At 59.6% G+C, this 112,973-nt stretch carries 93 protein-coding genes, 1 tRNA gene and 4 pseudogenes; 46 read left to right on the top strand and 52 right to left on the bottom strand.

Going from position 1 to position 112,973, the window contains the following annotated elements:
* Window positions 1–104: 104 nt before the first annotated feature.
* The 4 genes and pseudogenes from ABID12_RS18690 to ABID12_RS18675 form a co-directional block, all read right to left on the bottom strand.
* Window positions 105–389, bottom strand: a pseudogene (locus tag ABID12_RS18690) (transposase); the annotation flags it as partial.
* 280 nt (window positions 390–669) lie between these two features.
* On the bottom strand, window positions 670–1,998 hold the full coding sequence (locus ABID12_RS18685) for a BNR-4 repeat-containing protein (RefSeq protein WP_354435610.1): 1,329 nt from the start codon (window positions 1,996–1,998) through the stop codon (window positions 670–672).
* A gap of 5 nt (window positions 1,999–2,003) precedes the next feature.
* Window positions 2,004–5,399, bottom strand: a complete 3,396-nt coding sequence (locus ABID12_RS18680) for a glycosyltransferase family protein (RefSeq protein ID WP_354435609.1) — start codon at window positions 5,397–5,399, stop codon at window positions 2,004–2,006.
* A gap of 317 nt (window positions 5,400–5,716) precedes the next feature.
* The gene (locus tag ABID12_RS18675; RefSeq protein ID WP_354435608.1) at window positions 5,717–6,322 is read right to left on the bottom strand and encodes a class I SAM-dependent methyltransferase; all 606 of its coding nucleotides are present in this window, start codon (window positions 6,320–6,322) and stop codon (window positions 5,717–5,719) included.
* An 876-nt stretch (window positions 6,323–7,198) separates the two neighbouring features.
* On the opposite strand from ABID12_RS18675, the gene ABID12_RS18670 reads away from it, so the two are divergent.
* The 11 genes from ABID12_RS18670 (at window position 7,199) to ABID12_RS18620 (ending at window position 21,789) form a co-directional block, all read left to right on the top strand.
* Complete coding sequence (locus ABID12_RS18670; RefSeq protein WP_354435607.1) at window positions 7,199–8,344, top strand: hypothetical protein; 1,146 nt, start codon at window positions 7,199–7,201, stop codon at window positions 8,342–8,344.
* 235 nt (window positions 8,345–8,579) lie between these two features.
* Window positions 8,580–10,571 (top strand): aq_1923 C-terminal domain, encoded by a 1,992-nt coding sequence (locus ABID12_RS18665; protein ID WP_354435606.1) that lies wholly within the window; start codon window positions 8,580–8,582, stop codon window positions 10,569–10,571.
* A 273-nt stretch (window positions 10,572–10,844) separates the two neighbouring features.
* Window positions 10,845–11,525, top strand: a complete 681-nt coding sequence (locus ABID12_RS18660) for a DUF4129 domain-containing protein (protein ID WP_354435605.1) — start codon at window positions 10,845–10,847, stop codon at window positions 11,523–11,525.
* Complete coding sequence (locus ABID12_RS18655; RefSeq protein ID WP_354435604.1) at window positions 11,522–12,859, top strand: hypothetical protein; 1,338 nt, start codon at window positions 11,522–11,524, stop codon at window positions 12,857–12,859. The genes ABID12_RS18660 and ABID12_RS18655 overlap by 4 nt, the downstream gene beginning before the upstream one ends.
* Window positions 12,828–13,784, top strand: a complete 957-nt coding sequence (locus ABID12_RS18650; RefSeq protein ID WP_319520324.1) for an AAA family ATPase — start codon at window positions 12,828–12,830, stop codon at window positions 13,782–13,784. Before ABID12_RS18655 ends, ABID12_RS18650 begins: the two co-directional genes overlap by 32 nt.
* Window positions 13,784–15,097 carry a DUF58 domain-containing protein gene (locus ABID12_RS18645; RefSeq protein ID WP_354435603.1) on the top strand — a complete coding sequence of 438 codons (1,314 nt, stop codon included), beginning with the start codon at window positions 13,784–13,786 and terminating at the stop codon, window positions 15,095–15,097. Before ABID12_RS18650 ends, ABID12_RS18645 begins: the two co-directional genes overlap by 1 nt.
* Window positions 15,094–16,161, top strand: a complete 1,068-nt coding sequence (locus tag ABID12_RS18640; RefSeq protein WP_354435602.1) for a stage II sporulation protein M — start codon at window positions 15,094–15,096, stop codon at window positions 16,159–16,161. The genes ABID12_RS18645 and ABID12_RS18640 overlap by 4 nt, the downstream gene beginning before the upstream one ends.
* Entirely contained in the window at window positions 16,158–17,102 is a 945-nt protein-coding gene (locus ABID12_RS18635; RefSeq protein WP_354435601.1) for an RDD family protein, read from the top strand. Before ABID12_RS18640 ends, ABID12_RS18635 begins: the two co-directional genes overlap by 4 nt.
* A gap of 96 nt (window positions 17,103–17,198) precedes the next feature.
* Complete coding sequence (locus tag ABID12_RS18630) at window positions 17,199–17,978, top strand: YciC family protein (protein ID WP_354435600.1); 780 nt, start codon at window positions 17,199–17,201, stop codon at window positions 17,976–17,978.
* A gap of 227 nt (window positions 17,979–18,205) precedes the next feature.
* On the top strand, window positions 18,206–20,395 hold the full coding sequence (locus tag ABID12_RS18625) for a hypothetical protein (protein ID WP_354435599.1): 2,190 nt from the start codon (window positions 18,206–18,208) through the stop codon (window positions 20,393–20,395).
* Window positions 20,392–21,789, top strand: coding sequence for a toxin-antitoxin system YwqK family antitoxin (locus ABID12_RS18620; protein WP_354435598.1), 1,398 nt, complete (start codon window positions 20,392–20,394; stop codon window positions 21,787–21,789). Before ABID12_RS18625 ends, ABID12_RS18620 begins: the two co-directional genes overlap by 4 nt.
* Window positions 21,790–21,895: 106 nt before the next feature.
* Here the strand turns inward: ABID12_RS18620 and ABID12_RS18615 are convergent, their stop codons facing one another.
* Entirely contained in the window at window positions 21,896–22,480 is a 585-nt protein-coding gene (locus tag ABID12_RS18615; protein WP_106304382.1) for a VCBS domain-containing protein, read from the bottom strand.
* A gap of 296 nt (window positions 22,481–22,776) precedes the next feature.
* Between ABID12_RS18615 and ABID12_RS18610 the strand changes: the two genes are divergently transcribed.
* Window positions 22,777–25,296 (top strand): mechanosensitive ion channel family protein, encoded by a 2,520-nt coding sequence (locus tag ABID12_RS18610; RefSeq protein ID WP_354435597.1) that lies wholly within the window; start codon window positions 22,777–22,779, stop codon window positions 25,294–25,296.
* A 36-nt stretch (window positions 25,297–25,332) separates the two neighbouring features.
* Here the strand turns inward: ABID12_RS18610 and ABID12_RS18605 are convergent, their stop codons facing one another.
* The 3 genes from ABID12_RS18605 to ABID12_RS18595 form a co-directional block, all read right to left on the bottom strand.
* Window positions 25,333–25,764 (bottom strand): hypothetical protein, encoded by a 432-nt coding sequence (locus tag ABID12_RS18605; protein ID WP_354435596.1) that lies wholly within the window; start codon window positions 25,762–25,764, stop codon window positions 25,333–25,335.
* 12 nt (window positions 25,765–25,776) lie between these two features.
* A complete protein-coding gene (locus ABID12_RS18600; RefSeq protein ID WP_354435595.1) occupies window positions 25,777–26,136 on the bottom strand; it encodes a penta-EF hand family protein in 360 nt (119 codons plus the stop codon).
* 137 nt (window positions 26,137–26,273) lie between these two features.
* On the bottom strand, window positions 26,274–26,600 hold the full coding sequence (locus tag ABID12_RS18595) for a hypothetical protein (protein WP_354435594.1): 327 nt from the start codon (window positions 26,598–26,600) through the stop codon (window positions 26,274–26,276).
* 241 nt (window positions 26,601–26,841) lie between these two features.
* On the opposite strand from ABID12_RS18595, the gene ABID12_RS18590 reads away from it, so the two are divergent.
* Complete coding sequence (locus ABID12_RS18590) at window positions 26,842–29,313, top strand: heavy metal translocating P-type ATPase (protein ID WP_354435593.1); 2,472 nt, start codon at window positions 26,842–26,844, stop codon at window positions 29,311–29,313.
* Window positions 29,314–29,331: 18 nt separating this feature from the next.
* On the opposite strand, the gene ABID12_RS18585 is transcribed toward ABID12_RS18590, so the two are convergent.
* Window positions 29,332–30,750: a helix-turn-helix domain-containing protein gene (locus tag ABID12_RS18585; RefSeq protein WP_354435592.1), complete on the bottom strand. Its 1,419-nt coding sequence runs from the start codon at window positions 30,748–30,750 to the stop codon at window positions 29,332–29,334.
* 221 nt (window positions 30,751–30,971) lie between these two features.
* On the opposite strand from ABID12_RS18585, the gene aceA reads away from it, so the two are divergent.
* Both aceA and ABID12_RS18575 read left to right on the top strand, forming a co-directional pair.
* Window positions 30,972–32,258, top strand: coding sequence for an isocitrate lyase (gene aceA / locus ABID12_RS18580; RefSeq protein ID WP_354435591.1), 1,287 nt, complete (start codon window positions 30,972–30,974; stop codon window positions 32,256–32,258).
* 42 nt (window positions 32,259–32,300) lie between these two features.
* Window positions 32,301–32,573 (top strand): SMc00767 family acetate metabolism repressor, encoded by a 273-nt coding sequence (locus ABID12_RS18575; RefSeq protein WP_354435590.1) that lies wholly within the window; start codon window positions 32,301–32,303, stop codon window positions 32,571–32,573.
* A 326-nt stretch (window positions 32,574–32,899) separates the two neighbouring features.
* Here the strand turns inward: ABID12_RS18575 and ABID12_RS18570 are convergent, their stop codons facing one another.
* The 4 genes from ABID12_RS18570 to iolG all read right to left on the bottom strand — a co-directional run bounded on the left by ABID12_RS18570 (window position 32,900) and on the right by iolG (window position 37,286).
* Complete coding sequence (locus ABID12_RS18570; protein ID WP_435528262.1) at window positions 32,900–33,667, bottom strand: MauE/DoxX family redox-associated membrane protein; 768 nt, start codon at window positions 33,665–33,667, stop codon at window positions 32,900–32,902.
* 90 nt (window positions 33,668–33,757) lie between these two features.
* Window positions 33,758–33,922, bottom strand: a complete 165-nt coding sequence (locus ABID12_RS18565; protein WP_181190699.1) for a hypothetical protein — start codon at window positions 33,920–33,922, stop codon at window positions 33,758–33,760.
* Between the two features lie 104 nt (window positions 33,923–34,026).
* Complete coding sequence (gene recQ / locus ABID12_RS18560; protein ID WP_354435588.1) at window positions 34,027–35,859, bottom strand: DNA helicase RecQ; 1,833 nt, start codon at window positions 35,857–35,859, stop codon at window positions 34,027–34,029.
* Window positions 35,860–36,281: 422 nt separating this feature from the next.
* Window positions 36,282–37,286: an inositol 2-dehydrogenase gene (iolG, locus tag ABID12_RS18555; RefSeq protein ID WP_354435587.1), complete on the bottom strand. Its 1,005-nt coding sequence runs from the start codon at window positions 37,284–37,286 to the stop codon at window positions 36,282–36,284.
* Between the two features lie 115 nt (window positions 37,287–37,401).
* On the opposite strand from iolG, the gene ABID12_RS18550 reads away from it, so the two are divergent.
* From ABID12_RS18550 to ABID12_RS18510, 9 genes are all read left to right on the top strand, one after another.
* Window positions 37,402–38,238 carry a MurR/RpiR family transcriptional regulator gene (locus tag ABID12_RS18550; protein WP_354435586.1) on the top strand — a complete coding sequence of 279 codons (837 nt, stop codon included), beginning with the start codon at window positions 37,402–37,404 and terminating at the stop codon, window positions 38,236–38,238.
* A 131-nt stretch (window positions 38,239–38,369) separates the two neighbouring features.
* Complete coding sequence (locus ABID12_RS18545; RefSeq protein ID WP_354435585.1) at window positions 38,370–39,317, top strand: sugar ABC transporter substrate-binding protein; 948 nt, start codon at window positions 38,370–38,372, stop codon at window positions 39,315–39,317.
* A gap of 208 nt (window positions 39,318–39,525) precedes the next feature.
* A complete protein-coding gene (locus tag ABID12_RS18540; RefSeq protein WP_435528261.1) occupies window positions 39,526–40,608 on the top strand; it encodes an ABC transporter permease in 1,083 nt (360 codons plus the stop codon).
* A 2-nt stretch (window positions 40,609–40,610) separates the two neighbouring features.
* Window positions 40,611–41,390 carry an ATP-binding cassette domain-containing protein gene (locus tag ABID12_RS18535; protein ID WP_106312157.1) on the top strand — a complete coding sequence of 260 codons (780 nt, stop codon included), beginning with the start codon at window positions 40,611–40,613 and terminating at the stop codon, window positions 41,388–41,390.
* A 3-nt stretch (window positions 41,391–41,393) separates the two neighbouring features.
* On the top strand, window positions 41,394–43,325 hold the full coding sequence (locus ABID12_RS18530; protein ID WP_354435583.1) for a bifunctional 5-dehydro-2-deoxygluconokinase/5-dehydro-2-deoxyphosphogluconate aldolase: 1,932 nt from the start codon (window positions 41,394–41,396) through the stop codon (window positions 43,323–43,325).
* On the top strand, window positions 43,325–45,154 hold the full coding sequence (gene iolD / locus ABID12_RS18525) for a 3D-(3,5/4)-trihydroxycyclohexane-1,2-dione acylhydrolase (decyclizing) (RefSeq protein ID WP_354435582.1): 1,830 nt from the start codon (window positions 43,325–43,327) through the stop codon (window positions 45,152–45,154). Before ABID12_RS18530 ends, iolD begins: the two co-directional genes overlap by 1 nt.
* 27 nt (window positions 45,155–45,181) lie before the next feature.
* Window positions 45,182–46,075 carry a myo-inosose-2 dehydratase gene (gene iolE, locus ABID12_RS18520; RefSeq protein WP_354435581.1) on the top strand — a complete coding sequence of 298 codons (894 nt, stop codon included), beginning with the start codon at window positions 45,182–45,184 and terminating at the stop codon, window positions 46,073–46,075.
* Window positions 46,076–46,099: 24 nt separating this feature from the next.
* Window positions 46,100–46,900, top strand: a complete 801-nt coding sequence (iolB, locus tag ABID12_RS18515) for a 5-deoxy-glucuronate isomerase (protein ID WP_354435580.1) — start codon at window positions 46,100–46,102, stop codon at window positions 46,898–46,900.
* Between the two features lie 80 nt (window positions 46,901–46,980).
* Window positions 46,981–48,141 carry an MFS transporter gene (locus tag ABID12_RS18510; RefSeq protein ID WP_354435579.1) on the top strand — a complete coding sequence of 387 codons (1,161 nt, stop codon included), beginning with the start codon at window positions 46,981–46,983 and terminating at the stop codon, window positions 48,139–48,141.
* On the opposite strand, the gene ABID12_RS18505 is transcribed toward ABID12_RS18510, so the two are convergent.
* The 11 genes from ABID12_RS18505 to rpsF form a co-directional block, all read right to left on the bottom strand.
* Window positions 48,135–48,695 (bottom strand): DUF1349 domain-containing protein, encoded by a 561-nt coding sequence (locus ABID12_RS18505; protein ID WP_354435578.1) that lies wholly within the window; start codon window positions 48,693–48,695, stop codon window positions 48,135–48,137. The genes ABID12_RS18510 and ABID12_RS18505 overlap by 7 nt on opposite strands.
* Window positions 48,696–48,721: 26 nt before the next feature.
* Complete coding sequence (locus tag ABID12_RS18500) at window positions 48,722–49,465, bottom strand: SDR family NAD(P)-dependent oxidoreductase (protein ID WP_106312175.1); 744 nt, start codon at window positions 49,463–49,465, stop codon at window positions 48,722–48,724.
* 29 nt (window positions 49,466–49,494) lie between these two features.
* The gene (gene purF, locus ABID12_RS18495) at window positions 49,495–50,985 is read right to left on the bottom strand and encodes an amidophosphoribosyltransferase (RefSeq protein WP_354435577.1); all 1,491 of its coding nucleotides are present in this window, start codon (window positions 50,983–50,985) and stop codon (window positions 49,495–49,497) included.
* A gap of 54 nt (window positions 50,986–51,039) precedes the next feature.
* A complete protein-coding gene (locus ABID12_RS18490) occupies window positions 51,040–51,624 on the bottom strand; it encodes a CvpA family protein (RefSeq protein WP_354435576.1) in 585 nt (194 codons plus the stop codon).
* A 68-nt stretch (window positions 51,625–51,692) separates the two neighbouring features.
* A complete protein-coding gene (gene radA / locus ABID12_RS18485; RefSeq protein WP_106312184.1) occupies window positions 51,693–53,093 on the bottom strand; it encodes a DNA repair protein RadA in 1,401 nt (466 codons plus the stop codon).
* Between the two features lie 27 nt (window positions 53,094–53,120).
* Window positions 53,121–54,302, bottom strand: coding sequence for an alanine racemase (alr, locus tag ABID12_RS18480; protein ID WP_354435575.1), 1,182 nt, complete (start codon window positions 54,300–54,302; stop codon window positions 53,121–53,123).
* A gap of 62 nt (window positions 54,303–54,364) precedes the next feature.
* On the bottom strand, window positions 54,365–55,858 hold the full coding sequence (locus ABID12_RS18475) for a replicative DNA helicase (RefSeq protein ID WP_106312190.1): 1,494 nt from the start codon (window positions 55,856–55,858) through the stop codon (window positions 54,365–54,367).
* Between the two features lie 256 nt (window positions 55,859–56,114).
* Window positions 56,115–56,747 (bottom strand): 50S ribosomal protein L9, encoded by a 633-nt coding sequence (gene rplI / locus ABID12_RS18470; protein WP_106312193.1) that lies wholly within the window; start codon window positions 56,745–56,747, stop codon window positions 56,115–56,117.
* Window positions 56,738–57,727 (bottom strand): DUF2232 domain-containing protein, encoded by a 990-nt coding sequence (locus ABID12_RS18465; RefSeq protein WP_354435574.1) that lies wholly within the window; start codon window positions 57,725–57,727, stop codon window positions 56,738–56,740. The genes rplI and ABID12_RS18465 overlap by 10 nt, the downstream gene beginning before the upstream one ends.
* Window positions 57,728–57,974: 247 nt before the next feature.
* Entirely contained in the window at window positions 57,975–58,223 is a 249-nt protein-coding gene (gene rpsR / locus ABID12_RS18460) for a 30S ribosomal protein S18 (RefSeq protein WP_018062978.1), read from the bottom strand.
* A gap of 24 nt (window positions 58,224–58,247) precedes the next feature.
* Window positions 58,248–58,646, bottom strand: coding sequence for a 30S ribosomal protein S6 (rpsF, locus tag ABID12_RS18455; RefSeq protein WP_106312253.1), 399 nt, complete (start codon window positions 58,644–58,646; stop codon window positions 58,248–58,250).
* 381 nt (window positions 58,647–59,027) lie between these two features.
* Here rpsF and ABID12_RS18450 point away from each other — a divergent pair, with 381 nt between their 5' ends.
* Window positions 59,028–60,080: a YaaC family protein gene (locus tag ABID12_RS18450; protein ID WP_354435573.1), complete on the top strand. Its 1,053-nt coding sequence runs from the start codon at window positions 59,028–59,030 to the stop codon at window positions 60,078–60,080.
* A gap of 52 nt (window positions 60,081–60,132) precedes the next feature.
* On the opposite strand, the gene ABID12_RS18445 is transcribed toward ABID12_RS18450, so the two are convergent.
* Both ABID12_RS18445 and ABID12_RS18440 read right to left on the bottom strand, forming a co-directional pair.
* Window positions 60,133–61,062 (bottom strand): calcium/sodium antiporter, encoded by a 930-nt coding sequence (locus ABID12_RS18445; RefSeq protein WP_354435572.1) that lies wholly within the window; start codon window positions 61,060–61,062, stop codon window positions 60,133–60,135.
* Window positions 61,063–61,171: 109 nt separating this feature from the next.
* On the bottom strand, window positions 61,172–62,215 hold the full coding sequence (locus ABID12_RS18440) for an aldo/keto reductase (protein ID WP_354435571.1): 1,044 nt from the start codon (window positions 62,213–62,215) through the stop codon (window positions 61,172–61,174).
* A 222-nt stretch (window positions 62,216–62,437) separates the two neighbouring features.
* Between ABID12_RS18440 and fabD the strand changes: the two genes are divergently transcribed.
* From fabD to gmk, 7 genes are all read left to right on the top strand, one after another.
* The gene (gene fabD, locus ABID12_RS18435) at window positions 62,438–63,382 is read left to right on the top strand and encodes an ACP S-malonyltransferase (protein WP_354435570.1); all 945 of its coding nucleotides are present in this window, start codon (window positions 62,438–62,440) and stop codon (window positions 63,380–63,382) included.
* A gap of 74 nt (window positions 63,383–63,456) precedes the next feature.
* Window positions 63,457–64,194: a 3-oxoacyl-[acyl-carrier-protein] reductase gene (gene fabG, locus ABID12_RS18430; RefSeq protein WP_106312211.1), complete on the top strand. Its 738-nt coding sequence runs from the start codon at window positions 63,457–63,459 to the stop codon at window positions 64,192–64,194.
* A 281-nt stretch (window positions 64,195–64,475) separates the two neighbouring features.
* Window positions 64,476–64,712, top strand: coding sequence for an acyl carrier protein (locus ABID12_RS18425; RefSeq protein ID WP_018062986.1), 237 nt, complete (start codon window positions 64,476–64,478; stop codon window positions 64,710–64,712).
* 288 nt (window positions 64,713–65,000) lie between these two features.
* The gene (gene fabF / locus ABID12_RS18420) at window positions 65,001–66,263 is read left to right on the top strand and encodes a beta-ketoacyl-ACP synthase II (RefSeq protein WP_354435569.1); all 1,263 of its coding nucleotides are present in this window, start codon (window positions 65,001–65,003) and stop codon (window positions 66,261–66,263) included.
* A 271-nt stretch (window positions 66,264–66,534) separates the two neighbouring features.
* Complete coding sequence (gene mltG, locus ABID12_RS18415) at window positions 66,535–67,617, top strand: endolytic transglycosylase MltG (RefSeq protein WP_394706158.1); 1,083 nt, start codon at window positions 66,535–66,537, stop codon at window positions 67,615–67,617.
* 105 nt (window positions 67,618–67,722) lie between these two features.
* Window positions 67,723–68,610 (top strand): YicC/YloC family endoribonuclease, encoded by an 888-nt coding sequence (locus ABID12_RS18410; RefSeq protein ID WP_354435568.1) that lies wholly within the window; start codon window positions 67,723–67,725, stop codon window positions 68,608–68,610.
* A gap of 5 nt (window positions 68,611–68,615) precedes the next feature.
* Window positions 68,616–69,254 (top strand): guanylate kinase, encoded by a 639-nt coding sequence (gene gmk / locus ABID12_RS18405; RefSeq protein ID WP_354435567.1) that lies wholly within the window; start codon window positions 68,616–68,618, stop codon window positions 69,252–69,254.
* Between the two features lie 7 nt (window positions 69,255–69,261).
* Here the strand turns inward: gmk and rsmA are convergent, their stop codons facing one another.
* The 7 genes from rsmA to ABID12_RS18370 form a co-directional block, all read right to left on the bottom strand.
* The gene (rsmA, locus tag ABID12_RS18400) at window positions 69,262–70,089 is read right to left on the bottom strand and encodes a 16S rRNA (adenine(1518)-N(6)/adenine(1519)-N(6))-dimethyltransferase RsmA (protein WP_354435566.1); all 828 of its coding nucleotides are present in this window, start codon (window positions 70,087–70,089) and stop codon (window positions 69,262–69,264) included.
* Complete coding sequence (gene pdxA, locus ABID12_RS18395) at window positions 70,089–71,105, bottom strand: 4-hydroxythreonine-4-phosphate dehydrogenase PdxA (protein WP_354435565.1); 1,017 nt, start codon at window positions 71,103–71,105, stop codon at window positions 70,089–70,091. Before pdxA ends, rsmA begins: the two co-directional genes overlap by 1 nt.
* An 11-nt stretch (window positions 71,106–71,116) precedes the next feature.
* On the bottom strand, window positions 71,117–72,070 hold the full coding sequence (locus ABID12_RS18390) for a SurA N-terminal domain-containing protein (RefSeq protein WP_319520288.1): 954 nt from the start codon (window positions 72,068–72,070) through the stop codon (window positions 71,117–71,119).
* A 255-nt stretch (window positions 72,071–72,325) separates the two neighbouring features.
* Window positions 72,326–74,683 (bottom strand): LPS-assembly protein LptD, encoded by a 2,358-nt coding sequence (locus tag ABID12_RS18385; RefSeq protein ID WP_435528260.1) that lies wholly within the window; start codon window positions 74,681–74,683, stop codon window positions 72,326–72,328.
* Window positions 74,662–75,732, bottom strand: coding sequence for an LPS export ABC transporter permease LptG (gene lptG, locus ABID12_RS18380; protein WP_354435563.1), 1,071 nt, complete (start codon window positions 75,730–75,732; stop codon window positions 74,662–74,664). The genes ABID12_RS18385 and lptG overlap by 22 nt, the downstream gene beginning before the upstream one ends.
* A complete protein-coding gene (locus tag ABID12_RS18375) occupies window positions 75,729–76,895 on the bottom strand; it encodes an LptF/LptG family permease (protein WP_354435562.1) in 1,167 nt (388 codons plus the stop codon). The genes lptG and ABID12_RS18375 overlap by 4 nt, the downstream gene beginning before the upstream one ends.
* Before the next feature lie 54 nt (window positions 76,896–76,949).
* Entirely contained in the window at window positions 76,950–77,441 is a 492-nt protein-coding gene (locus ABID12_RS18370) for a phosphatase PAP2 family protein (protein WP_354435611.1), read from the bottom strand.
* 472 nt (window positions 77,442–77,913) lie between these two features.
* Between ABID12_RS18370 and ABID12_RS18365 the strand changes: the two genes are divergently transcribed.
* Entirely contained in the window at window positions 77,914–79,410 is a 1,497-nt protein-coding gene (locus tag ABID12_RS18365; RefSeq protein WP_435528259.1) for a leucyl aminopeptidase, read from the top strand.
* 23 nt (window positions 79,411–79,433) lie between these two features.
* A complete protein-coding gene (locus ABID12_RS18360) occupies window positions 79,434–79,883 on the top strand; it encodes a DNA polymerase III subunit chi (RefSeq protein WP_354435560.1) in 450 nt (149 codons plus the stop codon).
* A 469-nt stretch (window positions 79,884–80,352) separates the two neighbouring features.
* On the opposite strand, the gene ABID12_RS18355 is transcribed toward ABID12_RS18360, so the two are convergent.
* Together ABID12_RS18355 and ABID12_RS18350 are read right to left on the bottom strand one after the other, a co-directional pair.
* Complete coding sequence (locus ABID12_RS18355; protein ID WP_106312796.1) at window positions 80,353–80,643, bottom strand: helix-turn-helix domain-containing protein; 291 nt, start codon at window positions 80,641–80,643, stop codon at window positions 80,353–80,355.
* A 110-nt stretch (window positions 80,644–80,753) separates the two neighbouring features.
* Window positions 80,754–80,969 (bottom strand): DUF2842 domain-containing protein, encoded by a 216-nt coding sequence (locus tag ABID12_RS18350; RefSeq protein ID WP_106312793.1) that lies wholly within the window; start codon window positions 80,967–80,969, stop codon window positions 80,754–80,756.
* Window positions 80,970–81,100: 131 nt separating this feature from the next.
* On the opposite strand from ABID12_RS18350, the gene ABID12_RS18345 reads away from it, so the two are divergent.
* Entirely contained in the window at window positions 81,101–82,198 is a 1,098-nt protein-coding gene (locus tag ABID12_RS18345) for a COX15/CtaA family protein (protein WP_435528258.1), read from the top strand.
* Between the two features lie 12 nt (window positions 82,199–82,210).
* On the opposite strand, the gene ABID12_RS18340 is transcribed toward ABID12_RS18345, so the two are convergent.
* The 3 genes from ABID12_RS18340 to ABID12_RS18330 form a co-directional block, all read right to left on the bottom strand.
* The gene (locus tag ABID12_RS18340; RefSeq protein ID WP_354435558.1) at window positions 82,211–83,044 is read right to left on the bottom strand and encodes a DODA-type extradiol aromatic ring-opening family dioxygenase; all 834 of its coding nucleotides are present in this window, start codon (window positions 83,042–83,044) and stop codon (window positions 82,211–82,213) included.
* A gap of 97 nt (window positions 83,045–83,141) precedes the next feature.
* A complete protein-coding gene (gene argC, locus ABID12_RS18335; RefSeq protein ID WP_354435557.1) occupies window positions 83,142–84,068 on the bottom strand; it encodes an N-acetyl-gamma-glutamyl-phosphate reductase in 927 nt (308 codons plus the stop codon).
* 95 nt (window positions 84,069–84,163) lie between these two features.
* Complete coding sequence (locus ABID12_RS18330) at window positions 84,164–85,417, bottom strand: AGE family epimerase/isomerase (protein ID WP_354435556.1); 1,254 nt, start codon at window positions 85,415–85,417, stop codon at window positions 84,164–84,166.
* 325 nt (window positions 85,418–85,742) lie between these two features.
* Between ABID12_RS18330 and metH the strand changes: the two genes are divergently transcribed.
* Both metH and ABID12_RS18320 read left to right on the top strand, forming a co-directional pair.
* Window positions 85,743–89,513: a methionine synthase gene (gene metH / locus ABID12_RS18325; RefSeq protein ID WP_354435555.1), complete on the top strand. Its 3,771-nt coding sequence runs from the start codon at window positions 85,743–85,745 to the stop codon at window positions 89,511–89,513.
* Window positions 89,514–89,603: 90 nt separating this feature from the next.
* A pseudogene (locus ABID12_RS18320) lies at window positions 89,604–89,756 on the top strand (IS3 family transposase); the annotation flags it as partial.
* 294 nt (window positions 89,757–90,050) lie between these two features.
* On the opposite strand, the gene ABID12_RS18315 reads toward ABID12_RS18320, so the two are convergent.
* Window positions 90,051–90,140: transfer RNA gene (locus tag ABID12_RS18315), tRNA-Ser, on the bottom strand.
* A 296-nt stretch (window positions 90,141–90,436) separates the two neighbouring features.
* On the opposite strand from ABID12_RS18315, the pseudogene ABID12_RS18310 reads away from it, so the two are divergent.
* From ABID12_RS18310 to ABID12_RS18300, 3 genes and pseudogenes are all read left to right on the top strand, one after another.
* Window positions 90,437–90,625 (top strand): annotated as a pseudogene (locus ABID12_RS18310) (DUF5996 family protein); the annotation flags it as partial.
* A 929-nt stretch (window positions 90,626–91,554) separates the two neighbouring features.
* Window positions 91,555–92,640: a bifunctional transcriptional activator/DNA repair enzyme AdaA gene (locus ABID12_RS18305; RefSeq protein WP_354435554.1), complete on the top strand. Its 1,086-nt coding sequence runs from the start codon at window positions 91,555–91,557 to the stop codon at window positions 92,638–92,640.
* A pseudogene (locus tag ABID12_RS18300) lies at window positions 92,627–92,743 on the top strand (isocitrate lyase/PEP mutase family protein); the annotation flags it as partial. The gene ABID12_RS18305 and the pseudogene ABID12_RS18300, both read left to right, overlap by 14 nt.
* Before the next feature lie 161 nt (window positions 92,744–92,904).
* Here ABID12_RS18300 and ABID12_RS18295 read toward each other — a convergent pair.
* Complete coding sequence (locus tag ABID12_RS18295) at window positions 92,905–93,642, bottom strand: SDR family oxidoreductase (RefSeq protein ID WP_354435553.1); 738 nt, start codon at window positions 93,640–93,642, stop codon at window positions 92,905–92,907.
* Window positions 93,643–93,714: 72 nt separating this feature from the next.
* On the opposite strand from ABID12_RS18295, the gene ABID12_RS18290 reads away from it, so the two are divergent.
* Entirely contained in the window at window positions 93,715–94,350 is a 636-nt protein-coding gene (locus ABID12_RS18290) for a TetR/AcrR family transcriptional regulator (protein WP_354435552.1), read from the top strand.
* A 275-nt stretch (window positions 94,351–94,625) separates the two neighbouring features.
* Here ABID12_RS18290 and ABID12_RS18285 read toward each other — a convergent pair whose 3' ends face one another.
* The 6 genes from ABID12_RS18285 to ABID12_RS18260 form a co-directional block, all read right to left on the bottom strand.
* Entirely contained in the window at window positions 94,626–95,729 is a 1,104-nt protein-coding gene (locus tag ABID12_RS18285) for a carbon-nitrogen hydrolase family protein (protein WP_354435551.1), read from the bottom strand.
* A gap of 84 nt (window positions 95,730–95,813) precedes the next feature.
* A complete protein-coding gene (locus tag ABID12_RS18280) occupies window positions 95,814–97,004 on the bottom strand; it encodes a M20 aminoacylase family protein (protein ID WP_354435550.1) in 1,191 nt (396 codons plus the stop codon).
* A 94-nt stretch (window positions 97,005–97,098) separates the two neighbouring features.
* Window positions 97,099–97,878, bottom strand: a complete 780-nt coding sequence (locus ABID12_RS18275; RefSeq protein ID WP_354435549.1) for an amino acid ABC transporter ATP-binding protein — start codon at window positions 97,876–97,878, stop codon at window positions 97,099–97,101.
* Window positions 97,875–98,813 (bottom strand): amino acid ABC transporter permease, encoded by a 939-nt coding sequence (locus ABID12_RS18270; RefSeq protein ID WP_354435548.1) that lies wholly within the window; start codon window positions 98,811–98,813, stop codon window positions 97,875–97,877. Before ABID12_RS18270 ends, ABID12_RS18275 begins: the two co-directional genes overlap by 4 nt.
* Window positions 98,810–99,697, bottom strand: a complete 888-nt coding sequence (locus ABID12_RS18265; RefSeq protein WP_354435547.1) for an ABC transporter substrate-binding protein — start codon at window positions 99,695–99,697, stop codon at window positions 98,810–98,812. The genes ABID12_RS18270 and ABID12_RS18265 overlap by 4 nt, the downstream gene beginning before the upstream one ends.
* 44 nt (window positions 99,698–99,741) lie before the next feature.
* Entirely contained in the window at window positions 99,742–100,695 is a 954-nt protein-coding gene (locus ABID12_RS18260) for a substrate-binding domain-containing protein (RefSeq protein WP_354435546.1), read from the bottom strand.
* A 98-nt stretch (window positions 100,696–100,793) separates the two neighbouring features.
* Between ABID12_RS18260 and ABID12_RS18255 the strand changes: the two genes are divergently transcribed.
* Window positions 100,794–102,122 carry an aminotransferase-like domain-containing protein gene (locus ABID12_RS18255; RefSeq protein WP_354435545.1) on the top strand — a complete coding sequence of 443 codons (1,329 nt, stop codon included), beginning with the start codon at window positions 100,794–100,796 and terminating at the stop codon, window positions 102,120–102,122.
* 180 nt (window positions 102,123–102,302) lie between these two features.
* The gene (locus ABID12_RS18250; protein ID WP_354435544.1) at window positions 102,303–103,124 is read left to right on the top strand and encodes a M55 family metallopeptidase; all 822 of its coding nucleotides are present in this window, start codon (window positions 102,303–102,305) and stop codon (window positions 103,122–103,124) included.
* Window positions 103,125–103,138: 14 nt separating this feature from the next.
* Here ABID12_RS18250 and ABID12_RS18245 read toward each other — a convergent pair whose 3' ends face one another.
* Genes ABID12_RS18245 through ABID12_RS18225 form a run of 5 tightly spaced genes read right to left on the bottom strand, consistent with a single transcriptional unit; the run spans window position 103,139 to window position 109,510 of the window.
* Window positions 103,139–104,167, bottom strand: coding sequence for a DmpA family aminopeptidase (locus ABID12_RS18245; protein ID WP_354435543.1), 1,029 nt, complete (start codon window positions 104,165–104,167; stop codon window positions 103,139–103,141).
* Between the two features lie 7 nt (window positions 104,168–104,174).
* Entirely contained in the window at window positions 104,175–105,074 is a 900-nt protein-coding gene (locus tag ABID12_RS18240; protein WP_354435542.1) for an ABC transporter permease subunit, read from the bottom strand.
* 10 nt (window positions 105,075–105,084) lie between these two features.
* On the bottom strand, window positions 105,085–106,005 hold the full coding sequence (locus ABID12_RS18235; protein ID WP_354435541.1) for an ABC transporter permease subunit: 921 nt from the start codon (window positions 106,003–106,005) through the stop codon (window positions 105,085–105,087).
* 55 nt (window positions 106,006–106,060) lie between these two features.
* Window positions 106,061–107,590 carry a glutathione ABC transporter substrate-binding protein gene (locus tag ABID12_RS18230; protein WP_354435540.1) on the bottom strand — a complete coding sequence of 510 codons (1,530 nt, stop codon included), beginning with the start codon at window positions 107,588–107,590 and terminating at the stop codon, window positions 106,061–106,063.
* Between the two features lie 51 nt (window positions 107,591–107,641).
* A complete protein-coding gene (locus ABID12_RS18225; RefSeq protein WP_354435539.1) occupies window positions 107,642–109,510 on the bottom strand; it encodes an ABC transporter ATP-binding protein in 1,869 nt (622 codons plus the stop codon).
* 197 nt (window positions 109,511–109,707) lie between these two features.
* Between ABID12_RS18225 and ABID12_RS18220 the strand changes: the two genes are divergently transcribed.
* On the top strand, window positions 109,708–110,634 hold the full coding sequence (locus ABID12_RS18220; protein ID WP_354435538.1) for an isoaspartyl peptidase/L-asparaginase family protein: 927 nt from the start codon (window positions 109,708–109,710) through the stop codon (window positions 110,632–110,634).
* Between the two features lie 18 nt (window positions 110,635–110,652).
* Here the strand turns inward: ABID12_RS18220 and ABID12_RS18215 are convergent, their stop codons facing one another.
* Window positions 110,653–111,507 carry a D-amino-acid transaminase gene (locus ABID12_RS18215; protein ID WP_354435537.1) on the bottom strand — a complete coding sequence of 285 codons (855 nt, stop codon included), beginning with the start codon at window positions 111,505–111,507 and terminating at the stop codon, window positions 110,653–110,655.
* Window positions 111,508–111,615: 108 nt separating this feature from the next.
* On the opposite strand from ABID12_RS18215, the gene ABID12_RS18210 reads away from it, so the two are divergent.
* Window positions 111,616–112,524, top strand: a complete 909-nt coding sequence (locus ABID12_RS18210; protein ID WP_354435536.1) for a LysR family transcriptional regulator — start codon at window positions 111,616–111,618, stop codon at window positions 112,522–112,524.
* A 192-nt stretch (window positions 112,525–112,716) separates the two neighbouring features.
* On the top strand, window positions 112,717–112,899 hold the full coding sequence (locus ABID12_RS18205) for a hypothetical protein (protein WP_354435535.1): 183 nt from the start codon (window positions 112,717–112,719) through the stop codon (window positions 112,897–112,899).
* The last annotated feature ends 74 nt before the right edge of the window (window positions 112,900–112,973 follow it).

Below are 112,973 nucleotides of genomic sequence, written 5' to 3'. Positions count from 1 at the left end.
TGTTCTTCCGTGAACCGTGAACGCTTCATGCCGTCCGTCTCCGTGTCGTGACAGACTCTACCAGAATCTGGAGGAAGTTCAGGGGCTCAGGTCACTCCGGCTAAAAAATCGTTCTCCAGCGTCAGTTCGCCAATCTTGGCATGAAGGGTTTTGATATCGACGGTTGGTTCAACCGGTTCCGCCTTCGTTTCATCGCCCAAAACGCTCGTCGCCCCCTCAAGGAGCTGATCCTTCCATTGCGTGATCTGGTTGGCGTGCACGTCGAACTACTGGGACAATTCCACCAGCGTCTGCTCACCTCGGATGACGGCCAGCGCCACCTTCGCCTTGAAAGCCGGGCTATGGTTCCAGCGCGGTCGTCTCGTCAGGGTATCTCCTGTTAACGGCATCTAAGTCGAAGTCAGATAGAAATTCCACTTATCCCCGTTGTGCAGTTTTCCCGAGCCACTTCTGTCAATGCCGCTACGGGCGGGCTTACTGGCTTTGAAACGGCGATCGGAACGGGTTCATTGACACCGACCACCGTGCCATAGGCGACTGGGCAGACAGTTGCGGCCATTTCCGGCCGCACTCATAGCTCGGGCATCAGACCCAGACGGACTATGCTGGGATCATCACCGTAAACGGCTTCAATCGCAACTGGATGAAAGCTAATTGACGGGGTCAAACTTAAGTTTTGCCTTCATTAAAAAGGTGTTCAATGCGCCAACTGCATAGTTGGGCGGCTGCGGATTCATGATGCTTAACGAGATCTCCTCCAAGGAGTTGGCTGCAGCGCTGTATATAGACATGTAACCAACCGGAATAAGCCGATGACAAACGTTCGGCTACGGGTTCGTATTGATCCAGGCCAGCTGCTACCAGCAAAAGCGGAGGGAATTCTTGTGGATTGAAGTCTGGGCCGCGTAGCCTTTGCGCTACGAGCTGGCCTCCTGCCTCAGGTGTTCTAAACAGCACAATAACGCGGCCATCTCCGGCGGGCACGACCACAGGTCGACTGACAGGTGTCGGTAAGGTGCCCGTGCCCTCAAGTGCAGAACTATGGCTGAAATTGGTGAGGGTTACCATCCGCCAAACTCTATCTTTTCCAAGCCAGCAAAAACGAACCTGAGCTGACTGTCCAATTTTTTTCCATAAAGTTGCAAAACAAGGGGTTTGACCATCAATGGCGCAAGCGCCACTTTGATTCATGAGTTCTGCCCCCCAAGGAACGGCAATTATCCGTTCCGTGTTGGTTGGCGAAACAGGAACCGAGAGAGCAATTTCATTGCTCGTGTACGCTGACGAGAGATCGCTCGTGAATTCAACATAATCCATTCCTATGTTCATTGGGTTGATGTGACCATGTGAAACAGCTGTTGAACGCCAGCAATAGGCTATCCCGAAACGATCATTAGAAAGGGGGATTGGCTGATTCGGATATGGGCCTGAGGGCCAGATACCAGTTGTCATACCACTGAGTAGGCCCCGGGGAGGCTGCCATGTTTCGTTACGGGGATCCCAAGTCGTCACCCGCCAGTGGCTGCGATCTGGCACGCCCAGCCTATAGAGCAGCAAAAGGGAGCCACTTTCTGAAAGGCGAAGAAGCGAGGGGTACGAAGCCTCGTTCATCTCTTCCGATAGTTGGCCTGTTCTGTCCGTCAGCCCAGCTATTCCTGCACCGGGATCGGACACCAACCAGACCGGGCGGCTTCTGTGAGCCGAGGCCATGATCATTATTCGACCAGCACTATCACATTGAATGACCGGTGAATCATGAGCATCGATAGGGAGGCGTCCAATATCAAAGTGGGCCACTTTCGCTTGCGAAAGGTCGTCTGAAATGGAATAGGCAGACAATCTTCCTTTGAAGTCGAAGAACGTCCCCACGATTCCTGGCTCGCCGCAATTTGTCCCTGTTCGTACGATCGGCTCCACGGCATAGGGCTTGCAATTCACAGATGAACCCGCCCATGCCAATCCCAAGTCCGCGACGCGGTCTGCGGCAACAGTTTTCATACGAATTACCCTTTTTCGGCTTGATCCAGAAGCTGGACTATCAACCTTTCATATATTTCGGCGTTGTCGCTTTTACGGTGGTTTGTCTTTGACTTCCGCGGGGCGGAAATCTGTTCAATGACTTTGTTGATAAAGTCATCGTTGTCCGTAGCGATAGTGATTAATTCAGAACCATCAATGCCTGGCATATTCGTCGTTACAACGGGGAGGTAAAGTGACTCATACATTTCAACCTTCAGGGGGTCCATATAAGCTGAAACGTCATCGAGTCGGTGAGGTACAATCGCAATGTCCATTTTGCTAAGAAGCTCAAGAGTGGCGCGTTCCGACTTGGGGCCGTGATAGATAATGTTCGGTAATTTCAGCGCACGCATTACGACTTCATCGTCCGCGCGGAGCACGCCTATCAAGTGGATCTTCACATCCGGTATTTTCTCAGCCAGTAATATGAGTAAATCGAAATCAAATCGGTCACGCATATTTCCAGAATAGGCTATTTGTCGTGTTCTCGACAAACGGTCGTTTGGGGAGGGGGCGCCCTGAAATCCGCCTGGAGGTTGATACCAGTTTGGAATAATATGCACTGACGAGCCTTTTGGCAGAAATTCTCTTTTCTCAAAATATTTACAGTTCTCGGCCGAGTTGAATACGATCGCATGGCTTGATTGCGTCAACATAAGGTATTGATGCGAATTTTTAGATTTTGTTATTGTTTCAGACCAGGAAATCTGATTATCGACAATGTCGACAACGCGTTTATATGCTTTCAACGCGGGAATTATTCGTTCAATTTCCGGTAATATTGGAAATATTATTACTGCCGTGTTGTGTGGTAAGATGTTATTTGCTATTAATGTGGTTGTGAAATTTTCCTGTATTTCATCTATATTATTCCATATGACTTGTAGGGATTTGATTCCGTCAATATCGGTTCGCCCCGTCTCTTTCAGTTCAGATAGAGCAAATATTTGATGTGAATCATTATCAAACGCATTCGCGCCGTTCCCATAATGTTTCTGATCTGCTCTATGAAGTAACTCTAACACCACCACATCGTGATCAGGGTGTCTGCGTTTATGACTTCGAGCGATTTGGTCGATTCGTCTTCCGTAGAGGCCGGCGTCGTGCTGTTTCCATATGAGCAGCAGAGTCTTCCGTAGGGAGCGGTTACCCATCCCATCAGAGAATAGCTCAGGAAGTAGAGTCCGTAAGCCGGCTGCACTGCTGTGCTTCTCCGCCTCACTTTCTGCTTTGGCAAAGTTGGAATAAGCTCCATCAAGGGTAAAGGGGGCCGGCAGGGAAATTTTGCCCGTGAAAGCGATTGTGTCTATCAATCGCTGTTCGAAGTTTTCCGTATTGAAAAGGAAGACACCATTGATGGAAGCAAGGTCGTGGGTGCTCGGACCGTCGGGCACGAGCACTGGCCGTTTGACTGCAAGGGCATCGCCAATCTTAGAGCTGATTTGGAAGCGATTTATTTCCTGATCCTCAACTTCATCGCTTGGAAAGCCAGTAAGAACCACATCGAATGTAGCCAGCTCGGCGTTGAGGTGACGCATCGGGATGTTTGACCTAACCGTTACGCCAAGTTCGCATAATTGTGTCGCTAGCTGTTCCGGTTTGACGTCTCCGTATACGTGAAGCTCGATAGGTTGACCGGATGAGTGGCGAACGCGAGTAATGGCTTGAGCCGCTTGCAATAGCCGTTTGTGCGGCCGGACCGTTCCGATGAAACCAACTTTTATTGGTGCGTCCGGGGGAGCCGGAATACGTTCTCTTGCTTCCGCAACCGAGTTACGGGCATGGCGTACGATATCTCCACCGAAAGATTCTTGCAGAGATAGCGAAGCCACGGTTCGTGCGGGTACTGCCTCGATCAATTCGCGAACCAAATTGATGGTTAATTTTCCGTAGAAAGTGGTATTTGTTGTTGAACTGAGGCTGAATTCTTCCTCGTTGTCGTCGAAATCCAAAATCACGCGTGCTTCAGGGGTGGCCACAAGTGCTGCTAACTGAAAGCTGGGAAGACGAGGCTTGCAGATCCAGACAGTGTTGAACTGAATACCGGCTGAACGGATAGCCGCTTCATATAGGTGTCGGCGCTCCCAAGGAATTGTTAGAAGCACGCAGTCTTCATTCAGAATCGGCGGCCAGATAGTGCCCCCGAATTCTTTAAAGAGGTAACTTATGATGACAGTGGGGCGTTTGCGATTGGCCACGTCGTAAAGCACCTTTGCCCGCCCTATCGGGTTGTGTGCGCCATCCCAGCAGGTTACTGCGACGGAGTCGTGTTGTCGTGAGATCAGTGTCGCGTGATATAGTTGGGTTAAAAAGCCAGTTTCTATCACTGGGGTTGATTGGGTGACATGGTCGAGCCTTTGGAAGGTCTCGCCAGCGAAACCAAAAAGTTCCACATTCGTGTCTGCGCGCGCGCCAGTGATCTTTGCGCGATGCACCTCCTGCTCCGTTGGTGCATCAATTGGTATTTTAACACCAGAAAGGGTGTCTTCAGCCGGGAAACCGTTTACCAGCAGCAGGCTAGGAGATTCCAGCCACGGCCGACTTAATGCAACTGGTATTTGATTACCTTTCAACTCTCCTATTCGTCCACCATCACTGTCTGTCAGAGCCGCGTATGAAACGCCTTCCAATTCTAAGTTCAGATCAAAAAGATTCCCTGTAGAAAACTCGAAGCTTCTTCCGGTGCCAAAAACCTGCACTGAAAGTTTTCCCTCTTTGTCTAGGAGTGGGCGTTCGTTAGCCAAATTAATCGTGAAGGCATGGCATCCATCGCCAATTCCTGCCTGCATGAGATCATCACGATACCGATCCGCCAGTGCCACCTTTTGGGTGCCGTCTTCTAAACTCGTGATGACGACCATGGCCGCTTCCGGGGTGTTTCTATTCCACACCCAGCCTGTGATGCTCTGAGAATCCACCGCGTCAATATGACCTTGGATATCGGGCGTTTGATCAAGCTTTTCAGGCGCTTTTATGTGCTCGGCCCTGCCGGTGGACAGAGTGCTTTCTGCATGTGTATTGAAGATTGTTCCTGCGGAAAACTCGAGGCTGCTTTCGGTGCCCAAAACCTGCACTGAAAGTATTCCATTTTCGTCTACGTGCGGGCGCTTGCCAGCTAAACTAATCGTGAAGGCATGGCATCCATCGCCAATTCCTGCCCGCATGAGATCATCACGATACTGATCCGCCAGTGCCACCCTTTGGCTGCCATCTTCCAAAGTACTAATGACGACCATGGGGGTTTCGGGTGCGTTTTTATTCCAGACCCAGCCTGTGATGCCTTGCAGGTCTGCTGCGTCGATATTGCCTTGGATGTCGGGTGACTTGCCTATCAGTTTAAGTGTTTTTCTCAACCAGTTTCCTGTGCGTGTTGCATCCATCTATCGGTTTTCCTCAGTCCCTATATTTTTATCGCAGACTGGCTCTATCTTTTCGCAGAGGCGCGGTTTGCAATAATTGTGCGGCTCGTGGTGGAGCCTGACCCGAAATTAACTGGACGCCGTTGTTAGGCTTTGCGCCGATCTCTTTGGTACGGCGGTGGTACCAGTCTTGGCACTATAACGGGCTGTGACTCTGATTCTCAATCATGCCTTGGAGGCTGGGCACGGAAAGCTACGGCTGCAAGGCATTGCCAAGCGCTGGAGTCATCGCATTGCATGTTATCGACATCCACAGGCGTTTGCCTGTTACAATCCCCTCAAATCTTTAAGCAGGAAAAAGCAATTACCCTGCGTCGCTCGACGTCAATATGATCATCGGTATTCACAAATGTTCGAAACCCTATTTCCTCCAGAATATCAATAATATCCCTTCCGTAGTCCACATAAACTAGCGACTTTCCGCCACGCCCGTCACCATGAAAGTACGGTTCCAAAATGTGCACATCTTCCGGTCCAGACGTGTCCACCCTATAAACGGTCTCTTTATCCATTGGCAGCAAGGCAGGGATCGAAAAAATATGCATGCCGCCTCGCTTTAGTACTCGCGCAACCTCGCGAAATGCGACCCAGGGGCGACGGATATGCTCAAAAATATCGCTGGAGATGACAAGATCGAACGATTCATCAGCAAAACTAAGGTTCATGAGGTCCTCGTGCCGAACGCCGTTCATCTTCTGCCCAGAAATACCGCCGTCCCAATAGAAAGAATTCTGATATCCCGGTAGAGCGTTAAAAACGCTTCTATACGCGCCGGAAACACCAGGTTCATAAATCGCTAAATCAGAAAAAACGGGGCATCGCGCTAACTCTGCCAAACCGCGCATCTGAGCCTTGCCATATGCTGCCAGTATTGCTGATGCCACAACACGTTCCCTCATAGACGCTCTACATTTTTCACATTGGTAGGTTTCGCGTATTGGCTTGGCCATGTCTCGGAAACTGACTTCATTGCAGCAAACCGTACACCATCCAATATAAGTCTCAGGCCTTTGATTTTCTGACAATTCTCGCTCCTCCACTAACCTAAATAATTTTGAATTATACGTTATAAATACAAATTAGAATATGATTGATGTAATAATAATATTTTTATTGGATCTGGTCATACCTTGGTTTTTATCGGCAGTATTACCAGGCCTTAAAAGGCCTTCTTGGGAAATTCGGCGGCTTGATTGTTATTATCGCTAATCGGCTTTGGAGACATGGTGCGGGTGCAGTTGGGGGGGGCGTCCATTCACCGCGCTGGCGCAGAGCTTGCAACCTGCCTGTGCGCGACCTTCATTCGAAGCAGTCGTAGTCAATGTCTGCTTTTGGAAATCGGGATCACGATTTTGAAGACCGGCAGTAGGTCAGTTTGTCTGCTTGGGTTTGTGCTTTCTTGGTTAAAATCTGTGAGAGCAGTGTGGGTGCAAGCCGTGAGCGTTCCTTGTGTGTTCTTGGTGATTTCGCTCCAAAAGGCCTTATTTTGCCTATTAAGGGCATAGCTATTTCCGGTTTGGGACCAGAGGGTCGGGAGTTCGAATCTCTCCACTCCGACCATTCAGCCAAATGTAATCACCCTGTATATTGCTGTCGATGACCCGCCTTGCGCGTGCCGTGGGGCAGATTGGACGTGGTGAAGGGCATTTTTCGCGGGCTTGAGGGGCGTCCGTTCGGTCTTTTCGGTTTTTCCGGTGGAACCGGATTGGGGAAAATGCAGTTATGCTCACTCGTGTCTGAGCAGGATCGATATCCAACGCATGAAATACATTGTCCTTGCCGTGGCCGCCGTGATGATCGTGGTTGTTATGTTTGCGGCATATCTCGGCATTTCGCCGTCATCCCTGTTGAACGCAACACAGGCCACGTTTTCCAAAAACGACGGTTTGACGAGCAGGCAATATTTCCTGCGGGGTGTCGAGATCTTGGACGGCGACCATCCCGTACTGGTGTTGCATGAGCCTGCAGCAGGCGGCGAATTGCGGGCTGTCGATGACCCTGACCTGTTGCGGGCGCTGGCAGAGGACAGCTATTTTTCCGTCAATCCTGACCCGGTCCGCGCGCCTTTCGGGTTTTCACATGTGGCCAATGGCTATTTCATCTCCCTGTTCAGGGATGACCGGCCGGTCGAGCGCTGGACCTGCGAAGCCCGATATTGCTCGACATCGGATACGCCGGGCGTTGCCTCGCAACAATCGTCGCTGCAACCGCTTCTGGATGCCTCGCGTCCGGTAACCCGGATTTTCGAGGTTCTTCACAGCCGTGAAGACCAACTGCGCGCAGCTGATGCAGCGCTTGACGATCCGAATGTGATTGCCACGTCGATCGAGGCCCGCAACCCCTATCTCGGGGCGTCCGATTTCGGTGGATCGTTTCAGCTGCAGCTTCCAACCCTGTTTGTGTCTCGTGACAAGCCCGCGCCGGATCGGTTGCAGATCGCGGAGGCGGATGTGTCCAGAATGGTTCAACAACTGTCTGCGGTTCTTGATGCCAGCGGTCTTGCCTGGGAAATCGATGGCGAACCGGCTTTGAACGCAAGCCAGGGCATGCTTCTGCGGCATCCGGCGGAACATGATCGGTCCGGTGCTCCGATTATCGGCAGTGACGGCGAGCGGATGGTGATGGAAGCCTACGAAATCTTCTCGCCTACAGTGCTGATCGCCGGCCCGGAGGCGATGTACGAGATGCTGGCCGCCGGCCACGCCGACCACATCCGGACGGCACACGGAATGACGGCGGATGTCCGCAACACCATCGACAACGCGGTCAGTCAGGCCACCGGCAAGGACTGCTACGGCTGCTGGGAGATGGCGCTTCAGCATGACATTGTTGAAGTTCCTGCCGTTGCGCACTTTTCAGAACCGTTCTATCCGCTCTCTTATCTGCGAATGCAGGAAGAGGATTGACTGATGTTTTCAAGGTATTGAAAATATGGAATTTAATTTATTTTTATGCACCTCTTTTTTCTCGTTTCAAGCCGCCATTGTCAGTCCCGCAAACGTCAGATGCGATTGAAAAAAAGCATTTTCGGCGATCAGACAGATCATGAAATCAGACCTTCCCGATTGCGTATCGCTGTCTGAAAAACTAATCGGGGGACATAAAAATTAGAAAATCAGCATAGGTAAAAGGAAGCGCTTTATGGATGATACGAAAAAGGGTTCGCGCAAATCAGGGCGGGTTCTGCTCTGGTCAGTGGCTGCAATAGCGGTGATCGCTGCGGCAGGCGTTGTCGGCGGCAAGGTCATGCTGGAAAAAACGGTGACGACCAGTCTGGAAAACGGCGGCGCCCAGGCCGATTCGGTCAAGGTCGATTTCATGGGCCGCGTGCATATGCGTGACGTCTCCGTTCCGCTGGAAAACGGCAGCACCGTCCATATCGCATCGCTCGAAGCGCGGCCGGAATTCCTGTTTCTGTCAGGCATGATTGATGCAAGCGACATCACCTTGGATACGGACCGGACCCATATCGAGATTCCCGGCCTGAAGGTTGAAAATGCCGGTCTGAACCGTGCTTTTCTGGCCGCAGCCACCGGCGAGAACGATCTGACGCCGGCGGAACGTCTTCAACACCTGTCGGCCGGGCGCATCGTGGTTTCGAATGTCGAGGCCGTTGAGACCCTTGCGGGTTCTGAGCAGAAAACCACCTACACCGATGTCGTGCTGAACGACGTGGTCGACGGAATTGTGGGGAACTATTCCGTAAGCGGTGTGGAAACGCAGATGACGCTGGCCCTGCAGGATGCAGAAGACGGCCAGGATGCGTCGGGCGCTGCAACCGTTTCGCTTGAGAATATCGAAGGGCAGGACATTGATGGGCCTTTCCTGTTGCGGGTCTATACCGAAGCAAAGCCGGAGGGGGAAGAAAACGCGCCGCATCAGGTCTACGGGCCGATGTCTGCCAAAAATTTCGTCATGGAAACGGACAAGGCCCGCGTCAGCTATGACGAACTGCGCAGTGACGGTTTCTCGATGCGTCTGGCGGATCAGCCTGTCATCGACACGATCACGGCGTTGCAGGACGCACCGGCCGCGGGTGTTCTGCCGGAGGAGGAAAAGCAGCGTCTCGGTCTTCAGGTTCTGTCGCTTGCCGATGTTGTCGCGAAGGGTGATATCCAGATTTCGGGTATCGGTTTGACCACGGACGAAGAGCCGGACATGACGTTTGCGATCGATGGTCTGGCTGTCTCGCTGAACGATATGGTGGTCGATCTCTCGCTTGACGGGCTGGCGGTTCATGCCGGTGAGGATTCGGTCACGCTGAAACAGGCTTCGTGGACGGACCTTTCGCTGAAACCGACCTTTGACGGAATCAGAGAGTTCGTGGAAGCCGGCGAGGAGAATGCGCTTCCGGAAACAGCATTCCTGCCGGATTTCGGGACTTTCCGGATGACGGATTATGTGATCGACGTTAAGCCGATTGAAGGCGATGAGGTCGGTTTCGATGTTGATGAACCCATCAACATCGCCATGAAGGACTTCACGCTGGCGCTGAAGGCACCGTTCAACAATATTCCCACCGATATTCATATGTCTCTGGAGGATTTGACGTACGGGCTGGCCGACAACGCCGACGATCCGGTTTTCGAGACGATCAGGCAGCTGGGCTATGAAACCGTGACTGTCTCGGAAAATGTCCAGATCCGCTGGGACAGGGAAAACGAGCAGCTTGTCGTTGAAGATATCACCCTCAGCGGCCAGGACATGGGAAGCGTTTCGCTTTCGGGCCTCATTGGCGGCTTCAACGAGGCGTTCTTCTCCGGTGACATGATGGCCGTTCAGTCTGCTGCCTTGGGCTTGTCGGCCCATGAGGTGGCGCTGAAGGTCAAAAACGATGGTCTCTTTGCCAGGGGCCTGAAGTTTTATGCCGAGCAGAACGATATGAGCGAAGCCCAGGCCAAGCTGGCGATTTCCATGCTGCCGTCGATTGCGACGCAGACCTTTGGGGGCGATGATCCGGCTATTCAGACTGTTGTGGATGCACTCTCGGCCTTTGTCGCCGATCCGAACACCCTTGAGATTGCCATCACCGCAAAGCCTGAGCAGGGGATCGGCATGCCGGCCTTCATGGAAGCCTCAATGGACCCGACCAGCCTGCTGAAGCAGGTCGATATCACGGCAACGGCCGAATAGGTTCGGCACGGTTGGCCGGTCCGGCCTTCCTCTTTCTCAATTCCGGTGGCGGTGTTTCGGTCGCCACCGGTGCAGTTGCGCCCACGCTTTTCGGCGCGATGGCCGGCGCATTGTTGCACATTCAGCAGCAATCTGCCCTTATGGTAAGGCGCCGGTTTCTAAAAGGCGGCAGCCGATAAATGTCTTGCTTCTGTTTGAAGCCGCCACAGGTCCATGCTAAGGGCGAACGACTGAACGCCGGAGTAGATTCTGATGCAGCCAGAAAGCCGACTAATGTCAGTGATTTATGCGGCTTTCCTGATGGTCGTGTTCAGCGCCGGTCTTGCACGCGCAGAAGAGCCGGGAAAGTTGCTCGTTCCGCCGCGTGATCTGTCCGGCGAAACCTATCTCGACGCAGTCAATGGCATTGGATTGCAAACGGATATCGACTATCGATCCGCCGTTTCCAAGGCCGATGATCCCGAGCCAATCAGCAATTTCGACGGTTTTTTCAATCCGGGCGAAACCACGGGCTGGGTGATTCTGGCGCTGATGGGGATCGCCATTGCCATTATCGTCTACCGGTCACGCTATGCGCTGGCGGAACTGGGCGGGCCGCGGCGCGGAAAGGCCTTTCCGCAGCAATCGGTGCCGGACCGGCCGGAGCCGGCGGCGATCGATCACAGTCTCGTGGAGCGTTTGCGGGCTGAACCCGACCCGCGCGAAGGGCTGCGCATTGTGCTCCAGCGGTTTCTGGCGCTGGCGGCGCAGGAAAACAGCGTTACGGTCAAGCGCAGTCTGACAACCCGCGAGATCATGCAGCGGCTGCCCGGCGGGTTTTCGCACCGGCATGCGCTTGAAACGCTGGCATCCGAGGTGGAACATGTCGTCTTTGGCGGGCAGACGATCGACAACGAGCGTTATCAGTATTGCCTGGACCTTGCCGTGCCGTTTCTGCGGAGGACCGAGGCATGAGTGAAAAGACGCCGGTGAAGGCGCAAGAAAGCTCTTCATTCCCGCTCGTCATTCTCGCCGCCGTTGTGGTCGCGGCGATGGTGCTGATATTCTTTTCCGGTTCCAGCCGCATCGATCGCAGCGCCATCGGCACGGACGGCCTTGCGCTCTGGCTTAAGCGCGAAGGCATTGCGGTAGAACCGTCCGCGCCGGAAGAAGTGCGCGGCGAAAAAACGCCGATACTCCGGCTTCTGCCCCTCTATGATACCGATCTGACCGTCGGCCGCGGCGAGACCAAGGAGCTAGAAGCCGGAAGCCCGGCTGCAACGCTGCGCAACCTGTCTCTGGAAACCTTCAGGGCGAAAATCGGAAATGCCGACACGCTGGTGGTGCTGCCAAAATGGCGCAGCGACATGGTGACGAGCGGAACCGCGACCCCCGAGGTCCTGATCCCGACCGGGCAGCTGACGATCTTCGGGCTCTGGCGCGGCCCTTCGGTCCGCTCTGCCGGCGAGGATTTTGTGGTTTCTCCGATCATCGACAGCCGGACAGGCGAAGCGATGGACGGCGAGGCGGCGCTTTATGCGCCGCGGGTTCTCAGCGATGTCTTCGATGAAGCCTGCGCGCCGCTGCTGACACTCGGCGACAAGGGGACGCTGCTGGCGCGATGCGAGGATCTCTGGGGTGAGGGCGACAGTTTCTACATGCTGTCTGATCCGGACCTTCTCGACAATCACGGGCTTGCCAATGGTGACAATGCCCGGCTCGCGCCGGCGGTGATCGGCAAGCTTGCCGAAGGCCGTCCGGTCTATATCGACAACACCACCTATGCCAACATCACCGATACAAGCGGTCTCGATCCGCGCGAACGTTCGCTTGCGGACCTGGAGCGGTTTTTCGAATATCCGTTTTCGCTGCTGTGGATCAGTATTGTGGTAACGGCGGGCCTGGCGTTGTGGCGCGGCAGCCGCCGGTTCGGCTCTCCGGTCGGGGAAGCGGACACGGCCGACATGGCTTCGAAGACCCGCACCATTGCTGCCTCCGCCCGCTTGCTGCGGCTTTCGGGAGACCAGGACGACCTTGTCTTTGCCTATGTCGATGCCCGCATGGATACGCTCGACGCAGCGGTGCTCGGGCCATCGCGCCGGCCCATGACGGCGCCCGAAACCATGGCACAGATCATGACCCGCGTCCGGCGTCGTGTGCCGGAAACGGGTGAGCGCCTCGCGCAGACCTATGACGCCGTGGTGAAAACCGGCCTCGATTCGCATCAGCGCCTTGCCGCGCTGATCCCCTTTGAAAAAGCAGTTCAGGAGACCCTCGATGCATTTGGACATGCTTCGCGACCTTCGTGACCGGATAACCGGTGAAATTGAAAAAGCGGTTCAGGGGCAGGGCGAAATTGTCGAACTTCTGCTGATCTCGCTGTTTGCCCGCGGTCATTGCCTGCTGGAAGGACCGCCCGGAACGGCAAAGACGCTGCTGGCGCGCAGCCTTTCAGCCGCGCTTTCGCTCGATTTCAAGCGCATTCAGTTCACGCCGGATCTGATGCCGGGGGATGTGACCGGGTCGAATATTTTCGATTTCGACGCCCGCCGGTTCGAGCTGGTCAAGGGGCCGATCTTCACCGATATCCTGCTGACCGACGAGATCAACCGCGCGCCGCCGAAAACCCAGGCCGCGCTGTTGCAGGTCATGAGCGAGCGTCAGGCGACGATCGACGGCGTGGATCATCCTGTCGGCGATATCTTCTTCGTCATCGGAACACAGAACCCGATCGAGCAGCAGGGCACCTATCCGCTGCCCGAAGCGCAGCTCGACCGGTTCCTGTTCAAGCTGGTTATTGACCATCCCGATGAGGCGGCCGAATTCGAAATTCTCAAACGTCACGCCAATCAGGGGCTGGATGCCCATGTCCGTCAGGCCGCGATCACGCCGGTTGCCGGTCTCGACGAGATCAGGGCCGGGCAGGCGCTGATCGATGAAATCCGGCTGGATGAAACCATTCTGCGCTATGTGCTGGAACTGGCGCGGGCAACGCGGGAAGATGCCGATATCGCCTATGGCGTTTCAACCCGTGCGGCCGATGCGCTCTGCGGTGCGGTGCGCGCACGCGCAGCCCTTGACGGGCGCGACTATGCCATTCCCGATGACGTCAAGGGACTGTTCATTCCGGTCATGCGTCATCGTATCGTGCTGGGCCCGGCAGCCGAGATCGAGGGCCGTACCCCGCGTGCGGTGCTTGAGGCCATTCTCGACAGAACGGAAGCGCCGCGCTGATGCGTCCGTCGGTTCTGCTTCTGGCCCTGGCATGCGGCGTGGCGGCTCTGTCCGTCGCGGTTCTTGCGCTGCCCGCCATACCGGTCGATGTCATCACGGCTGCCTGGCTGGTTCTGGCCGCTGCCGTCATTATCGATCGTCTGCTGACGCCCGGAAGCCGGAAATACACCATGGAGATCGCCGGCCCGCGTGAGATCTTCATGGGGGAGGAAGGGACCGTCATTCTCCGGCTGAAGGGCCGGGAGGGCGCGCCGGCCCTGCCGCAGGTGACCGGACGGCTGCGGTGGCCGGAGGGACTGGCGGGACCCGGCGATTTTGTATTCGAGCCGGAAAGCGGCAACAGCGTCGTTGCCGAACTTCGCGTGCGTGCTGTCCAGCGCGGAAAATGGACGCTGTCGTCCGTCGCGACGCTGAGAAAGAGCCGGTTCGGCCTTGTCGATCTCATCGGCTATCATCCGCTCGATGCGGAAATCGCGACCGTTCCGAATATCCGCTCGATTGCCTCCGGCGAAGTCGACATGCAGCTTGCGGCCAGCGAGTTTGGGGCAAAGGCTGCCAGCGTGCATGGCGAGGGCTCGGAGTTTCACCAGTTGCGGGAGTTCGTCGCGGGAATGGATACCCGCACGATCGATTACAAACGCAGTGCGCGCCACGGCGCGCTGGTGGCGCGCCAGATGCAGGCAGAGCGGAATCATTCGATCGTGCTGGCGCTCGACAATGGCCATCTGATGCGCGAGCCGATCAATGGTCTCGCCAAGATCGACCATATGATCAATGCATCGCTGGCGCTGGGCTGGGCAGGAATTCAGGGCGGCGACCGGGTCGGGCTGTTTGCGTTTGATGCTCGCCCGCGCCTGTTCATTCCGCCCATGGATGGCCGCCGGGCTTTCGCACAATTGCGTTCGCATACGGCATCGCTGGAATACCGGCTGGTGGAAACCAACCATACGCTGGCGCTCAGCCATTTGCATCAGCGCCTGTCCCGGCGCAGTCTGGTCGTTGTCTTTTCCGACTTTGTCGACACGACAACAGCGGAGCTATTGGTGGAAAATGTGCAGGTCCTGAACCGGCATCATGTGGTCGTCTTCGTCACGCTGCGTGATCCGCTTCTGGAAACATATCACCGCAGATCGGCAACCAGCACCGACATGGTTGCCGAAACGGTGGCCGCAAGCGACCTGGAACGGGAGCGCCGCCGCGTGCTGGACCGGCTTTCCCGCCTCGGTGTCTTTGTCATCGAAACCACGCCGGGCGGGCTGCGGTCGGAACTTGTCTCCACCTATCTGTCAATCCGGTCACGGGAACTGATATGAGAACATCCGGCGAAACGATCCGCTCAAGCCGTTTTCGCAGCGAACGCGAAGGCGACTGGCTGCGGCTTCAGGCAATTGTTGAGCAAGCCGAACGCAGGGGATTGAAAAGTCTCGCTTTTAGTGATTCTCGCGATCTCGTGACGCTCTATCGGCAGGCGGTGAACGCGCTTTCCGTGGCGCGCGAGATTTCGCTTGATTCGGCGATTATCGCCTATCTGGAAAGCCTGAGCGCGCGGGCCTATCTCGTCGTCTACGCGCCGCGCGCCAGCCTGAGCGGCGTTGTTTCGCGTTTCTTTGCGACCGGTGCGCCGGGGGCGTTTCGGCGTTCGGGCATCGAATTCATCGCCGCTTATGCCCTGATGGCACTCGGTGCTGTCGCCGCCTTTCTGCTCACGCAGGCGGACCCGACATGGTTCTATGCCTTTGTGCCGGATGGCCTTGCGGCAGGACGGGGGCCGCAGGCCAGCGCCGATGCGTTGCGGCGGGTGATCTACGACAGCGAACCCGGTGCGCTCGATCAACTCGGCGCCTTCGCGACCTACCTGTTTTCGCACAACACCCGTATCGCCATCTTTGCCTTTGTCCTCGGCATCATGGCCTGCGTGCCGAGCGCTGTTCTGATTCTCTACAACGGCACCATGATTGGTGCGTTGGGTTCGATTTATGCGGACAAGGGCCTCGGCTACGATCTGTTCGCATGGCTTTCAATTCACGGCGTCACGGAGCTTTCGGCGATTGTCATCGCCACGGCGGGCGGTTTTCGGCTGGGCCGCGCCTTCCTGTTTCCCGGCGAGAAAACCCGCAAGGCCTCCCTTGCTTATGCCGCGCATGATGCGGTCAAACTGGCCGTTCTCGCCGCCATCATGCTTTTGGCTGCCGGCGTTCTGGAAGGTTTTGCGCGCCAGCTGGTGACGGCGCCGGCGTGGCGGATTGCCATTGGCTGGGGGATCGGGGCGCTCTGGTTCGTCTGGCTGATCGGGGCCGGGCGGCAGGGCAACAGGTCAACGGAGCTTAACCCGCGCGAAACCGGCGCACATGTTTCTGCCGGAGAGGGTGCACCATGACGAACGGAACCATTGCGCAACAAGCCAGACCTGCAAGGCAGAAAAAGGCCCGTCAGAAGCGGCGTGACCGTTCGCACGCCAGGACGCTGACGATCATTCCGCCCGAAGGCGTGCCATTCGGGCTCAGAATTGCCAGCCTGTATGCGCGGGCCGGGGCGCAGATCATCGATATCATCATCACCATTGTTGCCAGCGTGCTTGTGCTGCTGGCATTGGGGCTGACCGGCTCGGTCGGTTTTCAGGCCGCGCAGGCCATCGGGTCTTTGATCTTTCTTGTCATCGGTACGCCCTATTACATCATTGCCGAGCTGTTTTCGAACGGGCGCACGCCGGGCAAACGGCTGTTGGGCATCCGCGCCGTTGCCGTGGATGGAACCGGCCTTTCCGTTCATCGGATCGTCGTGCGAAATCTGATGAAGGAAATCGAGATTTTCACGCCGGTTCTGATTCTTCTTTCGGCATCGGCGGGAAACCTGCTTTTTCCGGTCATAGCACTTTTGTGGCTGATCATTGTCATGGCGATTCCCATGTTCACAGCCCAAAGCCAGCGGCTGGGTGATCTGATCGCAGGCACAGCGGTGATCACCAATCCTTCGTCCGCACTGTTGCCGGATCTGGCCAGTGCGCCGGCTTCCGAAACCGCCGCCGAACGTTTCGTGTTCACACCGGCACAAATGGATCTCTACGGTGCCTATGAGTTGCAGGTGCTGGAACAATTGCTGCGCGGTGCCAGAAACGAGGTGAACCGGCCCCGGCTTTCCGATGCCGCAAGACGGATTTGCCGCAAGATCGGCTATGAGGAAGCTGTGGCGCCGGATGAGGAAGAGGCGTTTCTGCAAGCCTTCTACGTCGCACAGCGCGGCTATCTGGAACAGAAGAGGCTGTTTGGTGATGCGCGCGCGGACAAGCATTACGGCAGTGCCGATTCTCATACAAGCTAGGCGGGCTTTTTCGTTGATTCCTATAGACTTTTTGTCACGATCAGGTCAGTAAGCGCAAAAATACATGTTTGAGGAAGATCAAGGAGCAGATCGATAATGACTTCAACAGACGCAACGACGGTTCAGCCCGCCTTTGGTGTTGGCGAGCGGATCGGTGAGACCTTCTCCGTTATGGGCCAACGGTTTTTCACATTCCTCCTGCTGGCGGCCATTCCCGGCATTGTGGTCCAGCTCGTATCCTATTTTATCGGCATGGGCGCCGGCAATCCGCTGGACCCCGATGTGGCTGCCAGCAATGCGATGGTCCAGTCTCCCGCTACTGCGATTATGGTGGTCGGCGTGGTGCCGATGATTGCCTATTCCATCATGACGGGCATGATGGTTCTGGCGGCGTATGACACCAAGGCCGGACGGCCGGTTCGTTTCAATGCCTATCTCGGTGAAACGGCGCGCCGCCTTCCGGCCCTGATTATCATCACGCTCATTGCGACCTTTGGCATTGCCGTCGGTTCGATGCTCTTTCTGGTTCCCGGCTTGTGGTTGTGCGGTGTGTGGGCGGTATGCGTCCCCGCCATCATGATTGAACGCGCCGGGTTCGGCGCCCTTTCGCGCAGCAGCCAGCTCACGAAAGGCTATCGCTGGCCGGTTGTGGGTTTCATCGTCGTGACCTACATCATCATCAGCGTCATCACCTTCCTCGTTGCGATGGTGGCTGCATTCCTGCCGATTCCGGCATTGTTCGTTGCGATTGTGCTGGGGCTGATCAACGGTATCACGACCGCACTGCTGTCGATCGCCGTCTCGGTGGCCTACGCCAGACTGCGCGATATCAAGGAAGGCGTCGGCTATGCCGATCTCGCCGAGGTTTTTGACTAAAAACCGAAGCTGATTGCGATTGAACAATTGCAAAAATGCGAGGCCGTCCTGTTGTCAGGGCGGCCTTTTTGTATCTGTCTGTTGAGGGTGCCGCCCAGGGGTAAACACGCGATGCGTGTTTTTAGAATTGACGTTAACGTATGATTTTAAAGGGGAAATCGCAACTTTGAGGCACTTGTCATGCCGATTTCGATGCTGCAAGACTGCGCGCAATTGAAGGAGAAAGCATGACCTATCGACGCCTGTGGCTGGCTCTCGCAGTGGCCGGCATGCCCGGCATGGCCTTAGCAGAGACCATCACTTTCAATCCTCCCGACGGCAGCGAGCGCACCTATCATCTGGAAATGTCGGTGCGGTTCGGCAATCCGGATGATCCGGGGTATTTCGATGACACCAACCATATCTCGGCGCTGACCCGCTTTGTCGCAAACGGACGCAATGCCGACGATCAGTTCATGATCGATATCTATCCGCTGTGGACTGTTTTCGACAGCGGTATGAGCACATTCAGCACGGCGCTGGGGGATATTCCCGATGATGCAACCGATCTGCTGCGCGAGGGGTTTACCGCGCTGGTGGATCTGGATGAAGGGCGGCTGGTCGACTTTTCGGCGCGCGGCGGCGGCGAGATGCCCGACCAGATGGTTGGCCAGATAACCGAACAGTTTGAACAGCCCGTGCCGCCTGTTGCCATCGAGGCCGAGGAAGGCTGGAGCACGACGGCCGATCTGGAACTGGTCCGCGATGTCGACGTGACGGTCACCAAAGTGACGCCGGATCAGGTCTTCGTCCGTTATAACGGGGCAGGGCCGTTCCGGAAACTGTCCGGCGTTTCGGTGCTGGACCGTGAAACCGGCTGGGTGGAACGCTCGGTCATGACCTATGAAACCCTGCTCGATATCGAAGACAAGGATGGTGACCATATCCGCCAGACCCTTGCCATGGCACCGGCCGATTACCCCAAGGGCGTTTATGCCGATTTTGCCCGTGACGAGCCGGAATGGTACCCCATGCCGGAAGGTCCGCTGCCGCCGCCGGAACCTGTGCCGGACGCAACGCAGATTTTCGCGCATCCTTTCGGAACGGCGGATAAAGCCGATGATGATGCCTTGAGCCTTACCCTTGGCCATACGGCCGCCATCGGCGACAATATCGGCCGGTTCGAGATCCATGATGTCAGGCTTTTTGAAGGCGAGCGGCCACTCGAAACCCGGGTGATCACGAGCGAACCGATAACCTTTCCGGGCTACGGCGATGATCCGTTCCAGACCTATATCAGGGCCCGCCCGACAGGGATTGGCGATGCCCGCGAAGATCTGGCCCGCGCCACGGAAGTGCGCGCCGACATCGACTGGTATCCGCCGGAATCATTCGTCCTGACGCTTCAGCCGGAAGAGGACGGCAATGCGCGTGTGAGCCGTGACGGCGTGACCGCAACGCTCAGCCCCGCAGACGAAGGCTATGAGCTGCTGCTTTCGGGCGGGCCGTCGGATTATTTCAACTGGTCCTTTCCCGAAGGCAGCGATGTGCAGGGCATGATCTATGCGGGCGATCGCGGTGCGGACTGGCTGACGCCGACCGAAAGTCAGGTGCGCCTTCTGGCGACCCCCGATCAGAATGCACTTCTCATTGCGCTGAAGGCCGATGAGATGCCGGATGAAATCAGGGTCCGGGTGAACCGGTTTGCCGATGAGCCGGCGATGACGCGACAGGTCGGCTTTCTGACCGAGCGCGGTGAACGGCTGAACCCGGACAGCGAGCCGAAAAAACAGTTGCTGTTTCGCGACGGTGAACCGGTCGCGCTGGAAGATATCGCCCCGGAAGGCTTGGAAAGCGCAGCACTGCGTTTTCGGCTGCCGATGTTGCAGGCCGAACATTGCGACGCGCAACTGGCGGAGCCGGCGCCGTTGGCCGGTCACGCGCTGACATTCGTGCAAAAGGCGCCCGATGGCAGCGGCTATCAGGGCACCCGTCTTCTGGAACTGCAGACCGAAGACGGTATCCGCACGCATTTTTATGATCACGGCACGGTTGAAGCGGTGCTGGAGTGCGATTCGACCCTGGTCTGGAAGGATGCCGGGATCACACCCGATTCCGAACGCCCCTGGCAGATCGAACCGGAAATGCTTGGTGTGGACCCATCGATGACCATCGCCGAATTCAACGATCATTTCCGCCTTGTCGACAAGAACGATGCAGCGCTGGCACTGGTTTCGCCGGACAGCGGCAGGCTGTGGATGGATGATACGATTGCCGATGCGCTTTTCGAGGGAGGTTATTTCCGTGCGGCAGGCAAGCCGGCGCGCATCCTGGAGGCTGTTGTCGAACCGGAGCCGGTCACCCGCCGCTTCACGGTTACCTTCCCGGAACTGCCCGCGCCAATTCCCGCGCCGGAAGAGCAGGAGGACGCTCAATGATCCGTTTACTCACAACAACCGCCCTGTCCCTTCTTTTGGCCGGCACGACGGCTCTTGCCGCGACAGTCGACCGGGACCTGAACCCCGATCCCGACGGTGCCTACACATATACGCCGCCTGAAGACGGCACATACGGCGTCTATACGATCGATGTCTACGATGACGACGGCAACCGGTACGCCCGCGTCTGGAATACCGAGCCGACGCTGGGCGAGGGCCACAGGGTCGATAAATATGAGCTCTATTATCCTGAAGGTCAGGTCCGCAAGCGCGTACCGCTCAACGCTGACGGCCAACCGCACGGCGATGCTCAGACATGGGACGAAGACGGTAATCTCATCGAGCAAAGCCACTATAGCGATGGCGAACTGGATGGCGATGTTCTGGAATACTGGCCATCCGGGGAAAAGCGGGCCGAGCGCCATTTCGACATGGGGCTGCCGACGGGCAGCGAACGTCGCTGGTCTCGCGAGGGCGCGCTTGTATCGCAGGTCGACTACAATGAATACGGCGAAATGGTGCGCAACGAAAAATGGAAGGACGGCAAGCAGATATGGCTGGAAGAGCCGGTCGAGATCGAGGGCTACGGCAAGGGCTGGAAGACCGTTGAGACCAACGGAAAGCTTGTCGATACCGAAATCAAGACCGACGGCTATCTTCTGATCACCCTCTATCGCGGCGACAAAATGCTGGACCGGCGCGAGCTTGTCGATGGCGAATACAAGGGGCTGTTTGTCTCGACAACGAAGATCGATCAGATCACCACGCGGGTTCACTTCGTCGATGGCGAGGAGGACGGTCTATATACCCGCGTGTGGCGGGGGAGTGAGATCGAACGCGGCCATTACGATCACGGCAAGCGCGTCGGCAAATGGAAGCGGATCGAAGGTTCCGTTCTGGTCGTGCATGAATTCTACGACGATGACGGCAAGCTTGATGGTGAGCAGCGCACCACCACCATGCACGGTAGTCTCAGAAAGGTGGAGAACTACGATCACGGCGTTCTGGACGGGCTTTATGCGGAATATCGCGATGACGAAGTCATTGTTGCCGGATATTACGAAAACGGCGAGAAGGAAGGCGGCTGGCGCGAAACGTCACCCTATACCACCCGTTTTCGGGAAGGCCATTATGAGAACGGCATCAGACAGGGACGCTGGAGCCTGCTTGACGAGAACGGCTACCGACTGGAAGTGACGACCTACAGCGACGGCGTCGAGGATGGTCCGCACTATATCTTTGCCGAAGACGGCGCGATTGAGGAAGTGCAGATGTGGCGCGATGGCGACCGCGACGGGTATACCACCTTCTACGATGAAACCGGCGCCTACGCCCATAACCTGTGGCGCAATGACTGGCTGGAAGAAACGGGAATTCCTGTAGAAACGGAATAAGCCGGAAAGAGCAAGGGCCCGCATTTTTCGAATGCGGGCCCTTGCGCCTGTTCACCTCATCAGGCCAGTAATCATCATGCGCTCACCGGCCCGAAGCGCCTGTATCTCAAAGGCCGCATTCGGCAAAAAGCCTGGGCAGGACTTCATCCGATCCGGTCAGGTCGAATGTCAGTTCATGGGCGGTGCCGTCCGCGCTGGAGACATTGAACGTGACCTCGCTGCTTTCGGAAAAGTCCTTCAGGATGGTGTGGGCGTCTTCATTGAAAAGAGCGGCGCGCACGCCCTCCATGGTGTTGACCCAGCCTTCCTCATAATGCCGGTCACCGTCGACCGTGTAATTCACGTCGATAAAGCCGTCATCGGCCACTGCAAAACTGTCAGGCTTGGCTGTAATATCGTGGTCGAGCGCGACGATGAGCGTGCCATCCAGGCATTCGCCGGCAAGCGTCCAGTGCTTTTTCTCGGTCATCAGTTGATATTCATTGGCCGCAACCATCAGCTGGTCGATATCGTCATAGCCCTTGGAATCGTCGCCATAGGACCACCAGCCGACCATTTCCTTGTAGCCGTTTTCCGAGGCAATCTGGCCGTAGAAACCGGAATAATCGATTTCCGGATGATCCGGGTCGGCCCAGTCCTGAGCGAATGCGGCGGAGGCAGATAAAAGGATGACAAGCGGAAGATATTTCATATGCAGGGAAATCCTCGAGAAGGCGTTGTTATGTAGGTGAAGGGATACGATCTAATCAGAATACTACGTCATTTCAATGATATAAAAGTCTATATCGTGATCTCGAATGTCAGCGTAAAGCAAATATCCAATCAGTAGTTGAGACCGTGAAGCCGGACGGTATCTACGCGGGCAAAGCCGGTTTCTTGCCGCGTATGTATTGACCTTGCATGGTTGTTCGATCTTAATCCCGGCTTCGGCTTGGGGCACAGCAGCGGGGCCGGGGGATATGGCATGACACCGGGGGCAGGCAGGATTTGAAAGCGACAACATCACGATCCATCGGCAAGGGCATGAAGGGCCGTTCGCTGTACCGGGTGTTTTTTCATGTCATTGCCGCTTTCGGGATTATCTTTTTCGCCGGTGCCGGTTCGGTTGCCATGGCGGCCTCACATAGCTGGACCGGGGCGTGGCTTTCGCGCTGGTTCGATGGCGGCGCACGCGTCTACCTGCAGCAGGAAGACAACCAGGTCACCGGCCGTTACCCGGCCTATAACGGTCGCCTTGAGGGCGAGGTCGAAGGCAACCGGCTTGTCGGCACATGGAATACGCCGAAGGGCAGCGGCTCGTTCGAGTTCGTCATGTCGGACGACGGGCAGAGTTTTGTCGGCCGTTTCGGCAACACCCAGTGGTGGACGGGCTCGCGCATCGGCTTCGACCACGATCAGGATCTGCGCGCCTTCCAGTCGTCGCCGTCGGAAACCCTGCGCACCTTTCTGATCGCCGCCGAAGCGGTCGGGAGCGGTCGTCTGGAATTTCAGGATGATCTGCTGTCGCTGCTGATCTTTCCGGGCGGCGGACGGGAAAACCATGCCCGTGAACTGGCGCCGCTGATCCTTCTGCTCGACCAGTTCACCGTCGATCCCGATATTTTCGAGACACAATCGCCGGAGGGCGACGAGGCCGAACTGGTGCTGACGCGTTATGACGGGCGGACGCTTCCGCTGCAGTTCCGCCGGGTCGGCGAGGACTGGTTCATGATCGCGCCGCCAGCTGAAACCGTTACACGTCTTTTTGCCGAGATTTCGGACGAAACGGACAGTGCTGTCTACCGCAGCGGCGGGCGCTTCGATGGTTCCACGCCAAGGGCGGCGATGGAAAGCTTTATCGATGCCATGCGTGGCGGCCCTGCATTGCGGGAAACGGCCGTCGCCGCGCTTGATCTTTCCGAACTGCCCTCTGTCGTGCGAGATCGTCAATCCGTTCTGGTCGCCGAATATCTGAACGAGGTAATCGCGCGGATCGGCGAGGTGGTGTTTCAGGAAATTCCCAACGATCCGGGCTCACGGGAACCGTTCATCTATTTCACCCATCCGGCCGGCGATATCGTTCTGGCGCCGACGGAGACCGATGACGGGGTGCAGTGGAAATTCACACCGGAAACCGTAAGCTCGGTCCGCTCGCTCTATGCCGCTACGGAAGTCCTGCCCAAAGCCGTGCGGGTGCTGCCGTATGACACCCATTCGAAAGCCCATTATTTCAAGCTGCGGGCCTTTGTCGCCGGCACGGTTCCGGCGGGCCTTCAACTCGTGGGGCCGTTGGAAGCCTGGCAATGGGCGGGGCTGACGACCGTGTTTGTGGCGGCTGTCCTGGCAGCTTTCCTCATTGGCGCGGCGTTGTCATGGATCGCCCGGCGGAGCGGTGCGGCAGCCAAGAATGTGACATTTGCGATCTGGGGCATTCGCCTGCTGGTGTTCGGCATCATCAATTATGCCGGTTTTGCCATTCTCGGCCTGCCGTCCCAGTTCGGCAGCATGATCAAGTCGATGGCGGTCCTGATGATCATCGCCGGCGCCATTCCCATCGAGTTCTGGCTGGTTGACCGGATTCACAGCGCGATCACGCGGGCAGGGCTGGTCAATCCACGCGGCCAGATATTGTCGTCGCTTCTGGTCGGCGTCGCCAAGGTTCTGGTGCTCTGCGTCAATATACTGGTCTTTGCGGAGGCGCTGGACATTCCCTATGGCGCAGCCGTTGCCGGCCTCGGCATCAGCGGCATCGCGATTGCCTTTGCCGCGCGTTCGACGCTGGAAAACGTGATCTCGGCCTTCATTCTGTTCGTGGACCGGCCCGTCGATGTCAATGATTTCGGACGTTTCGACGGGCGTATCGGCTCGGTCGAACATATCGGCCTGCGCTCGACCGTGATCCGCACGCTGGAGCGAACGCTGTTGACGATACCGAATTCCGATTTCATCAGTTCCAATATCGAGAATTTCACGCGGCGCGACAGTATTTTGATGCGCCGGACATTTGCGCTGCGCCCGGAAACCCGCCCCGACCAACTGCGTTACCTGTTGACGGAAATCCGGCGGATGCTGATTGCGCACCCGAAGGTTCTGCCGGACCCGGCCCGCGTGCGGCTTCTGGGGGTTACGGAAAACCGGGTCGAATACGAGATTTTCGCCTATATCCAGACCACCGACTATTCCGACTTTCTGGCAATACAGGAAGATGTGGTGTTTCGGATGATGGCGCTTGTCGAAGAATCCGGGACCGATTTCGCCTATCCGGCCCAGACGCTCTACTTTGCGCGTGATCGCGGCATTGATCCGGAAAGGGGCGGCAAGGCCGAAGACGAGGTCGCAAAGTGGCGTACCGGCGGCACGCTGCCGTTTCCGAACCTGACCGCCGAAGAAGTCGCGAAACTGCAGGACACGCTTAACTATCCGCCCGAAGGCGCGCCGCCGGAAAGCGAGCAGTTCAGACCCGTCGGCCCCGAGCGCCCGAATGTGCAGAAACGCCGTTTCCGTCTTTTCCGGTTTGGCTGGCGGTGAGGCCGCGCAAAACGCGGCCTCGTGTGGCAGTTTCTGTTATCGGGTTGCCTCGTGCTCGCTGGTGAGCACGACCGCCCATCCATCATTCAGCGGTGATACCGTGACGGTTTCGCCCGGTTTCAGGCAACGGTTCACGCTCATGCGGTGATTGTTGGTGCCCTTGATCACGCTGCCGTTTTCGAGACGGATTTCATTCTTGCAATGATTGATGCCGTCGGCGTCGGGTGCGCAATCGGTGTCGCTGAGGATGACGCCGGTCATCGCTGTTTCGCCGGCGGGAACTTCGCCTTCGAGCATCTGCAGCAGGTAGCGCCCGTTCTGGCCGTTCTCGACCCAGGACGAAATGGTTTCACCTTCCGGGATTACGGGCTGCTGGGCGCTGATTGCGGCCGGTGCAACGAGCAGGGTGGCGGCGATACCGATACCGGCGAGACCAGAGACGGCGCGGTTGCGAATGTGTTTCAGCATTGGAGTTCCTCCTTACTCGCTGTCATTGCCGTGCGCCATGGCGCCGGCGTGATGGTCCTGCATTTCTGCGGCATCGAGCATGCCGTCTCCATTCTTGTCGAGATAACCGAACATGCGTTCATGCATGCCCTGGAACTCGGCAAGCGACAGGCTGCCGTCGCCATCGGCGTCAAGCATGATCACCATCATGTCGGGGTTCATCATCCCGTTCATCATGGAGCCACCCATCATCGGGCCGGTCATCATGCCGGACTGCATCATGCTGCCGGCATTGGTGTCTGCCCCGGTTGCCGGATGGTGGGCAGGGTTGGCATTGGCTGCGCTGATACCGAAGGCGAGCGCGAGTGTGGAAGCGATAACGATCTTGCTCATGGATCATCTCCGTCTTGAGCGTTTTCTGAATAATGGATCGCAATCCATTGTAAAAAAAGATATTATTTACACATGGAGTGAGAATTTATGGTTCGCAGAACGGTAGGCTTTTACCTGTTGAAAGGGCTGCGAACGCTTCAGAGCGCGGAGATGGGAGGGGGGATTTCCGGGGTGACGGGCAGGCTCGTCAGGACCGTGGGCGGCAGGACGCCGCGCACCGAAACGCCGCTGCGAGCAATGCCTCGGTCGATGTCGGCGGGCAGGAACAGCCCGCACGCACCATGATAAAGGCACGACGTATGGATCATGCTCTTGCCGCAATCTGCGGAAGCCTGGATCGAAACCGACTGCGCATTGCAGACCGCCATGTCGGAAGGCTGATAGCTGAAGGCCGTTCCCGCGCCGCCGACAAGGCCGAGCAGGAAAATCATGGCAACAATGAATGCGCGCAATCGGCCGAACATGGTGTCTTCGATTCGTCAGTCTTCAAGCAACGTAGATGCTGCTGGCAAATCTGGCACATTTTATGAAGGCTTGGAATTGATCAGGATCATACCGTCCCGCCTTGCCTCAAATCGGAGTTGGCGGCCCTGTTTTCAGGCCCGTCCTTTTGGCGCGTAACGTTAGGAACAATGGACGTCGCCCTTGACCTTCCAGTGACTGGAATCCCTATATCGGTCACACTAACCCGACAGGAGGTCAAGGATGCAGCATTCTCACACGGATCATTCAAGCGGTTCCGCGCCGTCCGACGAAAAGACTGTGCGCGATCCCGTCTGCGGCATGATCGTCGATCCCGATGCCGGCAAGCCAACGGCCGAACATGATCACCGGCTGTTTCACTTCTGCTCGGAAAAATGCCGCGACCGGTTCTTGCAGGAACCGGAAGCCTTTCTGACGGCAGAAGACCCGGTCTGCGGCATGTCTGTCGATCGCGCCAGCGCTGCACACATGCTCAAACATGAAGGCGAGCGGTTCTATTTCTGCTCCGAGGGCTGCCAGTCGAAATTCGAGGCTGATCCCGAGCGCTACAGCGAAGGCAGGCCTGAACCGGAGCCCCAGCCGGAAGGCACGCGCTACACTTGCCCGATGCATCCCGAAATCATTCGGTACCATCCCGGCGACTGCCCGAAATGCGGCATGGCGCTGGAGCCGGTGACGCCGTCGGCGGATACCGGACCGAACCCGGAATATGTCGATTTCAAACGCCGGTTGATGATCACCGCGCCGCTGGCGCTGGCCGTCTTCGTGCTCGAAATGGGCAGCCATCTGGGTCTGCCGTTCGAAGACTGGTTCGGCCATACGCTGTTCGGCTGGCTGCAATTCGCACTGGCCACGCCCGTCGTCTTCATCTGCCGGCCGTTCTTCAAGCGCGGCTGGGCCTCGATCGGCAACAAGAGCCCGAACATGTGGACGCTGATCGCGCTCGGCACGGGCGCGGCCTATCTCTTCTCGGTCATCTCGCTTGTCGCGCCCGGCCTTTTCCCGGAAACGATGCGCGACAGTGCGGGCATGGCGCCGGTCTATTTCGAGGCGGCGGCCGTCATTCTGGTGCTGGTGCTGATCGGCCAGGTGATGGAGCTTGCCGCGCGTGAACGCACCGGCGACGCGATCCGTGCGCTGCTCGATCTGGCGCCGAAGACCGCACGCAAGGTGAGCGATGACGGTGAGGAAGACGTGCCGGTCGATACGCTGCAGAGCGGCGATGTGCTGCGTGTGCGCCCCGGTGAAAGCATTCCCGTCGACGGCGTTGTGACAGAGGGCCATTCCTCCGTCGATGAAAGCATGATCACCGGCGAGCCGGTTCCGGTTGAAAAGACCGAGGGAGAACCGGTCACCGGCGGCACGCTCAACAAGACCGGCAGTTTCCTGATGCGGGCGGAAAGTGTGGGCGCGGAAACCACGCTTTCACGGATCGTCGATATGGTCTCCAAGGCCCAGCGCTCGCGTGCGCCGATCCAGGCGATGGCGGACCGGGTGGCGGCGTATTTCGTGCCCGCCGTCGTCTCCGTGGCCGTGATCGCCTTTCTGGCATGGGTCATCTTCGGGCCGTCGCCGGCGCTCTCCTATGCCTTTGTCGCCGCCGTTTCTGTGCTGATCATTGCCTGCCCCTGCGCGCTTGGTCTGGCAACGCCGATGTCGATCATGGTCTCCACCGGACGCGGCGCGCATGCCGGCGTGCTGATCCGCGATGCCGAAGCGCTGGAACGCTTTTCCAAGGTGGATGTGCTGGTGGTCGACAAGACCGGCACGCTCACGGAAGGCAAGCCGGCGCTCACCGATGCCGAAACTGTGGACGGGGGCGAGCGCGCCGAACTGCTGTCGCTTGCCGCGGCTCTGGAGCGCGGTTCCGAGCATCCGCTGGCCGAGGCCATCGTCTCGGGTGCGCGCGAGGCGGACGCGCCGGAAAAGGACAGCAGCGATTTCGATGCCGTCACCGGGCAGGGCGTGACCGGAACCGTGGACGGAAAACAGGTCGCGCTCGGCAATACCGCGCTGATGGAGGCGAAGGGCGTCGATATCAGCGCTCTGAAAGAGCGCGTTGACGCCTTGCAGGGCGAGGGTAAGACGGCGATGTTCGTCGCGGTCGATGGCTCGCTTGCCGGCATCGTCGCGGTCGCCGACCGGGTGAAGGACACCACGCCGGATGCAATCCGCGCGCTGCACGAGGCCGGCATGCGCATCGTGATGGCAACGGGGGATGCCGAGGCCACCGCGAAGGCTGTTGCGGGCACGCTCGGGATCGATGAGGTTCACGCCGGCGTAAGCCCTGAGGACAAGCACGACCTGATCGAGCGGCTGCGCGGCGAGGGGCGCTCCGTCGCCATGGCCGGTGACGGCGTCAACGATGCCCCGGCGCTGGCGGCGGCCGATGTCGGCATTGCCATGGGGACGGGGGCCGATGTGGCCGTTGAAAGCGCCGGTATCACGCTGGTGAAGGGCGATCTGACCGGTATTGTCCGCGCCCGCCACCTTGCGGAGGCGACCATGGCCAATATCCGCCAGAACCTGTTCTTCGCCTTTGTCTATAACTCCGCCGGCGTTCCGCTGGCGGCGGGCATCCTCTATCCCTTCTTCGGCATCCTGCTGTCGCCGATCGTCGCGGCTGCGGCGATGAGCCTGTCCTCGGTCTCGGTCATCGGCAACGCGCTGCGGCTGAGGGCAACGAAGCTTTAGGGCAATTGCGGAAAGGCGCTAGCGGAAGTCGAAGGCCGAAAGGCCGGCGACCATCTCGTCAAGACCGAGCGGCCGGGTGACCGGCGGCTCGGCACGCGACAGACAGCCCGACCGCTCGCAAAGGCGACAGACGGGGCCGACCGGCACGGGCTCTGCGGCGGCATTGCCCGCCGCGCCGTAAACCGTGGCGGCGGCGTGGTCGCGCCGCAACCCGAGCAGGATTGCCGTCAGGTGAGGGCGCTCGCCAAGGGCCGGTTCCGGGCCTTCCAGCGTGTGGGCGAGGGCGAGATAACCCACGCCATCGGGCATTTCCACATTCTGGATCACGATGCGGCCCGGCCGTGCGAAAACGTCATAGAGGTCGAGCCGCGGACATTCGCCGCGAAAGCCCGCATGGGGAAAGCCTTCCGCGCCGATGCGTCTGAGCACGTTGCCGGCCTGATCGATCTCCATGGCAAAGAAGGGCAGGCCGGCATTGTCCAGACGCTGCAGGCTGATGAGGCGGGTTGCCGCCTGCTCGAAGGAGACGTTGAACCGGCCGCGCAGAAGGCCGATGTCGAAGCGGTCGCGGCGGGCGGCTTCGATAAATGGCCCGTAGGGCATCATCAGCGCCAGAGCCGCATAGCGGGCAAGTTCGAAACGGGCAATCCGCCGGGCCTCGTCGCTGGAGAGGCCGAGGCCGCCGACCGCATCGGCTATCGGCTCGGCAAGCGCCAGCAGGGCGGCCTCTATGGCGATTTCGCGCTGGCGGTCATAAGGGCCGAAGCGGGCCGAGATGAACAGGCGCATGGTGTGCCGGTCGAAGCGGCGGCCGAGATTGACCATGGCATGCGGCGGCAGGATCCTGACGGCAATACCATGCCGTTCCATCAGCCATGTCTTCAGCGCGGCGGAAAGATCGTCGCCGGGATCGAGTTCGCCGTGCAGGGCCTCGGCGGCGCGGTCAATCGCGTCGAAGAAATAGGGGCGGCGCGATATCGCATCGCGGACCTCGTCATGCGGCAGGCGTTTGCCCGGCAGGTGCGTTTCGCGCCCCTCATGGGCCAGAAGCGCTGTGAGGTCGGAAAGGCGCGCGGCCTGTTCGCAATAGGCGCGGTAAAGCTTGATCATGCCGAGCGCGGCATTGGGGGCGGCCTCCGCCACCTCCAGAAGCTCCTGATCGCCGGGCAGTTCGCCGGAAAGCAGTGAATCGGAAAACACCGATTTGAGCTGGCTGATCGTGCCCGCACTCTCGCCCTGCAACTCGCCGATATCGATGTCGTAGACGCTCGCCAGTTTCATCAGAAGCTGCACCGTCAGCGGCCGCTGGTTGCGTTCGATGAGGTTGAGATAGGACGGCGAGATCGCAAGCGCCTCCGCCATCGCGGTTTGCGTCAGATCGAGCCCCTTGCGGATCCGCCGCAGGCGCGGCCCTGCAAAAATCTTCTTTTCCGCCACCGGTCTCTCCTGGTTCGGAACGAGGATAGTGTTTACAAAATTTACAACATTACAATATCGATCAGTCAAGCCAAAGACAAGATGACCCGATTATCGACTTGATTTGTGCTAATTCTATAGCTTTTCATTCGTCAAATCAGTAAAAAATTTCATATGAAATGCGGGTGCCTGAATTTTTCCATTGTGGCCGCATCCATACTGTCCTGAGGAGGAGAAAAGGTATGACTGAGTTTTACAATCTTGTTGAAAGTGCCCCGAACGGCCGTTTCGACGGTATCGAGCGCCCCTATGGCCCCGAGGAGGTCCGGCGTTTGCGCGGTTCCGTGAGAATCCGGTCCACATTGGCGGAGGAGGGCGCCAAGAGGCTGTGGCAGCTGATCCATGAGGAGGATTTCGTCAATGCGCTGGGCGCGCTTTCGGGCAATCAGGCGATGCAGATGGTGCGCGCCGGGCTGAAGGCCATCTATCTTTCCGGCTGGCAGGTCGCGGCCGACGCCAATACGGCATCGGCGATGTATCCCGACCAGTCGCTTTATCCGGCCAATGCCGGCCCGGAATTGGTAAAGCGCATCAATAAAACGCTTCAACGTGCTGATCAGATTGAAACATCCGAAGAAAACGACCTTTCGGTCGATACCTGGTTTGCGCCCATTATTGCCGATGCGGAGGCCGGTTTCGGCGGCCCGCTCAACGCTTTCGAGATCATGAAAGCCTATATCGAGGCGGGGGCTGCCGGCGTTCATTTCGAGGACCAACTGGCGTCGGAAAAGAAATGCGGCCATCTCGGCGGCAAGGTGCTGATCCCGACCGCCGCCCATATTCGCAATCTGACAGCCGCGCGGCTTGCCGCCGATGTCATGGGCGTACCGACGCTGGTCATCGCCCGCACGGATGCCGAGGCCGCCAAGCTGCTGACATCGGATATCGACGCGCGCGACCGGCCCTTTGTCGACTATGACGCCGGCCGGACGGCGGAGGGTTTTTATCGCGTCAAGAACGGGCTTGAGGCCTGCATTGCCCGCGCCGTTGCCTATGCGCCTTACTGCGATCTGATCTGGTGCGAGACCTCGAAGCCGGATCTGGAACAGGCGCGCAAATTCGCCGAGGGGGTCCACAAACACTACCCGGGCAAGCTTCTGGCCTATAACTGCTCGCCTTCTTTCAACTGGAAGAAAAATCTGAGCGAGGAGGATATCGCGCGCTTCCAGAGGGAGCTCGGCGCCATGGGCTACAAGTTCCAGTTCATCACGCTGGCCGGCTTCCACCAGCTCAATTTCGGCATGTTCGAGCTGGCGCGCGGCTATCGCGACCGGCAGATGGCGGCCTACAGCGAGTTGCAGCAGGCCGAATTTGCCGCCGAGGCCAACGGCTACACCGCAACACGCCACCAGCGCGAGGTCGGGACCGGTTATTTCGATGCGGTGTCGATGGCGATCACCGGCGGTTCCGGTTCGACGACCGCCATGGGCGAATCCACGGAAACGGCACAGTTCCATGCCGCCGAATAGCGCGGATGCAACCTGAAAGCTTGCGAAACAGGAGGAGAAACCATGACCCGCAAGATCAATGTCAAGGAACGGGCCGAGGCCCAGTCCACGCGTATGTCCAGCGAACAGCAGTCCGCAATCCGCATGGTCGCCAATGACCTGCACCGGCTGAACCAGTCGGTCATGAAGGCTGTGGATGCGGGCGTATCGGTAGAAATCATCCGCTCGGCCCGCCACCACGGCGGCACCAGGAGCTGGGGCGATCTTCTGGTGCCGATCATCATCGCAGGGGCTGCGGAGGAGCCGGAAACCGAAACCGATCTGGCGGCCGGGTGAGAACCGTTGCCGGGAAAGACAACGGGCAGGGCGGTTTCCGCCCTGTCCGTCCTGGCTAGAGCGTTTCAGACTGAAATGGAAACAGTTCTGTTTGCCCAAACCGGTCATTCCACGCGAAGAAGCCCGCGCGGCATAGCCATAGCTATGGCGAAGGGCTTCGACAAAGTGGAGGGCCGGTTTCGGCAAACCCTGAAGGGCGGCATGAATATGCGCCATTACCGGCGGCTTTCGGCTTGGACATAGCTTCGGCTATGTTCTGCGCCAAAGTCCTTGGTCCTGGCGCATATTCCTTGCCGCAGAACGATTCCATTTCAGTCTGAAACGCTCTAGAACAGCAGTACCTTTGCGGGCATCCAGAGACCCATCAGCGTCATCATCAGGCTTTCCGTGAGCGACACAAAGCCGAGCGGCACGGACGAACCGCCGCCGACGCAGGCGCATTTCAGCTCACGCTTGTCGATATAGACCGCCTTGAAAATGCTGACAGAGCCAATAATCCCGATGAAGAGGGCGACCGGGGCGGATATCCAGACCAGCGCTCCGGCCGTCATCAATATCCCGGCCAGGGCTTCGCCAAACGGATAAATCCGGCCATAGGGCACCCAGCGACGGGCCAGAAGGTCGTAATTCAGGAACATCGTGGAAAAGCTCTCGATATCCTGCAATTTCTGGATGGCCAGTATGGTCATGGAAAGCGAGATGAACCATTCCACCATCCGCACTGTCAGCGGCGTACCATATTGGTGCCAGGAAAGCCCCAGCGCCAGCAGAAGCGCGACGGCGAAGATCGCGATCACCGGCGTGTAGCTCGTATCGCTTTGCTCCTCCGGTGGCGGATCGAGCCTGAAGAAAACCCGCAGATCGTCATAGCCGCCGATGCGGTCTCCGTCGATGAAGGTCTGCGGTGTTGTCTCGACCCCATGTTGTTCCATGAAACTGTCTGTTTCCTCCCGGGTCTTCAGGTGGTGGTCTTCCACCTCGTAACCCTTGCTCTTCAGGAGATGCCGGGATTTTAGCCCATAGGGACAGACATGGTCGGGCATGACCATTCGGTAGAGCTTTGCGGTTTTGGTTCCGTTGGTCTCGGACATGATGCCTCTCCTCGGTTTTCCGGCTTGAATACAAAAATCCCGCCGGCCTTTCGGGCGGCGGGATTTTGCCTGGCCGCTCCGGCAGGCTGATCTTTACGACTGGCTGTTGCCATTCGGGCGCGAGCGGGCGTGATTGGCCGAGGTGCTGGCGTCCGGTTCCTGGCCGAAATAGGTGCCGCCGAGATGGCCGCCGGCCCCCATATGCTCAACCTGGCGCAGGGTGCGTTCTGTTTCCTTTTCCTTGTCGATCTTGCTCATGGCAATTTCTCCTCTGGTTCGGACACTCATCTGAAAAACGAGCCGAGGCGAAAACTGTTCCATGATTTCAATAGGAAAAACCGACTGCGCCGATGACCGCTGCATTAGCCGTGGGTGCGGATCGTGTCCAGAAACTCCGCGCCGTAGCGTTGCAGCTTGGTCTTGCCGACGCCCTGAATTTCGAGCATGGCTTCCGCTGTGGCCGGACGCTCGCTGGCAAGTGCGATCAGCGTGGTATCGGGAAAGATGACATAGGGCGGCACCGCGAGTTCCTTGGCAAGCGCCGTGCGGGTGGCGCGCAGCGCCTCGAACAGCGATTGATCCTGTTCGGACAGTGCCGCCTTCGCATCATTGCGCCTGCGTGTGCCGGTGGAAGCCTTGCCCTTGGGTGTGCGGTCGACTCGGAACCGCAATGACTGCTCGTGGCGGAAGACGGCACGGGCGCCGGGCTCCAGCTTCAGCGCGCCGAAGGCGTCGTGGTCCACACGGATCAGCCCCTTGGCCAGCAATTGCCGATAGACCGATTGCCATGTCTTGCGCGCGATATCCTTGCCCGCACCGAAAACCGGCATGGTGTCATGGCCAAACCGTTCTGTCCGCTCGGTGGCGTTGCCGGTCAGCACATCGATGACATGGCCGGCGCCGAAGCGCTCGCCGGTGCGATAGATCGCGGCCATGGCCTTGATCGCGGCTTCCGTACCATCCCATGTTTCCACCGGCGAAAGGCAGGTGTCGCAATTGCCGCAATGGCCGTCATGCTGCTCGCCGAAATGGGCGAGGATGGCCTGTCGTCGGCAATCCGCGGTCTCGCAGATGCCGAGCAACGCGTTGAGCTTGGCGCGTTCGACCCGCTTGACCTCGTCGGCGGCGGCGTTGCGGTCGATCATCCGGCCGCGCTGGGTGACATCGGCCATGCCGTAGACCATCCAGGCTTCTGCCGGCAGGCCGTCACGTCCCGCGCGCCCGGTCTCCTGATAATAGGCTTCCACGGACCCAGGCAGATCGAGATGGGCGACGTAGCGGACATCCGGCTTGTCGATGCCCATGCCGAAGGCGACGGTTGCCACGAGGCAAAGCTCGTCTTCCTTCAGGAAAGCGTCCTGATGGGCGTCGCGGGTCTCGCGCGCCATGCCGGCGTGATAGGCAAGTGCGTGGATGCCCTGCGTGTTCAGCCATTCGGCGGTTTCCTCCACCTTGGCGCGCGACAGGCAGTAGACAATGCCGCTTTCGCCCTTGTGGCGGGCAAGGAAATCCAGAAGCTGTCGGCGCGGTTGTTCGCGTTCGACGATCTCGTAGGTGATGTTTGGGCGGTCGAAGGAGGTGGTGAACACGGCCGCGTTCTGCAGCGCCAGCCGTTCGATGATGTCCTCGCGGGTGTGGGGATCGGCGGTTGCCGTCAGCGCCATGCGCGGCACGCCGGGAAAGGCCTCGGCCAGCCTGTCGAGGGCGCGGTATTCCGGCCGGAAATCATGCCCCCACTGGGAAACGCAATGGGCCTCATCAATGGCGAACAGAGCAATGTCGAGGTCGCGCATCATCTCCGTGAAGCCGGGCGTGGCGACCCGTTCGGGGGTTACGTAGAGAAGGTCCAGCTCGCGCCGCGCCAAGGCCCGCCGGGTGGCGATGAAATCCTCCTGTGACAGCGAGGAATTGAGCGCTCCGGCGCGAACGCCCAGCTGTTTCAGCGCCTCGACCTGATCGCGCATCAGCGCAATCAGCGGCGAGATCACCACCCCGACGCCGCTGCGGCAAAGCGCGGGCAGCTGATAGCACAGCGACTTGCCCGCGCCTGTGGGAAACAGCACCACTGCATCGCCGCCCGACACCACCTGTTCAACCACGGCGCCCTGTTTGCCGCGAAATTCGGAATAGCCGTAGATCTCGCGCAGGACGGTGAGCGGATCGGCGGTGGGGGCGGTGGGATAGGGTGCAGTCAATGGAGATTCCTTCGTGACGGAGTTCCATTATCGCAAATCCAGCCGCCCGGTGCGACCCTCTCTTGCAGAAATCACGGCGATCAGCAGGCCTGTCGGGGGAAAATACCCGAAACACCGGTTATGCCGTTTTGTCTCGGTCTCGGTTGGGCAAGGCGACACACTCTCACGTCATTCTCGTGCTTGACACGAGAATCCAGGGCCAGACGACGGGCTTCATGAAAAGCGCTGTTGCTTGGTGACGTGAGCGGAATTGATGCTCGGATCAGGTCCGAGCATGACCCTGTGGGGAGGCCGGTGGCAACACCATCGACAGCGTTTCCGGTCTGGTCAGTCGTTTGGCGATCCAGATACCGTTTGCGCAGGGTCCACCACGTGCTTTTCCCGTGAAGTAGGCTTTTATCCAGAGGTCCGGGGGGAAGCAATCAGCCCCGGATTTCCGAAACATAGACCAGACGCTTTTCCCGTGCCGAGATATCCGCCGCCTCGGCAATTTCCAGCGCCTTCAGCCCGTCATCGCCGCTTGGCGACATCGCCGCGCCGGATTTCAGATTTTCGGCAAAGCTGCGGATTTCGGCGGCGAAGGCTTCGACATAGCGGGTCATGAAGAAGTCGTAGATCGGCGGGCGCAGGAAACCTTCGGCGGTGGCAAGCTCGATCGAGGCCGGGCGGAGGTTTTCGGCAGAGACCGCGCCCTTGGACCCCAAAACCTCGATCCGCTGGTCATAACCGAAGGTGGCGCGGCGCGAATTGGAAATCGTGCACTGACGGGCGGAGACCGTGGTCAGGATGGTCGATGCGCTGTCGAAATCGCCGATCTTTCCGATTTCCGGGTCGATCAGCGCCGAGCCGCTGGCCTGCACCGTCTCGATTTCCTCGCCGAGCAGAAACCGGCTCATGTCGAAATCGTGGATCGTCATGTCCTTGAAGAAACCGCCGGAGGAGGCGAGGTAGGAAACCGGCGGCGGGGCGGGGTCGCGCGAGACGATATGCAGCATTTCCGGGTTACCGATCCGGCCATCGGCGATCGTCTGTTTCAGCGCCTGGAAATTGGGGTCGAAACGGCGGTTGAAGCCTAGCATCAGCCTTGTGCCGGTCTCCTCCACGACGGCAAGGCACTGGCGCGCGCGGGCCGAATCGAGATCGACGGGCTTTTCGCAGAAGATCTCCTTGCCGGCGCGGGCGAATTTTTCGATCAGGTCTGCATGCGTGCCGGTCGGCGTGGCGATGATGACGGCATCGATGCTGCTGTCATTGGCAATCTCATCGATGGTCGAAACGCCGGTTTCATAGGTCGCGGCGATTTCGTTGGCCGCTTCGGTATTGGCATCGGCGACGGCGGCGAGCCTGACGCCGGCCACCGAAGTGACGGCGCGCGCATGCACGCGGCCGATGCGTCCGGCACCCAAAAGTGCAATAGATACAGTCATATGTCCTCCCGCTGTTCCGCATCTGCGGCCGATCTTGTGCCGCTTGATGAAATGGAATAAAAATTCTAAAAACATCAAATGTGGAATATGTCAAGCGCAATAGCGGAGCCCAGTCATGCCCAGCCACACCAGTGCGGCGCCCGATACGATCGATGCCTTTTTCGCCCGTCTGGCGGAGCGTTCGCCGGCCTTTCCCAAGCGGCTGAAACAGTGCGCCGATTTCGTTGCCGCCAATCCCGACCGGGTGGCGGTGTCGACGGTTGCCGAACTGTCGGGCGAGGCGGGCGTGCAGCCATCAGCGTTCATGCGGTTTTGCCAGGAACTGGGGTTTTCCGGCTTTTCGCAGATGCAGCGGCTGTTTCGCAGCGACTATTCCCGCAAATGGCCGGATTATGCAACGCGGATCGATTCGCTGCGCGATCATGGGTCCGACAGTCCGGCAGCGCTGCTTGCAGAATTTGTCGAGGTCGGCCGGCTTTCGCTGGAAAATCTGCTGACATCGGTTGAAACCGAAGCGCTGAACCAAGCGGTGGAGATGCTGGCGGGCGCCGAGACCATTCACCTTGTCGGCTTCCGCCGGGCTTTTCCCGTCACCTCCTATCTCGCCTATGCCTTCGAGAAGATGGATATTCCCGCCATGCTGCATACGGGCATTGCCGGGCTGGGGTTGGAATATGCAATCCGGCCCAATGATGCCGTGCTGGCCGTCACCTTCGCTCCCTATACCGAACGCACGCTGGAAATCGCCGAGGCGGGCAGGGCGCGCGGCGCGGGCCTTGTCGCCATCACAGACTATGTCACCAGCCCGCTGGTGCAGCTTGGCGCAACCACACTGAATGTCGCCGAGCCCGATGTCGGCGCGTTTCGTGCGTTATCGGGGTCGCTGTCGCTTGCCATTTCGCTGGCCGTCTCGGTCGGCGCGGCCCGCGAAAACCTTAAAAATGGAAAATAAATATTGCAAAAACCAAAAAATGGAATTTAAATTCCTTCTGCGGAGCGTGATCTCTTTTACGTTCCTGCACTGAAATCTGCCCTTGCCGGGAGGAGGTCGGGGTAGGTTCATCCAAGGAGGAGGACTTGAGCATGAAAAGCAGATTTCTTGCACTGGCGGCTGCAGCCGTCGCGCTGACCGGCCTTGCGCCGGCAGCCGCGCAGGCCGAGGGCGAGCGTTTCGTTCTGATCTCGCATGCACCCGACAGCGACAGCTGGTGGAACACCATCAAGAACGCCATCAATGTCGCCGGCGAGCAGATGGATGTGGAGGTGGAATACCGCAATCCGCCAACCGGCGACCTTGCCGATATGGGCCGTATCGTCCAGCAGGCGGCAGCGTCCAACCCGGATGGCATTATCGTGACGATTGCCGATTTTGACGTGTTGTCGGGGCCGGTTTCGGATGCCGTGGCCAAGGCCATTCCGGTGATAACCATCAATTCGGGCACCGAAGAACAGTCGAAACAGCTCGGCGCGATGATGCATGTCGGCCAGCCGGAATATATGGCCGGCAAGCTGGCGGGCGAACGCGCGAAAAAGGAGTCGGGCGCCGACAGCTTCCTGTGCGTCAACCACTACATCACCAACCCGGCATCGGTTGAGCGCTGCCAGGGCTTTGCCGATGGTCTGGGCGTCGAACTCGGCGAGCAGATGATCGACAGCGGCATGGACCCGTCCGAGGTCAAGTCGAAGGTCATGGCCTATCTGAATTCCAACCCCGATACCGGCGCCATTCTGACGCTCGGTCCCAATTCCGCCGAGCCGACGATTGCCGCACTCGACGAGATGGGCCAGTCGGGCGAGATCTATTTCGGCACCTTCGACCTTTCGAGCGGAATTGCCGACGCGATCAAGGCCGGCACGGTCAATTTCGCGATTGACCAGCAGCCCTACCTGCAGGGCTATCTGCCGGTGGTCATTCTCACCAATTATGCCCGCTACGGCGTGATGCCGGGTAACTCGATCAATTCGGGCCCCGGCTTCATCACCGACAGCAATATCGAACTGGTTGAGAAATACGCCGGCCAGTATCGCTGACCTTAGACAATGGCGCCGCCGCGCGGGCCTTTTCGCGCGGCGGCTTTTCCGGCCTTGGCCGGCCCCTTGAGACACCCGGCACGGCAGGCAGCGTCACCGCGCCGCCGTTACGGGAATCTGTTGCCTGCGTGGCGGAGAGAAATCGATGTCCAAATCCCAATCCCAAAAGCCGCACCGGCCGATCGAGGAACTGATCCTTGAAGAGCGCATGCGCCCCGTGCCGCGCTGGCGCAAGGCGCTGATCCGGCCGGAACTCGGCTCCATCTGCGGCACCATTCTGGTTTTCCTGCTGTTTGCCGCGATTGCCGGCGACAGCGGCATGTTTTCGGCCGAAGGCTTTATCAACTGGGGCACGGTGTCAGCCCAGTTCGCCATCATCGCGGTAGGCGCCTGCCTGCTGATGATCGCGGGCGAATTCGACCTGTCGATCGGCTCGATGATCGGCTTTTCCGGCATTGTCATCGCGCTCTTGACGGTGCAATGGGGCTGGCCGGCATGGGCGGCGATCATCACCGCCTTTGCCGTCGCGATTGCCGTCGGCGCGCTGAACGGCTTTCTGGTGATCCGCACCGGCCTGCCGTCCTTCATCGTCACGCTGGCCTTTCTGTTCATCCTGCGCGGCCTGACGATCTTCATCGCCATCTCGACCACCGGCAAGACCATTATCGGCGGTGTGCGCGAGGCGGCGGAGGGCGACTTTGTCGCTTCGCTTTTCGGAGGCAAGGTCTTTGGCTGGTTTTTCCGCTGGCTTGCCGACAATGACATGATCGCGACCTTCGTTGCCGGTCCCCGCGCCGGTCAGCCGGTGGTCGACGGCATTCCCATGCTGATGGTCTGGGCGCTGATCCTCATCATTTTCGGACACTTCCTGCTGGTGCGCACCAAATTCGGCAACTGGATCTTTGCCGCCGGCGGCGATGCGCAGGCCGCGCGCTATGTCGGCGTGCCGGTCAATCGGGTCAAGATCCTGATGTTCATGCTGACGGCCTTCTGCGCCACCATCTTCGCCACCTGCCAGGTGATGGAATTCGGCTCGGCAGCGGCAGACCGCGGGCTTTTGAAGGAGTTCGAGGCGATCATTTCCGTCGTCATCGGCGGCGCGCTTCTGACGGGCGGCTATGGCTCGGTCATCGGTGCGGCCCTTGGCGCGCTGATCTTCGGCGTTGTCCAGCAGGGCCTGTTTTTCGCTGGCGTCGAAAGTTCGCTGTTCAGGGTGTTCCTCGGCGTCATCCTGCTGCTGGCCGTTATTCTCAACACCTATATCCGCCGTCGCATCACGGGAGAACGCTAGTCATGAGCGCACCTCTGATCGAACTCGAAGATATCGAGAAACATTTCGGCCCCGTCATCGCGCTGGCCGGTGTGTCGCTGTCGGTGATGGCCGGTGAGTGCCATTGCCTGCTTGGCGACAATGGCGCGGGCAAATCCACCTTCATCAAGACCATGTCCGGCGTGCACAAGCCGAGCTATGGCCGTATTCTCGTCGACGGCAAGGAAGTCACCTTCAACGACCCGCGCGATGCGATGGCGGCCGGGATTGCCACGGTCTATCAGGACCTGGCGATGATCCCGCTGATGTCGGTCACCCGCAATTTCTGGATGGGCCGCGAACCGGAGCGGCGCATCGGCCCGATCAAGGTGTTTGATCACAAGAGGGCGGGGGCGGTCACCGTTGAGGAGATGGCCAGGATGGGCATCCACCTGCGCTCTGCCGATCAGGCTGTCGGCACGCTTTCCGGCGGCGAGCGGCAGACGGTCGCGATTTCCCGCGCGGTCTATTTCGGCGCGCGCGTGCTGATCCTCGATGAGCCGACCTCGGCGCTTGGCGTGCGCCAGACCGCCAATGTGCTGTCCACCATCGATGCCGTGCGCAAGAAGGGGATCGGCGTCGTCTTCATCACCCATAATGTCCGCCATGCGCTTGCCGTCGGCGACCGCTTCACCGTCATCAACCACGGCAAGACGCTCGGCACCGCCAAACGCGGCGAGATCAATGCCGAACAGTTGCAGGACCTGATGGCGGGCGGGCGCGAACTTGTCGAACTCGAATCCTCGCTTGGAGGCACTGTCTAGAGCATGCACGAACTCGATTGTCTCACGATCGGCCGCTCCTCGGTCGACCTATACGGTGCGCAGGTCGGCGGCCGGCTGGAGGACATGCTGTCCTTCGAGAAATATCTTGGCGGCTCGCCGACCAACATGGCGACGGGTGCCGCCCGCCTCGGCCTGAAATCCGGTCTCATCACCCGCGTCGGCGATGAACATATGGGCCGTTTCATCCGCGAGGAACTGGTGCGCGAAGGCGTGGATGTCTCCGGCGTGGTGACGGATCCGGAACGCCTGTCGGCGCTGGTGATCCTGGGCATTCGCGACGAGGAACAGTTTCCGCTGATCTTCTACCGCGAGAACTGCGCCGATATGGCGCTGTGCGAGGCGGATATCGACGAGGCGCTGATTGCGCGGACCCGTTCGCTGGTGGCAACCGGCACGCATCTTTCCAACCCGCAGACCGAGGCGGCGGTGCTGAAGGCGCTGACCCTTGCCCGCAAACATGGCGCCCGCACCGCGCTCGATATCGACTACCGTCCCAATCTGTGGGGACTGTCCGGCCATGGCGACGGCGAAAACCGCTTCATCGCGTCTGAAAAGGTTACCGCCAAGCTGCAATCGACGCTCTCGCTTTTCGATCTGATCGTCGGCACGGAGGAAGAGTTTCACATCGCCGGCGGCACGACGGATACGCTTCAGGCACTGAAGAATGTGCGCAAGGTGAGCGCCGCGACACTTGTGCTGAAACGCGGCGCTGAGGGGGCTTCCGCTTTCGAGGGCGATATTCCAGATGATATCGATGGCGGCGTTGCGGGAAAAAGCTTCCGTATCGAGGTCTTCAATGTTCTGGGCGCCGGGGACGGCTTCATGGCCGGACTGCTGAAAGGCTGGCTGAAGGATCGCGACTGGCAGGAAAGCCTGACCATTGCCAATGCCTGCGGCGCGTTTGCCGTCTCCCGCCACGGCTGCACGCCGGCCTATCCGAGCCTCACCGAGCTTGAATATTTTCTGGAACATGGCGCTGAAACGCTGGCCCTGCGCAAGGACAAGGCGCTGGAGCAGCTCCACTGGTCGACCAACCGTCATGGCGAATGGCAGGAAATGCGGGTGTTTGCCTTTGACCACCGCATCCAGCTGGAAGATATGGCGGCGCAATGCGGCGCGCCGGCCGACAGGATCAGCACGTTCAAGGAGCTTTGCCTGAAGGCCGTGTTGAGCGTTGCAGACGGCAGGCCCGGTCACGGGATCCTGTGCGACAACCGGATTGGCCGCTCGGCACTCTACAAGGCGGCGGGAACCGGTCTGTGGATCGGCCGCCCGACGGAATGGCCGGGCTCGCGCCCGCTTTCGCTCGAACCCGAGCTTGGCGAGGATATCGGCGGGCTTTCCGAGTGGCCGGCAGAGCATGTCGTCAAGGTTCTGTGCTTCTATCACCCGGACGACGATGCGCCGTTGAAAGCCGATCAGGAGGCGACGCTGAAACGGCTTTTTGCCGCCGCTCGCCGCAACCGTCTGGAATTCCTGATGGAGGTTGTGTCATCGAAGCATGGCGAAACCGATGATATGACGGCGGCAAGGGTGATCGACCGGCTTTACGAGATTGGCATCTATCCCGACTGGTGGAAGCTGGAGCCGCTGACCTCCGAAGCCGCATGGGCCAATGTCTCGGCCGCAATCGAGCGCAATGACCGCTACACCCGCGGTATCGTGGTGCTCGGCCTCGATGCGCCGGAACAGGAACTGGCGGCAAGCTTCAGCACGGCTGCGCGCTTCCCGCTGGTCAAGGGCTTTGCCGTCGGCCGTTCGATCTTTGCCCAAACCGCACGCGCCTGGCTTTCCGGCGCGATTGGCGATGATCAGGCCGTGGCCGAAATGACGGAAAAATACAGCCGGTTCTGCCGCTACTGGGATGAAGCGCGAAACCGGACCGAACAGCATGAAACACAAGAGGCGTTTTGATGAAAACGATACGCTTGACCGCCGCGCAGGCACTGGTGCGCTATCTCATTGCCCAGAAGAACGAGGATGGCGATCTCGTCATTCCCGGTTGTTGGGCGATTTTCGGGCACGGCAATGTCGCAGCCCTCGGCGAGGCGCTTTACGGCGTGCGCGACAGTTTTCCCACCTGGCGCGGCCACAACGAGCAGACCATGGCCCATGCCGCAATCGCCTATGCCAAGGCGAAGAACCGCCGGCAGGCCATGGCGGTGACCACGTCCATCGGCCCGGGCGCGACCAACATGGTCACGGCCTGCGCGCTGGCCCATGTGAACCGCCTGCCGGTGCTGCTGATCCCCGGCGACGTGTTTGCCAGCCGCGCGCCCGATCCGGTGTTGCAGCAGGTCGAGGATTTTGACGATGCCACGGTTTCGGCCAATGACTGCTTCCGTCCCGTCAGCCGCTACTTCGACCGGATCACCCGTCCCGAACAGCTGCTGACCGCGCTGCCGCGCGCGCTTTCGACGCTGACGGACCCGGAGCGCTGCGGCCCTGTCACGCTGTCGTTTTGCCAGGATGTGCAGGCGGAAGCCTTCGACTGGCCGGAAAGCTTCTTTGCCGAAAAAATCTGGTATCAGCGCCGCCCGGCGCCCGATGCGGATGCGCTGGCGCGCGCCGTCGATGCGATCAGGGCCGCGAAGCATCCGCTGATTGTCGCCGGCGGCGGCGTTCTTTATTCCGGTGCGAGTGATGCACTGAAAGCCTTCGCGGAAAAGCATCAGGTGCCGGTCGCCGAAACGCAGGCCGGCAAATCCTCGCTTCCCGCAAGTCACCCGCTGAACCTCGGTTCCATCGGCGTGACTGGCTCGTCTGCCGCCAATGCGATTGCAGCCGACGCCGATCTGGTGATCGGGCTCGGCACCCGGTTTCAGGATTTCACCACCGGCTCATGGTCGGTGTTCAAGAATCCGTCGCGGCGCATCCTCGCCATCAATGTCACACCGTTCGACAGCTACAAGCACGACGCCCTGTCCCTTGTCGCCGATGCCCGCGTGGCGCTCGAAGCGCTCGGCGAGACGCTTGGCGCACACGCAGCTCCTCCCATCGACCCCGAGCTGAAGAAAACATGGATGGCCTCCGTTGCCGCCGCAACCGATGCGCCCTCCGGCAATGCGCTGCCCAGTGACGGGCATGTGATCGGTGCCGTGCAGCGCCAGAGCGGCGAGGATTCGATCGTGGTCTGCGCCTCCGGCGGGCTGCCCGGCGAGCTGCACAAGCTGTGGCAGGCGGAAAAGCCCAATGGTTATCATCTCGACTATGGCTATTCCTGCATGGGCTACGAAATTGCCGGCGGGCTCGGCGTCAAGATGGCGCTGCCGGAACGCGATGTCATTGTCATGCTCGGCGACGGTTCCTATCTGATGGCCAATTCCGAACTGGCGACCTCGATCATGCTCGGTCAGAAGATCACGGTCGTGGTGCTCGATAATCGTGGTTTCGGCTGCATCAACCGGCTTCAGCAGGCAACCGGTGGCGAAAGTTTCAACAATCTGATCGACACCGCGCGCCATGTGGTGCCTGCCGATATTGATTTTGCCGCTCATGCTAGAGCCCTTGGCGCAATCGCCGAGAAGGTCGATGACATTGGCGCTCTCGAAGCAGCGCTTGCCCGCGCAAAATCCAGTGAGCGCAGCCATGTCATCGTCATCGACACCGATCCAATGATCACCACCGAGGCCGGCGGCAACTGGTGGGATGTGGCCGTGCCGGAAGTGTCCGAACGTGACGCGGTGAATGCCGCGCGCAAGGCCTATCTCGAAGACCGCGCCCGCCAGCGCGCCTTCGACTGAGTTCTTTTGCCTTTGAAAGAGTGAACCATGATCCTTTACGGAACCAATCCGATTGCCTGGTCGAATGATGACGACCAGAGCCTCGGCGCTGATATTTCGCTGGAAACCTGCCTGTCCGAAACCGCCGCAATCGGCTTTGACGGCATCGAGAAGGGCCACAAATTCCCAACCGATCCGGAGGCCCTTTCGGCGGTGCTCAACGCCCACGGCCTGAAATTCGTGTCCGGTTGGCACTCGCTGAACCTGCTCGTCCATTCGGTGGAAGACGAGAAGGCGGCAATCCGTCCGCATCTCGATCTTTTGAAGTCGCAAGGCTCGAAGGTCTGCATCGTCTGCGAAACCTCGAATGCGATCCACGGCAATGACGCTGTGGCGCTTGGCAAGCGCCCGGTGCTTGACGATGACGCCTGGGAAGACTTCGCCCGCAAGCTCGACGCCATCGCGGCCTACTGCGCCGAAGACGGCATCGCGCTGGTCTATCACCACCACATGGGCACCATCGTTCAAAGCGAACAAGAAATCGACCGGCTGATGGCACTGACGGGAGCGGATGTGCATCTGCTTCTGGATACCGGGCATGCGGCCTTTGGCGGCGGCGATCCTGTGGCGCTCGCCCGCCGCCATATGAGCCGCGTCGCCCATATCCACGCCAAGAATGTGCGCGGCGCGATCATGCGGCAGGTGGCGGACGAGGGGCTGAGCTTTCTCGAAGGCGTGCGGCGCGGCGTCTTTACCGTTCCGGGCGATGACGAGGGGATTGTCGACTTTGTGTCGGTGCTGAAGGTCGCCGCCGAACACGGCTATTCCGGCTGGGTCGTGATCGAGGCCGAACAGGACCCTGCGGTGCGCAACCCCTTCCGGTATCAGAGCATGGGACTGAACGCGCTGAAGGCGGCGGCGCTTGAGGCCGGCCTGCGATAACGAAACGACGAGGAGACGACAGCGATGAGCCGACTACTGGTCAAACCCATGGGAACCCGCGGCAAGGTTCATGACATCACACCCGAAAGCGCCGGCTGGGGCTATGTCGGCTTCCGGCTTTATCGCCTCTCGGCGGGCGAAAGCGTTTCCGAGGAAACCGGCGACCGCGAGGTGATACTCGTGCTTGTGGAAGGCAAGGCGGAAATTTCCGGTGCCGGCGAAGACTTCGGCAGGCTTGGCAAGCGCATGAATGTGTTCGAGCGCGAAAAACCGGCCGCCGTCTATGTGCCCGATCACAGCGACTGGTCCGCCACGGCTGCAACCGACTGCACGCTGGCCGTCTGCTCGGCGCCGGGCAAGGGCGGACACAAGGCGCAGGTGATCGACGATATCGGGCTGGAAGAACGCGGCAAGGGCTCAAACACGCGCTTCATCCATCCGATTGCGATGGAGGATCGTGATATCGCCGACAGCCTGCTGGTGACGGAGGTGTTCACGCCGGCCGGCAACTGGTCGTCCTACCCGCCGCACCGGCATGACGAGGATAATTTTCCCGAGATGACCTATCTGGAGGAGACCTATTATCACCGTCTGAACCCGCCACAGGGCTTCGGCTTCCAGCGGGTGTTCACCGAGGACGGCGAGCTGGACGAGACCATGGCCGTGCATGACGGCGACGTGGTGCTGGTGCCGAAGGGCCATCACCCCTGCGGCGCGCCCCATGGCTACGAGATGTATTATCTGAACGTGATGGCCGGGCCGATGCGCAAATGGCGCTTCAAAAACCATCCCGATCACGACTGGATTGCGCAACAGCAGAAATGACGGTTGTCATGGCGCGCAGTTGATTGTGGCCGGTGATCGCCGATAATGGATAAAGTGAATCACCACGCATAGGTTTTCCCGTGCCATCTCCTCTGCTTCTCCGCCTGCGGCTGGCAGCGCTGGTCGTTGGCGTTTTCCTGGTCGGCGCGAATTCCTTTATTCTCGGGCCGATCCTTGCCGATGTCGCCGTGACGCTGAAAACGGAACCGGTTGCCGTGGCGCGGGCGATCTCCGCCTTTGGCGGCGCTGCTGCCTTCTCGGCCTTTTTCCTGTCCGGGCTGATTGACCGCTATGCCATGCGGCCAGTGCTGGCCGGTTCCGCCTTTTTGCTCATGGGCGGCTTTGCCGGTTCGGCGCTCAGCCATAGCTGGCAGGCGCTTTCCGTGTTTCAGGCGCTGGCAGGCATTGCCACCGGCGTGCTGTTGCCGGCGATCTATTCGGAGGCCGTACGCTCGGCGCCCGAGGGGCAGGGAACGCGTGTCTTCGGCCTTGTCCTGTCCGGCTGGTCGATTGCGCTGATCGTCGGCGTGCCGCTTTCGGCCCTGCTCAGCGATGTGCTCGACTGGCGTCTGGCCTATGGTGTTCTTGCCTTGCTGGCCGGACTGGCCTGTGTGGTCTTCGCCGCCACGGCTGACAGGCAAGCACCGGTGCAAAGCGGTGAGAGCCACAGCCGCCGCGCGGTGATCCGTGTCCGCGGCGTCATCAGCATGCTTGCGACCGGCTTTCTGTTCATGACGGTGTTTTACGGCACCTATGCGATTCTTGGCCTTCGAATGCGCGATATGCTTGGCATCAGCGCGTCTGCCGCCAGCCTTGCGGTGATGGCCTATGGCGTCGGTTTCGGTCTTGGCGGCGCTCTGGCGCGCCATGTCGACCGGATCGGGCCGGCAAAAGTGTTTCCCCTGTTTCTGGCCGGATCGGGACTGGTCTATCTGTCACTTGCTCTGGCGACCCGGTCTTTCTGGCTGTCGCTTCTGGCGACGTTCCTGCTCGGCATCTTCAACCATTTCGGCCTGAACCTGACCGTGCTGCTGCTGGCGCTGCGCAAGCCGGAAGCGCGCGGCACGCTGATCGGCCTGAACACCACCGCCACCTATATTGCCGTGTTCGTCGGACCGCTGCTGATGAGCGCGCTCTATGCGGGGATCGGGTTTGGGGCAGTCAGCCTCTCCGCTTTCGTCCTGCTGGCGGTCTGCGTTGCTCTGATGTGGCGGCTCAGCAAGGCCGATGCCGCTCAGTGAAGTTCGCGCGAGATCGGCGCGCCGACCGAAAAATCGGTAAAACGCACTTTCAGGCCGGCCCGTTCCGGTGTGCACGCCGTCATGCCAACAAAGGCATCGGCTGAAGGGAAGGGGCAAAGCCGCGCCATCTGCCACTGGCCGTCGCCCAGATGAAACTGCACCCGCACAGCGTCGTCATGCCGGGTGATGCGGATCGAGACCGGCGTTTGCGGATTTGCGTCATGCAGTGGAATGACCGACCAGTCGGACACGTCGCGGGTGACGACGGTGGAAAAATGCATCAGCCCGTCGGTGAATTCGATGCCCGCCTTGATCCAGTGGGTTTCATCGATGCGCAGCATCAGCCCGGCCTGATCGTAAAGCGTCTCGTATGCGGCGGTCATGGTCGCGCTGGCGGAAAAGTCGCCGGAGACCGGCGCAAGATAGGCATGGCCGCTGTCGCGGGTGAAACCGTAAAACGTCCTGCGCCAGAAATCGGTGGCCTTGTCCGTCACCAGCTCCAGCGTATCGCCCTTTGCCGTCCATTCCGCCGGTTCGTTGAGCCAGGTCGCCATCGCATGTCCCCCATTGTGCAGAAATTCTATTCCGGCAGGCGATAGTCCTTCAGCCTGTCTTCCCGGAAAACGAAAAGCTTGCCGCTTTCCTGATAATCGGGCCTGGTCAGCGGCACGATCTTTGCGGCGACCTCGCTTGGATGCGGCAGCGTCATCGGGTCTTCGCCGGGGGCAGCCTGCGCGCGCATGGCGGTGCGGGTGCGGCCGGGATCGAAATTGGTAACCTTGATCGGCGTGTGGGCGGTTTCGCCTGCCCATGTCCGCCCCAGCACCTCGACCGCGGATTTGGAGGCGGCATAGGCGCCCCAGAAGGGCCGGCATGTGTGGGCAACGCCCGAGGAAATCAGCACGGCGCGTCCGGCATCGGATTGCAGCAGCAACGGTTCCAGCGACCGGATCAGCCGCCATGTGGCGGTCACGTTCACGGCCATCACCTGTTCGAAAACCTTGGCCTCCAGATGGGCCAGCGGCGAGACCACGCCGAGCACTCCGGCATTGGCAACCATGATGTCGAGCTTGCCCCAGCGCTTGAAGATCGAGCCGCCAAGACGGTCGATGGCGCCCATGTCGGCAAGATCCATCGGCACCAGCGTTGCCGAGCCGTTGCCGTCGGCCTTGATCGCATCATCGAGTTCTTCGAGACCGCCGACCGTGCGCGCGCAGGCAATCACATGCGCGCCCTGTTGCGCCAGCGCCAGCGCGGTGAAATAGCCGATGCCGCGCGATGCGCCGGTCACGACCGCCAGACGGTTTTCGAGTGTCTTGCTCATGATGCGTCCCCCCTCCGGTTTGTTCAGGCTCAGCCGTTGCCGGCCAGAAGCTCGATCTTGGAAAATTCGCCCTCATGCTCCTTGTCGAGCAGGCGGGTCGGATAATCCCCGGTGAACTGGTGATCGGTGAACTGCGGCAGGGCATTGTTCCGCTTCTCGCCGCCGACGGCCATGTAGAGCCCGTCGATCGACAGGAATTCCAGCGAATCGGCGCCGATGAACTTGCACATGTCGGCCAGCGTTTCGTGGTTGTTGGCCAGAAGCTTGTCCCGGTCCGGCGTATCGATGCCGTAGAAATCGGAATAGTAGATCATCGGGCTGGCAACGCGGATGTGGACTTCCTTCGCACCGGCCTCGCGCAGCATCTGCACGATTTTCACCGAGGTCGTGCCGCGCACGATGGAATCATCGATCAGAACAACACGGGCGCCGGAGATTACGGCCCGATTGGCCGAGTGCTTCAGCTTGACGCCGAAGGCGCGGATCTGCTGCGTCGGCTCGATGAAGGTGCGCCCGACATAATGGTTGCGGATGATGCCGAGTTCGAAGGGAATGCCGCTCTCCTGCGCATAGCCGATGGCCGCCGGCGTGCCGCCGTCGGGCACCGGCACGACGACATCGGCTTTCACCGGTGCTTCCTGCGCCAGGTTGATGCCCATGTTCTTGCGCGTCTGGTAGACATTGCGGCCGCCGACGATGGAATCGGGACGGGCGAAATAGACATATTCGAACAGGCACAGCCGTTCGGGCTGTTTCAGCGCGGGCTTGCGCGAATCGATGGAAATCGAGCCGTCCGGCTGCTCTTCGCAGATGATGACCTCGCCGTTTTCAACGTCGCGCACGAATTTCGCGCCGATGATGTCGAGCGCGCAGGTCTCCGAACAGAAGATCGGCTTGCCGTCCAGCTCGCCCATCACCAGCGGGCGGATGCCGGTGGGGTCGCGCGCGGCGATCAGCTTTGTGCGGGTCATGGCGATCATCGAATAGCCGCCTTCCATCTGGCTGATGGCATCGATGAACCGGTCCGACGATGTCTTGGCGCGCGACCGGGCGATCAGATGCAGAACAACCTCGGTATCCGAGGTCGATTGACAGATCGCACCGTCGGAAATCAGCTTGCGCCGCATGAACAGGCCGTTGGTGAAATTGCCGTTATGGGCAATGGCGATGCCGCCGACGCCGAGTTCGGCAAAAAGCGGCTGGACATTGCGCAGCACCGTGCCGCCCGTGGTGGAATAGCGCACATGGCCCATCGCCATCGAGCCCCTGAGGCTCTCCAGCATGGCCGGGTCGGTATAATGGTCGCCGACGAGGCCGAGATGGCGTTCGGAGCGGAACTGCTGACCGTCATAGGAGACGATGCCGGCGGCTTCCTGTCCGCGATGCTGAAGCGCATGCAGGCCCAGCGCCGTCAGTGCGGCTGCGTCGGGGTGGCCCAGAACGCCGAAAACGCCGCATTCCTCGTGCAGCGTATCGTCATCAAGGCTGAAATCATCATGATCGTCAAAACAGGTGTTCATCGCATGATCCGCAATTGGCTGGGGCAGGGCTGGTCTGAAAGCAGGGTTTTCAGACTACATGTCATTGGGCCGGAAATCCGGCGGAAATTTCAAAATTACGTTACCATCGACCATTGCCAGCAGCTGCGTCTCATCGCGACCGCGGTAGGTTTGCAATTCTCCGCCGCCGGGCAGATAGGATTCCAGCTTGGCGGCAAGCATGTCGAGCGCCGGCTTGGACTTCGCATTCCTGATCCAGTCGGGGCTTTGCGCATCGCCGACCAACCAGTTCCAGAACGCCACGGCGACAGCCAGAATCAGCACGCCGCGCACCAGCCCGAAAACAAAACCGAGCGAACGATCAAGCACGCCGGCCCGGCTGTCGATAATATAGTCCGCAAAACGCGTGGTCACCAGTGAAAGAAGCACGAGAGCGATCAGAAAAACGATCGCGAAGGCGCCGGCCATGGCCAGGCGCGCATCACCGAGAAAGCCCTCAAGGCTCGGTGCGAGCCAGGGATAGGCAAAATAGGCGATAACCGCCGACAATCCCCAGGCGAGAAGCGACAGGATTTCCCGTGAAAAGCCGCGCACCATGGCAAGTAAGGCCGAAAACAGAACAACGCCGACAACAATCAGATCGAACAGGGTTAGTGGCATGCATTGCTCCGCTTTTCGTGGGGGGATAAGCCCACACCTGCGACCGATCGGTTCCTCTGGCGGACAGATCAGTCGCTGTCATCCGATACCATCTCCGGTCTGCGGCCGGCGATATCGGCCACAAGTTCCGGTAGAGATTCCAGTCCTTTTAACCCGTTTACATTCGCTGACGCAATTTCTGCCGAACCGGCCGGCAGAGCCGCACGCGAAAACCCGAGTTTTGACGCTTCCTTCAGTCGCTGAGCGGCGTGGGTGACCGGCCGTATGGCGCCTGAAAGACTGACTTCGCCGAAATAGACACAATCGACCGGGAGAGCAAGTCCGACAAGTGATGAAATCAGGGCTGCCGCCACCGCAAGATCGGCGGCCGGTTCGGTGATGCGATAGCCGCCGGCGATGTTGAGATAGACATCGTGATTGCCGAGCCGAACCCCGCAATGGGCTTCCAGAACCGCCAGGATCATGGAAAGTCTGGCCGAATCCCAGCCGACGACGGCGCGGCGCGGCGTGCCGAGCGATGTCGGCGCGACAAGGGCCTGCACCTCCACCAGAACCGGCCGCGTGCCCTCCATGCCGGCGAAAACAGCAGCCCCCGGTGCCTTGTCGTTGCGTTCGCCCAGGAACAGTTCCGACGGATTGGCAACCTCGCGCAGGCCGGTGTCGCCCATCTCGAACACGCCGATCTCGTCTGTCGGGCCGAATCGGTTTTTGACGGTCCGCAGGATACGGTAGTGGTGGCCGCGCTCGCCCTCGAAATAGAGCACGGCGTCGACCATGTGCTCGACCACGCGGGGACCGGCGATCTGGCCTTCCTTGGTGACATGGCCGACCAGCACCATGGCGGTTCCGGTCTGCTTGGCAAACCGGATCATCGCCTGCACCCCGGTGCGCACCTGCGTTACCGTGCCGGGCGCGGCCTCGGCCTGATCCGACCACAGCGTCTGGATCGAATCGATGATCACCAGATCGGGGCGGGGGCCTTCGGCGAGCGTTGCCAGAATGTCCTCGACATTGGTTTCGGCGGCAAGCAGGACCTCGGCATTCGCCGCGCCAAGGCGTTTTGCGCGCAGGCGCACCTGGGCGATGGCCTCTTCGCCGGAAACATAGATCACGCGCTGGTTCTGGCGGGCAAGGGCTGCTGCGGCCTGCATCAGGATCGTGGATTTGCCGATACCCGGATCGCCGCCGACAAGCACGGCCGAGCCGCGCACGAAACCGCCGCCCGTTACCCGGTCGAGTTCGGCCATCCGGCTGGCAATGCGGGGGGCTTCCTCGCTTTCGCCATCCAGCGTCACAAGCGCGACGGGACGGCCCTTTTTCGGCGCGCGGGCCGGGCCGCCGCCGATACCGGCCGTCGGGTTTTCCTCGACGATCGTGTTCCAGGCGCCGCAGGCATCGCAACGGCCCGCCCAGCGGGGATGGATGCTGCCGCAATTCTGGCAGATGAACTGGGTTTTCGGTTTGGCCAAGGTCTCTTCTTTGTCCGGAAAAACGCGTCAGTCCGGCTGGATATAACGGCGACGGTAGCGCAAGCCAAGGGCGGTCAGCAATTCATAACCGATCGTGCCGGCTGCTGCGGCCGCTTCGTCCAGCGGAAGGTTGGGGCCGATGAGTTCGATATAGTCGCCGACCCGTATCGCGCCTTCGGGAACATCCGTCACATCATAAACGGTCATGTCCATGGTGATGCGCCCGGCAATCGGCACCTTGTAGCCGGCGACAGAACCGTAACCGCCGGCGCTGACGGCATCACGCAACGGAACGCCGGAGCCGGAGAGCGACCGGTGGTAGCCGTCCGCATAGCCCGACGCTGCAATTGCAAGCCGGCTGTCGCGGCCAAGCTTGCAGGTTGCCCCGTAACTCACCGTCGTACCGGCCCGGGCTTCGCGAATTTGAACGATACGGGCCTCGGCCGTTGCCGCCGGGCGCAGCCGTTTCGAGGTGCCGGCCTGCGAATCGCCGCCGTAAAGCGCAATGCCGGGCCGGGTGAGGTCGAAATGATAGTCCGATCCAAGGAAAATGCCGGCAGAGGCCGACAGACTGGTCTCCACGCCCTCGAAGGCGGATGCGGCGATCCGGAACCATTCCAGCTGCGCCTTGTTCATCGGCGAGGCCGGATCATCGCCGCAGGCGAGATGCGAGAGAATGAGGACCGGCTCGAAACTCGCCGGCCGCGAGACATCGCCGGCCAGCGCCAGTGCTTCCTCCACCGTCAGGCCAAGCCGGTTGAAACCGGTGTCGATCTGGAGCGCGCACGGATAATCGCCGAATTCGGCAACAGCTGCGAAGAAGAAGGAAAGCTGTTCGCTGCTGGCAAGGACCGGGACGAGGTCGTTTTCGAAAAACACTTCCTCCGTGCCGGGCCACATGCCGGAAAGCACAAAGATGCGGGCATCCGGCGCAAACCGTCTGAGCGTTGCGCCTTCTTCCGGAACGGCGACGAAAAAATCCGCCGCACCCGCGCCATAAAGCGCCTCGCCGACATCCTCGATGCCGAGGCCGTAGCCATCGGCCTTGACCACGGCGGCCGTTCGCGCCCGGCCGGAAAGCGCACGCATGGTCTTCCAGTTGCTCACGATGGCGCCGAGATCAATCGTCAGACGGGCAGCCGCCGCCTCGAAGGGGATTTCCCCCTCCGCAAGCGTTTCTTCAACAGGTTCATTCGAAAAATCAGACATGAAATCGCCGTTTGTTGCAAAATTTTGGCGATTATAGCGTGTTCACGCCGTGTCGCCCATGCCTATTCGTCAAAGCTGGAGTAGGACGGATCGGCAAGATCCGCAAAGCGCGTGTAGGCGGCCTGGAAGGCGAGGTTGGCGGTGCCTGTCGGTCCGTGACGCTGCTTGGCGATGATCACGTCGGCGGTTCCGCGCACCTTCTCGTATTTCATCTTCCACTCGTCATAGGCCGGATCGTCCGGATCGCGCGGTTCGAGGTTCTGGACGTAATATTCCTCACGATAAACGAACAGCACCACGTCCGCGTCCTGCTCGATCGAACCCGATTCGCGAAGGTCGGAAAGCTGCGGGCGCTTGTCGTCGCGGTTTTCTACCTGACGGGAAAGCTGGGAAAGGGCGATGATCGGAACGTTCAGCTCCTTGCCCAGCGCTTTCAGGCCGGTGGTGATTTCGGTCACCTCCTGCACACGGTTGTCGCCGGCCTTTTTCGAGCCCGTCATCAGCTGCACATAGTCGACCACCAGCAGATCAAGCCCGCGCTGGCGCTTCAGCCGCCGCGCGCGGGCGGAAAGCTGGGCAATGGAGATGCCGCCGGTCTGGTCGATGTAGAGCGGCACTTTCTGCATGGTCTGCGAGCAGGCGACCAGCTTGTCGAAATCGGCTTCGGTGATATCGCCGCGCCTGATCTTGGAGGACGACACTTCCGTCTGCTCGGAAATGATACGGGTGGCGAGCTGTTCGCCGGACATTTCGAGCGAGTAGAAGGCGACAACGCCGCCCTGTTTCGCCTCGATCGTGCCATCGGGCAGCACTTCCGGCTCGTAGGCCGAGGCGACATTCCAGGCGATATTGGTCGCAAGCGAGGTCTTGCCCATGCCCGGACGGCCGGCAAGGATGATCAGGTCGGAGCGCTGCAACCCGCCCATCTTGGCATCGAGCGTGTTGAGGCCCGTCGAGATGCCGGAGAGATGGCCGTCGCTCTCAAACGCCTTGCTGGCCATGTCGATGGCGATAGTCACCGCGTTTTCGAAGGACTGGAACCCGCCTTCGTAGCGACCGGTTTCAGCCAGCGCGAACAGCTTGCGCTCGGTGTCCTCGATCTGCTCGGACGGCGGCAGGTCGATCGGCGCTTCATAGGCGGTGTTGACGATATCCTCGCCGATTTCGATCAGCTGACGCCGGAGCGCCAGATCGTAGATCGTGCGGCCGTAATCCTCGGCATTGATGATGGTAACGGCTTCGGCGGCCAGCCGCGCGAGATATTGCGCCACCGTCAGGTCCCCGACCTTCATGTCGGAGGGCAGATGGGTCTTCAGCGTGATGGTGTTGGCGATCTTGTCCATGCGGATCGTATCGCCGGCCAGTTCATAGATCTTGCGATGCAGCGGCTCGTAGAAGTGCTCGGGCTTCAGAAAGTCGGAAACGCGGTAGAAGGCGCTGTTGTTGACGAGGATGGCGCCCAGAAGGGCCTGTTCGACTTCCAGATTGTTCGGCGCTTCACGCCCCTGCGGGGCACCGGATGCCTGGAACGAAAGGGACGGCGCAATGTCATTCATGGTTGATCTTTTCCGAAGGTCTGAAAACGGTTCGCTGGAGCATAGACGATTGAGGCTGCAAACACACCCGCTGCCACATCACACGCGGGTTCTCAACATCAATTCACAGGTCATCGGCATTGTTCAGCGTCAAATGGCGCCAAACGGGCCAGGCATCTTGACACGAATCGACACCGGCCAATCTCACGATAGCACAAAAATGCCCGGCCTCCTGTGAGAGACCGGGCACAAACATGTCGAAAGCAGGAGACGCCGATCAGGCGTTCTTGTCTTCCTCTTCGCCGTCTTCCTCAGCGGAAGCTTCGGTTTCTTCTTCCTCGTCGTCGAGGTCGTAGTCGGCATCGGGGTTGAAGAAGTCTTCCGGACGCAGGGCGTCTTCGTCGACACCGTAGATGGCGTCGGCGGAGGTGAGGTCTTCACCCTTGAGCTGACGTTCGGCTTCTTCGGCCGTACGGGCAACGTTCAGTTCGACAGTGACATAGACTTCGGCGTGAAGCTGGATTTCGACCCGGTGCAGACCGACGGTCTTGATCGGGTGGTTGAGGACAACCTGGTTGCGGGAAATCGTGAAGCCTTCGTCGCCGAGGATTTCAACGATATCGCGGGTGGCAACCGAACCGTAGAGCTGACCGGTTTCGCCGGCGGAGCGGACAACGATGAAGGACTTGCCGTCCAGCGTGTCGGCAATCTTCTGGGCTTCGTTGCGGCGCTCGAGGTTGCGGGCTTCAAGCACGGCGCGCTCGGCTTCGAAACGGGCCTTGTTGGCGTCGTTGGCGCGCAGTGCACGGCCGGTCGGCAGCAGGTAGTTACGGGCATAGCCATCGCGAACCTTGACGGTTTCGCCCATCTGGCCAAGCTTGGCGATGCGTTCAAGCAGAATTACTTCCATGGGTTGTTCCTTTCATTGTCGTCATCGTTCGGCGGTGTTGCATCCGGTGAAAGGGCAATGGCCCGCCGTGTGTCAAGAAGACCCATCACCACAAAGATCAGGGCCGGGAAGGTGAAAATCAGCGAAAGATAGGAGAGGATGATAACCGGCACTGCCCAGCTCTTGCCGCGCGCGGCAAGGTGCATGCGGGCAAGGCCGGCCAGAAGAAAGCCGCCGCCGAATGCGCCGAGGCAGGCTGCTCCCACCAGTGCTATGGTTCCACCGAAGAAGGTTGCAACAAGCGCTGCAAGAAAAACGAAGATGGCATTGCGGTGCATGCGCAGCGACTGGGCGACATCCTCGCGCGGCCGGCTCGTCAGGCCCGAGGAAATCACGATCCGGGTCGCGAAATGATAGGCCACGAACAGCAGGATGACCGAGGTTGCGCCCTGAACGATCGGCAGCATCACCACGAACATCGACTTGAACTGGGCAATCAGCGCGGCATCGTTTGCAATTTCCGGGTTCTGCACCGTCAGCGCTTCGATGAAGGCGTCGATCAGTTCGCCGGTGGCATCGGGGCCATAACCGGCAACGACGCCGAGGATGATCAGCGCCAGCGTGATGATGGCGCACAGATGCAGCAGCAGGTCGGACAGTGGATACCATGCCGTCAGCCCGTCGGGGCCGCCGATTTCGCTTGCCGGACGCGCCAGATTGCCGAGATGGCTGAGCCAGCCGGCCGGCACCAGTGTGATGGCAAGCGTGTAAAGCGCGAAAAACGGAGAAACGACGAGGGCGCCGAGACCGCCGGCGACAACAATCGCGGCGAGGGCGGCAAAATTGCCCCAGCCAAGGCCGGCAATCAGGATCGGAAGGGCGGAGGCGGCCGACAGCAGCGTTGAAAACAGCGCATTGAAACTCGCCGCGTAAGCAAGCATGAAGCCCGCAACGCCGGCAAGCGCGCCAATCAGCAATGTCTTTGCATCAAGTGTTTTCATCCGCTGTCCTGCCCTGCGAGCAGTTAGAGAAGGCTGCCGTGTGTGCCGTTCTCAACCTGGGTTTTATTTATGAGGCTGCTGCGCGCCCACCGCGCCGGAGCCAATCTCGATTGTGTCATGCTCGGGCTTGACCCGAGCATCCATGCCCTCCGGAGAACCTCACCTGGATCCTCGGGTCAGGCCCGAGGATGACGCAGAGAATGAGGAGGGCGAGGGGCGCGAAAGCCTGCCCCGCCCACCGGAATCTTTAGGAAACGACGTAAGGCAGAAGGCCGAGGAAGCGGGCGCGCTTGATGGCGCGGGCGAGTTCACGCTGCTTCTTCTGGCTGACGGCCGTGATACGGGAAGGAACGATCTTGCCGCGCTCGGAAATGTAGCGCTGCAGCAGACGAACGTCCTTGTAGTCGATCTTCGGAGCGTTGGCGCCGGAGAAGGGGCAGGTCTTGCGACGACGGTTGAACGGACGACGCGTCGGGATGGAGGCGATAGCTACCATGATAAAAACTCCTTAATCTCGCAATCAGCTGCGCGGACGACGATCGCCGCGGTCACCACGGTTGTCGCGGCCGCCATCGCGGCGCGGACGGTCGTCGCGGTCACGCTTCTGCATCATCGCGGACGGGCCTTCCTCGTGTGCGTCGACCTTGATGGTCATGTAACGCAGGATGTCCTCGTTGATGCGCATCTGGCGTTCCATTTCGTGGATCGCTGCAGCCGGCGCGTCGATGTCCATCAGCGCGTAATGCGCCTTGCGGTTCTTGCGGATACGGTAGGTGAGGGACTTCAGGCCCCAGTTCTCGATACGGCCAACCGAGCCGCCATGCTCTTCGATCAGTCCCTTGTACTGCTCGACGATGCCGTCAACCTGCTGCGCCGTGATGTCCTGACGGGCCAGGAACACGTGTTCATAAAGTGCCATGTTGAATTGCCTTTCTTGCATTTACCCTTGTTCCGGACCTCGGCGGCTAAGCCTCAACGACTGCTCCTGGAGGGCAAGGCCCGGCAAGAAAAGCGTTTGATCGAGACGGTCGAGAGCGGCGACACGGGAGGCGGGCATACTTTACATGCCAGACGGTTTGCGGCGGGAAACAAAGCGTTGCCCAAACCCGAAACCGGCCCTCCGTTCAGCCACCAGCCTGAAGACCGGACCTTTGGATTGGCGTGCTTATACGCATTTTTGGCGGGATTGCAAGGGATAATGCAATGTTTAGCTCTCGCTTCGCCCCACACCGATGGGTAACGTGCAAAATGTTCAAACGAAGGCCATTTATATGCAAAATCGAGGTAAGGAGATCATTTCGTGGAAGAAGATGTTTGGCAAAGTTTGCTTAATTTAGAAAGTCGAGACAGAGTTAGCGACTGCTTCGAAACGATTCATTCAAGAAGTTTAAACGCGAGAAGAGCCAAAGAAATTATAGCTTCGGCTCGGCAAGGACGTGAATATTTCAAAAGTGCCTCGACAGCCTCTTTTGCTGTGCGCCCACTTCTCGCGTTTTATGGGGTTGCATCCCTTTGTCGTTGCCTGACACTGTTGTTTCGCAAGGTTTCTGGAGAGGAGGGATTAACACAGGGGCACGGGTTGGAAACGGTGAAGTGGCCGGCTATTCTTTCCGGCGACATATCGGTGGCGTTGGCCGCTGTTGGGACGCTTCGCGTGCGAACATGTGGGGGGCTGTTTTCTGACCTTGTTGCCGCTACTCGCCCATACTCCGTACTGAATATTTACGATGACATCCTGCACCTACCGGTGGATGGCGAGATAAAGCGACGGGGAATTGAGATATCGTTTGATGATATTCTCGAAAGACTTCCCGATTTATATGGTGCACAATCAAGATTTGGAACTCGCGTCAAAGAGTTTCGTTACTCACCGGTATCTGGGGCCGAAATCTCTGTTTTTGCCACATCTGATCATCCTGTTTGTGTTGAATATTCAAATGCAGGATTTAAGTGCTCTGAGGAAGACAACCCCTATGATGATAATTCAAAGATATCAATTTTGAGGATTGATGAAGCTGGTTTTAGAGCGTGTCTTCCGCAAATATTAGACACTCGAGTTAAGCGCACTATGGGCAATTACCCAAGCCCTCATTTGGTATCGAGGTTCTCCAAGGAAAATTGGTTATCACAGATATCGGTAACATACATAACCTCATATATGCTAGGAATGTTGGCCAGATATTTCCCCACCCATTGGAGTGCTTTGATGGGAGGTGAGAAGGGGGATGGGATTTGGCCAGATATAAATGCCGCGCAGAGATACATTGAAGTCGCGTTGCCAGAGTTGGTACTGGATGCAGTCAACAATGCTTTGTTCATGTCCGAAAAGAAACACGACAAGCCTGAAATGTAGGTTTCGATGTTCTAAAATGGGTTGTTTGTTCATTGAGTTAAATTTTAACTAGCTAAACCAACGCCCAGATATACCCCGCATAAGCCACCAGCATCACCACACCCGTCGCCCTGTGAAACTTCGGCGCAAAAAACAGCATCGCCGCGAAGAACACGCTCGCAGCCAGCATCACCGGCACGTCCAGGGTGGCAAAGCCATTGGATACCGGTAGCGGGGCGATGACTGCGGTGGCGCCGAGGATGCAGAGGGTGTTGAAGATGCAGGAGCCGGTGACATTGCCGATGGCGACATCGGAGTGGCGTCTGGTGGCGGCGACGACGGCGGTGGCCAGTTCCGGCAGGCTGGTGCCGAGGGCGACGACGGTCAGCCCGATCACGGCATCGGAAACGCCGAAGTGGACGGCAAGTTCGGTGGCGCCGCGAATCAGGAATTCCGCGCCGAAGAGCAGGATGATGAGCCCGGCAATGATCAGAAGCGCCATCTTCCAGACCGGCATGGCGTTGGTATCGACGTCCACGTCGTCATCGAGGGCGGCCCCGGTTTTGCGCGCCCACATGTAGGTGCGCAGCAGATAGAGTGCGAGCAGGGCCAGAAGGGCCAGCCCGGCAATACGGTCGATCACATCATACTGGACCAGGAAAAACAGGAAGACGGCGGAGGCGACCATGGTCGCCGCATCACGCCTGACGCTGCGGTCCCACCCGGAAATCGGGAAGATCACGGCCGCCGTGCCGACAATCAGCAGAATATTGGCAATGTTGGAGCCGACGACGTTGCCGAGCGCGATGCCGGGCGCGCCGGACAGTGCTGCGCGCACCGAGACCAGAAGTTCCGGCAGCGAGGTTCCGAAACCGACAATCACCAGAGACGCGACAAGCGGAGAAATGCCGATGCGCCGGGCCGTGGCGACCGCGCCGCTCACCAGCCATTCAGCACCGAAATAAAGGCCGAGGAGACCGAGCGTAACGTAGATGTAATCCAATTCCGGTCCCTGTCATTGCCAGGCCGGCTGAAAACCGGCGAAACGTACGGTGGTGCGCAATGCATATGGTGCGCATGCCCGCAGAAACAATGTTTCGCCGGTTTTTCACTCAGATCGGCATCGGGAATTCGCGGTGCACCATGGCAATGTCGTGAAGCACGTCGTCGGAAAGCGTGATATCGGCCGCCGCGATATTGTTTTTCAGCTGTTCCATCGAGGTCGCCCCGATGAGCGCTGCGGTGACGAACGGCCGTGACAGCACGAATGCAAGTGCCATCTGTGCGGTATCGAGACCGTGCTTTTCGGCCACGGCGCAATAGGCATCGACCGCCGGTTCCTGCTGCGCCTGCCGCCGGCCGCCGAGTTCCGGCTGGATGGACGCGCGCGAGCCGGGCGGAATCTTGCCGCCGCGATATTTGCCGGAGAGCAGGCCGGTCGCCAGCGGCGAGAACGCCAGAAGGCCGACATCTTCATAATAGGCGAGTTCGGCCATATCGAGATCGTGATGGCGGTAGAGCAGGCTGTATTCATTCTGAACGGTCGAAATCCGTGTCCGGTCACACTGTTCGGCGCGGTTGAGATAGCGCATCGTGCCCCAGGCGGTTTCGTTGGAAAGGCCGATGGCGCGGATCTTGCCGTCCTTGACCAGCCGGTCCAGCGTGTCGAGCGTTTCGGCAATGTCGATATGGCTCTGGTAGCGGTCCTGGCCGTAAGGGGTGTAGGTCCAGGAATTGCGGAAGTGGAAATGACCGCGATTGGGCCAGTGAATCTGATAGAGGTCGATATAATCGGTCTTCAGCCGTTTCAGGCTGGCGTCGAGGGCGGTGCGGATCGTCTGCGGCGTGATCGGCTTGCCGTCGCGGATCCACTGGCGGCCGGAGCCGGCGATCTTGGTTGCCAGAATGATGTCGTCGCGCTTTTTGCGGTTCTCGAACCAGCTGCCGATGAATTCCTCGGTACGTCCATAGGTCTCCGCGCTCAGCGGCGTGACGGGATAGAGTTCGGCGGTATCGAAAAAGTTGACGCCGTTTTCCACGGCATAGTTCATCTGGGCATGGGCTTCGTCTTCGCTGTTTTGCGAGCCCCATGTCATCGTTCCCAGGCCGATTCCGGACACTTCGATTCCGGTGCGTCCCAAGCTATTGGTTTTCATAGATTTACCTTGAAAGTCAGTTTGGCGGGTTGCGGCCGAATGTAACCGGATGCACGTTAAGAGCAAGCGCCGGCGGCGATTTTTACGTGTTAATTCGGCGGCCAATGCAGTGCCGTTGCTATTGACACAGGCGGATGAAACGTCAAATGGAGTTGCATTTCCGGCGTGGACCGGCACAAAGCCGCGCCGTTGAACACGAAATGATTGGCTAAGGGGCCACAGATGACAGTCGCATTTACCTTTCCCGGACAGGGAAGTCAGAGCGTTGGCATGGGCAAGGCGCTGGCGGATGAGTTCACCGCCGCCCGGCTGGTTTTCGAGGAAGTCGACGATGCGCTCGGCGAAAAGCTTTCGCAGACCATCTGGGAAGGGCCGGAAGACGCACTGCAGCTGACCGCCAACACGCAGCCCGCGCTGATGGCCGTTTCGCTTGCCGTCGTCCGGGTGCTGGAGGCCGAAGGTCTCGACCTGAAAACCGACATTTCCTATGTCGCCGGCCATTCGCTGGGCGAATATTCCGCGCTGTGCGCTGCGGGCACGTTCTCGCTTGCCGATACGGCCCGGCTTCTGCGCATTCGCGGCAATGCCATGCAGAAGGCCGTTCCGGTGGGCAAGGGCGCCATGGCCGCCATTATCGGCCTTTCATTCGAAGACATCGAGGCGCTGTGCAGCGAGGCCGCTTCTGCCGGTGTGTGCGAAATCGCCAATGACAATGGCGGCGGCCAGGTGGTGATCTCCGGTGAAAAGGCCGGTGTTGAAAAGGCCGTGGCAATCGCCAGCGACAAGGGCGCAAAGCGCGCGCTGCTGCTGCCGGTCTCCGCACCGTTCCATTCCTCGCTGATGGCGCCTGCCGCAGATGCGATGGCCGAAGCGCTGGCGGATGTCCGCAAGGGTTCGCCTGTCGTGCCGGTCGTTGCCAATGTGCGCGCCGAGCCGGTGACCGATCCCGAGGAAATCGTCAGCCTGCTGGTGGCACAGGTGACCGGCCGGGTGCGCTGGCGCGAAACGGTGAGCTGGTTTGCGGCCAACGAGGTTGAAACGCTCTATGAGATCGGCGCCGGCAAGGTGCTGACTGGTCTGGCGCGGCGTATCGACCGGGCGCTGAACGGTATCGCCGTCGGCGCACCGGCGGATATCGACGGCGCGCTCAAGGCCATCAAGGGCTGAGGTTTGAGAGAAGTTGAGAACGGTCTGCGCTGTGCAGGCCTGATGAAGCGAACATTACCGGACGAGGTTTTGATATGTTGGATCTGACTGGGCGCAAGGCGCTGGTGACGGGCGCAAGCGGTGGCATCGGCGAAGCGATCGCCCGCCAGCTTCACGGACAGGGCGCCACCGTCGCGCTCCACGGCACCCGCGCGGAAAAGCTTGAGGCGCTGGCCGCAGAGCTTGGCGAACGCACCCTTGTGCTGCCCGCCGACCTTTCCGACCGCGATGCGGTCAAGGCGCTTGGTGAGAAGGCCGAAGCCGATCTCGGCGGCGTCGATATCCTGGTCAACAATGCCGGCATCACCCGCGACGGCCTGTTCGTGCGCATGAGCGATGCGGACTGGGAAAGCGTGCTCGATGTCAACCTGACGGCCGCTTTCGTGCTGACGCGCGCGATCATGCATCCGATGATGCGCCGCCGCTTCGGCCGGGTGATCAACATCACCTCGATCGTTGGCGTTACCGGCAATCCGGGGCAGGCCAATTACTGCGCCGCCAAGGCCGGGATGATCGGTTTTTCCAAGTCGCTGGCGCAGGAAGTTGCACCCCGCAATGTCACCGTCAATTGCGTGGCGCCGGGCTTTATCGAAACGGCGATGACCGACAAGCTGAACGACAAGCAGAAGGAAGGTATTCTTTCCGCCGTGCCGATGAAACGCATGGGAAGCGGTGACGATATCGCTTCCGCCGTCACCTATCTTGCCTCCAACGAGGCTGGCTACGTGACGGGCCAGACCCTGCACGTCAATGGTGGCATGGTGATGGTCTGAACAAGGGCCGTTTTAGGCGGGGATGGGGCGGCGAAATGCCCTTACTTGCCGTAAACCGGCGCTTTTTGGGCTTTGCGCCGTGAACAAACCATGGTAAGCGGGCCGGGACTGCCAAGAACAGTCCAGCGGACGAAACCCGGTTGATCCGGGTTTTCCATAGTGGGCCTTGGTTCACATGTTTGCTGCCGCATCTCTTGAACGGAAAAAGAGGGCCGGCGGCGTTAACTTCAGAGGATGCCCTGGGCATTCCATCGAACTTGAGACAGGTCGAGGATACCGACATGAGCGATATCGCAGAACGCGTTAAGAAAATTGTAGTTGATCACCTGGGCGTTGACGCCGACAAGGTTGTTGAAAGCGCCAGCTTCATCGACGATCTGGGCGCAGACTCGCTCGACACCGTCGAGCTGGTTATGGCCTTCGAAGAAGAATTCGGTGTTGAAATCCCCGATGATGCAGCCGACTCCATCCTCACCGTGGGCGACGCTATCAAGTTTATCGAGAAGGCTCAGGCCTGATCGAAAGAAATTGACGGGCGGTTTTCAGGGGGGTCCCTGATTACCGCCTTGATCGGCCCGGTCAAACGGGCCATTTTTTTGTCCTGAACACCGCATTCGGCCTCTGCCGGTTTTGCAATCCGGCCGACGGTGCGGTTTGATCGGGGCTGACTGCCGGAAAGGCGCTGGTCACATGTTTGATGCGACCGGTTCCGTTTCAGGATATTGAAGCCGCTATACTGGGACAGCGGCGATCGGGCTTTGCCGAAGGCCGGTCCGATATAAAATTGAAGAAGGGGCGATCCACCAATGAGGCGTGTAGTAATCACCGGTTTGGGTATGGTAACGCCGCTGGGATGCGGAACCGAAGTAACCTGGTCACGTTTGCTGGAAGGCCGTAACGGCGCAAGCAAGGTCACAGCTTTCGAGACGGATGATCTGGCGGCCAGGATTGCCTGCTCCATCCCGCTGGGCGACGGCAGCGACGGCACGTTCAATGCCGATGAATGGCTTGAGCCGAAAGAGCAGCGCAAGGTCGACCCCTTTATCACTTATGCGATGGCCGCTGCCGACATGGCGCTGAACGATGCCGACTGGCATCCGAAAAGCGATGACGACCAGATTTCGACCGGTGTGCTGATCGGCTCCGGTATCGGCGGTCTCGATGGTATTGTCGAAGCCGGTTACACGCTGCGCGACCGCGGCCCGCGCCGGGTTTCGCCGTTCTTCATTCCGGGACGGCTGATCAACCTCGCTTCCGGCCAGGTCTCCATTCGCCACAAGCTGCGCGGCCCAAATCACTCTGTTGTCACCGCCTGCTCGACCGGCGCGCATGCCATTGGCGATGCAAGCCGTCTGATCGGCTTCGGTGATGCCGACGTCATGGTTGCAGGCGGCACGGAATCGCCGATCTGCCGCCTGGCTCTGGCCGGCTTTGCCGCCTGCAAGGCGCTGTCGACGGATTACAACGACGATCCCCAGCGCGCTTCGCGTCCCTATGACGTCGATCGTGACGGTTTTGTCATGGGCGAGGGCGCCGGCGTTGTCGTGCTCGAAGAGCTTGAACATGCCAAGGCCCGCGGTGCCAGGATCTATGCCGAAGTTGTCGGTTACGGGCTGAGCGGCGATGCCTATCACATTACCGCGCCGTCCGAAGATGGCGAAGGCGCTTTCCGTTGCATGACGACGGCCTTGAAGCGGGCAGGCATTACCCCCGGCGATATCGACTATATCAATGCCCATGGCACCTCGACCATGGCCGATACGATTGAGCTTGGCGCGGTAGAACGGCTGCTCGGCGATGATGCCGACAAGGTGTCGATGTCGTCGACTAAATCGGCGACCGGGCATCTGCTGGGGGCTGCCGGTGCGATCGAGGCGATCTTCTCGACCCTGGCGATCCGCGACAATGTCGCCCCGCCGACGCTGAACCTCGATAATCCCGAGCGCGAAACCGCAATCGACCTCGTGCCCAAGGTGGCCCGCAAGCGCGATATCGATGTGGCGCTGTCGAATTCCTTCGGTTTCGGCGGCACCAACGCGTCTCTGGTACTGCGCCGCTACAACGGCTGACGTCAGCGCAAGTCCGACACAGTCACTGTGGATGAGAAAAACAAACGGCTGACATTTTGCGGCCGTTTTTTTATCTAGGTTCAACGGCTTCGATCTCGAATTCGATTTATCGCCGCGACCGGCCGGGATACAGGCCGGCGGGGGCATTTATAAATTTCGCTACGCGCCGCGGCGCGGTGGCAAAGCTGTTTGAAAAGAGGTACCGGTGCGCGGTTCTGATCAGGATAACGGACGTGAGAACGGCGATGGCGCGAACGACGACCGCCGTCCGATTGTGCCGAAATCTGCCAAGGAAGCATTGCGGCCCGAGCGGGTGCCCGAACCCGTTCGACGCTCGAAAAAGGCGAAGAGCCAGTTCGTGATCTTCCTGAACTTCGTGATGACATTGCTGGTTCTGGGCGCTGTCGCGGTCGGCGGTATCTATTATTATGCAAAATCGAGCTATGACGAGCCCGGTCCGCTGACGGTGAATGCCGAATTTACGGTGCGGGAAGGCGCCGGGGTTTCGACGATTGCGCGCGACCTCGAACGCAACGGGATCATCAGCGATTCGCGGATATTCCGCTATGTCACGGCCGCCCATCTGCGCAGCGAGGGCGAAACGCTGAAGGCCGGTGATTACGAGATCAAGGCCGGTTCCTCGATGGCGGATATCGCGGCTTTGCTCGAATCGGGAAAATCCATTCTCTACAGCATCTCGTTTCCCGAAGGTTACACCGTTCAGGAGGTTTTCGACCGGCTTGCAGCCGACCCCAACCTGAGCGGCGATCTGCCGGAAGAACTGCCGCCGGAAGGCAGCCTGATGCCGCAGACATACCGTTTCTCGCGCGGGACGGATCGCACGGAAATCATCGACCAGATGCGCGAAGGCCAGCAGCAGCTGATCGACGAAATCTGGCTGAAACGCGATCAGGGACTGCCCATCGATAACAAGGAAGACTTCGTTACGCTGGCCTCGATCGTCGAGAAGGAAACCGGCATTGCCTCGGAGCGCCCGCAGGTTGCTGCGGTGTTCCTCAACCGGCTCGAGCGGGGAATGCGGCTGCAGTCGGATCCGACGGTGATCTACGGTCTATTCGGCGGCGAGGGCAAGCCGTCCGACCGGCCGATCTACCGGTCCGATCTCGACAAGGAAACGCCCTACAACACCTATCAGATCAGCGGCCTGCCGCCGGGGCCGATTGCTAATCCGGGCAAGGCCGCGCTGGAGGCGGTTGCCAATCCTGCGCTTACCGATGACCTTTATTTTGTCGCCGACGGCAGCGGTGGTCACGCCTTCGCCAGAACGCTGGACGAGCACAATGCCAATGTGCGCCGCTGGCGCCGGATCGAGGCCGAGCGGGGCAGCGACTGACGCGTCAAAGCGGGGCTCAAACCTGCCGCTTACCGCAGGCCGCGAAATGCTGTAGGTTGCGCCGCAAACGGCCTTTCGGTCAGCACATTGCCAGGAGAGCAACTTATGAAGCCGCAATCGATGACGGGCTTTGCACGCAGTGACGGATACTGGCAGCGTTATCGCTGGACGTGGGAACTCAGGGCCGTCAACGGCAAGGGGCTCGATGTCAGGCTGAGGTTGCCGCAGGGCAGCGATCATCTCGAAACGGACGTCAGGAAACGCCTTGCCGAACGGCTTGCGCGCGGCAATGTTCAGGTTGCGCTTTCGATCACGCTGGCTGAAAGCCGACTCGAACTGGTTGTCAATGAAGCCGCTCTTCAGGCGGTTCTCGATCTCAAGGCGAGGCTGGGTGACGTTCTCGACGACAAGCCGTTGTCGCTCGAAGGCCTTCTTGGCCTGCGCGGCATTGCCGATTTCCGCGAGGGTGAGGAAGACAGCGCGGCGCTTGAAACCCGTGACGGCATGATCCTCGGTGATCTGGATGTCGCGCTTGACCGGCTGTGCGCCATGCGCGGCGAAGAAGGCGAAAAGATCGTTGCGGTTCTGGGCCGGCAGATCGACAGGATTGCCGAACTGACCGGAACGATCGAGGCCGATCCGTCACGCACGCCTGCCGCTATTGCCGAGCGGCTTTCCGAACAGGTCGGCAGGCTGGTTGATGCCGCGCCCTCGCTGGACAGCGACCGGCTTTATGCCGAAGCGGTGCTGCTGGCAACCAAAGCCGATCTGCAGGAAGAAATCGACCGTCTGAATGCCCATGTCGCGGCAGCGCGCGCGCTTCTGGAAAAGGGCGGCCCCTGCGGGCGGCGGCTTGATTTTCTGGCCCAGGAATTCAATCGTGAAACCAATACGATCTGCTCGAAATCGAATGCAGTTGCAGTGACGGCGGCCGGCCTTGAACTGAAAACCGTCATCGACCAGTTTCGCGAGCAGATCCAGAATCTGGAGTAAACCCCATGGCAGAAAACCAGGCTGCGAACCGACGCGGCGTCATGCTGGTGCTGGCCGCCCCCTCAGGTGCGGGAAAATCCACCATTGCACGGCGGCTTCTCGCTGAAGATCCGCTGATCGACCTGTCGATCAGCGCGACCACCCGCCCGCGCCGCAAAAGCGAGCAGGAAGGGGTGCACTATTTCTTTCTGGAGCCGGACGAATTCATCAAACGGCGCGATGAAGGGGGCTTTCTCGAATGGGCCGAGGTCCATGGCAATTTCTACGCCACCCCGCGTGCGGCCGTTGAGCGCTCGCTTGCGGCCGGGCGTGATGTGCTCTTCGATATCGACGTGCAGGGTGCGGAACAGCTGAAACAGGCGCTGCCGCGCGATGTCGTCGGCATTTTCGTGCTTCCGCCGTCGATGAAGGCGTTGAAGGCGCGGCTCCTGGCCCGCGCGGAAGACAGCAAGGCGGCCATGGATGTCAGGCTGAAGAACGCGACCGGCGAGATTTCCCGCTGGCGCGATTACGAATATGTGGTCGTCAATGACGACCTTGAAGATGCCTATGATCTGGTCCGGTCGATCCTGAGGGCGGAGCGGGCCAAGCGCGAATATGAAAGCGTGATTCCCCACCACGTCGACGCGCTGCTGTCGGAGTAGAAGGGCTCTAAAGCGCTGTCGCAAGCGCGCAGAATTCGGCAACGCTCAGCGTTTCGGCACGCCGGGTCGGATCGATTCCGGCCTTTTCAAGCAATGTCTCGCCACCCAGCCCCTTCAGGCTTTGTCGCAGCATCTTGCGACGCTGGCCGAAGGCTGCCTGAGTGACTTTTTCAAGCGCTGAAGCCGTCACGGCGATCGGTTGTGTCCGTGGCGCAAGATGGACCACGCTCGACGTCACTTTCGGCGGCGGCGTGAAAGCCTGCGGGGGCACGTCGAAAGCGATCCTCGCCTCGGTACGCCAGCCGGCAAGCACGCCAAGCCGGCCGTAATGCGCGCTGCCGGGCTCGGCAACAATGCGCTGGGCGACTTCCTTTTGAAACATCAGCGTCAAGGACTGCCAGTAGGGCGGCCAGTCATCGGGCAGTAGCCAGTTCACCAGCAATTGCGTGCCGACATTATAGGGCAGGTTGGCAATGACGCGGATCGGCTGGCCGCCGGCAAGGGCGGCATAGTCGACCGTTAGCGCATCGCCTTCGATGATCTCGAGCCTGTCGGGATAATGCGCCGCAATCTCGTGCAAGGCCGGCAGGCACCGCGCGTCGCGCTCGATCACCGTCAGTTTCCTGATCCCGAGAGAGAGAATGGCCCGTGTCAGGCCACCGGGCCCGGGGCCGACCTCGACCACATGGGCGCCTTCCAGCGCGCCTGCCGTGCGCGCGATCTTCTGCGTCAGATTGAGGTCCAGAAGGAAATTCTGTCCGAGCGCCTTGCGGGCATTCAGTTCGTGCGCTGCCAGAACCTCACGCAGGGGCGGAAGATCGTCGATCCGGGACATTATCGATCCTGCTTTCCGCCGGACAGCACGGCTGCCAGCTTCAGCGCCTCCTCGAGGCTTCGCGGATCCGCTATGCCGCGCTCGGCGATGTCGAAAGCCGTGCCGTGGTCCGGCGACGTTCTGACAAAGGGCAGGCCGAGCGTCGCGTTGACACCTTGCTCGAAGCCAAGCGTCTTGACCGGAATCAGCGCCTGATCGTGATACATGCAGATCGCTGCGTCGTATCGCGCCCGTGCGCTAGCATGAAACATGGTGTCGGCGGGCAGGGGGCCGACGACATCAATGCCTTCGGCGCGCAGCGTATCGAGCGCCGGGCGGACAATTTCTTCGTCCTCCCGCCCGATCGTGCCCTGTTCGCCCGCATGCGGGTTCAGACCGGCAACGGCCAACCGCGGGGCCTTGATGGCGAAGCGCTCGGCAAGGTCGCGGGCCGTGATCCGGATCGTTTCGATGATCAACGCCTGGTCAAGCGCGGCAGGAACGTCCGACAGCGGGATGTGAATGGTGACCGGAACCACGCGCAGCGCCGGGCAGGCCAGCATCATTACCGGACGGTATTGCGTCCCGGTTTCGCGCCGCGCAAGCTCGGCCAGGAATTCGGTGTGGCCGGGAAAGCCGAAGCCCGAACTGTAGAGAACGGATTTTGCAATCGGATTGGTCACCAGAGCCGCCGTCTTGCCGCGCTGGGTGAGCTTTACGCCGGTTTCGATTGCGGCAATCGTTCCGGCCGCCGTCGCCGGGTCCGGCTTGCCGGGCGCGACAGGCGTTGCCGCATCGATCGCGAAAACCGGCAGGGCGGCATGAAACGTGTCGCAGGCTGCTTCGGGGGCGCAGACCTGCACCGGCACATCCAGTTCAAGCATGGCCGCACGGGTCTGGAGAATGCGCGGGTCGCCGAGATAGACGAAAGGCGCAATCCCGGTCTCCTCGCGTCGCGACCAGGCTTTCAGGGCGATTTCCGGGCCGATGCCGGCAGGGTCGCCCTGAGAAAGAGCAAGTGGCAGATTGGTCTTCATGTCCGGTGCAATCAGGATTTACCCGGCGTGACGATCTGGGCCTTGCTCTTCAGTTCCTCCATGTAGCGCTCGCTTTCGCTTTCCGTATCGGCGTCGGCGGAGTCTTCCTTGGCGCTGAGAACCAGCCGGGCCGCGTAATCGTCCGATGTCGTTTCACGCTCGCAAATCGCCAGGAATTCGGCGCCATAGGGCGTTGTCTTGACCGATGTCGTATTGCCCGTGGCCTTGCTTACCGCGTCCTTCCACTCGGCCGGCAATTGCGGCTCCAGGAAACGGCCATAGTCGAGGACGGTCACGTCGTTCATGGTGGCCGCAAACGAAATGGCCTGATCGCATCCGGGGAATTTCGAACGCGCGGATTCAGCCTCGCGCTTGCGCTTGGCCAGCAACGAGCCGCGTTCCTTCTCCGGTACGACAAAAACAATCCGCTTCAGCAGGTATTCGGTGGTCTCCGGCTTCTTGCCTTCCTTCTCCGCTTCTTCAAGCTGGGCGATGAACTCGTCGTCAGGCAGCAGTGTGCTGCCGCCATAGCGCGCGCGCAAAAGCTGGCCCCAGCTCATGGAGACGGCAATGTAGAACTTGAAATGATCGACCCCGACGCCGGCCTGATTGAGAATGTTGCTCATCTGGGCGACGGACATGCCGTTGCTCTTGGCGAAGTTGGCAAAGGACGCATCGACTTCGGGCTGGGTGACGGACATATTGCGCAGCGCAATCTCCGACTGTTTCAGCGCCTGATCGATCATCGCCTCACGGGCTTTCTCGTTGAGATTGCCCTTCGTGCCCATCAGCCGAAGCAGGTTCCGGCGCTTGGCGATGTCGTCATTGGTGATCGGCACATTGTTGACGATCACCGCAATGTCGACGGTCTTGGCGAAGGCGGGTTGCGGGGCAACGCCCACGATGCTTGCCGTGGCGATCATGGCGGCGGCAAATGCGGTCACTGAAAATCTCGCGGCAGTCATATTGTTTCCTTTCAACAGCCTCACGCTCCCGTCAGGTCTGCGTGCGGCATCGATACGGCCTTCCGGCGGGCGCGGCGTTTGCCATAAGCTTTCACGGCGCCATCTTGCCGCTCCCCCCAAGGCGCGGTCCGATAAGGTGTCTGTTTCCTACAAGGGCATGTCATCCACCGACCCATGCCCAGAACTCGATGGCAATGTTTTGTCCATTTTAGGGGCAAAAGCAAGGCATTGATCGGATAGAACGGGTTGTCGGGCCTATTCGAATGAATCGCTGCCGACAACGATGTCGCCGAGTGTGCGGAACGTCAGACGTGCGCCGATCGTCCAGTCGACGGCTTCGCGGTTGTTGTCGTCCCAGTCTTCCTCGTAGGTGATCGAGAAAATCGTGCAGATATCCTCGTAGGTCAGGCCGACCCAGCGATTGGTGACGACATTATTGGCAAGGTCATAGGTCAGGGAACCGGAAATTCCCCAATTCTCGTTCAGGCGAAGCGTGCTGGTGGATTTCAGTTCGCTGTTGCGCTCTTCATAGGCATAGCCCGGCTGGGCGGCGATATTGGTATAATCAAGCGCGGTATCGAACCGGTGCGATCTGAAATCGATACCGACATCGGTTCTTGCAAGCGAGAAATCCTCCTGGTCGAAACGCGCGGCTCCCGTCAGCGAAAGGCCAAAGGGGAAACTGATAGCGGCGGCGCCGACATAATCGGAGCGCGACGATTCCAGGCCCGAGTCGATACCCACGCCGACCAGATCGGGCGAGGCGTAGGAATTGCGACCGGCAAGCTGGAAAGATTGTCCGAACAGGCCGTTGACCAGTATGCCGGAATCATAAACCCCGCGATAGCGGAAGCCGATATTGGCGCGCGTACCGCCTTCAACGCGGTCGAAACCGGAAAACTTGTCGCGCTCGAACAGTGTCAGGGGATCGAAGACGAAGCTCTGCGCGTCCTCGTTCGGCAGTCCGCCGGCATGCTGTTCGTCGGGACGTATGAACACCTGTCCGATCGGTTCCAGGATATGCGAACCGAAACTGTTGCTGATCAGCAGGGGATATTTGAGCTCGAGGCCTGCCGTCACCATGGCGCGGGCTGCCGCATCCTCATCGACGAAATTGCCGGGATAGGAATAGGCGCCGCCGTTGATCTGGTCGGGGTCATCGACATTGAGAAGATAACCATCGGCACGCGCGGCCAGAAGCGGCGTGATCTGCAGGCCCCCATCGGTGGTAAAGGTCCGCTTCCACTCCACTTCGCTGGTCAGGCGGGTACTGTTTCCCTCAAGACCGAGGAAGCGGTCATTCACGCTCGTCGGCTTAACGTCGTTTTTGCTGCGGACGATATTGGTCAGGTTGTTGGTGACGGACAGTTGTCCGCCGAAGATCGGCTCCGGTGCGATATAATCGTAATCGATAACCGGCACGACGATCGCCTGCTTGCTTTCGGCGGCGTTGAAGCTGTCGGCATCCTGAACATCAAAATAATTCGCCTTGATCGAAAGCGAACTGCGCTTGCCGAGCCCTTCAAGATAGATCTGATTGTTGAAGATCCTTTCGTCGTGACCTCCGATCGAATAGGTCCGCGCAAAATTATTGTCGCTCTGGATCATCGCGTCCCAGCCGAAAACCCAGCGCGGATTAATCTGGAATTCACCGGTGGAAGCGATCAGGGCGCGGCCATTGGCCTTGGCATCGCTGGTGCCGCTGGAAAACCGGTCGCTGCCCTGCTGGTCGATGCCGGCAAGGCGCAGCGTATGTTCGCCGTCGCGATAGCGTTTGCGGTATTCCGCCTCGACCAGGAAACCCTGTTCCGTGTAGCCGGTCCCGGTAAAGGTGACGTCCGAACTCGGCGAAATCGGAATGTAATAGGGCAGGGAAAACCCGACACCGAGATTTTCGGCAATGCTCATCGAAGGAAACAGGAAACCGCGCTTGCGCTTCACGCTCGGGTCAGGAACCGTGATTGACGGCAGGCGCGCAATCGTGTGCCCGAGGAGCTGGAAACGCGGGCTTTCGAGACGGACTGTGTGGGTGACGCCGTCCTGAATCACGCGCTGCGCACGGATCTGCCAGAACGGCGGTTTCTCGGGGTTTTCGGCGCAAGGGATGCAGGCCGTATAGACGCCGTTTTCCAGGATCATCTTGTTGCCGTCAACGCGTTCGGCCCGTTCACCGGCAACCGCGATGTTGTCCGGCGTGCGCAGGCTGATCGCGTCGAGAAAGCCATTGGCGAAGTCGTCTGTGACGTCAAGCTTTTCGGCACGCAGGTGATTCCCGTCGGGATCGATCACCTCGATCCCTTCATAAGCCATCAACCGGCCGGCCTTCTGGTCGTACTCCACCTTGTCGGCGACCATGCGGTAACCGGCATAATAGATCTGGACGCCGCCGAGCGCATAAACCTTCTGGGTATCGTGATTGTAGACCAGCTCATTGGCTGTCAGCAGCATCGGCCCGGAATCATCGCCCGGCGCGGAAATCCCGAGATCTCCCTGCGCGCCGGCGGGCGTTGCCAGAAAACCGACCGGGGTCAGCGCGCTTGCAAGAACCAGAAGCCCGGCAAGGCGCAATTTGCTCTTACGTTGCCGGGACACTAGCCGTCCTCCTGATGCAATAAAATAGTCAAGCCCAATGCCATCGCCACGACCACCGGAATCCAGGCCGATAGAAGCGGCGACAAAACTCCGCTACTGCCAAACGCCTTCACAAGTACACTTGTCACATAAAGCAGAAACCCGGACAGGATTCCACCCAAAATAACAGCAGGCGACTGCGCAAAACGCGAAAACTTGAGACAGACAGTTGCTGCGATCAATGTCATGGCTACCAAAAGAAAAGGAAGTGATAACAGATAATTATATTGAGTTTCCAAAGCCTTGGTTGACATTCCGAACCGCCGCGCCAGTTCGATTTGACGCGGCAGTGCAAAAAAGCTGACAAGGTCGGGCTGCACGAGATTCTGCTGGACGAAATCCTCATCCAGATTGGTTTTGACACGTACCTCGTCTTTGTGTGTGGATAATTCGCCGACTTCGACTTCCGTCACGTCGTAGAGCGTCCACCAGCCATTGTCCAGTACGGCCCTTTTGGCATCCTGCCGTTTGGTGAGTTGTCCTTCATCACCAAAATAGATCACAACGGCCTGCAACAGTTCGGTTCCGTTTTCGGCAATGCCGCGGCCGCCGATAATGGTATCCTGTCCATCCGTCTGCTGGCGCAGCCATGGCACCGTATGATCCTGACCGCGACCGACCGCCTCCAGTCCCATCGCCTTTTTCTGAGTCCAGGATGCAAGCGGGTTCAGCGCCAGCACGCTTGCCGCACCGAGCAGGGTGGCGCCGACGACGAAGGGCAGGATGAACTGCCAGACCGAAATGCCTGCAGCGCGGGTAACCACAAGCTCATTGCGGCGATTGAGCGCAATCAGTGCGACCATTGCCGCAAACAGCGCGATAAAGGGAATCGTCTGCTGGAGGATGTAGGGCAGGCGCAGAAGGGTGATCACCATTGCGTCGGTCATGCCCTGGCCGGCTTCGGCGGAAATATCGCCGATCACCTCGCTGAAATCGATCAGGTAGATGATCGACATGACGCCGAACAGAAACCATGCCACGGTGACGACATAGCGGGTGAAGAAGTAACGACCGAGAACGGAGAAAATCATGCTGCTTCTCCGCCGTTTGGTGTGTTGCGCCGGCGCAGCCTTGATATCGCCGCGTAGAATCGTTCGACCAATGGCCCCTTTTTGCGGGCGCGGCGCGGCTTCAGCAGAAGATAAAGGCCGACGACCAGCAGGATGACGACAATGGCATAGGAGATCGGAACGAATATTGCTTCGTTTTCGGCGCGGTTGGTCGAAAAATGCGACATCAGTCGGAGCAGAAGCGTCACGATGAAAGCTGTTGCCATCGGCGGCATGCGGCGTTCGCGGTGGGATCGCGCATCGCCTGCGATAATGATGGTAAAGATTACGTAGATCAGGGGCAGCGTCCAGTCGGTCATCCGCCGCGTCAGTTCCGCGCGATAGGCGGCCGGATTTTTCATGTAGTCCGGGTCGGTGGTGTCCGGATTGAGCAGGAACGACAGGCTGCGGTCCGAAGCCCTGCGTGATGTTTCGCTGCGGTCGCTGGTCAGTTCCGAGAGGTCGAAACTGTAGGAATCGAATTGTACGATGGAAACATTACCAGTTGCGTCTTCTCTCTGCACCTGGCCGTTTTTCATGATCAGCTGGCTGCCGCTTTCATCGACGGCGCCTTCGCGGGCATAGTAGATATAGGAGTCTTGCGGCTCGCGGTAATCGGCCACGAACAGGCCCTTGAGGACACGTCCGGAAAGCCGTTGGGATATCTGGATGTAGAGCCCGTCCTCGATCTCGCGAAAGGTCTTTTCCTCGATCACGGTGGAAAGCAGATCGGCATAGACCGACGCGATCAGGGAGCGGACCTCCGAACGGGAGCGTGGCTCGATATAGTTGTCCAGAACGAAAGAGAAGGCGCACAGCGCGATGGCAAAGGCGATGATCGGCCGATAGATGATCGATCGGCGGGCGCCGGCGGCATCGATGACGGCAAGCTCGGAATCATTGTTCATCGTGGTCAGCGTCTGTGCTGTGCCGAGCACGATGCCGAAAGGCAGAACGGTGGGGATGACGGTGGGCAGGATCAGTGTGGCGAGTTTGAGGAACGACAGAATGGACTGGCCGCTGTCGGTCACGAGGTTGATTCGTCCCAGAACCTGCGTCAGCCAGAGAATCGCAAGCACCGGCAACAGCGTTGCCAGAAACATCCGGACGACCCGGGCCAGAATGTAGCGTTCCAGTATTTTCATGCGCGTGTTGCTGTCCTCAAGACCTGCTGTCGTGTGCGGGGCGCGATACCCACTTTAGTGATGTTTCACGATGGTCGTCTCTTTTTCCTTAAAAAGATAAAGTATTCCAATGAAAATGACGACAGCGCCCAACCAGGCGAGCACAACATCGGAAACGTAGTGGCCGCCATAGGCGACCCGCATCACCGGCGCGGAAATCGAAACAGCGATCAACGGTGGCGACAGCAGAAGTTTGAGTCGGTTGGGAACAAGAAAGATTGCATAACAGAACAGCCAGCCTGCGGCTGCCGATTCTCCGGAAACAAACGAACAGTTGGAAATGCAGCTGCCGGAAAAATCTCCGGCCGGCACGAAAGGGTGCAGGCCGCCGAAAAGATCGGTGTTGCGCGGGCGCGGGCGGTGGGAGATCTCCTTGAGGATCCAGTTGACCAGTATGCCGGGGCCGATAAAGAGCGCAACCAAAGAGGCGATCAGTCGTCGTGCCTGCCGCGCGTCAAAGGTCGCACCGTGATGCGACCAGACGCCGATCAGCTGGTAGGCGATCACCAACGCCAGGATTGCCGGCAGAAAAAGGATCAGTTCGCGCAGAAGGCCGAGCGCCTTGTCCCGTGAGTGGAAAAATCCGCCGCAGATCGTTCCTTCGGGCGTTCCGGGTGCGCATGGCAGCTGGGTGTAAAATGATCCACTCACGCTGATATCAATGTCGGGAAACAGATAAAAAAACAGAAGCAGCACCCACCACAGCGCGAAAAGCGCGACAAATGCGAGCTTCAACGGCGGTAGGTCGCCAAGGTGGCGGGAAGCGTCTGTCAGCCGTGGCTTGACTCTGAAACTTGGCAATTCAGCTTTTCCGGTTTCTTTCGTCGCGTGTACAGGCACATCGTTTTCAGTTTCGGGGTTTTAAGTGTTATGGGGGAAGGGTCAACAGTTCTTGGTTGGTTGCGTTAACAAGGCGTAGACTTCTTTTGCCAAAAACATTCGTCAGATTCATGACCCGCATTCCCGAAACTTCGGAGCATTGAAAATGAAATTCTCGATTTCCTTTGTGAAAACGGCTGAAACCGCTGATAAAACAGTCATAACACTTGCCACCGAAGGCGGCGCACCAGTGGGGCTCGACGCTCTCGGCGGGATTGAGGCGCTTTATCAGAAAGCAGCGGAAACGGCTGGTTTTACGGCGAAATTGTGCACCGCGCTTGATCTCCTTTCACCCGCCGGCAGTGCGGCAGCCCGTGTCTTCGTCCTCGGGCTTGGCAAAAAGGAATCACTTTCCGAAAACAGCTGGATCAGCGCAGGCGGGAAGGCGGCGCGTCTGGCCACAAAGGTGGAAACGCTGGTGATCCACCCCGAAGTGGCAGGCGTTGCCGATATTGCGGGCAGTGTTGCCGATTTTGCGCTGGGGATGATGCTTGGCGGCTATGATTTCGACCAGTTCAAGACGACGGGCCGCGATGACGATGGAAAAACGCGCGACGTTGCCGTTCAGATCGTGACATCGGACCCGGCGGCTGCCGAAGCCGCTTTTGCCGAGCGGCAAGCCATTGGCGACGGCGTTTTGCTGGCGCGCGAACTCGTCAACCTGCCGGCCAATATTCTCGGCCCGCGTGAATTTGCCGACAAGGCGATGGCGCTTGAAGCGCTTGGCGCAAAGGTTGAGCTGCTCGACGAGGCCCGGATGAAGGAACTCGGCATGGGTGCGCTTCTGGGGGTTGCCCAGGGCTCCGTCCGTCCGCCCTATCTGGCGGTGATCGAGTGGAATGGCGGTCAGAGCGATGAGCGCCCGATTGCTTTCGTCGGCAAGGGGGTTGTCTTCGATACCGGCGGTATCTCGATCAAGCCCGCAGCCTCCATGGAGGACATGAAGGGTGATATGGGTGGTGCGGCCGCTGTTATCGGCCTCATGCACACGCTTGCCGCCCGCAAGGCCCGGGTCAATGCGGTCGGTATTCTCGGTCTTGTGGAAAATATGCCGGATGGAAACGCTCAGCGCCCCGGCGATATCGTGACATCCATGTCCGGTCAGACCATCGAGGTGATCAATACCGATGCCGAGGGCCGTCTCGTGCTCGCCGATGCGCTGTGGTATTGCAACGAACGTTTCAAGCCGCGTTTCATGATCGATCTGGCCACGTTGACGGGTGCTGTTCTAGTCGCGCTCGGGTCGCATCGTGCCGGACTGTTCAGCAATGATGATGGTCTTTCCGCCGAACTTGCCAGGGCCGCAGACACCACCGATGAAAAAATCTGGCGCCTGCCGCTCGGTGAAGAATATGATCGCATGGTCGACAGCCGTTTTGCCGATATGCGCAACACGGGCGGATCGCGCCACGCCGGTTCGATCACGGCGGCACAGTTTCTGAAGCGTTTTGTCGGCGAAACGCCCTGGGCGCATCTCGACATTGCCGGAACGGCCATGGGGGCTCCCAAAAACGAGATCAATCGCGGCTGGGCGTCCGGTTTTGGCGTTCGCCTTCTTGATGAACTGGTGCGCGGCAATTACGAAAAGCGCGACTGAGACATGACGAAAGAGGGCGGCTGGTGACCGAAATTCTGTTTTATCATCTGACGGAATCACTGCGTGAGGCAGCCCTGCCGCCGTTGGTGGAAAAAAGTCTGGAACGCGGCTGGCGTGTCGCGGTCCAGACGGTCAGCGAGACCGAGCGGGATCGCCTTGACGGCATCCTCTGGACCTTTCGCGCGGACAGTTTCATTCCGCACGGGACCGATGCCGAAGACGAGGCCAGCGCACAGCCGGTTTTGCTGACGGTTGGCGGTGAAAACGCAAACAACGCCGATATCCGCTTCTTCGTGGAAGGCGCGGATGTCGATGACGTTGATCAGTACAGCCGTGTGGTGGTGATGTTCGACGGCCATGATGTCGATGAACTCAACAAGGCGCGTGCCCATTGGAAGACGCTCCGGCAGGGCGACCACACCCTGACATACTGGCAGCAGGGCGAAGGTGGGCGATGGCAGAAAAAGGCCTGAAACCCTGTCCGACGAGGATGGTCTTCAGACCGCTGACAAACCCGAAGACGTGCGGGGTGTTGCCTCCACCAGCCGTCCCCACAGGTGTCATGCTCGGACGTGATCCGAGCATCCATTTCATTTAACTCTTTGATAAGAAATAGTTTTAGGTGAGCGTATATCGTGTGGCCCTGGATCCTCGGGTCAAGCCCGAGGATGACCCGGAGTGAGGGGCAGCTTTGTCAACAAACTGGAAGCCCTGTCCTTACAAGGACGGTTTCCGGCTTTTTCCTCGTAACGGTGCGCTCTGGTGTTTCGGTGAAATCCGCAGGAGGGCAAGAGAAACCCTTGTGGTCTCGTTGATTTCGCAATCAACACGGGAACAACGCCTGAGAGGACCGGTAATACTGTCTTCACAGGCAGACGGTTCAAAAGCGACAGGGGGATCCGTTCGTATCAGAACATCGTGTCGGTTCCGGTCGGCCGCAGCCTAGCCGTCATTCGCCGAGTTCAGGTCTTCGGGACGGATGCTGCGGCGTTGTTCGCTGGAACGCAGAAGACGAACCCCTGGGCCGAAGCCGTTTTCGCCATCTTCGATGAAGGCGACGCCGTTTTTCCTGAATGCTTTTTCAATTGCCTCGGCCACTGCGAAGTTACGCTCCTCGGCGTCATTTTCCGCTTTTGCGAGTGCGAGCGGATCAACGCCGGTCATGGCGGCGACCTGTTCTTCCGAAAATCCCAGAAGTGCGCGGGCTGCTCGGATTTGCTGCGATGTGATCATGTGTGTGATGCCTTCAGGAAGCGTTGCCGATGTTTATGATCTATAACATTTCTAATGTGGTAAATCTCCGGCGGTTCCGTATACCATCAAAAAAATGTTATCGGCCGGTTTCATCCGCGATCCGCCGGCGGGCCGGCCATCCACTTGATGATGAACATCGCCGGAATGATCCAGATGAGGCCGGTCAGCAGAAAATAGGCGAGGGCGGCCCAGGCGGATCGTCCGTCCAGCACCACGGTTGCCAGCGTCGTCGCCGTCAGCGCATAGGCGATGACGAGCGTGACAATAATGATCGTTCCGATAAATTTGCGCAATCTGACTGGCACGGCGCCGTTTCCCCCCGTATGAAGTGATGTGAGACTATGCCCCCTTGTCCGGCACGTGTGAAGCACGGCGGACAATGTCTGCCCTTAAATTTCAGGCAGACGGACATGGCAAGGCTGATTTGATTGGAGTGATGCCGATGGCAACCGCAACTTCCCCCGCCTGGACAGAAAGCGAGCTTCGTTTCAACGCGGCGCTTGTCAGGGGATGGCTCTATTTCGTGGTTTTGGTGCTGTTCTGTCTGGTGCTTGTCGGCGGCGCCACCCGGCTGACGCAGTCGGGGCTGTCGATCACCCAGTGGAAACCGATCCACGGCATCATTCCGCCCCTGAGCCTTGCCGAATGGCAGCAGGAATTCGACCTCTACAAGCGCATTCCCGAATATCAGCTTTTGAACAAAGGCATGTCGCTTGCCGAGTTCAAGAACATCTTCTGGTGGGAATGGACGCATCGCCTGCTCGCGCGGACGGTCGGCATCATCTTCGCGCTGCCGCTGCTGTTCTTCTGGATGTCGAAACGCCTGCCGAAGGGGCTCGGCTGGCCGCTGACCGGGGTGCTGGCGCTCGGCGGATTGCAGGGTTTCATCGGCTGGTGGATGGTTTCTTCCGGCCTGAGCGAGCGCACGGATGTCAGCCAGTACCGTCTTGCCGTTCATCTGATCATGGCCTGTCTGATCATTGCGGCCTGCGTCTATATCGCGCGGGGGCTGAAACCGCGCCGCCATGAGGACGCGCCGACGGCCGGTTCGCACGGACTGGCCATCATACTTCTGCTCGGGGCTTTCGTTCAGATCTATCTGGGCGCGCTGGTGGCCGGGCTCGATGCGGGGCTGTCCTACAACACCTGGCCGTTGATGGATGGCGCCGTCGTGCCGTCCGGCCTGCTGCTGCAACAGCCGGCCTGGATGAACTTTTTCGAAAACCCGAAAACGGTCCAGTTTGTCCACCGCACAGGCGGCTATGTGCTGCTGTTGATTGCCATCCTGCATTATCTGGTGGAATGGCGCGGCGCGGTGGCGCGCGGTCTGGATCTGGAGCTTTCCCAGCATGCGCGCGGTGCGCTGGTGATTCTCGTGGCGATCATTCTTCAGGCATGCCTGGGGATTTTCACGCTGGTCTTGCAGATGCCGCTGTTGCTGGCGCTGTCGCATCAGGCCGGCGCGATTATCGTTCTGATTCTCGTCACCGGCCATCTGCGTGGTTATCGCGCGCCGTTGATTGCGCGCGACTGAGGTGAATTCGGCTTATCCGAAGCGGTAGGCCGAATAGGGCTTGCCACGGAAATTGCCCCGAAAGACCTGTTCGCCCGTGTCCTTGCCCGCTGCGCCCGCGGCGGCAAAGACCGGAATGAGATGATCGGGCTCCGGCACGTGGCTTTCCAGCGCGTCCGGGTTCTCCGTCCAGGTTGCAAGCCGGGCCTTGCGCTCTTCCGGGTCCCTGATCGAAAGCGCGTTCTTCAGCCAGTCGTCAAATCGGGTGGCCGCCGCCGCATGCCGTTCATCTCTGCGGAAAAACATCCGCATATTGTGGTAGGACAATCCCGACGCAACGATCAGGATGTCCTCATCACGCAGCGGCTGCAACGCCTCGCCGATCTTGAAGTGCGTCTCGGCCGAAAGATCCGGATCGAGCGACATCATCACGATCGGGACATCGGCGTCGGGATACATCAGCATGAACGGAATGAACACGCCGTGGTCGAAACCCCGTTCGGCATCCGTTGCCGTTTCTATTCCCGCAGAAGACAGGACATCGCGCACATGTTCGGCAACATCCGGCGCGCCGGGGGCAGGGTAGCTGAGTTCAAACGTATGCGGGGGAAAGCCGTAATAATCGAACAGCATGCCGGGGTGGGCGGCCGTCGAAACGGTGAGCTTGTCGACATTTTCCCAATGGGCAGAGATCACCAGAACGGCCTTCGGGCGGCGGCCGAGTGCGGCGTCGAACCCCTTGAGATAGGTTTCGAGTTCTTTCCACGGATCGTTTGCCGGCAGATTGCCCTCCGGGCCGTGCATGAACGGCCAGGGGCCACCGCCATGGGGGATAAAGAAGACGGGAAGACGCGATTGCGTAGACATGAGCGTAAACCTCGCTGATTACTTTCACCCAATATAGCGAGGCGGACGACCGGCCGCGATGTCTCAACCGGTCGACGGATTGTTCACAGTCCTGTGATTATGCCGAGAGCATGAGATCCATGTTCTGGACGGCAGCACCGGAAGCGCCCTTGCCGAGATTGTCGAGCTGGGCCACCAGATTGACATAGCCACCGCTGCCGAAAACATAAAGTTTCATGATGTCCTGACCGGCAAGCGCTTCGGCGTTGAGCCGGGCAAGCGCGCCGCTTTCGTCCAGCGGAACCACCTGCACGATGTCCTGACCGCCGTAATAGTCGCTGAACACGGCATGGATGCTCTCCGCCGTATGGGTGCCTTCCAGTTCCTCCAGATAAAGCGGGACCTGCACCAGCATGCCCTGCGGGAAGCGTCCGACGGATGGCGAGAACACCGGTGCGCGCGGCAGCAGGCCATGGGTGGTCATCTCGGGCACATGCTTGTGGGCCAGTTTGAGGCCGTAGAGAAAATGAGGCGCGTCGATATGGTCTTCGCGGCTTTCATCTTCCATCTGGGCAATCAGGTTCTTGCCGCCGCCGGTATAGCCCGAGATCGCATTGATGGTGACCGGATAGCTGTCGGGAATGATGCCGGCGGCGCGCAGCGGCCGGATAAGCCCGATGGCGCCCGTCGGATAGCAGCCGGGATTGGCCACATGGCGGGCAGCGCGAATGCGTGCGCTCTGATCCCTGTCCATCTCGGCAAAACCATAGGCCCAGTCGGGATCGACCCGATAGGCCGTCGAGGTGTCGATTACCCGGACGCTGTTATTGCCGGCCAGCATGCCGACGGCTTCGCGCGAGGCATCGTCGGGCAAGCACAGGATGGCGATATCGGCGCTGTTGATGAGGTCTTCGCGCATCTTCGGGTTGCGCCGCTCCTCATGCGGGATGGAGAGAAGTTCGACGTCGCGGCGCTCGGCCATGCGGGTGCGGATCTGCAGGCCCGTGGTGCCGTGTTCGCCATCGATGAAGATCTTCGCTGCCATTGTCTTGTCCTGTTGCTGTCGGTTGGCCTGAATGTCTGCCGACCTATATAAAGCGGGCCCCGAGGGCCCGCAATGTTTTCGACTGAATCGATTGTTCAGTGTTTGACTTCGCGGAAGATCACTTCCGGCAGGCTGCCAAGCGCGGGGTAGAGCGGGATGAGGCAGGCCTGGAGCGCGTGGTAGATGTCGCTCTTGCCCGCAAACAGCGTCGTCTGCGGCACCAGATCCTCGGAAAGCTCCTCGTGCCAGCCGCCTTTCTCGTGGTCGAGCAGGTGGTTGGCAATGAAGCTCCACTGTTTGCGATAGGCATACATATGCACGTCCTGTCCGAAGTGGGCGGTCAGGAAGTGGGTGGCGCCGATGCCTTCGCAATGCGGCCACCACAGCTTGGCCCGGTTCTTCGGCTTGTTCTCCCAGTCGAGCGTATAGAACATGCCGCGTTTTTCATAATCCCAGCCCAGCTTGAAGGCGGAGACGAAAAGTTCATGGGCTGCTTTCGGCATCCAGCTATAGGAGCGCCCGGTCAGCGTGTGAAGCTGCAGCAAAAGCCGCGTCCATTCCAGCCAGTGGCCGGGCGTGGTGCCCGACGGGCGGAACATCTCGTTGCCGGAATAATTGTAATCGACCTTCCAGTCATCGGTGAAGTGTTCGGCTACACGGAACCCGCATTCGCGGGCATGCTTGTTGATGATCAGTTCGGCAATGCGCTTGGCCTTGCTGAGGTATTCGATCTCGCCGGTAACCTCGTAGGCTTCCATCAGCGCTTCGGTCATGTGCATGTTGCAGTTCTGGCCGTGGTAACCGCGCACCGGCGTCCAGTCGGACTGGAATTCCTCGGCAACGGCGCCGTATTCTTCCTCCCAGAAATACTTGTTGATGACCTCGGTGACATCGGCGATCATGGCGTCGGCCAGCGGATGGCCGGCGAATTTGGCGGACGAGGCGGCCAGCAGCACAAAGGCGTGGCCATAGGCCTGCTTGGTCGGCTCGCCAACCGGGCCGTCATCATTGACCTGCCAGAAATAGCCACCGCGTTCCTTGTCGCGATGGTTTTCCCACAGATAATGCATGCCGTGATCCAGCAGGTCGTCGCAGCCGGGGCGACCGAGCAGGTGGCCGATGGCCATGCAATGCACCATGCGCGCCGTGGTATGGATGCCCCGCACCGGATTGTCGCCGCCGACGGGATGACCGTCCTTGTCGAATTCGAAGAAGCCGCCCTTGGGATTGATCGACCTGTACTGGAAATAGTCGAACAGGTTGTTCGCCTGCGTTTTCAGCCAGTCCCGGTGATAAGGCCTTTGAATCCAGCGCGGCGGTGCGACAAGTGTATTGATCTTCGGTTTCATGGGACAAACCCTCCCTCTCTATGCAACCATGTGCTGCGCCAGCGCATGGGAATGTTGTTCACTACTGTCGATTGGAGCATCCGGAAAAGCCGCGCAGGCTCCATTCAGTCAGTTGATTAGATTCTATTTCGCACAGAATAGCATCTCAATTCCGATTTGCATCATGCTTGATCATGCGCAAATGATGCGAAAAAGCCGCCGCATCCCCAAAAAAGTGACATTTTTCGGATTGTTTCGGGGGCGGTATTGGTTTGAAACATTTTGGATATATTGACATAAAGATATCTTTATGTGATGTCGCGGGTCTGAAAATTGGAGATGGCTCATGTTTGATGAATTGTTCGGGGAAGAAGCGCCTGCACGCAGCGGTGCGGAAATTCGCGCCGCGCTTGAAAAGGCTGCGCGCGACCGCATTCTTGTTCTCGACGGCGCCATGGGCACACAGATCCAGGGTCTCGGCTTCGATGAGGACCATTTTCGCGGCGACCGCTTCATCGGCTGTGCCTGTCACCAGCAGGGCAATAACGACCTTCTGATCCTGAGCCAGCCCAAGGCGCTGGAGGATATCCATTATGCCTATGCGATTGCCGGCGCGGATATTCTGGAGACCAACACGTTTTCCAGCACCCGCATCGCGCAGGCCGACTACCAGATGGAAGACATGGTCTACGAGCTGAACCGTGACGGCGCGCGTCTTGCCCGGCGCGCAGCGATCCGCGCGGAGCAGGAAGACGGTCGCCGCCGTTTCGTCGCCGGTGCAGTCGGCCCGACCAACCGCACGGCATCGATCTCACCGGACGTTAACAATCCCGGCTATCGCGCTGTAACATTTGACCAATTGCGTGACGCTTATCGCGAGCAAATCGATGGCCTGATCGATGGTGGATCGGATCTGATTCTGATCGAAACCATCTTCGATACGCTGAACGCCAAGGCTGCCGTGTTTGCAGCGCGTCAGGCCTTTCGCGCCAAGGGTATCGAACTGCCGCTGATGATTTCCGGCACGATTACCGATCTTTCCGGGCGCACACTGTCCGGCCAGACGCCGACGGCGTTCTGGAACTCGCTTTCCCATGCAGACCCGTTCACCATCGGGCTCAACTGCGCGCTCGGCGCCGATGCCATGCTGCCGCATCTGCAGGAACTGTCGGGCGTGGCCGATACCTTCACCTGCGCCTATCCCAATGCCGGGCTTCCCAATGAATTCGGTCAGTATGATCAGGACCCGGAGGAAATGGCGGGGCTGATCCGCCCCTTCGCCCAGCAGGGTCTCGTCAACATCGTCGGCGGCTGTTGCGGATCGACGCCGGAGCACATCGGCGCCATTGCCGAAACCGTTTCGGCCTTCGCCCCGCGCAAGGTGCCCGAACACCGCCCGGTTCTGTCGCTTTCCGGTCTTGAGCCGTTTCATCTCACAAAGGACATTCCCTTCGTCAATGTCGGCGAACGCACCAATGTCACCGGTTCGGCCCGGTTCAAGAAGCTGATCACCAATGCCGATTATGCCACCGCTCTCGACGTTGCGCGCTATCAGGTGGAGGCCGGCGCCCAGATCATCGACATCAACATGGATGAAGGGTTGATCGATTCGCAGCAGGCAATGGTCGAATATCTCAACCTGATCGCCGCCGAGCCGGATATTGCCCGCGTGCCGCTGATGATCGATTCCTCGAAGTTCGAGATCATCGAAGCCGGCCTGAAATGCGCTCAGGGCAAGTCGCTGGTGAACTCGATCTCGCTGAAGGAAGGCGAGGAGCAGTTCATCGAAAAGGCGCAGCTGATCCGCGATTACGGTGCGGCCACCGTTGTGATGGCTTTCGATGAAGACGGTCAGGCCGATACCTATGAGCGCAAGGTCGAGATCTGCACCCGCGCCTATAATATCCTCACGGAAAAGGTTGGCTTTCCGCCGGAAGATATTGTTTTTGATCCAAATATCTTTGCCGTTGCCACCGGTATCGAAGAACATGACAATTACGGCGTCGACTTCATCGAGGCGACGCAGGCGATCCGTGAGAACCTGCCTTACGCGCATGTCTCGGGCGGCGTTTCCAATCTTTCCTTCTCCTTCCGCGGCAACGAGCCGGTGCGCCAGGCCATGCACGCGGTGTTTCTCTACCACGCCATTCAGGCGGGCATGGACATGGGCATCGTCAATGCCGGCCAGCTGATCGTTTACGAGACGATCGACCCGGAACTGCGCGAAGCCTGTGAGGACGTCGTTCTCAATCGCCGCAAGGATGCGACCGAGCGGCTTCTCGATATCGCCGAACGCTATCGCGGAACCGGCAAGACCGAGGAGCGCAAGCAGAACCTGGAATGGCGTGAATGGCCGGTTGACAAGCGTCTGGAACATGCGCTCGTCAACGGCATCACCGAATATGTCGAAGCCGATGTCGAGGAAGCGCGACAGGCTGCCGAGCGACCGCTGCATGTCATTGAAGGACCGCTGATGGCCGGCATGAATGTCGTCGGCGACCTGTTCGGCGCGGGCAAGATGTTCCTGCCGCAGGTGGTGAAATCGGCGCGCGTGATGAAGCAGGGCGTGGCCGTGCTGCTGCCCTATATGGAAGAGGAAAAGCGCCTGAGCGGCGCTGAAGAGGCTGGCTCCAACGGCAAGGTGATCATGGCGACGGTGAAGGGCGATGTGCACGACATCGGCAAGAACATCGTCGGCGTGGTTCTCGCCTGCAACAACTACGAAATTATCGATCTCGGCGTGATGGTGCCCGCTGAGAAGATTCTTGCGGCAGCAAAGGAGCACAATGCCGATATCATCGGCCTTTCCGGCCTGATCACGCCGTCGCTCGACGAAATGGTGCATGTGGCTGCCGAAATGGAGCGGCAGGATTTCACGGTTCCGCTGCTGATCGGCGGCGCCACTACCAGCCGCACCCATACGGCGGTGAAGATCCACCCGGCCTATGAGAAAGGGCAGGTGATCTATGTGGTTGATGCCAGCCGCGCTGTCGGTGTGGTCAACAACCTGCTTTCGCCGGAGCTGAAGGAGGGCTATGTCGCCGATATCCGCGCGGAATATGCCAAGGTCGCCGAAAATCATCGTCGTGCCGAAGCGCAGAAGAACCGCCTGCCGCTGGCGACCGCCCGCGCCAACCGCGTCAAGGTCGACTGGGACGCCTACGCGCCGCACCGTCCGTCATTTCTCGGAACCAAGGTTTTCGAGGACTACGATCTGGAAGAGCTTGCGCGCTATATCGACTGGACGCCGTTCTTCCAGACCTGGGAGCTGAAGGGGCGCTATCCGAACATTCTCGAAGACGAACGGCAGGGCGAAACCGCGCGCCAGCTGTTCGAGGATGCGCAGGCGATGCTGAAGAAGATCATCGACGAAAAGTGGTTCCGTCCGCGCGCCGTCATCGGCTTCTGGCCGGCCAATGCTGTCGGCGACGATATTCGCCTTTATACCGACGAGACCCGCGAAAGCGAACTCGCCACCTTCTTCACATTGCGTCAGCAGCTTTCCAAACGCGGCGAACGCCCGAATGTGGCGCTGTCGGATTTCGTCGCGCCGGCGGAAACCGGCAAGCAGGATTATGTCGGCGGTTTTGTCGTTACGGCAGGGATCGAGGAGGTGGCGATCGCCGAACGCTTCGAGCGCGCCAATGACGACTATTCCTCGATCATGGTCAAGGCGCTGGCGGACCGTTTTGCCGAGGCGTTTGCCGAGCGGATGCACGAACGCGTGCGCCTCGAATACTGGGGCTATGCGCCGGATGAGGCTTTCTCCAATGTCGAACTGATCGGCGAATCCTATGGCGGCATCCGCCCGGCGCCCGGCTATCCGGCCCAGCCCGACCACACCGAAAAGCGCACGCTGTTCGATCTCCTGGACGCCGAAAACGCCTCGGGCGTGGAACTGACGGAAAGCTACGCCATGTGGCCGGGTTCCTCGGTCTCCGGCATCTATATCGGCCACCCCGACAGCTACTATTTCGGCGTTGCCAAGGTCGAACGCGATCAGGTGGAAGATTATGCGGCCCGCAAGGGCATGGATGTCGAAGAAGTCGAACGCTGGCTCGGACCGGTGCTGAACTATATTCCGGCCGATGGCGGAAAAGCCGATGACGCCGCGTAAACGATGAGTGATACTGGCGGCAGGTTTTCGGCTGCCGCCGGCAAACAGATTGAGCGGATGAAGCGCATTGATCTCGTTTAATCAGCGCTGAAATATGACTACAACAATGTCGGGCCACACTCATCGCTGGGCAATAAAACGCCGAATGAAGTACGGCGAGAAATGGAGGAGCTTGATGCGGGCGCCACACAGGCCCTTGCCCACGCAGACCACCAATCGCTAACCCGCAGACTCTCGAATTGAACGAGGGACGTAAGTCAGCGCTACAATTGGAAAAAGACAAGCTGATCGCGTAGGAAAAGCTGACAGGAAGCGCCACGCCCAAATGCAGCTTCGAGAAAATGTTCGAACTCGCCCTCGGCTTTCTGCCTAACCCTTTTAAAATCTGGCGTTCCGAGTATCTGGAAGCCAAGCGAACCGTGCTCAGACTGGTCTTTGCAGAGCGTTTGTCCTATGGCCGCGAAGAAGGACTTCGAACCCCGAAAACCGCATTACCATTCAATACGTTAGGAGTCGAAAACATGGGGGGATGTGAAATGGCGGAGAGGAAGGGATTCGAACCCTCGATACCATCACTGGTATACTCCCTTAGCAGGGGAGCGCCTTCGACCACTCGGCCACCTCTCCGGTCAGGCCCGTGTATTGTCAAAAACCATATAGATCAAGGATTTTTTTTAAATTTATTCCTCGACCGATAAGCCGGCGTAGCTGGACAAGCGTGCAGCAAAAAGAAAGAACGTGAAGTGGACAAACGTCCCGTTTCGTTTAAAGCCAACACGCCATATGTTCTTTGTTTTTCGAGCTAAAATAGCATGTGAACGCGTTTGATCAGATTGACGGCCGTGGCAATCGATACGGTAGTTGATCTGCGTTATATCTGGTGGAACTTCATGGCATCGTCGCGGGAACGCATCGAGGAAGCTAAGTCGAGTCAGTCGCACCTGTTCTGGGGCTGTTTCGATATGGCCGTCACCCGCTTCTCGGGACGCCGCGCGCCGATTCATCTCGGCGGCATCCTCACACTGCTGTATCATGTGCCCCATGAGGCCTACGATTGGGAAGTCTCCTGGCCGGGCGGTGGCGGGATCGATTATCCCGCCTTCTATGCCTATCCCTGTTCGAACCAGATCTTGTCGAACGCCTCGAGGCAGCAATAGACGCGCGGCACGCGGGGCTTGATACGGTGTCGGAAACGGACGCATCTTTTGCCGAGGATGCGAAGAATTACCTGTCACTCCTTACCAGGTCATCCGAGTGAGGGGGCTGCATAGTCGGGACATCAATAGTCGCTGCGGTTTGCCCGCACCTTAACATGATACCGTTCATCATAGGCTTTGGCAGCTCGGAAAAGATGAGACGTTGACTTCACCGCATTCCACCACCCTGCTGACGTTTGAGCGTGTCTGAAAGTGGTGCCAAAACGAGGCTTCCAATCGATCCAGTTGGAGGTGTTATTCGGGTTCAATGGTCTGCCATTGCATGAAGCTGTCCGATATAGGGGTCGACTTTGACGAATGGAAGCCGGCGCGGCGCAACTGGCTGCCGTCTATCAGTGAGGAGATATTCGAGCCTGACGATCACAAAGCTGGCTACAGTTCTCCCGAACCGGTTACCGCGCAATGGGGGTGCCTATGTCAGAAAATGCCGCTTGCGAAGATCGTGCGTCGGCAGATAGTAGCTGGTTAACCTGTCAAACAGGCACCTCCCGCGAATGTAGGCATCGGTGATTGTGAACCCCCGCAACCATCATTACTTGCGATGACCAATCTCAGCGCGCTCGGTGCACGCGTTCTGACAGCCTGAGTGCGGTCCTTGGCCTCACCTTGCTCTATTGTCGTCTGTCAGAGATATTTGGCTTTCCGTCAGATTCCTGACCCAAAATCAAGGCGGATATTCATGCACCGCGTAGCGAAGGTCGGGTCCGAGTCCAGAGTGATGGATGTGCAGATTGCACGAACGTCCGCATTATTGGCCTCGGAATAATTGAATAGGCGCCTGATCTTCGGCGCTATGGACTTGTTCCTGTGCTATCCATGTCACCATGCTGTTTGATCTTCCCGACCACGATACGCTCTACGAAGCGCTTTTGGCCCGCGACACCCGTTTTAATGGACAGGTCTACGTGTGTGTGGCGTCGACCGGTGTCTTTTGCCGACTGACTTGCCCGGCCCGCAAACCAAGGAAAGAGAACTGCACGTTCCTCGGAACGGTAGGGGAATGTCTCGAAGCCGGATACAGGTCCTGTAAACGGTGCCACCCGCTTGAGCCGATGGCCATGGCCGATCCCGCGATTGCTACCCTTCTGGCGGCACTGGACGAGAGACCCGACTATCGATGGCGCGAAAGCGACATCGAGAGGATGGGGCTCGATCTTTCCACCGTCAGGCGAAGTTTCAAGCGGCAATTCGGGATGACGTTTCTGGAGATGGCCCGTCAGCGACGCCTGCGGGACGGGTTCGAGACATTGGCAGGTGGCGGCGCGGTAATCGACGGGCAGCTTGATGCAGGTTTTGAGTCAGCGAGCGCATTCCGGGCAGCGTTTCTGAAGCTGCTTGGAAAGGCGCCCGGCAAGCTGTCCACTGATCCGCTACTATTTGCCGACTGGGTTCAGACGCCACTCGGCGACATGGTCTCTGTCACCAGCGCGTCGCAGCTTCACCTTCTCGAATTCATTGATCGAAAGGCGCTTCCCAAGGAACTTGAAAGACTGAATGTTCACGCCAAGGGCCGCCTTGGCATCGGGCAGACAGAACCGGCCGCGCAGATCAAAGAGGAGCTGGACGCGTTCTTTAGCGGCTCATCATCAGAGTTCCAAACGCCGCTCGCCTATCATGGATCGGAGTTCAGCGGTGCGGTCTGGGACGCGTTAAGGAAGATACCGGCTGGCACAACGCGCAGTTATTCGGACATCGCGGTCAGCGTCGGCCGCCCTTCAGCGGTTCGCGCCGTCGCCCGGGCAAATGGTGCAAATCAGATCGCTCTGGTCGTCCCCTGCCATCGCGTCATCGGTGCAGATGGTTCGATGACCGGTTACGGCGGCGGGCTCTGGCGCAAGCAGAAACTTCTGGAAATCGAACGACAATACCTATCGGAAAAGGCGAGAGAAAATCATCATGTCACAGACTGAAAAGGCATCGCGCCTTGCACAACTGCATCAAAAGGGCAATCCGCTGGTGCTTTACAACATCTGGGACGCAGGCGGGGCGAAAGCGGTAGAAGAAGCGGGAGCGTTCTCCGGCAACGCGATTTGCTGTTTCAAGGATAGGAGAACGGCGCAACTGGACGCTGCAGTGCTGTTGAGGCGGGCTTTCAAGGCAATGCGCTCAGCGTTGGTGCATTAAACCCAAGATGGTCGCTGGGCCGGTATCCGCGAGCACACGGAGATGTCCAATTACCAAGGCTCTTCAGCGCTTTGCGTTAGGAAACGGCCTGTCGGTCCGTCGTCTGACAATAGGGCCGCTGCGACCGACGCTCGCGCGCCTTCCGCCGCCGATTGCGCTCCCGGACCACCTCCATTCAAGTCTGTCGCAGTGAAGCCCGGTGCGACCGAATTCACCTTGATCCCGATCTCGTTCAGCTCCTTTGCAAGCAGCACCGTTGCCATGTTGAGGGCTGCTTTTGCACCGTTGTAGCCGATCATTTGTACGCCCGCGAATTCCCACTCCGGATCGCCATTCCGGACAAGTGATCCAAGGCCGCTGGATACGTTCACAATTCGGGCTGAAGGAGCGTTCTTGAGAAGTGACAACATGGACTGCGTCACCTCCAATGCGCCAAAGAAGTTGGCTTCGAAGACACGCCGAACTTCCATCAGATCCGCCGAACTTACCGGCCCATCCGAGGCCGCGCCGATACCTGCATTGTTGACCAGAATGTCAAGCCTGCCGAAGGTCTCCTGGATGTAGCGTGCAGCAGTCTCCAAAGTGGCTCGGTCTGTTACATCGAGGGTGACCGCCCGCGCATCGATATCTTCGGAGCTCATGCGCGCAGCGGCATCCTCTCCGCGCGCGGGATCACGGGAGCCGAGCAGGACGACACATCCCTCGTGTCCAAGCTGACGCGCAGTCTCGTATCCGATGCCCTTGTTGGCCCCGGTCACCAGGGCGATGCGTTTTGATGAGCTGTTCATGGAGCTGACTTTCTTGCAATTTCGGAACTCGATCTCAATATATGAACAAAGTGTCAGATTTGGTATTCGCATATGAACTCACCGACTTCGGGCAGCCTCGAGCCCCGTAAGGCACCGGTCCAGAAGCGATCGAAAGCAACCGTCGAGGCAATTTTGGAAGCGACTGTTCAGGTTTTGCTGCGGGACGGAGCTGAAAAGCTGACGACCCGCCGCATCGCTGAGAGGGCTGGCGTATCTGTGGGAACACTTTATCAATACGCCCCCAGCAAAGAGGCTTTGCTCTACGCGCTTGTCAGTCGGCACCTTGATTTGACTGCCTCGGCGGTCGAGCAAGCCTGCCGCACGTCTCATGGGCGGACGCTAATGCAGTGCAGCGATGCTTTCGTTACTGCGTATGTTGACGCAAAAGCAGCCGATCCCGAGGTATCACGGGCGCTCTATCATGCAACCTCACGGTTCGATATGACCGAATTGGTCGACGCGGCTTTCGGCCGCCTGTACAACGCGGCACATGCCCTTCTTGATGGCGCGAATGATGCGGTCATCAAGGATATCGACCATGTCGTTTTTAGCTGGGTTGCGATCGTCGCCGGCGGAACACGTCAAATTATCGAGGGTGCTGACACTGTCGAGCGTTTCCCGGCCTTTCGGTGTCAACTCGTGAAAATCTGCCGAGCCTATCTCGAGACGGTGAGAATACGGGAATAGGTCTGATGTTGAACGCGCACGAAACGGATGATGTCGGTGCTCCGGTCGCTGCCACTGTCGCCCACGACCACCATGCCAGTTCGTCGAGAGCCGCATTTAGCGACGGAAGGAGATAAGCATCGATTTCTTCGATTGGCTTGTTGGCCGATGGGAGCGATGGCCATGAAATTGCCGCCGCCGCCGTCATGTCCGACCGCGGTGAACGGTTTGCGGTTGCATTCTTTGTACGTCTCTCGCTTGATGGCGCATCACGCTTGTTGCTCGCCTTGTTTATTTCATCTTTCTGATGGCTTGTGAGCGTCTGCCGGTTCTGAATTGTTAGTGCTTTCCATCGGATGCTGACCGGGTTGCCGATCAATCAGCTCACGTTCACTGACGTGTGGCTTGTGTTTAGCGGAGCTTCCGGGCTCCGGTTGCGCAGGCCCGTTGAATACGACAGCCTTTTTCGGGCGGGTGTCGACCGACAGGCTGAAGACGTCGGGGCGGGCGTAGTGGCCGGCGACGTCGAGGTCGTATTTGCCTTTGGTGATCAGGCTCCGGTCGAGGTCCGCCAGCTTGATTGTCTCGCCAGTAAAATCGGGTTCGACCAGCACAGTGCCGAGCGGATCCATAATGCATGAGCCGCCGCGGATCAGGACGGTGTCGGGATCGTCGCCCTGGATAGGACAATAATCCTCTGGTCCGTCGCTGCGTTTGAAATACTGGCAGGCCGAGATGACGAAGCAGCGGCCCTCGATGGCAATCGTGCGCATGGTCGGCAGCCATGTGTCGCGGTCGTCCACGGTGGGCGCGCAATAGAGTTCGACACCCTGCGCATACATCGCCATGCGCAACAGCGGCATATAGTTTTCCCAGCAGATGACGCTGCCGATGCGGCCGATGGCCGTTTCGGCAACGCCGATGGTCGAACCGTCGCCGAAGCCCCAGACAAGCCGTTCCAGCGCCGTCGGCATCAGCTTGCGGTGTTTTGAGACCAGATCACCCGAGGGAGCATAGGAGAGGGAACTGCAATAAAGCGTGCCGCCATCGCGCTCGATCACCCCGACGACGAGATGGACGCCATTGTCGCGCGCGATCTCGCCGAGGCGGGCGGCCTCCGGCCCGGGCAGGTCAATGGCGCTTTCATAATAGCGGTGGAAATCGTCGCGCCCTTCCGGGCTGCGGATCCCCAGACGGGCGCCGAAATCGAGCCCCTTGGGATAGCCGCCGACAAAGGCCTCGGGCAAAACGACAAGGTCCGCCCCCTGTGAAGCTGCCTCACGGACAAGCGTTTCCAGCTTGGCCATCGTCTTCGCGGTATCGAACAGGACCGGCCCGGCCTGTACGACGGCGGCGCGGATCGTCTGTGGACTCTGGCGGTTGTTCAGGAAATCGGACAAGGGTTTCATCTCCGGATACGCGTTGGAAAACAGACTGGCAAGCGCTGCGGCATCGTCAGGTTGGACAGCAGATACCGACGTCGGTCAGCCGGCGTCTTCTTCCAGAAAGCGTTCCGCAAGCCGCGCCCACAGCGCTGCCCCGACAGTGAGACTTTCGTCGGCAAAGTCAAATTTCGAACTGTGCAGGACGGCGGAATCGACGCCGTTGCCGAGACGGACGAAACAGCCGGGACGGAACTCCAGATAATGGGAAAAATCCTCGCTGCCGGGGATCAGGTTGCAGGTGCCGACATTGTCTTCGCCGACAAGCTCTTCGGCCACGGAGCGGGCGAGGGCGGTCGGTTCCGCCGCGTTGAAGACCACCGGATGGCCGCGCTGATAGTCCACTTCCGCCACTGCACCGTGACCGGCTGCGACCGACGCGATCATCTGCCTTATCCGGGTCTCGAGGTTTGCCCGGACATCCTCGTCGAAAGAGCGGACGGTGATGGCGAAACGCGCGGTTTCCGGAATGACGTTGACGGCCTCACCCGCATGGATCGTGCCGACCGTGACGACGGCGGTCTGGGTGGGATCGGTGAACCGGGAGACGACCATCTGCAGGGCGACGACCATGTGGCACGCGGTCACCAGCGGATCGACGGTCAGATGCGGGCGCGAGGCATGACCGCCGCGTCCTTTCACTAGAACCTCGACCGTATCGGCGGCGGCCATCAGCGGGCCTTCGCGCAGCAATATCTGGCCTTCCGGGGCGCCGGGATGGTTGTGCAGCCCGAAAATCATGTCGAAGGGAAACCGCTCCAGCAGGCCGTCCTCGATCATCTTCTGCGCGCCGCTGGTGGTGCCGGCCTCTTCGGCGGGCTGGAAGATCAGCGTCAGCGTGCCGTCGAAACGGCGGGTGCGGGCCAGATATTCGGCAGCCCCCAACAGGATCGTCGTATGGCCGTCATGGCCGCAGGCATGCATCACGCCGTCATTGGCGCTGGCATGGTCGAGCCCGGTCTCCTCTCGGATGGGCAGCGCATCCATATCGGCCCGGATGGCAATGCCGCGCTTGCTTGTCCCATTCGACAGGACCGCAACGACACCGTATCCGCCGACATTCTCGGTGACGTCGTAGCCCCAGGATTTCAGCTTGTCGGCAACGAAACGCGCCGTCTTTTCCTCCTTGTGGGAAAGCTCGGGGTTCTGGTGAAGGTAGTGGCGTATGGCCGTCAGCTCTTCCTTCCTGTCGTCGAAATCGGCAAGACGGGCTTTGGTATTGTCATGAAGCATGACCTGTTCCTTCGGATAACTTGGATAAGACCGGCTTCGCGCGGTCTGAAATGCGATCTGCCGGCAGGCCTTTCGGACACTGCCGGCAGCGGGATCACAGAAAGCGGGAGAGGAACGCGCGGGTGCGCTCGTGCTGCGGGTTGTCGATCACCGCATCCGGCGGCCCCATCTCGACGATATGGCCGCCATCCATGAACACCACCCGGTCGGCGGCCTCGCGGGCAAAGCCGATCTCGTGAGTGACGACGATCATGGTGAGGCCGCGCCTGGCAAGGTCGCGCATCGTGTTCAAAACCTCGCCGACAAGCTCCGGGTCGAGCGCCGATGTCGGTTCATCGAACAGCATCAGTTTCGGCCGGATCGCCAGCGCCCTGGCAATGGCGACGCGCTGCTGCTGACCGCCGGAAAGCTGGGCCGGATAGTTATCCGCCTTGTCGGAAAGCCCGACGCGTTCCAGAAGCTGGCGCGCATGGGCGATCGCATCGCTGCGTTTCTCGCCATGAACGCCGACCGGCGCTTCGATGAGGTTCTGCAGCACGGTCATATGCGGATAGAGGTTGAACTGCTGGAAGACCATGCCGATCTTGCGCCGCTGCCGGGCGATCTGATTGCCGGAAAGCCTGACCAGCCGGTCGCCCTTCCGGGCATAGCCCATCTGCTCGCCATCGACGATCACGGCGCCGCGCTGGATTGCTTCGAGATGGTTGATACATCTGAGGAAGGTGGATTTTCCCGAGCCTGACGGCCCGAGGATGACGACGACCTCGCCCGGCATGATGTCGAGATCGATGCCTTTCAGCACGTCCAGATGGTCGAAGGACTTGTGAACGTTGCGCGCGCATACGAGAGGCTGGCCGGTCGTTTCAGTGGTCAATGGCTTGCCTCCTCTGCCAGTTCTTCTTCCTGCGGCCGGGTCAGTTTGCGGCTGCCGCGGCTGCGGTCGCCGCGGCTGTAATAGCGTTCGATATAGCCCTGTCCGACATTGAGGATCGATGTGATGAACAGATACCAGATGACGGCGACAAGCAGCATCGGCACGATTTCAAAGGTGCGGTTGTAGATCGACTGCACCGAATAAAGCAGGTCGGCCATGGCGATGACGCTGACAAGCGAGGTGGCCTTGATCATGCTGATCAGCTGGTTGCCGGTGGGCGGCACGATGGAGCGCATGGCCTGGGGGATGATGATCCGCCACAGCGCGCGGCCGTGCTTCATGCCGAAGGCGGCGGCGGTTTCGCTCTGCCCCTTGTCGACGGAGAGCAGACCGCCGCGGATGATTTCCGCCATATAGGCGGCTTCGTTGAGGGCAAGCCCGGCAATCGCCGCCGTCAGCGGCGAGATCACTGAATTGGTATCCCAGCTCGCCAGCGTCGGCCCGAAGGGGATGGTAATCGAAAGTTCCGGGAACAGCGTCGACATATTGTACCAGAAGATCAGCTGGACAAGCAGCGGCGTGCCGCGGAAGAACCAGATGTAAAGCCCGGCGATCGAACCCGTCAGCCGGTCGCTGGAAAGCCGCATCACGGCAAGGACAAGCCCGAGAATGACGCCGATCACCATCGAAACGACGGTCAGACCGAGGCTGACATAGAGACCGCTCAGAACGATGGGATTGAACAGGTATTCGCCGATGACCGGCCAGCCGAAATTCTCGTTATGGGCGATGATCCAGATGAAATCGACGACGACAATCGCCGCGATGATCCAGGCCAGGACGCGCCTCAGCGGGAACGGACTGGAAGCATCAGCAACGTTGATGAAATCCGCGTCGCCCGAAGGCGACGCGCCGCTGTTGTCCGATACGCTCATTTCGGAAGGTTTCCGCCGAGGTTGATGGCGGTCTTGTCGAGCATGTTGTTCTCCAGCCCCCATTTCTTCATGACGGTGGCATAGGTGCCGTTATCGATCAGGATCTGGATACCGTCCTTCAGGATGCCGGCCATTTCCGAACCCTTGGGCACGACAGCGCCCTGATAGAGATCGTTGAAGCCGTTCTTCTGGCCGACGCCGGAAAGCTCAAGCTGGCCGTTGGCCTGCGACACGAAATAGGTCAGCGGCGCCTGCGAGGAGAAGAAGGCATCGGCGCGTTTCGAACGGACGGCCAGAATGGAGCTCGGCTGGTCGGTATAGGACTGGACCTCAACTTCGGCCTTGCCATCGGCCACGCATTTTTCCGATGCGGCCTTGATCACACGTTCGGCCGAGCCGCCGGCCATGACGGCAATGCGGGTTCCGCAGGTCGTATCGAGGGAGGTAATGCCCTCGGGATTGCCCTTCTGTACGGCGAAAACGACATATTCCTGTACCCAGTCGACGAAATCATTTGCCTCTTCGCGGCTGGCGAAGTCACCGATCGGCCCGAAGGCGAACTGGTAGCGGCCGGAGTTTACGCCGGACAGGAGCGCAGGCAGGCCGCCGACGGTCGCATGATCGATCTCAACGCCGAGAATCTGGCCCAGCGCATGGGTCAGGTCGGCGCTTGCGCCGTCCATCTGGGTCCCGGTGACGATCTCATAGGGTGGGAAGGAGCCGTTGTTTACCGACGTCATCTTGCCGGCGTCGAGAATGTCGGCGGGCAGGCGGGCGCGCAGCGCGTCGTTCTGTTCCTGCTGCGGAATGGCCATGTCTTCGGCAAGGGCGTGCCCGGCAATGGCGATGCCGAGGGCGGCAGTGGCAATGGTCAATAGTTTCATGAATTCGTTCCCTTCTTGTTGGTTGGTATGTTGAATTGGCTGGTTCATGTGAAGCGTGGAAACAGGTCTTCCGGCGACAGAAGACGCGGCAGGATTTTCTGTTCGTAAAGCTCGCTGGCGAAATCGGCGATCATCGTCCGGTTGGCGGCAAGACCGTTCTTCTGCCAGTCATCCGGCAGCGCCATTGCGGAGCGGCGCAGCTCGTCGAGCATGAACGGCGTCGTATCGGCATATTTGCGGCGCTTGGCGGTCCACATCCGGCCGCTTTCCTCGATCATCCGGCTAAGTTCTTCCGGCAGCCATGGATTGGCATCGATGATACGGGCCTTTACGGCGACAAGATGCATGCCCGGCACATAGCCGACATCGTGGAAATAACGGGTCTCGGCCGCGACGAAATCCTCGACGACCTGACGGAAGGGCGATGTCCCTTCGAAAAATCCGGACGGCATGAACGGCGTGAATACGGCGTCGAGAAAACCTTCCTCGAGAAGTTCGGTCATCGGCCGCTCGTCCGGGCATGCCTCGATCAGACCGGGACGGCCAAACCCGTCGAGACGGTCGGTGATCGGATGTTCGGCCGTCAGGCGGCCGGCAAACCAGCGGGCATCCTCGATTTCCACGCCCGCGCGGCGGAGTGCGGCGCGCGTCCAGCTATTGCCGGAATCGCGCCAGCCGGTGACGCCGATGTTTTTGCCCTTCAGGTCGGCAAGGCTTTTCAGCGGGCTTTTCCGGGTCGTGATGATGCAGCGGTGGCGAAAACCGCGCATGATGAAGGCGGGGATGCCGACAATGTCATCACGGCCGTCATGAATGATCTGCGTATAGCGGCTGAAAGATTGTTCCGCCGCGTCGAATGTTTCACTTTTTCCCAGATCGCCGATCAGGGTGCCGACCCGTTCGATTTCCAGCGAAACCCGGTCCGAGCGCACATCCTTCAGGATCAGTGGCGTGATGTAGTCCCAGTCGCGTAGCGCTATGCGCAGTTTCAGTGTCATTGCCTGTCCATTTCCGATCATGCTGGATCGAAAAATAAATGTTTATCTTCATAAAACAAATGTTATTACGTTATTGAACATTTAAAACGGGAGGATGGATGTCCGAAATTGTCGAAGCGGAATGGTTCGCCGGGAAAATCAGCGACACCTCCATTCACGGTATTGCGCTGGAAACAACGGCGCTGATCCGCTCCGGGCTGCTGCCCGTCGGCGCGCGCCTTCCGGCGGTGCGCGACCTTGCCTTTGCGCTCGGCGTCAGCCCGGCCACCATTTCCAATGCCTGGCGCGAACTTCGGCGTCAGCAGGTGCTGAGCGGGCGCGGGCGCAACGGCACATGGGTGATCGGCGACCGGCTCGTCGCCCAGCCGAAGAGACTGGCAAGCTCCGGCGATTACGGCGCGGACGTCATCGACCTGTCGCGTGCCGTTCCCGATCCGGCATTGCTGCCGCCGCTGGCCGAAGCGCTGGCGAAAAGCGTCGAGACGGAGGGCGTCAATCTCTACACCCGCAGCCGCATCGTTCCCGAACTGGAAGCCGCCGTGCGGGCATCATGGCCTTACGAGGCCGAGGCGTTTCTGGCAACCAATGGCGGTTACAACGCCGTCTACACCCTGCTGCATGCGATCTTGCTGCCCGGCGCCTGCGTCGCCATCGAGCATCCGACCGCCATGCGCCTGCTCGACATCCTGGAAGATCGCGGCGTTGAGATCGTCCCGGTGCAGTGCGACAGCGAAGGTCCGGTTCCGCAATCGCTGGCGGCAGCCCTTAAACGCCATCCGAGCGTTTTCATCTTCCAGCCGCGCCTGCATTCGGTGACGGCGGCAACGGTTTCGCCCGAGAGGCTTACCGCTCTCGGCGATGTTCTGGAAGGCCATGATACGCTGATCCTGGAAGACGATGGCGTGGCGGATATCTCCGCCGCGCCGCGCCAGTCGCTCGGCAGCCGGTTTCCGGAGCGAACCGTTCATATCTTCTCGTTTTCCAAGACGCTCGGCCCGGACTTAAGGCTGGCGGTGATGTCCGGCCCGGCCTCTGTCATCAACCAGACCCAATCCTATCGCAGCTTTTCCGCCGGCTGGACGAGCCGCCTGCTGCAGGGCGCGGCAAGCTGGCTTTTGCGACGGGAAGAAACCGCCGATATCATCGCCAATGCCCGCGCTCATTATCACGACCGCGCGCGCGCCCTGCGGCAGGCACTGGCGGAACGCGGCCTGCATATCGACGGGGATGATAACGGCCTGTGCCTTTGGATGCCGGTCGAATCCGAGCAATTCGCCATGGTGACGCTCGCCGCCCGCGGCATTGCCGTCGAGCCCGGAGAGAAATTCTCGGTCACGCCCGTCAACCATATCCGCGTGGCGACAGGCTGCCTGACGGACCGTTACGACGCGGTCGCCGACGCCATCATCCTGGCGCACAAAATGTAGTTTTCGGCAAGGACACCAGCCCTTGCCGCGCCGTCGGGATGCAAAGACGGCATAGCCCTTGCCGAAACGGAATTGGCCTGCCGCCCGGCCGGCCGCTAAGCTTGGTTTCATCAAGAACCCGTCGAAAAAAACGACAAAAAATGTCGTCGGAACCGCAACCTGCTTGAGGACATGCCACAAATGAAAATTTTCATATCGATGGATATCGAGGGTGTGGCCGGCGTGGCCGAGAAACTGCAGGGCGCGCGCGGCAATCCCGAATACGAAGTTGCCCGCAGGCTGATGACCGAGGAGGCCAATGCCGCCATCCGCGGCGCATTCGCCGGCGGCGCGACCGACGTCACCGTGGCGGATTCGCACGGGCCGATGCGTAATATCATTGCCGAGGACCTCGATCCGCGCGCCCGGCTGATTTCCGGAAAGCCCCGGCCCCTGACCATGATCGACGGCATCACCGATGAGTATGCCGGTACCCTGCTGATCGGCTACCACGCGGCGGCGGATAATTACGGTACGCTGTCGCACACGATCAGCGGCATCGTCTTTCGCCGGATCGAGATGAACGGCGTTCTGACCGGCGAACCGACGCTGTTTGCAGGCTATGCCGCCTCCATCGGCGTGCCGCTTCTGGCCGTCAGCGGCGACGACCGGCTTGCCGGGGAAATCGCGGAACAGTTTCCCGCTGCCCGCCGTATCGTGGTCAAGCGCGCGATCGGTGCCAATGCGACCGACAGCCTGTCGCCGTCCGAATCGCGCAAGCTGATCGAAAGGGACGTTGCGGAGGCCGTTGCCGCGGCGAAAAATGCGCCGGTCGAGACACCGTGTACGCCGCCGCTGTCCATGAAAGTCCTGTTTCATCACCAGCAACAGACAGATGCAGTGACACTACTGCCCTTCGTCGAGCGCACCGGGCCACGTGAGGTGTCATTTTCGGTGGAAAGCCACCGTCAGGCCATCGGCACGCTTGCCGCCATGGCGCTGATCGCCGGCGCTTTTGTCTGAAGATTACCGGTCCATCAACCACCGGCTTCCGGCAGAATGTCACGCAGCGTCTTCAACCGGCGGCCGGAATAGCCCTCGATGGTTTCGGCGTTCCACAGCGCATTGAGGACGGCCTCCTCGGTCGCCTCGACTGTGGCCTCGAAAAAGGCATCCATGGAGCGCTCGGCAAGGCGGGTGGCCGGCAGGGTTTCGGCTTTCGCCTGCATGTCGCGCATGTTCGCGGTGGAAAAGGCAAGCGCGATATCGCCGCTGCCATGGCCGAAATGACTACCGAGCCGACCGAGCCCGGCGCCCGCGCGACGCGCCAGACGCGTCAACTGGCGCGATTCCATCGGCGCGTCGGTCGCAAAAATGACGATGATCGATCCCTTGTCGGCGGGTGCTGTGCTGCTGTCTCCACCGACCTTGCGGCCAAAGACCCGCAAGTGCGAAGCCTTGCCGAAATTGGAAAGCACCAGCGTTCCGAGCGTGAATGAGGCTCCACCCCGAAGTGCGACACGGCGCGAGGCGCTGCCGATCCCGCCGGCGAGCCCGAAGGTCGACATGCCGGTTCCGGCGCCGATTGTGCCCTGCGCGAATTCGACGTCGGCATTCTCGATGGCCGACATCGCCAGCGCCGTGTCGACCGCCATGGCCTGTATATCGTTGATCCGGCCGTCATTGCATTCGAAGACCAGCGGATTGACGGTGCTGTCGCCGCGCCCGATAGCCGGATTGGCGCGGATGGCCGAACGGATCAGCGCTTCGGCGCAGGCATGAACGCCGAAAGTGTTGGTCAGGAGGACCGGCGTTTCGATCTCGCCGAGTTCGGCGACCTGCACGAGGCCGAGGCTCTTGCCGAAGCCGTTGAGAACGGCGACGCCGGCCGGCGGCCGCAGCCGGAAAAGGTCGTCGCCATGGGGCAGAAGCGCCGTCACGCCGGTCCGGGCGGTTCCTTCCGTCAGCGTGGCATGGCCGACGGCAACGCCCGTGATATCGGTGATCGTGTTGCGCGGTCCCGTCGGGATCGTCCACCAGTCGGCGGCGTGTGGCAGAGAACGCATCGTGTCGTCAGGCCTCGCTCAGCTTGGGGTCGAGCGCGTCGCGCAGCCCGTCCCCCAGGACGTTGAAGCATAGCACGGTAACGAAAATCGCCAGTCCGGGGAAGAATGTCAGGTACCATGCGCCGGCCAGCAGATATTCCCGTCCGGCCGCCAGCATCGCTCCCCACTCCGCCGTCGACGGCTCGACCCCGAGACCCATGAAGCTGAGGCTTGCCGCCGTCAGGATGGACGAGCCGATGCGCATGGTGAAATAGACGATCACGCTGCCCATCGTGCCCGGCAGGATGTGCCGGAACATGATGATATTGTTCGATGCACCCGCCGCGCGCGCTGCCTCGACATAGGTGCTCTGCTTCAGCGCCAGCGTCCCGCTGCGCACGATGCGTGCAAAGGCCGGCACGCTGAACGTTGCGACCGCGATGATGACATTGTCGAGACCGGGGCCGAGAATGGCGATGATGCCGATGGCCAGCAGGATGCCCGGAAAGGCGAACAGCACATCGCAGATGCGCATGATCACCGCATCGAGCCAGCGGCCGTAAAACCCGGCCATAAGCCCCAGAACGACGCCGACCACGGCGCCGATCGAAACAGAAACGAAGCCGATATAGAGCGACAACTGCGCGCCGAAAAGCAGGCGGGTGAAGATGTCGCGGCCGAACTCGTCGGTGCCCGCCCAGTGTTTCAGGCTCGGTCCCGCCAGCGTATTGGCATAATCGTAGCTGTTCGGCCCGTAGGGCATGTAGAAAGGCGCCGTCAGGGCCGCGACCAGCATGAGCAGAAGAATGCCGCCGGTGAAGAGCGCCAGCTTTTCCTTCGCCATGCGCCGCCGGAATTCGCCGAGAGGCGAACGCAATCTGGTCTTTGGGGCCGTCTGCGTATCCGGCGTCTGGGAAACGTCGCTCATCGTGATTGCCTCATTTGTACCGGATCGTCGGGTTGATGAAACCGTACAGAATGTCGGTAACAAGGTTGATCAGCAGGAACTCGAAGGAAAACAGCATCAGCTCCGCTTGAATGACGGCATAGTCGCGAAAATCGATAGCCTCCACCAGGACGGAGCCGAGGCCGGGCCAGCGAAACACCCGCTCGATGACGATCGAGCCGCCCAGCAGAAAGCCAAATTGCAGGCCGGTCATGGTCACGATCGGGATCAGTGCATTGCGCAGCGCATGTTTCCAGACGATGAGCCGCGGCGCGAGGCCCTTGGCGCGGGCCGTGCGGATATAGTCCTCCCGGATGACTTCCACGAGGGAAGACCGGGTGAACCGCGCCATCACGGCCGCAACGGAAGAACCCAGCGTGATCGATGGCAGGATCAGGTCCTGCGGCTTTTCGAATCCGCTGGTTCCCAACCAGTTCAGCTTCAGCGAAAACAGCTGCATCAACAGGATGCCGAGCCAGAAGTTCGGCATCGAGATGCCGGAGACGGCGAGCACCATGCCCACCCGGTCGGCAAAACGACCATGTCGGACGGCGGAGAAAACGCCGATGAACAGGCCGAAGACGAGCGACCATCCCAGCGCGCAGAAAGACAGCCAGAATGTCGGCATGAAGGCGCGCGCCAGCATGTCGTAGACCGGCTCGCCGGTGCGCAGCGACGTCCCGAGATCGCCGGTGACGAGATTTTTGAGGAAGGTGAAATACTGAACGATCAACGGCTGATCGAGACCGAGCGTCTGCCGCAATGCCTGCACGTCGGCGAGTGTGGCGTCCTCGCCGGCAAGCATGCGGGCGGGATCGCCGGGCAGCACGTGAACGAAACCGAACACGAAAAGCGAGATGATCACCAGCACCGGTATCATCGCCATCAGACGCCGAAAGAAATAACTTGTCATCCATCAGACCTTGAAAAGCTCCGGCGGGCCGAGCCCGCCGGAGTGCTGCGATCCGTTATTTGAATTCGGCGTCGGCGTAGACCATGGTGCCGTCCGCCATCGGGTGAACACCTTCGAGGTTCGCCGTCTCGCCTGCCAGCTTGTTGTTGATGGCGAGCCAGATCACCGGCATGTCCTTCCAGATGATCGACTGGGCGTCCGCGTATGCATCGCCGCGGACCTTTTCGTCGGCCGAGCTCAGACCTGCGGCGATGTCTGCATCGACCTTGTCATTGGAATAGAGGGCCATGTTGTAGATCTTCGGGACCCAGCCTTCGGTGGCGTAGACCGGACGAAGGTGCCAGTCGGCATCACCTGTCGAGGGCGACCAACCGCCGATTGCAAGGCCGAATTCCTGGTCTTCCGGTTCGATATTGCCGAACAGCTTTTCGGACCGGGTGGCCGGCTCCATAGGCAGTATTTCGACATCGACATTGATCTGCGAAAGCATCTGCTTCAGCATCTGCAACATGCGGGTTTCCGTCGTGTTGTTGCGACCCCATGCCTGGATCTTGAAGCCATCCTCGTAACCGGCCTCCTTCATCAGTTCCTTCGCCTTTTCCAGATCGTAGGGATAGGCTGTCTGTGCCGAATAAAAGGCGGTGTTGGGGGCAAGCGGCGCATCGGGAACCGATCCGTAGCCGGAGAAGACGACCTGTACGATCGCCTGCTTGTCGATGGCCAGATTGAAGGCTTCGCGCACGCGCGGATCCTGAAATTCCGGCTTCATCAGGTTCATCGAGGCCGTCCAGACGGAAATGCCGGGAACATTGAGAACCTTGAATTTGGGATCGGCCTCGATCGACTTGACCAGTTCCGGAGACATGTTGTCGACGTACTGGACCTCGCCCGCCTTCAGCATGGCGACGGCGGTAGCGGCTTCCTTGACCTTCACGAAGGTCACGTCATCGACCTTGGGCCAGCCCTCCTTCCAGTAGCCGTCATATTTCTCCACGGTCAGGTGTTCGCCGGGAACCCATTCCTTGAACTTGAAGGGGCCGGTTCCGACAGGATGCTTGCTGACATCCTTGCCGTATTTTTCAAGCGCTGCCGGGCTTTCCATAACGATCGACGGGTGGGCAAGCGTCGCCAGCATGGCGCCGAAGGGTTCGGACAGATTGATGCGAACCGTGTAGTCGTCGATCACGTCCGTGGACGAGATCATGCGCATCATGCCGTTGCGCTTCAGCCCCTGCGACTGGTCCGCGAGGCGGTCCATGTTGACCTTGACGGCCTCGGCATTGAACGGCGTGCCGTCCTGAAACGTTACGCCCTGGCGCAGGTGGAAGGTGAACTGTGTGGCGTCGTCATTGGCTTCCCAACTCGTCGCCAGCACCGGAACGAGCTTCATATCCTTGTCGAAGCCGATGAGGCGTTCCATGATGCCGCTGGAAACGGAGGCAACGGCATTGGCCGTGCTGTCCTGCGGGTCGAGCGTGTCGACAGTCGCATCCATCGCGACCTTGAGGGATGCGGCATCGGCGGTAGCCGACAGCGCCGCCGCACTGACGGTCAGTGCCGCACCCAGCATAATTTTCTTTAACAAATTCATTCCGTTATCTCCTTCTGAAGGTATCCTGGCCCTGATGGGCTCTCGTTATTGGGTTTCATAGGCAGAAAAATGCGCGTCTCCGATCCGCTCGAAGCGCAACGGCTGCGGCGGGTCGTCAAGCGACCGGACGGGGCTCGGGATCTCGCCGGTCAGCAGCGGGCGATCCCGATAGCGCAAAGCCGGATCGGGGACCGGGACCGCCGACATGAGGCGTTTCGTGTAGCTGTGATGCGGGTTTTCGAACACGCTCGCGCGCTGTCCGTGTTCGACGATCTGCCCGAGATACATGACCGCGACCCGATGGCTGATGCGTTCGACCACGGCCATGTCATGGGAAATGAACAGGTAGGAAATGCCGAAGCGGCGCTGCAGATCGATCATAAGGTTGATCACCTGCGCCTGAACCGAGACATCGAGCGCGGAAACGGCCTCGTCGGCGATGATCAGTTTCGGATTGGTGGACAGCGCCCGTGCAATGGCGATGCGCTGACGCTGGCCGCCGGAAAAGGCATGCGGATAGCGATGCGCATGATCGGCGCTCAGCCCGACCTGTTCGAGCAGCCAGACGGCGCGATCCATGGCATTGGCGCGGTTTTCGATACCGTGGATCAGCATCGGCTCGCAAATCGAGAAACCGACCGTCAACCGCGGATTGAGCGATGCATAGGGATCCTGGAAAATGAACTGGATTTGCCGGCGGAGACGCCTGAGATCGGCGGCCGCGAGTTCCGACATGTTGCGGTTGTCGAAGGTGAACGACTGGTAGTCCGACTGTACGAGTTTCAGCAGCGAACGGCCAGTCGTCGATTTGCCGCAGCCCGATTCCCCGACCATGCCGAGCGTTTCGCCCGGCCAGATATCGAGGTCGATCTGCTCGACGGCATGGACGCGCGACTTGACCCGGCTGAATATCCCCTCATGGATATCGAAGCGGGTGGTCAGCCCGCGCACTGACAGAAGCGGCGGCGCGGAATAATCGACGGCCGGGGCCGGTGCTTCATCGTTTTTTTGCGCGGCTGCTGTCTCGCCATAGGCAAGCAATCTGAAGGGTGCAGGAGAGCGGGTCCCGGTCATTGCGCCGAGCCGCGGCACGGCATTCAGCAACGCCTTGGTATAGGGATGCTGCGGCGCCTTGAAAATCGTCTCGACAGGACCTTCCTCGACCTTTTCGCCGCGATACATCACCACGACCCGGTCGGCGACTTCGGCCACCACGCCCATGTCATGGGTGATGAACAGGACCGACATGCCGGTTTTTGCCTGAAGATCGCGGATCAGCCGCAGGATCTGGGCCTGAATGGTGACATCGAGCGCGGTCGTCGGCTCATCGGCGATCAGGAGCTGCGGATTGCAGCACAACGCCAGCGCGATCATCACCCGTTGCCGCATGCCGCCGGAAAGCTGATGCGGATAGCGCTTCATGATGGCGCGGGCATTGGGAATGCGGACCAGTTCCAGCATTTCGAAGGCAATACGGCCGGCTTCGCGCCGTGATTTGTCCTGATGCGTCACGATCGCTTCGATGATCTGCTCACCGATCAGCAGAACCGGATTGAGCGACGTCATCGGCTCCTGGAAGATCATCGCGATTTCGTTGCCGCGCATGCCGCGCGCCTCGTCCTCGCTGAGGGAAGCGATGTCGGACGTCGCGCCGTTGCGGCGACGCAGGCTGATGGTGCCGCTGTCAATCCGTCCACCGCCGAACTCGACAAGCCGCATGACCGAAAGCGCCGTGACGGATTTGCCGGATCCCGATTCACCGACGACAGCCACGGTTTCACCGCGCTTGACCGTGAGATTGAAATTGCGAACGGCGCTGAACGGGGTCGCCTGGCCACCAAAAGCAACGCTCAGCCCCTCGACATCCAGAAGAACGTCATCATCCGTGACCGGCGCCGGATTCCTTGTCGTCATATCAGCCTGTTCCCCTGCAGCGGGTCGTTTTTGAGTTCTGCGCTGCACAATATCGTCTGTATGAAAGCGGTGTATATCGTGGTTGTCCAAGGCCAAGTCGGCATGTCGTATGCAGGCTTTGCATAGCGGGATGGATTGCGCTGTCTGCAAGCGCGTGCTTCGATACGAGCTGCGAAAGCATGAGGTTACAGACAGAAATGAAGACAGAGTGGGCAATCGCGCTGCATGGCGGCGCGGGTACGATTCTCAGGGAAACAATGTCGGCTGAGCGGGAAGCCACCTATCGCGAAGCGCTTGCGGCAGCGCTTTCACGCGGCAGTGACATTCTCGAGCGTGGCGGTTCGAGCGCCGATGCCGTGGAAGCGGTGGTCAATGCGCTGGAGGATGATTCGCTGTTCAATGCCGGCCACGGCGCCGTTTTGACGGCGGACGGCGCATTCGAGCTGGACGCGGCCATCATGCGCGGCGGCGATCTGGCGGCCGGCGCCGTCGCCGGCGTTGTCGATATCCGTAACCCCGTCAGTCTGGCGCGTCAGGTCATGGAGCGGTCGCAGCATGTCCTGCTGGCCGGCGACGGCGCATCCCGCTTTGCCCGCGAGTTGGGCATCGAACCTGTCAGCAACGACTATTTCGAAACCGAGTATCGCCGGAAGCAGCTCATTCAGGCTCAGGCGAAAAACGAGGTGTCGCTGGACCACAACGATCGCAAATTCGGAACGGTCGGCGCCGTCGCGCGGGACCGCGCGGGCGATCTGGCGGCCGCGACGTCTACCGGCGGCATGACCAACAAACGGCCCGGCCGCATCGGCGACAGCCCCCTGATCGGCGCGGGAACCTATGCCAGCAACCGTTCCTGTGCCGTTTCGGCAACCGGTCACGGCGAGATGTTCATCCGCCTGACGGTCGCGCGGGATATCGCCGCGCTGATGGAATATGCAGGCCTGTCGCTGGAAGCGGCCGTTGACCGCAAGGTGATGCGGGAATTGCCGGAGATCGACGGCCGGGGCGGCGTGATTGCGGTCAGTCGTGAAGGCCGCCCCGTGTTCGGGTTCAATACCCCCGGCATGTACCGCGCCGCCCAATGGGAAGGGGCGGATGTCGAGGTCGGCATCTACGCGGATTGACGGGGCACCCTCGCGCGATCAGATCGCCATGGCCCTGCTCGCCCGGATATAGACCTCGCGCAGGCGGTGTGCGACCGGGCCGGGCTTGCCATCACCAACGGCCGTTCCGTCCACGCTGACGACCGGATTGACGAAACCGGATGCCGATGTCGAAAACGCTTCGCGCGCCTGCCTGATCTCCTCGACCGTAAACGGCCGTTCCTCGACCCTGATCTGCAGGTCATCAGCGCATTTGAGAACGGACTGCCGCGTGATCCCGGACAGAATCTCGGTCGACAGCTCACGGGTTACGAGCGTTCCTTCCTGCGTGACAATATAGGCGTTGTTCGAGCAGCCTTCGGTGATGCAGCCATCTTCGACCATCCATGCGTCATCGGCCCCTGCACGACGTGCCGTGTTCTTGGCCAGAACCGGATAGAGAAGCTGTACGGTCTTGATATCGCGCCGGTGCCAGCGCTGGTCCTCGACCAGAATGATTTTCTGCCCGCGGTCGGCCACGGGATTATCGATCAGCGCCTTTTTCTGGGTGAACATGACAAATGTCGGCGGGACATCTTCTGCCGGATACATGAAGTCCCGGTCGGCCGCGCCACGCGAAACCTGAAGATAGATCAGCCCCTCCTCGAGTGCGTTACGCGCAATCAACTGACGATGAATTTCCAGAACCTCTTCATCACTGTGAGGGAGAGCCAGTTCAACTTCAAAGAGGGAGCGGCGCAGACGGGCCATGTGACCGGGGAAATCCACCAGCTTGCCGGCAATGACGGCCGTGACCTCGTAGACGCCGTCTGCGAAAATGAAACCGCGGTCGAAGATCGATATTTTCGCCGTCGTTTCAGGTTGATATTCGCCGTTGACATAGACGGTTCGCATGCGCTCGATCTCCGGTAAGGCTGGCTTTTCGGAGCATTCATGCATCTGTATTTTGTTGTAGCAAATGCCGTTTCTTTATAACCTATGCACATTGTAAGAGGACATGCCTTGGAACTGATCTGGCTTGAAGATTTCGTCGAACTGGCGGCCGTACGCAATTTCTCTGTCGCTGCGGCGGCCCGCCATGTCACCCAGCCGGCTTTCAGCCGCCGCATCCGCGCGCTTGAAAACTGGGTCGGCACGGAACTAATCGACAGAAGCAGCTTTCCTGTGAAGCTGACCAAGGCCGGTGAGACCTTTTTCGAGTCAGGCCGGGACCTGATGCGTGAGATCTATCGTCTGCGCGATGACTGTCGTCACGACGCGAGCACCGGCGCTGAAGTGCTGACCGTTAGTGCATTGCACACGATCGCGCTCAGTATTTTTCCCGAGCTTCAGGCCGACATCGAAAAAAAGGCGGGGCCATTCAATACCAGAATGAGCGCCACCGACTTTTACGACTGCATCGAGACGCTTTCGCTCGGCCGCTGCGAAATAGCGCTCTGTTACGGTCATCATCTGGGGCCGCCGATCCTGCAGGCGGGCCGTTTTGAATCGCGCAAGATCGGCATTGATCCGTTTCTGCTGGTGTCATCGGTCGATGCGGACGGTCGGGCGATTTTTTCCGTGCTCGACGGCTCGTCCGCCGAAGCCGTGCCACTCGTATCCTACACGATGGACTGTTTTCTCGGAAAGGTGCAGTCGGACCTGGTGCGGGAGATGCGCGGGAAAGCGCCGGAGATGTACACCGTCTTCGAAAACTCGATGTCCGAAATGGTCAAGAGGGTGGTGATGCAGGGGAAGGGGATAGGCTGGCTTCCGGAAAGCGCCGTGGAGCGCGAGGTACAGGAGGGCAGGCTTGCCGTCCTGGAGAGCGGACTGACCGATGTCGAGCTCGACATTCTCGCGTTTCGTCGGGCCGGGGCAGGGGCAGCGGTCATGGAAAAATTCTGGTCGCACCTGCCCAATCTCGACTGACGGGACGTCATGGGGTTTGCGTCAGGGGAGGGGGACGCCCGGCTTTCGAACGGCTGGAATGGGCACGTCAGGTCCTGCGGAAGGAACTGGCGCAAAAGGGCTGGGTTCTGCCACCCTTACGGCTGGAAGGGGAAGGATGACGCCCGGTCCCTTCCACGTTCGCTGCCTGCTCTGCGGCACGATTGCGCAAAATTGGTACCGGGTTTTCCGCATCCGGCGGGCGCGACCACCGGCATGGCGCTTTGTGACTGCGGCAACATCAAGGCCGACGCGATGGGATTGATCGGATTGGGCCGGGTTCTGTCTCGCGATCCTGCGGATAGCTACGAGATCGATCAGGGCGGTTCTCAAAATTTAGAGCATTTCCCTGACTGATTGAATCCGGGTCTATGCAAATCAGACGCGGTCTGATTCAAACTATCTGCCGATGGAGGTCGGCGGATATGTCG

It is taken from the genome of Martelella mangrovi (assembly GCF_040545495.1).
GTDB lineage: Bacteria > Pseudomonadota > Alphaproteobacteria > Rhizobiales > Rhizobiaceae > Martelella > Martelella mangrovi.
Note: the sequence above shows the minus strand (reverse complement) of the source record. Positions and strands in the feature narration are given on the sequence as shown.

Coding starts and splice junctions, on each gene's coding strand:
- ABID12_RS18565 (WP_181190699.1), bottom strand. CDS start 33,922: ATGAGCAAGATCGACAAGGAAAAGGAAACAGAACGCACCCTGCGCCAG.
- ABID12_RS18235 (WP_354435541.1), bottom strand. CDS start 106,005: ATGACAAGTTATTTCTTTCGGCGTCTGATGGCGATGATACCGGTGCTG.
- ABID12_RS18640 (WP_354435602.1), top strand. CDS start 15,094: ATGAGAACATCCGGCGAAACGATCCGCTCAAGCCGTTTTCGCAGCGAA.
- iolB (WP_354435580.1), top strand. CDS start 46,100: ATGAGCCGACTACTGGTCAAACCCATGGGAACCCGCGGCAAGGTTCAT.
- ABID12_RS18330 (WP_354435556.1), bottom strand. CDS start 85,417: ATGAAACCGAAGATCAATACACTTGTCGCACCGCCGCGCTGGATTCAA.
- ABID12_RS18375 (WP_354435562.1), bottom strand. CDS start 76,895: ATGAAAATACTGGAACGCTACATTCTGGCCCGGGTCGTCCGGATGTTT.
- ABID12_RS18260 (WP_354435546.1), bottom strand. CDS start 100,695: ATGACACTGAAACTGCGCATAGCGCTACGCGACTGGGACTACATCACG.
- ABID12_RS18220 (WP_354435538.1), top strand. CDS start 109,708: ATGAAGACAGAGTGGGCAATCGCGCTGCATGGCGGCGCGGGTACGATT.
- gmk (WP_354435567.1), top strand. CDS start 68,616: ATGGCAGAAAACCAGGCTGCGAACCGACGCGGCGTCATGCTGGTGCTG.
- ABID12_RS18540 (WP_435528261.1), top strand. CDS start 39,526: ATGCGCCCCGTGCCGCGCTGGCGCAAGGCGCTGATCCGGCCGGAACTC.
- ABID12_RS18530 (WP_354435583.1), top strand. CDS start 41,394: ATGCACGAACTCGATTGTCTCACGATCGGCCGCTCCTCGGTCGACCTA.
- ABID12_RS18655 (WP_354435604.1), top strand. CDS start 11,522: ATGAGTGAAAAGACGCCGGTGAAGGCGCAAGAAAGCTCTTCATTCCCG.
- ABID12_RS18620 (WP_354435598.1), top strand. CDS start 20,392: ATGATCCGTTTACTCACAACAACCGCCCTGTCCCTTCTTTTGGCCGGC.
- rplI (WP_106312193.1), bottom strand. CDS start 56,747: ATGGAAGTAATTCTGCTTGAACGCATCGCCAAGCTTGGCCAGATGGGC.
- ABID12_RS18245 (WP_354435543.1), bottom strand. CDS start 104,167: ATGCGTTCTCTGCCACACGCCGCCGACTGGTGGACGATCCCGACGGGA.
- ABID12_RS18545 (WP_354435585.1), top strand. CDS start 38,370: ATGAAAAGCAGATTTCTTGCACTGGCGGCTGCAGCCGTCGCGCTGACC.
- ABID12_RS18660 (WP_354435605.1), top strand. CDS start 10,845: ATGTCAGTGATTTATGCGGCTTTCCTGATGGTCGTGTTCAGCGCCGGT.
- ABID12_RS18265 (WP_354435547.1), bottom strand. CDS start 99,697: ATGAAACTATTGACCATTGCCACTGCCGCCCTCGGCATCGCCATTGCC.
- ABID12_RS18670 (WP_354435607.1), top strand. CDS start 7,199: ATGAAATACATTGTCCTTGCCGTGGCCGCCGTGATGATCGTGGTTGTT.
- ABID12_RS18615 (WP_106304382.1), bottom strand. CDS start 22,480: ATGAAATATCTTCCGCTTGTCATCCTTTTATCTGCCTCCGCCGCATTC.
- ABID12_RS18305 (WP_354435554.1), top strand. CDS start 91,555: ATGCTGTTTGATCTTCCCGACCACGATACGCTCTACGAAGCGCTTTTG.
- ABID12_RS18595 (WP_354435594.1), bottom strand. CDS start 26,600: ATGTTCGGCCGATTGCGCGCATTCATTGTTGCCATGATTTTCCTGCTC.
- ABID12_RS18295 (WP_354435553.1), bottom strand. CDS start 93,642: ATGAACAGCTCATCAAAACGCATCGCCCTGGTGACCGGGGCCAACAAG.
- ABID12_RS18645 (WP_354435603.1), top strand. CDS start 13,784: ATGCGTCCGTCGGTTCTGCTTCTGGCCCTGGCATGCGGCGTGGCGGCT.
- fabD (WP_354435570.1), top strand. CDS start 62,438: ATGACAGTCGCATTTACCTTTCCCGGACAGGGAAGTCAGAGCGTTGGC.
- ABID12_RS18225 (WP_354435539.1), bottom strand. CDS start 109,510: ATGACGACAAGGAATCCGGCGCCGGTCACGGATGATGACGTTCTTCTG.
- argC (WP_354435557.1), bottom strand. CDS start 84,068: ATGGCAGCGAAGATCTTCATCGATGGCGAACACGGCACCACGGGCCTG.
- iolE (WP_354435581.1), top strand. CDS start 45,182: ATGATCCTTTACGGAACCAATCCGATTGCCTGGTCGAATGATGACGAC.
- ABID12_RS18630 (WP_354435600.1), top strand. CDS start 17,199: ATGACTTCAACAGACGCAACGACGGTTCAGCCCGCCTTTGGTGTTGGC.
- ABID12_RS18665 (WP_354435606.1), top strand. CDS start 8,580: ATGGATGATACGAAAAAGGGTTCGCGCAAATCAGGGCGGGTTCTGCTC.
- alr (WP_354435575.1), bottom strand. CDS start 54,302: ATGTCTGATTTTTCGAATGAACCTGTTGAAGAAACGCTTGCGGAGGGG.
- ABID12_RS18440 (WP_354435571.1), bottom strand. CDS start 62,215: ATGAAAACCAATAGCTTGGGACGCACCGGAATCGAAGTGTCCGGAATC.
- rpsR (WP_018062978.1), bottom strand. CDS start 58,223: ATGGTAGCTATCGCCTCCATCCCGACGCGTCGTCCGTTCAACCGTCGT.
- ABID12_RS18505 (WP_354435578.1), bottom strand. CDS start 48,695: ATGGCGACCTGGCTCAACGAACCGGCGGAATGGACGGCAAAGGGCGAT.
- ABID12_RS18465 (WP_354435574.1), bottom strand. CDS start 57,727: ATGAAAACACTTGATGCAAAGACATTGCTGATTGGCGCGCTTGCCGGC.
- ABID12_RS18550 (WP_354435586.1), top strand. CDS start 37,402: ATGCCCAGCCACACCAGTGCGGCGCCCGATACGATCGATGCCTTTTTC.
- ABID12_RS18290 (WP_354435552.1), top strand. CDS start 93,715: ATGAACTCACCGACTTCGGGCAGCCTCGAGCCCCGTAAGGCACCGGTC.
- iolD (WP_354435582.1), top strand. CDS start 43,325: ATGAAAACGATACGCTTGACCGCCGCGCAGGCACTGGTGCGCTATCTC.
- rsmA (WP_354435566.1), bottom strand. CDS start 70,089: ATGTCCCGGATCGACGATCTTCCGCCCCTGCGTGAGGTTCTGGCAGCG.
- ABID12_RS18215 (WP_354435537.1), bottom strand. CDS start 111,507: ATGCGAACCGTCTATGTCAACGGCGAATATCAACCTGAAACGACGGCG.
- ABID12_RS18270 (WP_354435548.1), bottom strand. CDS start 98,813: ATGAGCGTATCGGACAACAGCGGCGCGTCGCCTTCGGGCGACGCGGAT.
- ABID12_RS18355 (WP_106312796.1), bottom strand. CDS start 80,643: ATGATCACATCGCAGCAAATCCGAGCAGCCCGCGCACTTCTGGGATTT.
- ABID12_RS18410 (WP_354435568.1), top strand. CDS start 67,723: ATGAAGCCGCAATCGATGACGGGCTTTGCACGCAGTGACGGATACTGG.
- ABID12_RS18535 (WP_106312157.1), top strand. CDS start 40,611: ATGAGCGCACCTCTGATCGAACTCGAAGATATCGAGAAACATTTCGGC.
- ABID12_RS18625 (WP_354435599.1), top strand. CDS start 18,206: ATGACCTATCGACGCCTGTGGCTGGCTCTCGCAGTGGCCGGCATGCCC.
- ABID12_RS18280 (WP_354435550.1), bottom strand. CDS start 97,004: ATGCTTCATGACAATACCAAAGCCCGTCTTGCCGATTTCGACGACAGG.
- ABID12_RS18490 (WP_354435576.1), bottom strand. CDS start 51,624: ATGCCACTAACCCTGTTCGATCTGATTGTTGTCGGCGTTGTTCTGTTT.
- aceA (WP_354435591.1), top strand. CDS start 30,972: ATGACTGAGTTTTACAATCTTGTTGAAAGTGCCCCGAACGGCCGTTTC.
- ABID12_RS18500 (WP_106312175.1), bottom strand. CDS start 49,465: ATGAGCAAGACACTCGAAAACCGTCTGGCGGTCGTGACCGGCGCATCG.
- ABID12_RS18575 (WP_354435590.1), top strand. CDS start 32,301: ATGACCCGCAAGATCAATGTCAAGGAACGGGCCGAGGCCCAGTCCACG.
- ABID12_RS18340 (WP_354435558.1), bottom strand. CDS start 83,044: ATGTCTACGCAATCGCGTCTTCCCGTCTTCTTTATCCCCCATGGCGGT.
- ABID12_RS18600 (WP_354435595.1), bottom strand. CDS start 26,136: ATGAGCAAGATCGTTATCGCTTCCACACTCGCGCTCGCCTTCGGTATC.
- iolG (WP_354435587.1), bottom strand. CDS start 37,286: ATGACTGTATCTATTGCACTTTTGGGTGCCGGACGCATCGGCCGCGTG.
- rpsF (WP_106312253.1), bottom strand. CDS start 58,646: ATGGCACTTTATGAACACGTGTTCCTGGCCCGTCAGGACATCACGGCG.
- ABID12_RS18635 (WP_354435601.1), top strand. CDS start 16,158: ATGACGAACGGAACCATTGCGCAACAAGCCAGACCTGCAAGGCAGAAA.
- fabG (WP_106312211.1), top strand. CDS start 63,457: ATGTTGGATCTGACTGGGCGCAAGGCGCTGGTGACGGGCGCAAGCGGT.
- fabF (WP_354435569.1), top strand. CDS start 65,001: ATGAGGCGTGTAGTAATCACCGGTTTGGGTATGGTAACGCCGCTGGGA.
- lptG (WP_354435563.1), bottom strand. CDS start 75,732: ATGATTTTCTCCGTTCTCGGTCGTTACTTCTTCACCCGCTATGTCGTC.
- ABID12_RS18255 (WP_354435545.1), top strand. CDS start 100,794: ATGTCCGAAATTGTCGAAGCGGAATGGTTCGCCGGGAAAATCAGCGAC.
- ABID12_RS18650 (WP_319520324.1), top strand. CDS start 12,828: ATGCATTTGGACATGCTTCGCGACCTTCGTGACCGGATAACCGGTGAA.
- ABID12_RS18475 (WP_106312190.1), bottom strand. CDS start 55,858: ATGAATGACATTGCGCCGTCCCTTTCGTTCCAGGCATCCGGTGCCCCG.
- purF (WP_354435577.1), bottom strand. CDS start 50,985: ATGAACACCTGTTTTGACGATCATGATGATTTCAGCCTTGATGACGAT.
- ABID12_RS18685 (WP_354435610.1), bottom strand. CDS start 1,998: ATGAAAACTGTTGCCGCAGACCGCGTCGCGGACTTGGGATTGGCATGG.
- ABID12_RS18425 (WP_018062986.1), top strand. CDS start 64,476: ATGAGCGATATCGCAGAACGCGTTAAGAAAATTGTAGTTGATCACCTG.
- ABID12_RS18390 (WP_319520288.1), bottom strand. CDS start 72,070: ATGACTGCCGCGAGATTTTCAGTGACCGCATTTGCCGCCGCCATGATC.
- pdxA (WP_354435565.1), bottom strand. CDS start 71,105: ATGAAGACCAATCTGCCACTTGCTCTTTCTCAGGGCGACCCTGCCGGC.
- ABID12_RS18605 (WP_354435596.1), bottom strand. CDS start 25,764: ATGCTGAAACACATTCGCAACCGCGCCGTCTCTGGTCTCGCCGGTATC.
- ABID12_RS18680 (WP_354435609.1), bottom strand. CDS start 5,399: ATGGATGCAACACGCACAGGAAACTGGTTGAGAAAAACACTTAAACTG.
- ABID12_RS18590 (WP_354435593.1), top strand. CDS start 26,842: ATGCAGCATTCTCACACGGATCATTCAAGCGGTTCCGCGCCGTCCGAC.
- metH (WP_354435555.1), top strand. CDS start 85,743: ATGTTTGATGAATTGTTCGGGGAAGAAGCGCCTGCACGCAGCGGTGCG.
- ABID12_RS18240 (WP_354435542.1), bottom strand. CDS start 105,074: ATGAGCGACGTTTCCCAGACGCCGGATACGCAGACGGCCCCAAAGACC.
- ABID12_RS18250 (WP_354435544.1), top strand. CDS start 102,303: ATGAAAATTTTCATATCGATGGATATCGAGGGTGTGGCCGGCGTGGCC.
- ABID12_RS18345 (WP_435528258.1), top strand. CDS start 81,101: ATGCCGATGGCAACCGCAACTTCCCCCGCCTGGACAGAAAGCGAGCTT.